This is a genomic window from Nocardioides sp. P5_E3, from assembly GCF_054049275.1.
On sequence record NZ_JBFUMR010000003.1, the window covers coordinates 1 to 113,571 of the forward strand.

The 113,571-nt window shown below is 70.8% G+C and carries 103 protein-coding genes, 5 tRNA genes and 1 pseudogene (1 of these 109 only partly in view); 68 read left to right on the forward strand and 41 right to left on the reverse strand.

Annotated features, from left to right (window positions below):
• The 5 genes from ACXJKB_RS01985 to ACXJKB_RS02005 form a co-directional block, all read left to right on the forward strand.
• A partial coding sequence (locus tag ACXJKB_RS01985) for an ATP-binding cassette domain-containing protein (protein WP_457184909.1) occupies positions 1 to 1,124 on the forward strand: 1,124 nt, incomplete at its 5' end.
• The gene (locus ACXJKB_RS01990; protein ID WP_457184911.1) at positions 1,117 to 2,145 is read left to right on the forward strand and encodes an ABC transporter permease; all 1,029 of its coding nucleotides are present in this window, start codon (positions 1,117 to 1,119) and stop codon (positions 2,143 to 2,145) included. The genes ACXJKB_RS01985 and ACXJKB_RS01990, both read left to right, overlap by 8 nt.
• A 3-nt stretch (positions 2,146 to 2,148) precedes the next feature.
• Entirely contained in the window at positions 2,149 to 3,318 is a 1,170-nt protein-coding gene (locus tag ACXJKB_RS01995) for a hydroxylase (RefSeq protein ID WP_457184913.1), read from the forward strand.
• A gap of 95 nt (positions 3,319 to 3,413) precedes the next feature.
• Positions 3,414 to 4,592 (forward strand): hydroxylase, encoded by a 1,179-nt coding sequence (locus ACXJKB_RS02000; protein WP_457184915.1) that lies wholly within the window; start codon positions 3,414 to 3,416, stop codon positions 4,590 to 4,592.
• A gap of 58 nt (positions 4,593 to 4,650) precedes the next feature.
• Complete coding sequence (locus ACXJKB_RS02005; protein ID WP_457184917.1) at positions 4,651 to 5,556, forward strand: VOC family protein; 906 nt, start codon at positions 4,651 to 4,653, stop codon at positions 5,554 to 5,556.
• Between the two features lie 111 nt (positions 5,557 to 5,667).
• On the opposite strand, the gene ACXJKB_RS02010 is transcribed toward ACXJKB_RS02005, so the two are convergent.
• Positions 5,668 to 6,918: a flavin reductase family protein gene (locus ACXJKB_RS02010; protein WP_457184919.1), complete on the reverse strand. Its 1,251-nt coding sequence runs from the start codon at positions 6,916 to 6,918 to the stop codon at positions 5,668 to 5,670.
• Positions 6,919 to 7,055: 137 nt separating this feature from the next.
• Here ACXJKB_RS02010 and ACXJKB_RS02015 point away from each other — a divergent pair, with 137 nt between their 5' ends.
• The 5 genes from ACXJKB_RS02015 (at position 7,056) to ACXJKB_RS02035 (ending at position 12,293) form a co-directional block, all read left to right on the forward strand.
• Positions 7,056 to 7,904, forward strand: coding sequence for a 2-keto-4-pentenoate hydratase (locus tag ACXJKB_RS02015; RefSeq protein ID WP_457184921.1), 849 nt, complete (start codon positions 7,056 to 7,058; stop codon positions 7,902 to 7,904).
• Position 7,905: 1 nt separating this feature from the next.
• Positions 7,906 to 8,886, forward strand: coding sequence for an acetaldehyde dehydrogenase (acetylating) (locus tag ACXJKB_RS02020; protein ID WP_457184923.1), 981 nt, complete (start codon positions 7,906 to 7,908; stop codon positions 8,884 to 8,886).
• The gene (gene dmpG / locus ACXJKB_RS02025; RefSeq protein WP_457184925.1) at positions 8,883 to 9,959 is read left to right on the forward strand and encodes a 4-hydroxy-2-oxovalerate aldolase; all 1,077 of its coding nucleotides are present in this window, start codon (positions 8,883 to 8,885) and stop codon (positions 9,957 to 9,959) included. Before ACXJKB_RS02020 ends, dmpG begins: the two co-directional genes overlap by 4 nt.
• Positions 9,960 to 10,733: 774 nt before the next feature.
• Complete coding sequence (locus ACXJKB_RS02030) at positions 10,734 to 10,970, forward strand: helix-turn-helix transcriptional regulator (RefSeq protein ID WP_457184927.1); 237 nt, start codon at positions 10,734 to 10,736, stop codon at positions 10,968 to 10,970.
• A gap of 171 nt (positions 10,971 to 11,141) precedes the next feature.
• Positions 11,142 to 12,293 carry a site-specific integrase gene (locus ACXJKB_RS02035; protein ID WP_457184929.1) on the forward strand — a complete coding sequence of 384 codons (1,152 nt, stop codon included), beginning with the start codon at positions 11,142 to 11,144 and terminating at the stop codon, positions 12,291 to 12,293.
• Between the two features lie 115 nt (positions 12,294 to 12,408).
• Here ACXJKB_RS02035 and ACXJKB_RS02040 read toward each other — a convergent pair.
• The 3 genes from ACXJKB_RS02040 to ACXJKB_RS02050 form a co-directional block, all read right to left on the reverse strand.
• Positions 12,409 to 12,481, reverse strand: a tRNA-Lys gene (locus tag ACXJKB_RS02040).
• Between the two features lie 75 nt (positions 12,482 to 12,556).
• Positions 12,557 to 14,125 (reverse strand): phytoene desaturase family protein, encoded by a 1,569-nt coding sequence (locus ACXJKB_RS02045; protein ID WP_457184931.1) that lies wholly within the window; start codon positions 14,123 to 14,125, stop codon positions 12,557 to 12,559.
• A gap of 49 nt (positions 14,126 to 14,174) precedes the next feature.
• Positions 14,175 to 15,239, reverse strand: a complete 1,065-nt coding sequence (locus tag ACXJKB_RS02050; RefSeq protein ID WP_457184933.1) for an NAD(P)-dependent alcohol dehydrogenase — start codon at positions 15,237 to 15,239, stop codon at positions 14,175 to 14,177.
• A gap of 148 nt (positions 15,240 to 15,387) precedes the next feature.
• On the opposite strand from ACXJKB_RS02050, the gene ACXJKB_RS02055 reads away from it, so the two are divergent.
• Entirely contained in the window at positions 15,388 to 16,290 is a 903-nt protein-coding gene (locus tag ACXJKB_RS02055; RefSeq protein ID WP_457184935.1) for a universal stress protein, read from the forward strand.
• A 3-nt stretch (positions 16,291 to 16,293) separates the two neighbouring features.
• Here ACXJKB_RS02055 and ACXJKB_RS02060 read toward each other — a convergent pair whose 3' ends face one another.
• From ACXJKB_RS02060 to ACXJKB_RS02070, 3 genes are read right to left on the reverse strand one after another with little or no spacing between them, the layout of a single operon-like run.
• Positions 16,294 to 16,476, reverse strand: coding sequence for a hypothetical protein (locus ACXJKB_RS02060; protein ID WP_457184937.1), 183 nt, complete (start codon positions 16,474 to 16,476; stop codon positions 16,294 to 16,296).
• Between the two features lie 34 nt (positions 16,477 to 16,510).
• Positions 16,511 to 17,344 (reverse strand): sulfite exporter TauE/SafE family protein, encoded by an 834-nt coding sequence (locus ACXJKB_RS02065; protein ID WP_457184939.1) that lies wholly within the window; start codon positions 17,342 to 17,344, stop codon positions 16,511 to 16,513.
• Positions 17,341 to 18,732 carry an MBL fold metallo-hydrolase gene (locus tag ACXJKB_RS02070; RefSeq protein WP_457184941.1) on the reverse strand — a complete coding sequence of 464 codons (1,392 nt, stop codon included), beginning with the start codon at positions 18,730 to 18,732 and terminating at the stop codon, positions 17,341 to 17,343. Before ACXJKB_RS02070 ends, ACXJKB_RS02065 begins: the two co-directional genes overlap by 4 nt.
• 101 nt (positions 18,733 to 18,833) lie before the next feature.
• Here ACXJKB_RS02070 and ACXJKB_RS02075 point away from each other — a divergent pair, with 101 nt between their 5' ends.
• From ACXJKB_RS02075 to ACXJKB_RS02085, 3 genes are all read left to right on the forward strand, one after another.
• The gene (locus ACXJKB_RS02075; RefSeq protein WP_191196449.1) at positions 18,834 to 19,100 is read left to right on the forward strand and encodes a metal-sensitive transcriptional regulator; all 267 of its coding nucleotides are present in this window, start codon (positions 18,834 to 18,836) and stop codon (positions 19,098 to 19,100) included.
• 91 nt (positions 19,101 to 19,191) lie between these two features.
• The gene (locus ACXJKB_RS02080; protein ID WP_457184944.1) at positions 19,192 to 20,322 is read left to right on the forward strand and encodes an aromatic acid exporter family protein; all 1,131 of its coding nucleotides are present in this window, start codon (positions 19,192 to 19,194) and stop codon (positions 20,320 to 20,322) included.
• Between the two features lie 222 nt (positions 20,323 to 20,544).
• The gene (locus ACXJKB_RS02085; protein WP_457184946.1) at positions 20,545 to 20,931 is read left to right on the forward strand and encodes a hypothetical protein; all 387 of its coding nucleotides are present in this window, start codon (positions 20,545 to 20,547) and stop codon (positions 20,929 to 20,931) included.
• Positions 20,932 to 20,996: 65 nt separating this feature from the next.
• Here the strand turns inward: ACXJKB_RS02085 and ACXJKB_RS02090 are convergent, their stop codons facing one another.
• Both ACXJKB_RS02090 and ACXJKB_RS02095 read right to left on the reverse strand, forming a co-directional pair.
• Complete coding sequence (locus tag ACXJKB_RS02090) at positions 20,997 to 21,467, reverse strand: SRPBCC family protein (protein WP_457184948.1); 471 nt, start codon at positions 21,465 to 21,467, stop codon at positions 20,997 to 20,999.
• A 1-nt stretch (position 21,468) separates the two neighbouring features.
• A complete protein-coding gene (locus ACXJKB_RS02095; protein ID WP_457184950.1) occupies positions 21,469 to 21,933 on the reverse strand; it encodes a hypothetical protein in 465 nt (154 codons plus the stop codon).
• A gap of 194 nt (positions 21,934 to 22,127) precedes the next feature.
• Here ACXJKB_RS02095 and ACXJKB_RS02100 point away from each other — a divergent pair, with 194 nt between their 5' ends.
• Together ACXJKB_RS02100 and ACXJKB_RS02105 are read left to right on the forward strand one after the other, a co-directional pair.
• Positions 22,128 to 23,363 carry a sensor histidine kinase gene (locus ACXJKB_RS02100; RefSeq protein WP_457184952.1) on the forward strand — a complete coding sequence of 412 codons (1,236 nt, stop codon included), beginning with the start codon at positions 22,128 to 22,130 and terminating at the stop codon, positions 23,361 to 23,363.
• On the forward strand, positions 23,351 to 24,019 hold the full coding sequence (locus ACXJKB_RS02105; protein WP_457184954.1) for a response regulator: 669 nt from the start codon (positions 23,351 to 23,353) through the stop codon (positions 24,017 to 24,019). The genes ACXJKB_RS02100 and ACXJKB_RS02105 overlap by 13 nt, the downstream gene beginning before the upstream one ends.
• 209 nt (positions 24,020 to 24,228) lie before the next feature.
• Here the strand turns inward: ACXJKB_RS02105 and ACXJKB_RS02110 are convergent, their stop codons facing one another.
• From ACXJKB_RS02110 to ACXJKB_RS02130, 5 genes are all read right to left on the reverse strand, one after another.
• The gene (locus ACXJKB_RS02110) at positions 24,229 to 24,597 is read right to left on the reverse strand and encodes a serine hydrolase (RefSeq protein WP_457184956.1); all 369 of its coding nucleotides are present in this window, start codon (positions 24,595 to 24,597) and stop codon (positions 24,229 to 24,231) included.
• Between the two features lie 59 nt (positions 24,598 to 24,656).
• Positions 24,657 to 24,944: a transcriptional regulator gene (locus ACXJKB_RS02115; RefSeq protein ID WP_457184958.1), complete on the reverse strand. Its 288-nt coding sequence runs from the start codon at positions 24,942 to 24,944 to the stop codon at positions 24,657 to 24,659.
• The gene (locus ACXJKB_RS02120) at positions 24,944 to 25,510 is read right to left on the reverse strand and encodes a hypothetical protein (RefSeq protein ID WP_457184960.1); all 567 of its coding nucleotides are present in this window, start codon (positions 25,508 to 25,510) and stop codon (positions 24,944 to 24,946) included. The genes ACXJKB_RS02115 and ACXJKB_RS02120 overlap by 1 nt, the downstream gene beginning before the upstream one ends.
• Positions 25,511 to 25,607: 97 nt before the next feature.
• Positions 25,608 to 26,432: an alpha/beta fold hydrolase gene (locus ACXJKB_RS02125; protein WP_457184962.1), complete on the reverse strand. Its 825-nt coding sequence runs from the start codon at positions 26,430 to 26,432 to the stop codon at positions 25,608 to 25,610.
• Positions 26,429 to 27,805, reverse strand: a complete 1,377-nt coding sequence (locus ACXJKB_RS02130; protein ID WP_457184964.1) for a M23 family metallopeptidase — start codon at positions 27,803 to 27,805, stop codon at positions 26,429 to 26,431. Before ACXJKB_RS02130 ends, ACXJKB_RS02125 begins: the two co-directional genes overlap by 4 nt.
• Before the next feature lie 278 nt (positions 27,806 to 28,083).
• On the opposite strand from ACXJKB_RS02130, the gene ACXJKB_RS02135 reads away from it, so the two are divergent.
• The gene (locus ACXJKB_RS02135; protein WP_457185265.1) at positions 28,084 to 29,082 is read left to right on the forward strand and encodes a GlxA family transcriptional regulator; all 999 of its coding nucleotides are present in this window, start codon (positions 28,084 to 28,086) and stop codon (positions 29,080 to 29,082) included.
• Between the two features lie 278 nt (positions 29,083 to 29,360).
• Here ACXJKB_RS02135 and ACXJKB_RS02140 read toward each other — a convergent pair whose 3' ends face one another.
• The 5 genes from ACXJKB_RS02140 to ACXJKB_RS02160 all read right to left on the reverse strand — a co-directional run bounded on the left by ACXJKB_RS02140 (position 29,361) and on the right by ACXJKB_RS02160 (position 38,427).
• Entirely contained in the window at positions 29,361 to 30,674 is a 1,314-nt protein-coding gene (locus ACXJKB_RS02140; protein ID WP_457184966.1) for a DJ-1/PfpI family protein, read from the reverse strand.
• The gene (locus ACXJKB_RS02145) at positions 30,674 to 32,119 is read right to left on the reverse strand and encodes an MFS transporter (protein WP_457184968.1); all 1,446 of its coding nucleotides are present in this window, start codon (positions 32,117 to 32,119) and stop codon (positions 30,674 to 30,676) included. The genes ACXJKB_RS02140 and ACXJKB_RS02145 overlap by 1 nt, the downstream gene beginning before the upstream one ends.
• Before the next feature lie 400 nt (positions 32,120 to 32,519).
• A complete protein-coding gene (locus ACXJKB_RS02150; RefSeq protein ID WP_457184970.1) occupies positions 32,520 to 34,046 on the reverse strand; it encodes an MFS transporter in 1,527 nt (508 codons plus the stop codon).
• 106 nt (positions 34,047 to 34,152) lie between these two features.
• A complete protein-coding gene (locus ACXJKB_RS02155) occupies positions 34,153 to 35,481 on the reverse strand; it encodes an alpha/beta fold hydrolase (RefSeq protein ID WP_457184972.1) in 1,329 nt (442 codons plus the stop codon).
• Between the two features lie 216 nt (positions 35,482 to 35,697).
• Positions 35,698 to 38,427 carry a helix-turn-helix transcriptional regulator gene (locus ACXJKB_RS02160; protein WP_457184974.1) on the reverse strand — a complete coding sequence of 910 codons (2,730 nt, stop codon included), beginning with the start codon at positions 38,425 to 38,427 and terminating at the stop codon, positions 35,698 to 35,700.
• Positions 38,428 to 38,582: 155 nt separating this feature from the next.
• Here ACXJKB_RS02160 and ACXJKB_RS02165 point away from each other — a divergent pair, with 155 nt between their 5' ends.
• Positions 38,583 to 39,254, forward strand: a complete 672-nt coding sequence (locus ACXJKB_RS02165; RefSeq protein ID WP_457184976.1) for a DJ-1/PfpI family protein — start codon at positions 38,583 to 38,585, stop codon at positions 39,252 to 39,254.
• A gap of 174 nt (positions 39,255 to 39,428) precedes the next feature.
• Here ACXJKB_RS02165 and ACXJKB_RS02170 read toward each other — a convergent pair.
• The 3 genes and pseudogenes from ACXJKB_RS02170 to ACXJKB_RS02180 all read right to left on the reverse strand — a co-directional run.
• Positions 39,429 to 40,127 (reverse strand): annotated as a pseudogene (locus ACXJKB_RS02170) (DUF4386 domain-containing protein); the annotation flags it as partial.
• Positions 40,128 to 40,185: 58 nt separating this feature from the next.
• Positions 40,186 to 40,416, reverse strand: a complete 231-nt coding sequence (locus ACXJKB_RS02175; RefSeq protein ID WP_457184978.1) for a hypothetical protein — start codon at positions 40,414 to 40,416, stop codon at positions 40,186 to 40,188.
• 131 nt (positions 40,417 to 40,547) lie between these two features.
• Complete coding sequence (locus tag ACXJKB_RS02180; protein WP_457184980.1) at positions 40,548 to 43,514, reverse strand: LuxR C-terminal-related transcriptional regulator; 2,967 nt, start codon at positions 43,512 to 43,514, stop codon at positions 40,548 to 40,550.
• On the opposite strand from ACXJKB_RS02180, the gene ACXJKB_RS02185 reads away from it, so the two are divergent.
• A complete protein-coding gene (locus ACXJKB_RS02185; protein WP_457184982.1) occupies positions 43,463 to 44,773 on the forward strand; it encodes an MFS transporter in 1,311 nt (436 codons plus the stop codon). The genes ACXJKB_RS02180 and ACXJKB_RS02185 overlap by 52 nt on opposite strands.
• Before the next feature lie 97 nt (positions 44,774 to 44,870).
• Positions 44,871 to 45,251: a response regulator gene (locus ACXJKB_RS02190; RefSeq protein ID WP_457184984.1), complete on the forward strand. Its 381-nt coding sequence runs from the start codon at positions 44,871 to 44,873 to the stop codon at positions 45,249 to 45,251.
• Here ACXJKB_RS02190 and ACXJKB_RS02195 read toward each other — a convergent pair.
• From ACXJKB_RS02195 to ACXJKB_RS02205, 3 genes are all read right to left on the reverse strand, one after another.
• Positions 45,181 to 47,043 (reverse strand): hypothetical protein, encoded by a 1,863-nt coding sequence (locus ACXJKB_RS02195; RefSeq protein WP_457184986.1) that lies wholly within the window; start codon positions 47,041 to 47,043, stop codon positions 45,181 to 45,183. The two genes, ACXJKB_RS02190 and ACXJKB_RS02195, sit on opposite strands and share 71 nt — an antisense overlap.
• Before the next feature lie 217 nt (positions 47,044 to 47,260).
• Complete coding sequence (locus ACXJKB_RS02200; RefSeq protein WP_457184988.1) at positions 47,261 to 48,592, reverse strand: sensor histidine kinase; 1,332 nt, start codon at positions 48,590 to 48,592, stop codon at positions 47,261 to 47,263.
• 90 nt (positions 48,593 to 48,682) lie between these two features.
• Entirely contained in the window at positions 48,683 to 49,351 is a 669-nt protein-coding gene (locus ACXJKB_RS02205; RefSeq protein WP_457184990.1) for a response regulator transcription factor, read from the reverse strand.
• 138 nt (positions 49,352 to 49,489) lie between these two features.
• On the opposite strand from ACXJKB_RS02205, the gene ACXJKB_RS02210 reads away from it, so the two are divergent.
• Positions 49,490 to 51,700: an MMPL family transporter gene (locus tag ACXJKB_RS02210; protein ID WP_457184992.1), complete on the forward strand. Its 2,211-nt coding sequence runs from the start codon at positions 49,490 to 49,492 to the stop codon at positions 51,698 to 51,700.
• Complete coding sequence (locus ACXJKB_RS02215; RefSeq protein ID WP_457184994.1) at positions 51,697 to 52,968, forward strand: NAD(P)-dependent alcohol dehydrogenase; 1,272 nt, start codon at positions 51,697 to 51,699, stop codon at positions 52,966 to 52,968. The genes ACXJKB_RS02210 and ACXJKB_RS02215 overlap by 4 nt, the downstream gene beginning before the upstream one ends.
• 96 nt (positions 52,969 to 53,064) lie before the next feature.
• On the opposite strand, the gene ACXJKB_RS02220 is transcribed toward ACXJKB_RS02215, so the two are convergent.
• Both ACXJKB_RS02220 and orn read right to left on the reverse strand, forming a co-directional pair.
• Positions 53,065 to 53,137, reverse strand: a tRNA-His gene (locus ACXJKB_RS02220).
• Between the two features lie 45 nt (positions 53,138 to 53,182).
• A complete protein-coding gene (gene orn, locus ACXJKB_RS02225) occupies positions 53,183 to 53,827 on the reverse strand; it encodes an oligoribonuclease (protein WP_457184996.1) in 645 nt (214 codons plus the stop codon).
• A 73-nt stretch (positions 53,828 to 53,900) separates the two neighbouring features.
• Between orn and ACXJKB_RS02230 the strand changes: the two genes are divergently transcribed.
• Genes ACXJKB_RS02230 through ACXJKB_RS02240 form a run of 3 tightly spaced genes read left to right on the forward strand, consistent with a single transcriptional unit; the run spans position 53,901 to position 56,236 of the window.
• A complete protein-coding gene (locus ACXJKB_RS02230) occupies positions 53,901 to 54,449 on the forward strand; it encodes a MauE/DoxX family redox-associated membrane protein (protein WP_457184998.1) in 549 nt (182 codons plus the stop codon).
• Positions 54,415 to 55,197: a DsbA family protein gene (locus ACXJKB_RS02235; protein WP_457185000.1), complete on the forward strand. Its 783-nt coding sequence runs from the start codon at positions 54,415 to 54,417 to the stop codon at positions 55,195 to 55,197. The genes ACXJKB_RS02230 and ACXJKB_RS02235 overlap by 35 nt, the downstream gene beginning before the upstream one ends.
• Before the next feature lie 25 nt (positions 55,198 to 55,222).
• Positions 55,223 to 56,236, forward strand: coding sequence for an adenosine deaminase (locus tag ACXJKB_RS02240; protein WP_457185002.1), 1,014 nt, complete (start codon positions 55,223 to 55,225; stop codon positions 56,234 to 56,236).
• Between the two features lie 15 nt (positions 56,237 to 56,251).
• On the opposite strand, the gene ACXJKB_RS02245 is transcribed toward ACXJKB_RS02240, so the two are convergent.
• A complete protein-coding gene (locus tag ACXJKB_RS02245) occupies positions 56,252 to 56,410 on the reverse strand; it encodes a hypothetical protein (protein WP_457185004.1) in 159 nt (52 codons plus the stop codon).
• A gap of 227 nt (positions 56,411 to 56,637) precedes the next feature.
• Between ACXJKB_RS02245 and ACXJKB_RS02250 the strand changes: the two genes are divergently transcribed.
• Complete coding sequence (locus ACXJKB_RS02250) at positions 56,638 to 57,255, forward strand: hypothetical protein (RefSeq protein WP_457185006.1); 618 nt, start codon at positions 56,638 to 56,640, stop codon at positions 57,253 to 57,255.
• 340 nt (positions 57,256 to 57,595) lie between these two features.
• Here the strand turns inward: ACXJKB_RS02250 and ACXJKB_RS02255 are convergent.
• Positions 57,596 to 57,668 (reverse strand) — tRNA-Arg (locus tag ACXJKB_RS02255).
• Between the two features lie 86 nt (positions 57,669 to 57,754).
• On the reverse strand, positions 57,755 to 59,143 hold the full coding sequence (locus ACXJKB_RS02260; protein WP_457185008.1) for a dicarboxylate/amino acid:cation symporter: 1,389 nt from the start codon (positions 59,141 to 59,143) through the stop codon (positions 57,755 to 57,757).
• A gap of 264 nt (positions 59,144 to 59,407) precedes the next feature.
• Here ACXJKB_RS02260 and ACXJKB_RS02265 point away from each other — a divergent pair, with 264 nt between their 5' ends.
• Together ACXJKB_RS02265 and ACXJKB_RS02270 are read left to right on the forward strand one after the other, a co-directional pair.
• Positions 59,408 to 60,010 carry a hypothetical protein gene (locus ACXJKB_RS02265; RefSeq protein ID WP_457185010.1) on the forward strand — a complete coding sequence of 201 codons (603 nt, stop codon included), beginning with the start codon at positions 59,408 to 59,410 and terminating at the stop codon, positions 60,008 to 60,010.
• Positions 60,011 to 60,069: 59 nt separating this feature from the next.
• On the forward strand, positions 60,070 to 60,768 hold the full coding sequence (locus ACXJKB_RS02270) for a hypothetical protein (protein WP_457185012.1): 699 nt from the start codon (positions 60,070 to 60,072) through the stop codon (positions 60,766 to 60,768).
• A gap of 3 nt (positions 60,769 to 60,771) precedes the next feature.
• Here the strand turns inward: ACXJKB_RS02270 and rlmC are convergent, their stop codons facing one another.
• Together rlmC and ACXJKB_RS02280 are read right to left on the reverse strand one after the other, a co-directional pair.
• Positions 60,772 to 61,935 carry a 23S rRNA (uracil(747)-C(5))-methyltransferase RlmC gene (gene rlmC / locus ACXJKB_RS02275; protein WP_457185014.1) on the reverse strand — a complete coding sequence of 388 codons (1,164 nt, stop codon included), beginning with the start codon at positions 61,933 to 61,935 and terminating at the stop codon, positions 60,772 to 60,774.
• Positions 61,928 to 63,337 carry an aminopeptidase P family protein gene (locus tag ACXJKB_RS02280; protein WP_457185016.1) on the reverse strand — a complete coding sequence of 470 codons (1,410 nt, stop codon included), beginning with the start codon at positions 63,335 to 63,337 and terminating at the stop codon, positions 61,928 to 61,930. The genes rlmC and ACXJKB_RS02280 overlap by 8 nt, the downstream gene beginning before the upstream one ends.
• 107 nt (positions 63,338 to 63,444) lie before the next feature.
• On the opposite strand from ACXJKB_RS02280, the gene ACXJKB_RS02285 reads away from it, so the two are divergent.
• The 5 genes from ACXJKB_RS02285 (at position 63,445) to ettA (ending at position 70,525) form a co-directional block, all read left to right on the forward strand.
• Positions 63,445 to 64,563, forward strand: a complete 1,119-nt coding sequence (locus ACXJKB_RS02285) for a PrsW family intramembrane metalloprotease (RefSeq protein ID WP_457185018.1) — start codon at positions 63,445 to 63,447, stop codon at positions 64,561 to 64,563.
• Complete coding sequence (locus ACXJKB_RS02290) at positions 64,560 to 66,452, forward strand: dynamin family protein (protein WP_457185020.1); 1,893 nt, start codon at positions 64,560 to 64,562, stop codon at positions 66,450 to 66,452. Before ACXJKB_RS02285 ends, ACXJKB_RS02290 begins: the two co-directional genes overlap by 4 nt.
• Before the next feature lie 43 nt (positions 66,453 to 66,495).
• Complete coding sequence (locus tag ACXJKB_RS02295) at positions 66,496 to 68,151, forward strand: YfjP family GTPase (protein WP_457185022.1); 1,656 nt, start codon at positions 66,496 to 66,498, stop codon at positions 68,149 to 68,151.
• 175 nt (positions 68,152 to 68,326) lie between these two features.
• Positions 68,327 to 68,776 carry a single-stranded DNA-binding protein gene (locus ACXJKB_RS02300; protein WP_457185024.1) on the forward strand — a complete coding sequence of 150 codons (450 nt, stop codon included), beginning with the start codon at positions 68,327 to 68,329 and terminating at the stop codon, positions 68,774 to 68,776.
• Positions 68,777 to 68,842: 66 nt separating this feature from the next.
• The gene (ettA, locus tag ACXJKB_RS02305; protein ID WP_300046161.1) at positions 68,843 to 70,525 is read left to right on the forward strand and encodes an energy-dependent translational throttle protein EttA; all 1,683 of its coding nucleotides are present in this window, start codon (positions 68,843 to 68,845) and stop codon (positions 70,523 to 70,525) included.
• Positions 70,526 to 70,662: 137 nt separating this feature from the next.
• Here the strand turns inward: ettA and ACXJKB_RS02310 are convergent, their stop codons facing one another.
• The 3 genes from ACXJKB_RS02310 to ACXJKB_RS02320 are packed head-to-tail and all read right to left on the reverse strand — an operon-like array spanning position 70,663 to position 73,070.
• Complete coding sequence (locus ACXJKB_RS02310; protein WP_457185026.1) at positions 70,663 to 71,163, reverse strand: MarR family winged helix-turn-helix transcriptional regulator; 501 nt, start codon at positions 71,161 to 71,163, stop codon at positions 70,663 to 70,665.
• A gap of 35 nt (positions 71,164 to 71,198) precedes the next feature.
• Entirely contained in the window at positions 71,199 to 72,413 is a 1,215-nt protein-coding gene (locus ACXJKB_RS02315) for an acetyl-CoA C-acetyltransferase (protein WP_457185028.1), read from the reverse strand.
• Positions 72,414 to 72,473: 60 nt separating this feature from the next.
• Positions 72,474 to 73,070 carry a TetR/AcrR family transcriptional regulator gene (locus ACXJKB_RS02320; protein WP_457185031.1) on the reverse strand — a complete coding sequence of 199 codons (597 nt, stop codon included), beginning with the start codon at positions 73,068 to 73,070 and terminating at the stop codon, positions 72,474 to 72,476.
• Between the two features lie 136 nt (positions 73,071 to 73,206).
• Between ACXJKB_RS02320 and ACXJKB_RS02325 the strand changes: the two genes are divergently transcribed.
• Both ACXJKB_RS02325 and ACXJKB_RS02330 read left to right on the forward strand, forming a co-directional pair.
• On the forward strand, positions 73,207 to 73,389 hold the full coding sequence (locus tag ACXJKB_RS02325; RefSeq protein ID WP_457185033.1) for a hypothetical protein: 183 nt from the start codon (positions 73,207 to 73,209) through the stop codon (positions 73,387 to 73,389).
• A gap of 82 nt (positions 73,390 to 73,471) precedes the next feature.
• Positions 73,472 to 74,332, forward strand: a complete 861-nt coding sequence (locus tag ACXJKB_RS02330) for an acyl-CoA thioesterase (protein ID WP_457185035.1) — start codon at positions 73,472 to 73,474, stop codon at positions 74,330 to 74,332.
• On the opposite strand, the gene ACXJKB_RS02335 is transcribed toward ACXJKB_RS02330, so the two are convergent.
• Together ACXJKB_RS02335 and ACXJKB_RS02340 are read right to left on the reverse strand one after the other, a co-directional pair.
• Positions 74,316 to 74,693, reverse strand: coding sequence for a globin (locus ACXJKB_RS02335; RefSeq protein ID WP_300046150.1), 378 nt, complete (start codon positions 74,691 to 74,693; stop codon positions 74,316 to 74,318). The two genes, ACXJKB_RS02330 and ACXJKB_RS02335, sit on opposite strands and share 17 nt — an antisense overlap.
• 31 nt (positions 74,694 to 74,724) lie before the next feature.
• Positions 74,725 to 75,846: a mechanosensitive ion channel family protein gene (locus ACXJKB_RS02340; protein ID WP_457185038.1), complete on the reverse strand. Its 1,122-nt coding sequence runs from the start codon at positions 75,844 to 75,846 to the stop codon at positions 74,725 to 74,727.
• Positions 75,847 to 75,877: 31 nt separating this feature from the next.
• On the opposite strand from ACXJKB_RS02340, the gene ACXJKB_RS02345 reads away from it, so the two are divergent.
• Entirely contained in the window at positions 75,878 to 76,267 is a 390-nt protein-coding gene (locus tag ACXJKB_RS02345) for a hypothetical protein (RefSeq protein ID WP_457185040.1), read from the forward strand.
• Entirely contained in the window at positions 76,254 to 76,637 is a 384-nt protein-coding gene (locus ACXJKB_RS02350; protein WP_457185041.1) for a DUF5130 family protein, read from the forward strand. The genes ACXJKB_RS02345 and ACXJKB_RS02350 overlap by 14 nt, the downstream gene beginning before the upstream one ends.
• A gap of 4 nt (positions 76,638 to 76,641) precedes the next feature.
• On the opposite strand, the gene ACXJKB_RS02355 is transcribed toward ACXJKB_RS02350, so the two are convergent.
• Both ACXJKB_RS02355 and pepN read right to left on the reverse strand, forming a co-directional pair.
• The gene (locus ACXJKB_RS02355) at positions 76,642 to 77,280 is read right to left on the reverse strand and encodes a transcriptional regulator (protein WP_457185043.1); all 639 of its coding nucleotides are present in this window, start codon (positions 77,278 to 77,280) and stop codon (positions 76,642 to 76,644) included.
• Positions 77,281 to 77,360: 80 nt separating this feature from the next.
• Positions 77,361 to 79,937 carry an aminopeptidase N gene (gene pepN / locus ACXJKB_RS02360; protein ID WP_457185045.1) on the reverse strand — a complete coding sequence of 859 codons (2,577 nt, stop codon included), beginning with the start codon at positions 79,935 to 79,937 and terminating at the stop codon, positions 77,361 to 77,363.
• A 79-nt stretch (positions 79,938 to 80,016) separates the two neighbouring features.
• Between pepN and ACXJKB_RS02365 the strand changes: the two genes are divergently transcribed.
• From ACXJKB_RS02365 to tig, 11 genes are all read left to right on the forward strand, one after another.
• On the forward strand, positions 80,017 to 80,616 hold the full coding sequence (locus ACXJKB_RS02365; protein WP_300046143.1) for a mycothiol-dependent nitroreductase Rv2466c family protein: 600 nt from the start codon (positions 80,017 to 80,019) through the stop codon (positions 80,614 to 80,616).
• Between the two features lie 76 nt (positions 80,617 to 80,692).
• Positions 80,693 to 82,513: a methionine--tRNA ligase gene (gene metG, locus ACXJKB_RS02370; protein ID WP_457185047.1), complete on the forward strand. Its 1,821-nt coding sequence runs from the start codon at positions 80,693 to 80,695 to the stop codon at positions 82,511 to 82,513.
• 36 nt (positions 82,514 to 82,549) lie between these two features.
• Complete coding sequence (locus tag ACXJKB_RS02375) at positions 82,550 to 83,191, forward strand: NADPH-dependent F420 reductase (RefSeq protein WP_457185049.1); 642 nt, start codon at positions 82,550 to 82,552, stop codon at positions 83,189 to 83,191.
• Entirely contained in the window at positions 83,191 to 84,066 is an 876-nt protein-coding gene (locus ACXJKB_RS02380; protein WP_457185267.1) for an alpha/beta hydrolase, read from the forward strand. Before ACXJKB_RS02375 ends, ACXJKB_RS02380 begins: the two co-directional genes overlap by 1 nt.
• Positions 84,067 to 84,230: 164 nt before the next feature.
• Positions 84,231 to 84,914: a GAF and ANTAR domain-containing protein gene (locus ACXJKB_RS02385; protein ID WP_457185051.1), complete on the forward strand. Its 684-nt coding sequence runs from the start codon at positions 84,231 to 84,233 to the stop codon at positions 84,912 to 84,914.
• A 42-nt stretch (positions 84,915 to 84,956) separates the two neighbouring features.
• Entirely contained in the window at positions 84,957 to 85,490 is a 534-nt protein-coding gene (locus ACXJKB_RS02390) for a ribose-5-phosphate isomerase (protein WP_457185053.1), read from the forward strand.
• Positions 85,483 to 86,397 (forward strand): Fpg/Nei family DNA glycosylase, encoded by a 915-nt coding sequence (locus tag ACXJKB_RS02395; protein WP_457185055.1) that lies wholly within the window; start codon positions 85,483 to 85,485, stop codon positions 86,395 to 86,397. The genes ACXJKB_RS02390 and ACXJKB_RS02395 overlap by 8 nt, the downstream gene beginning before the upstream one ends.
• Positions 86,394 to 87,446, forward strand: coding sequence for a PP2C family protein-serine/threonine phosphatase (locus ACXJKB_RS02400; RefSeq protein WP_457185058.1), 1,053 nt, complete (start codon positions 86,394 to 86,396; stop codon positions 87,444 to 87,446). The genes ACXJKB_RS02395 and ACXJKB_RS02400 overlap by 4 nt, the downstream gene beginning before the upstream one ends.
• A gap of 74 nt (positions 87,447 to 87,520) precedes the next feature.
• Positions 87,521 to 87,594, forward strand: a tRNA-Gly gene (locus ACXJKB_RS02405).
• A 45-nt stretch (positions 87,595 to 87,639) separates the two neighbouring features.
• A tRNA-Pro gene (locus ACXJKB_RS02410) sits at positions 87,640 to 87,712 on the forward strand.
• Between the two features lie 181 nt (positions 87,713 to 87,893).
• Positions 87,894 to 89,318 (forward strand): trigger factor, encoded by a 1,425-nt coding sequence (gene tig, locus ACXJKB_RS02415; protein WP_457185059.1) that lies wholly within the window; start codon positions 87,894 to 87,896, stop codon positions 89,316 to 89,318.
• Between the two features lie 55 nt (positions 89,319 to 89,373).
• Here the strand turns inward: tig and ACXJKB_RS02420 are convergent, their stop codons facing one another.
• Positions 89,374 to 90,558, reverse strand: coding sequence for a phosphotransferase (locus tag ACXJKB_RS02420; RefSeq protein ID WP_457185061.1), 1,185 nt, complete (start codon positions 90,556 to 90,558; stop codon positions 89,374 to 89,376).
• A 24-nt stretch (positions 90,559 to 90,582) separates the two neighbouring features.
• Between ACXJKB_RS02420 and ACXJKB_RS02425 the strand changes: the two genes are divergently transcribed.
• The 5 genes from ACXJKB_RS02425 to ACXJKB_RS02445 all read left to right on the forward strand — a co-directional run bounded on the left by ACXJKB_RS02425 (position 90,583) and on the right by ACXJKB_RS02445 (position 94,829).
• Positions 90,583 to 91,008, forward strand: coding sequence for a MarR family winged helix-turn-helix transcriptional regulator (locus tag ACXJKB_RS02425; RefSeq protein ID WP_457185063.1), 426 nt, complete (start codon positions 90,583 to 90,585; stop codon positions 91,006 to 91,008).
• A 119-nt stretch (positions 91,009 to 91,127) separates the two neighbouring features.
• Positions 91,128 to 91,733: an ATP-dependent Clp protease proteolytic subunit gene (locus tag ACXJKB_RS02430; protein WP_457185269.1), complete on the forward strand. Its 606-nt coding sequence runs from the start codon at positions 91,128 to 91,130 to the stop codon at positions 91,731 to 91,733.
• 3 nt (positions 91,734 to 91,736) lie between these two features.
• Complete coding sequence (locus tag ACXJKB_RS02435) at positions 91,737 to 92,351, forward strand: ATP-dependent Clp protease proteolytic subunit (RefSeq protein ID WP_457185065.1); 615 nt, start codon at positions 91,737 to 91,739, stop codon at positions 92,349 to 92,351.
• 152 nt (positions 92,352 to 92,503) lie between these two features.
• Positions 92,504 to 93,784: an ATP-dependent Clp protease ATP-binding subunit ClpX gene (clpX, locus tag ACXJKB_RS02440; RefSeq protein ID WP_457185067.1), complete on the forward strand. Its 1,281-nt coding sequence runs from the start codon at positions 92,504 to 92,506 to the stop codon at positions 93,782 to 93,784.
• A gap of 121 nt (positions 93,785 to 93,905) precedes the next feature.
• Positions 93,906 to 94,829 (forward strand): hypothetical protein, encoded by a 924-nt coding sequence (locus ACXJKB_RS02445; protein ID WP_457185069.1) that lies wholly within the window; start codon positions 93,906 to 93,908, stop codon positions 94,827 to 94,829.
• A 77-nt stretch (positions 94,830 to 94,906) separates the two neighbouring features.
• Here the strand turns inward: ACXJKB_RS02445 and valS are convergent, their stop codons facing one another.
• The gene (valS, locus tag ACXJKB_RS02450; protein WP_457185071.1) at positions 94,907 to 97,540 is read right to left on the reverse strand and encodes a valine--tRNA ligase; all 2,634 of its coding nucleotides are present in this window, start codon (positions 97,538 to 97,540) and stop codon (positions 94,907 to 94,909) included.
• A 77-nt stretch (positions 97,541 to 97,617) separates the two neighbouring features.
• Here valS and ACXJKB_RS02455 point away from each other — a divergent pair, with 77 nt between their 5' ends.
• The 15 genes from ACXJKB_RS02455 to ACXJKB_RS02525 all read left to right on the forward strand — a co-directional run.
• Positions 97,618 to 98,547, forward strand: coding sequence for a GNAT family N-acetyltransferase (locus ACXJKB_RS02455; RefSeq protein ID WP_457185073.1), 930 nt, complete (start codon positions 97,618 to 97,620; stop codon positions 98,545 to 98,547).
• Between the two features lie 9 nt (positions 98,548 to 98,556).
• On the forward strand, positions 98,557 to 99,570 hold the full coding sequence (locus ACXJKB_RS02460; protein WP_457185075.1) for a hypothetical protein: 1,014 nt from the start codon (positions 98,557 to 98,559) through the stop codon (positions 99,568 to 99,570).
• A gap of 25 nt (positions 99,571 to 99,595) precedes the next feature.
• A complete protein-coding gene (gene folC / locus ACXJKB_RS02465; protein WP_457185077.1) occupies positions 99,596 to 100,954 on the forward strand; it encodes a bifunctional tetrahydrofolate synthase/dihydrofolate synthase in 1,359 nt (452 codons plus the stop codon).
• Complete coding sequence (locus ACXJKB_RS02470; RefSeq protein WP_457185079.1) at positions 100,951 to 101,361, forward strand: DUF4233 domain-containing protein; 411 nt, start codon at positions 100,951 to 100,953, stop codon at positions 101,359 to 101,361. Before folC ends, ACXJKB_RS02470 begins: the two co-directional genes overlap by 4 nt.
• Before the next feature lie 183 nt (positions 101,362 to 101,544).
• Complete coding sequence (gene ndk, locus ACXJKB_RS02475) at positions 101,545 to 101,976, forward strand: nucleoside-diphosphate kinase (protein ID WP_457185081.1); 432 nt, start codon at positions 101,545 to 101,547, stop codon at positions 101,974 to 101,976.
• 154 nt (positions 101,977 to 102,130) lie between these two features.
• A complete protein-coding gene (locus tag ACXJKB_RS02480) occupies positions 102,131 to 103,159 on the forward strand; it encodes a rod shape-determining protein (RefSeq protein WP_457185083.1) in 1,029 nt (342 codons plus the stop codon).
• Positions 103,159 to 104,097, forward strand: coding sequence for a rod shape-determining protein MreC (gene mreC / locus ACXJKB_RS02485; RefSeq protein ID WP_457185085.1), 939 nt, complete (start codon positions 103,159 to 103,161; stop codon positions 104,095 to 104,097). The genes ACXJKB_RS02480 and mreC overlap by 1 nt, the downstream gene beginning before the upstream one ends.
• Positions 104,094 to 104,606 carry a rod shape-determining protein MreD gene (gene mreD, locus ACXJKB_RS02490; protein WP_457185087.1) on the forward strand — a complete coding sequence of 171 codons (513 nt, stop codon included), beginning with the start codon at positions 104,094 to 104,096 and terminating at the stop codon, positions 104,604 to 104,606. Before mreC ends, mreD begins: the two co-directional genes overlap by 4 nt.
• Complete coding sequence (mrdA, locus tag ACXJKB_RS02495) at positions 104,603 to 106,738, forward strand: penicillin-binding protein 2 (protein WP_457185089.1); 2,136 nt, start codon at positions 104,603 to 104,605, stop codon at positions 106,736 to 106,738. Before mreD ends, mrdA begins: the two co-directional genes overlap by 4 nt.
• A 5-nt stretch (positions 106,739 to 106,743) precedes the next feature.
• Positions 106,744 to 107,943: a rod shape-determining protein RodA gene (rodA, locus tag ACXJKB_RS02500; protein ID WP_457185091.1), complete on the forward strand. Its 1,200-nt coding sequence runs from the start codon at positions 106,744 to 106,746 to the stop codon at positions 107,941 to 107,943.
• 98 nt (positions 107,944 to 108,041) lie between these two features.
• Entirely contained in the window at positions 108,042 to 110,015 is a 1,974-nt protein-coding gene (locus tag ACXJKB_RS02505; RefSeq protein ID WP_457185093.1) for a TIGR03960 family B12-binding radical SAM protein, read from the forward strand.
• 19 nt (positions 110,016 to 110,034) lie between these two features.
• Positions 110,035 to 110,874, forward strand: coding sequence for a hypothetical protein (locus ACXJKB_RS02510; protein ID WP_457185095.1), 840 nt, complete (start codon positions 110,035 to 110,037; stop codon positions 110,872 to 110,874).
• Positions 110,871 to 111,575 carry a hypothetical protein gene (locus ACXJKB_RS02515; RefSeq protein ID WP_457185097.1) on the forward strand — a complete coding sequence of 235 codons (705 nt, stop codon included), beginning with the start codon at positions 110,871 to 110,873 and terminating at the stop codon, positions 111,573 to 111,575. The genes ACXJKB_RS02510 and ACXJKB_RS02515 overlap by 4 nt, the downstream gene beginning before the upstream one ends.
• 42 nt (positions 111,576 to 111,617) lie before the next feature.
• Positions 111,618 to 112,667, forward strand: a complete 1,050-nt coding sequence (locus ACXJKB_RS02520) for a methyltransferase domain-containing protein (RefSeq protein WP_457185099.1) — start codon at positions 111,618 to 111,620, stop codon at positions 112,665 to 112,667.
• On the forward strand, positions 112,664 to 113,571 hold the 5' portion of the coding sequence (locus ACXJKB_RS02525; RefSeq protein WP_457185101.1) for a glycosyltransferase family 2 protein. Its footprint extends 736 nt past the window's final position; 908 of the gene's 1,644 nt are visible here — the first part of the coding sequence; it begins with the start codon at positions 112,664 to 112,666; the stop codon falls past the right edge of the window. The genes ACXJKB_RS02520 and ACXJKB_RS02525 overlap by 4 nt, the downstream gene beginning before the upstream one ends.

Genomic DNA, 113,571 nt, shown 5'->3' on the forward strand with positions numbered 1-113,571 from the left:
GCTCCCTGCCAGCCTCGCACCGCGCCGGCGTCGCGATCGCCCGGGCGCTGCGCGACACCGTCGCGGGGGAGGGCGTGATGATCCTCGACGAGGCGACCCGCGCCCTGCCCCGCGACGAGCTCGCCCGGTTCCATGCCCTGCTGCGACGCGTGGTGGCCACCGGCACCTCGGTGGTGATGATCAGCCACAACCTCGAAGAGGTCCTCACCGTCAGCGACCGGGTCACCGTGCTGCGCGACGGGCTGGTCGTCGGCGAGGCACTCGAGACCACCGGCCTCGACGAGGCCGCCCTGGCCCGCCTGATGCTCGGCTCGTCGGTGGACCGAGTGGTGCGCGCCGTGCCGGCCGACGCGGACGCACCCGTCGTCGCGCGGATCCAGGACCTGGCTCTTGCGGGTCACGAACCGTTCTCCCTCGACGTGCGTCGCGGGGAAGTCATCGGCCTCACCGGTCTGCCCGGCACCGGGTTCGAGCAGGTGCCCTACCTCGTCTCCGGGGCACACCCCGCCACAGGCGGCGCCGTCGAGATCGGAACACGACGACTCGACCTGCGCCGGTCCTCGGTCGCAGACCTGATGGCGGCCGGGGTCGCGATGGTCCCCGAGCGGCGCGTGCGTGACGGCCTCGCCGTCGAGCTCAACGTCCGCGACAACCTCTCGCTGCCCAGCGTACGGCGCAAGGGCCGCCCGTGGTTCGTCGCACGAGGCTGGCAGCAACGCCTCACCGTCGAGTCCATCCAGCGCCTCACCATCCGCGCCCGCTCGGGTGCCGACCTGGTCAAGGAGCTCAGCGGCGGCAACCAGCAGAAGGTCCTCTTCGCCAAGTGGCTCTCGGTCGAGCCCGTGCTGCTGGTCCTCCACGAACCCACCCAGGCCGTCGACGTCGGCGCCCGCGCCGACCTCCTCAACACCGTCCACCGTTCAGCCGAAGCCGGCATGGGCGTACTCCTCGTCAGCACCGAACCCGCCGACCTCGTCGAGGCCTGCGACCGCATCCTCGTGCTGCACCCCGGCAGGTCGCCCCACGAGATGCGCACCACCGACGCCGACGAAGTCCTCGAAGCCGTCTACGCCCAGCCCGCACCCGTTCCCTCCCCAGCCCCCGCCGGAGCCCCCCATGCCTGAACCCACCACTACCGCGACCGCCGAGCCCACCGCGCCGAGCAGCGACGCACCCAAGCCACGCAACGGCGCACCCGACTGGCTCCACCAGGTCGCCAGCCGCTACGCCCTCATCGTCGTGTGGGCGCTGATGGCGCTTTACTTCTACCTCCAGGTGCCCGACACCTTCGGCACCCACGGCACGTTCTCCTCCATCTTCGGCTCCCAGCAGGTACTCGTCTTCCTCGCCATGTCGGCGCTGGTGACGCTCGCCGTGGGGGAGTTCGACCTGTCGGTGGCCGCGGTGATGGGACTGACCGCCACCATCATCCCCGTGCTGGCCGGCGTTCACGGCATGAACGTCTGGCTGGCCTGCCTCATCGGCGTGGGAACCGCCCTGCTCGCCGGAGCCGTCAACGCGTTCTTCGTGGTCGTCATGGACGTCTCCTCGTTCGTGGTGACGCTCGGCACCGGCACGCTGATGACCGGCATCGCGCAGTTCATCTCCGGCACCAACATCGTCTCGGTCAACAGCCCCGGCCTCGCCGACTTCGCGACCTACGACGTCCTCGGCATGCCGATCTCGTTCTACTACGGCATCGCGCTGACGCTGTTCCTTGCCTACGTCCTGTCGTGGACCCCGGTCGGGCGCAGCATGGTGTTCGTCGGCGCCAACCGGGAAGTCGCCCGTCTGGCCGGCATCAGAGTCCAGCGCGTCCGGTTCGGCGCCTACCTCGCCGGCGGCCTGCTCTCCGGACTGGCCGGGCTGCTCCTGGTCGCCACCGTCGGCGGTTTCGACTCCGCCTCCTCAGCCAGCTACCTGCTCCCAGCACTGGCTGCGGTGTTCCTCGGCACCGCCGTCGTCCAGCCCGGAGCGTTCAACCCCATCGGCACGCTGGTCGCCATCTACTTCCTCACCACCGGCATCTTCGGCCTCCAGCTCCTGGGCTACTCCGGATGGATCCAGAACGCGTTCTACGGCGCCGGGCTCGTCGTCGCCGTCACCCTCGCCAAGGTCGTGCGCGACCGCTCCAAGAAGGGCTGAGCCATGCACGAGACACGAGCCCGCACCGCATCCACCGCCGCCGAGCTCCGCGCCGAGCTCGTACCCAGCGACGAGGCGAGCCGCCTCACCGACCGGGCAGCGCAGCTGCTCCGCGACTCCGGAGGCATGCGGCTCCTCCAGGCCAAGGACCTCGGCGGCTACGAGGAGCATCCCAACGAGTTCTTCGACTGGGTCACCCAGATCGGCACCGAGCACCCCTCCGCTGGGTGGATCGCCGGAGTCGTCGGAGTCCACCCGTGGGAGATCTCGATCATGCACCCGAGAGTCCAAGACGAGATCTACGGCACCGACCCCGACGTGCTTACCGCATCCCCCTACGCACCGTTCGGGCGTGCGGTGCCCGTCGACGGCGGCTTCCGGTTCACCGGCCGCTGGCCGTACTCCACCGGCACCGACCACGCCGGCTGGATCATCCTCGGCGGAATGCTCGCCGATGAGACCGGAGCACCCTCCAGCCCGCCCGACGTACGCCACTTCGTCCTCCCGGAGGGCGACTGGACGATCGTCGACGACTCCTGGAACGTGATGGGGCTGCGCGGCACCGGCAGCAAGGACGTCGTCGTCGACGCCTTCGTGCCCGACCACCGCGTCAGCGAAGCCTCGAAGATGTACGACGGCAGCTACGCCCGCGAACGGCGACCCGACTCCCCGCTGTTCCAGATGATGTTCGGCCTCATGTTCCCCGCCGCCATCGCCGCCGGAACCTTCGGAGTCGCCCGCCACGCCATCTCCGCCTTCGGTCAAGCAATGGAGTCGAAGGTGTCCGTCGCCGGCACCGCCGCCCGCACCAGCGCCATCCAGGTCGAGCGACTGGCGGCCGCCGAAGCCGACATCGAAGCGAGCATCGCCCACTTCCGCACATCCATCGCCGACCTCTACGCCTACGTCGACGACGGCAACGAGATCACCCTCGACCAGCGCCACCGCTTCCGCCGCGACCAGGTGCGCGCCACCGGACGATGCGTCGAAGCCATCGACCGGCTGTTCCTGCAGTCCGGTTCGACCGCGATGGGGGAGAACCACCCGGTCTCCCGCGCCTGGCGAGACCTCCACGTCGCCGGCACCCACGTCTGCAACAACAGCGAGCTCACCTACCAGGCGTGGGGCGCCCACCGCTTCGGCGGACCCATCCCGCCCGGCGTCGCCTTCTGACGCCCCCAACAGCACCCGCCTGAACACACGAACACACACGCACGAACACCGCCCACGCCACACCCCGAAAGACAGCCACGAAGGAGGAGAGCCCGATGCACGAGGTTCTCGACAACATCAGCAGGTCCGCAAAGGTCCTCAACGACGAGGCCGTGCCCAGCGACAAGCTCGGCCGGCTCACCAACACCATGGCCTCGACCTTGAAGGACACTGGCCTCGTACGCCTCCTCCAGCCCGTCGAGCACGGCGGCTACGAGGCACACCCGTGCGACTTCCTCGAGGCCGTGATGAACGTCGGCATCGCCGCCCCGTCCGCGGGCTGGGTCTCCGGCGTTGTCGGCGTCCACCCGTGGGAGATCGCGATGATGGACCCGCGCCTGCAGGAGGAGATCTGGGGCGAAGACCCCGACACCTGGACCGCATCCCCCTACGCCCCGTTCGGACGCGCCACCCGCGTCGACGGAGGCTTCCTGTTCACCGGCCAATGGCCCTACTCCACCGGCACCGACCACTCCGAGTGGGTCATCCTCGGCGGCTTCGTGCTCAACGAGGACGGCCAGGTCGCAGGAAACGGTGGCCCGCCCGACATGCGGCACTTCGTCATCCCGCGCGCCGACTACCAGATCGTCGAGGACTCATGGAACGTCATGGGCCTCCAAGGCACCGGCTCCAAGGACGTCCGCATGACCGACGTCTTCGTCCCCGACCACCGCGTCGTCGAAGCGATGAAGATGGTCGAAGGCGTCCACGAGGACCGCCAGGCCGGCAAGCCGCTCTACCGCGTCAAGTTCCCCATCATGTTCTCCGCCGCCATCGCCGCCGGCACCCAAGGCATCGCCCAAGGCGCCCTCGCGGCCTACCACGACTACATGACCACCCGCGTCTCCGTCGCGGGCAACGTCGCCAAGAACGACGCAGCCCACCTCGTGGTCTACGGCGAGGCCGCCGCCGACGTCGCCGCCAGCCGCTCCCACCTCCTCAACTCGATGCGCGAGCTCTACGACCACGTCTCACGCGGCGGCGACGTCTCCTACGACCAGCGGCTCGTCTTCCGCCGCGACCAGGTCCGCGCCTCCCGCAGAGCGGCCGACGCCATCGACCGGATCTACAAGATCTCCGGCGCCAGCGGCATCCGCACCGACTTCCCCAACGAGCGCTACTGGCGCGACCTGCAGGTCGGCCTGAGCCACGTGTGCAACGTCGCCGAGAACATCTACGCCGCCTGGGGCGCCCACGACCTCGGCGGCGAAGCCGCCCCCGCCCTCTACGTCTGACCCCACCGCCCCACCGCCCGACCACACCTGCGCCCGACCACCTGAAGGAGTAACCAGCATGATCAAGTCACTGGCCTATGTGGGAGTCAACTCCCCCCGCGCGGAGGACTGGCGCCGCTTCGGCACCGGGTTCCTCGGCGGCGAGCTCGCCCCCGACGGCCCGGACGGCGCCGTGCGGGTCAGGGTTGACGACGCCGCCTGGCGCATCGAGGTCCGCCCCGCCGAGCAGGACTCGGTCGGCTTCTTCGGCTGGCAGGTCGACCACGAGGAGGACCTCGACGTCATCGTCGACAAGCTCGCCCACGCCGGCGTCACGGCCGAACGTGGTTCGCGTGAGCTGGCCGAGGAGCGCAACGTCGACCGGCTCATCACCTTCACCGACCCGTGGGGCTTCCCCCACGAGGTCATCTGGGGACAGCACCTGTACCCCTCGACGTTCCGTCCCGGGCGGGCGAGCTCGGGGTTCGTCACCGGCGACCAGGGGCTGGGTCACATCCTGCTGCTGATGCCGGACATCGAGGCCGGCCACGAGTTCTTCTCAGGTGTTCTCGGGTTCGAGCTGTCGGACAAGATCATCGTCCCCGGCGCGCTGAACTCGCGGTTCTACCACGTGAACAAGCGCCACCACACGCTCGCTCTGGGTCAGTGCCCTCCCGGCGTGGCGGGCTTCAACCACCTGATGCTGCAGGTGAAGGACATCGACGACGTGGGCTTGGCCTACGACATGCTCGACGAGTACGACGTGCCGGTGACGCTGTCGCTGGGCCGTCACACGAACGACAAGACGTTCAGCTTCTACGCCGCCACTCCGTCGCTGTTCAACATCGAGGTCGGATACGACGGCATCGAGGTGGACGGCGCCTGGGTGCCGCAGGTGTACAACCAGACCGCCATCTGGGGCCACAAGCTCGACCCCGAGGCGAAGAACCGGCCGCCGGGCATCATGCACCCGCTGGCCGACTGAGCCCGCACAACGAACCGCCCCGGAGGTGATCCTCCGGGGCGGTTCTTGCGCTTGGCCGGGGTGGCGGCCAAGCCGGGTCCACACGACTACCAAGGGCTGCAAGTCTGCGGTTCACATGGGGAAGTCGGCGTCGTACCAGGCCCGGTAGTCGCGCAGGGCGCTGCGGCCGGCCGCGGCAAGGTGCCGCTCGACCGCACGAGCTGCTTGCTGAACCGTCGCGATCCACTCCTCGACCTGCGCGCCGGTGCCTTCGGACGGCAGCTGGGTGGCGCGCAGAAGCATGGAGATGTCGCCCTCGGGGTTCCGCACGGGCACGACGATGCCGCCGACGCGGTAATTCTCGGTGGGGTCGAGGTCGCGGTCCTGGAAGAAGCACGTGGTGCTGGCCAGCAGGGTGCGGAACTCACGCTCCCGGGCCGGGGTCAGCTCACCGGTGCCGTACTCACGCAGCGCCTCACCGAGCTGCTCGTACTCGACGGGCGCGTCACCGCCAAGGAACGAGACGCCGGCGCCGCGTCGCTCCACCGACGCCAGCCGCGCGCGGTACTGCCCCACCAGCTCCGGGTCCTTCGGGTTCACCTTGGACAGCCAGTGCTCGACAACCTCGGTTGCCGCGCCCGCGACGTAAGCCTCGCCGATCGGTGGGATGAGAGGGATCCGCTGTCCCAGCGGCTCGACCATCTCGGCGGTGCCGCCGTACGCGCTGAACGCAGTGGTCAGCTCGTCCGGTCCCACCCCGACCAGGACCGCCGCCTCGCACTTCAAGTGCTGTGCCACCCGTTCAACTTCACGGCGTGCGATGTCGGTAAGCCGGAGAGCGGCGATCAGGTCCGCGTCCCCGCGGGCGGCCATGCCGGCCGGCGAGAATCCGCCGTAACCGCCCTGGAAGAACAAAAGGGGAGTCACAGGTCGGGCGACCTCGAGGCCGCGGACCCGGCACAGGACGATGTAGTGGTCCCCTGCCTCGATCTCCCGCTCCGGCGTGCAGTGGACGTGGGCGACGGCCGCCTCCAGGACCGGTGCGCCGACCTCGGAACGATGCCAGGCGACGCTCGCGAACTTGTCGTCACCAGGGGTGGCCATCGTGCGGCACAGATCCTGCTGGTCGTGGGCCAGCACGTTGATGCAGTACGACGACGCCCGGGACAAGCGGGCGTACGTTCCGGACGTGACTGTGGGCATGAACGCCACCAGCGGTGGGTCCAGGGACACCGACGTGAACGTGCCGACCACCATGCCGATCGGCTCGTCGCCATCGAAGGCCGTCACGACCGTCACCCCGGTGGGGTAGTGGCCGAGCACCTCGCGGTAGAGCGTGGGGTCGATCTCGGTCGCGTCTGCGAGCTGAGCGTACGGTTCCATGCCCCCACGATGCGTCCCGACGACCCCGACGGAAACTGAACCGTTCCGGCTGGCGGAAAGCCACTCTGCCCCTGCCGGTCCGGTGGGCGGAACCATCTGGTTGGAGGTGCCGGGCGCACCACCTCACGATGTGGGGCATGAGCCCGACTAGCACCGGCACAGCCGACGCCACCCAAGCCACCACGGGAGTCGTCGAGGCCGCATCACGCCTCCACGAGGCCGCCACGTCCCTGCAGCCGTGCACTCCAGTGCGGGACGTCATCGGCCCCAACGACCTGCACGCCGCGTACGCCGTCCAGCGTCGCAACGCCGAAGCCCGGGTCGCCGCCGGAGCGGTAGTGGTGGGTCGCAAAATCGGTCTCACCTCCCCGGCGGTCCAGGCGCAGCTCGGAGTCGACCAACCCGACTTCGGCGTCCTGTTCAACAACATGGCGTACCCCCACGGTGCCGAGGTCCCGGCGGACGCGGTGATGCAGCCGCGCGTTGAGGCGGAGGTCGCCTTCGCCCTCAAAACGGACCTCGCCGACGGCCCTCTCGACGCAGCGCAGGTCCGCGAGGCCGTCGACTACGCCGTCGCGGCTATCGAAGTGTGCGGCAGTCGCATCGCCGGCTGGGACATCAGCTTCGCCGACACGGTCGCCGACAACGCCTCGGCCGGCGCCTACGTCCTTGGCGCCGACCACAAGACCCTCGACGAGTTCGTCCCCGCCGAGGTCGAGATGGCCATGACCGTCGACGGCGAGGAGGTCTCGACAGGCAACGGCGCCGCGTGCCTCGGCGACCCGGTCAACGCGCTCGTGTGGCTTGCACGCCAGGCCCGCGACCTCGGCGAGCCGCTGCGCGCCGGCCAGGTCATCCTCTCCGGCGCACTCGGCCCGATGAAACCTATCGAGCCCGGCGCCCAGGTCGCCGCGCACGTCACCGGCCTCGGGTCGGTCTCCATGTCCCTCGGCCGCACCCCCGATTCCTCCAACAAGGAGCAGTGAGATGAGCAAGACGAAGGTGGCCATCATCGGCTCCGGCAACATCGGCACCGACCTCATGGTCAAAGTGCTGCGCGGTGCCAAGCACCTCGAGATGGGCGCCATGGTCGGCATCGACCCCGACTCCGACGGCCTCGCCCGCGCCAAGCGGATGGGCGTCCAGACCACCCACGAGGGCGTCGACGGACTCATGGCGCTGCCCGACTTCGACGACATCGACATCATCTTCGACGCCACCTCCGCGAAGGCGCACGAGGCGAACGCCGCCAAGCTCGGCCCGCTCGGCAAGCGGCTCATCGACCTCACCCCGGCCGCCATCGGCCCCTACGTCATCCCGGCCGTCAACCTCGACGAACACCTCGACGCACCCAACGTCAACATGGTGACCTGCGGCGGTCAGGCCACCATCCCGATCGTCGCCGCCATCACACAGGTCGTCCCGGTCGCGTACGCGGAGATCGTCGCAAGCATCGCCTCGCTGAGCGCCGGTCCCGGCACTAGGGCCAACATCGACGAGTTCACCGAGACCACGTCCGCGGCCATCACGCAGGTCGGCGGCGCACAGTGTGGCAAGGCGATCATCATCCTCAACCCGGCCGACCCGCCGCTGCTGATGCGCGACACCGTGTTCGCGCTCGTCGACGCCCCCGACCCCGACACGCACGAGCAGATCGTTGCGTCGGTGGAGAAAATGGTCGCCGACGTCGCCGCCTACGTCCCGGGCTACCGCCTCAAGCAGAAGGTGCAGATCTCGCCCATCCCGGACGACCAGCCCGTCCACACCCTTCTCGAGCCCGGCGCCGATCGGCCGACGCACCAGGTGTCGGTGTTCCTCGAGGTCGAGGGGGCCGCGCACTACCTGCCTGCCTACGCAGGCAACCTCGACATCATGACCTCGGCCGCCGTGCAGATGGCCGAGCGCATCGCCGCCAGGACCGCGGCCTCTGCGGCTGCCCCGACGAGCGCTCAGGAGGCCCTCGCATGAGCACCCCCATCTACGTCCAGGACGTCACCCTGCGCGACGGCATGCACGCCGTGCGCCACCGCATCACGCCCGAGGACGTCCAGCGCATCGTCATCGCCCTCGACGACGCCGGCGTCGACGCCATCGAGGTCGCCCACGGCGACGGCCTCGCCGGCTCTTCAGTGAATTACGGACCAGGCAGCAACACCGACTGGGAGTGGATCGAGGCCGCCGCGTCAGTGCTCACAAAGGCCCGGTTGACGACGCTGCTGCTGCCCGGCGTGGGGACCATCCACGAGCTCAAGCAGGCCTACAGCCTCGGCGTCCGCTCCGTCCGCATCGCCACCCACTGCACCGAGGCCGACGTCGCTGCCCAGCACATCGCCGCGGCGCGTGAGCTCGGCATGGACGTCTCGGGCTTCTTGATGCTGTCCCACATGGCACCCCCAGAGGAGCTGGCCAAGCAGGCCAAGCTCATGGAGTCCTACGGCGCGCACTGCGTGTACGTAACCGACTCAGGCGGCCGGCTCACGATGAGCGACGTCGCGGCTCGAGTGAAGGCGTACCGCGACGTCCTCGACCCGATCACCGAGATCGGCATCCACGCCCACGAGAACCTCTCCCTCTCGGTCGCGAACTCCGTGGTCGCCGTCGAGAACGGCGTCTACCGCGTCGACGCCTCCCTGGCCGGCCACGGCGCCGGGGCAGGTAACTGCCCCATCGAGCCGTTCATCGCGGTGGCGGACCTGATGGACTTCAAGCACGGCTGCGACCTGTTCAAGCTGCAGGACGCTGCCGACGACATCGTCCGTCCCCTGCAGGACCGGCCCGTACGCGTCGACCGCGAGACCCTCACCCTCGGTTACGCCGGCGTGTACTCCTCGTTCCTGCGCCACGCTGAGGTCGCGTCGCAGCGGTACGGCGTCGACGTTCGGGACCTGCTACTCGAGTGCGGGACGCGCAAGCTCGTCGGCGGCCAGGAGGACATGATCTACGACATCGCCCTCACCCTCACCGGTCAGACCGGACCGACGTCCTGGGACCACATCACGGGAAGCGGGTCAGTGCGAGCGCCCCGGCCTTCCACAAACTGATTGACGGCCCACCACGGATGCTCGGGCGCGACCAGATTCCACGTCGCCCCGCAGCGATGCTGTCGCGGCACTGACCTGCGGTTCTGCGTCTGTGCCCCAGGCAAGAGCCGAACTTGCGACCTTTCGCTTAGGAGGCGGCTGCTCTCACCGTCGCCGAACTCGACCCGGGAACCTGCTCACTCCATAAACACCTTGCCGACGAGTCGACGTCCGGGACGCGCCCCTTCGGAAGACTCATGGCAGCATCACTTCGATCGCCTCTCTGCCCTCAATCTGCCCTCACCAACACCGAAATCGACGCCGGATGACGGTGAACGTCAGAGTCGCAGGAAGCACTGTTCGGGCAGTTCAGAGGGGGTTTCGGTGAGGGACGACGACCGACCGAAATCACCGTTATCGTTCCGCCACGACTAATGGTGAGGACCGCTTGACGAGAACCGGCTCGCCCCAAGGACACTCCGGGGACAACACGCGCCGCCGACCGCGAGGGCAGAGGAACTTCCCGCAGGCGCGCGGCTCCAAGTTCGGGACGGCGTCGTCCCCGTGCATCGCTGACGTCGGCGGAGAGAAGGGGGCATCGGCCCCTGAAAGTCGTTGGCTACAGCGAGAGCGTCCCGAGCCGACTCGAATCCCTAGGTGACTACCGGAGCAGCACCGGACGTCGCCGGCTACCGCCGACTCGATGGCCGAATTCACCAACACGAGGTTGCTTCTACTCAGCACAGATAGGCCCGAGACCGCCTCGCGGCCACTCGATTCCTACAAGGACCTGAGATGAGCATCTCCACCATCACCACCGTTTCCATTCCCGACGGCAAGGACGAGGACCTACTAACCCTCGCGGAGGTCGCCGCCATCCTCCGGGTACCTGTCAACACCCTGCGCTGGTGGCGCCAGTGCGGCGACGGCCCCCGCTTCTTCAAGATCGGCCGCCACCTCCTCACCACCATCGGCGACCTCCGCTCCTGGATCAACGACCAGAAAGATCAGGCCGACACCGACATCGCTTGACGGAGCCGGCGCTAGCGCCGGCGAACGCGTCAGCTGTCCACAGGTGGCCTGGCGGCCCACGCTCTCCACAGGTCGCACCAGGAATCGCAAAGGTGGACCGACAGTTGGGGTTAGATGCGTGACAGCAGCGTCGCCGCTGGCTCGAGACCGGTAAGGAAGGGAGCAGAGACGATGCGAACCGGACGACCACCCCTGACGGTCGGCACCTGGGGCGACATCAGCAGCCTGCAGATGCCCAACGGCAGCTGGCGGGCCCGCGTCCGGTACCGCGACTACGACGGAACCGTCACCCAGATCGCTCGCTTTCGACCCACCAAGAGCGACGCGATCTCCGCGCTGAAGCTGGCCATCACCGAGCGACAAGACCCCACCGCCTCTGCGGTAACCGGTCACATTCGCGTGAAGGCCTTGATCGAGGTCTACGTAGAGGACGTCGCCGCCCGAGCCAGCCTGGCTCCCGCGAGCCGCGAGCGCTACACCAGGCTCGCCGTCGAGGTGATCAAGCCCGGCATGGGTGACCTGCAGGTCCGCGAGATCACCGTCCCGGCCATCAACCGATTCCTCGCCGCCATCGCGCGCAAGCACGGCTACGGCACCGCCAAGATGACCCGCTCGGTGCTCAGCGGCATGGTCCAGCTCGCCATCGACCACGGAGCGCTGCGTGACAACCCGGTCCGACAGGCACGCCGCTTGGAGGCGCCGCGTCGCCAGTCACCCCGAGCCCTCAGCGTCGCCGAGCATGCCGAGCTGCTCGACAAGGTCGCCGCGGACCCCAAGGCGCACGAGATGGACCTCGTCGACCTGATCGAGTTCCTCTCCGCCACCGGCACCCGCATCGGCGAGGCCAGCGCCGTCCGGCAGCACTACCTCGACCTCGACGCCGGCGTTGTCGAGATCACCGCCACCACCACCGACGGCGGCATCCAGGAATGGACCAAGACCGACGCCGGCTGGCGGGTCCTCGCCCTCCCGCCCCATGTGGTCGCGACCCTCCAGCGCCGCATCGCCGACACCGCCATCAACACCGACGAGGTCCTCTTCCCCTCCCCGCTCGGCAAGGTCCGCAACCGCTCCAACACCACCGGCGAGCTGCGACGCCTCTTCGACCGCATCGGGTTCGAGTGGGTCACCTCGCACACTTTTCGCAAGACCGTCGCCACCCGCCTCGACGAGGCCGGCATCAGCGCCCGCCAGGTGGCCGACCAGCTCGGCCACCGCAACCCGTCAATGACCACCGACGTCTACATGGGCCGCAAGACGACCGTCGCGGCAGCCGCAACGATCCTGGGCCGGCCGGAAGCCCGCGGGCCCGAGTCGCAGTAGGCCAGAGGCAGCTCTGAGCCGATCAAGGACCCGACTTTCCGGGCACTTAACGGGCACAGGACGGGCAACGAGAAAGCCCCTGACCAGCGTTTTCACTGGTCAGGGGCTTGATCTGTACGCCATCAGGGACTCGAACCCCGAACCCGCTGATTAAGAGTCAGCTGCTCTGCCAATTGAGCTAATGGCGCAGGCGGTGAAGCGAGTAGAACACTACAGCGTCGTGATCGGCAGGCGAAATCGAGGTGGCCTCGCCCCGTGGCCGGTCAGAGGTCGGCGAGGACGGCCTGCGCCGCGTTGTGACCGCCGAGGCCGGAGACCGCTCCGCCGCGCCGCGCCCCCGAGCCGCAGAGGAGCACGGAGTCGTGGCCGGTCTGGACGCCCCACTGCTGGGCGGGGGTCTCGAGGCGCGACCGGTTGGGGGCCCACGGCCAGTCGAGGTCGCCGTGGAAGATGTGGCCGCCCGGCATCGCCAGGTCCGCCTCGACGTCCTGCGGGATCTTGGCCTCGATGCACGGCCGGCCGTCGGCGTCGGTGGCGAGGCAGTCGGCGAGCGGCTCGGCCAGCACCGCGTCGAGGGAGGCCAGCGCCCGCTGCACCGCGACGTCCTTGGCCCCCGGGTCGGCGTCGAAGAGCCCGGCCGGAGTGTGGAGGCCGAAGTAGGTCAGCGTGTGGGCCGAGCCCGCCCGGTCGCCGAGGATCGACGGGTCGCTGAGGCTGTGGCAGTAGACCTCGCCCGGCATCGGGTCCGGCACCGAGCCGCCGGCCGCGGCGGTGTAGGCCTGCTCGATGGTCGAGTAGTCCTCGGCGAGGTGGAGGGTCCCGGCGAAGGCGACGGCCGGGTCGACGCCCGATCGCAGGGCGGGCAGCCGGTCGAGCAGGAAGTTGATCTTGAGCTGGGAGCCAGCGGGCTTGGTGTCGGGGTCCTCGCCCTCGCCGAGCAGGATCCGCAGCACCCAGGGGGCGACGCCGGACAGCACGCGGCGGCCCGTGACCGAGTGCTCGCGCTCGCCGTCGTGCCACACCACCTCGGCGCCGTCCGGGCCGGGCGTGATGGATCCGACGCCCGCGCCGGTGACGATCTCGGCCCCGGCGTCGACGGCGGCCCGCGCGAGCGCGTCGGTGACCGCGCCCATCCCGCCGATCGGCACCCGCCACTCGCCGGTGCCGTTGCCGATGAGGTGGTAGAGGAAGCACCGGTTCTGCACGAGCGAGGGGTCGTCCATCGAGGCGAACGTGCCGATGAGCGCGTCGGTGGCGACGACGCCGCGCACCGTGTCGTCGGCGAAACGCCGGGTGATCGCACGGCCGAGCGGCTCCTCGACCACGTCGGCCCAGATGCGCTCGTCGACCAGGGCGCGGACGTCCCGCTCGAGGGGGAGCGGCTGCATCAGCGTCGGGGCCACGGCCTCGGCCAGCCGGCCGACCTCGCCGTAGAACGCCTCCCAGGCGGCGTACTCGTCCTCGCCCCCGGTGAGGTCGAGGAACGACGCACGCGTCGCCTCGCCCTCGGGCCGCTCGACCAGCAGGCCGCCGGAGCGCTCGCCGCGCGTCCAGGGCGTGTACGACGCGGTGGTGCGCGACGCGAGCCGGACGTCGAGGTCCAGGTCGGCCATCAGCTGCTCCGGCATCAGGCTGACGAGGTAGGAGTAGCGCGAGAGCCGGGCGGGCTGCCCGGCGAACGGCTCGACCGACACCGCGGCCCCACCGGTGTGGTGCAGCCGCTCGAGGACGACCACCGAGAGCCCGGCGCGGGCGAGGTAGGCGGCACTCACGAGGGCGTTGTGGCCGCCGCCGACGACCACCACGTCATAGCTGTTCCTGGCCGCGTTCACCGATCAAACGTAGACCCTCGACAAGGTCCTCCCGGGCGCGACACCGACGTCACCGCCGGAACGTGTCGTTCGGCACGACGACCGCCCGTCCCTCCACCCGGCCGCGCGCCAGGTCGTCGTACGCGGCGAGGGCATCCTCGAGCGGGTAGATGTTCGTCGCGGCGTGGAGCAGCCCGCGGCCGGCCAGGTCGAGCACCTCCACCAGCTCGGCGCGGTTGCCCCAGTAGGTGGTCTGCACGCTCACCTCGTAGGGGACGCCGAAGAACGAGACCGGCAGGGTGCCGCCGGCGATCCCCACGATGGTGATGTCCCCGAGCTGGCGCACGCAGGCGGCCGCCGTGGCGAGGGTCTCGTCGGAGCCGACGAAGTCGAGGACCACGTCGGCGCCGCGCCCGCCGGTGGCCTCCCGGATGCGGGCGGCGGTCTCGGGCCCCGGCTCCAGGACGAGGTCGGCACCCAGGTCGCTCGCCCGGACCCGCGCGCTGTCGCGGCCGTCGACGGCGACGATGCGCGCGGCGGTCAGCGCCGTGAGGACCTGCAGCCCGAGGTGGCCGAGTCCGCCGACGCCGATCACGACGGCGGTGCTGCCGGGGCCGAGCTTGCCCAGCGAGCGTCGGACGGCGTGGTACGGCGTCAGCGCCGCGTCGGTGAGCGGGGCGGCGTCGACGACCTCCAACCCGTCGGGGAGCGGGACGACGTGGCGCGCTGCCGGGACCAGCAGGTAGTCGGCCATCCCGCCGTCGAGGCCGAGCCCGCCACCGCCGCCGGGCACCGGTGCGAGGTCGGGGCGCTCGCAGTAGGTCTCCAGACCGGCCGCGCAGTGCGCGCACGTGCCGCAGCCCCAGGCGCCGACGATCGCCACCGGTTGTCCGACCTCCAGCCCGGTGACCCCCTGGCCCACGGTGTGCACCCAGCCGGCGTTCTCGTGCCMGAGGGTGAACGGCGGGTCGTAGGGCAGCATGCCCGGCTCGAACTCGTGCATGAGGTGCAGGTCGGAGTGGCACGCGCCGGCGGCGCCGACCTGCACCAGGACCTCACCCGGGCCCGGCGCGGGGACGGGGACCTCCTCGAGAACCGGCTCGCTCTTCCACTGGTTCAGACGCAGTGCGCGCATGTCGACCTCCTCAGGCTCACCTCCAGCCTGCTCCCGGCGACGCCCTCGCAGCAGGGCCCTTTGCCGTCCCTCGCGGGGTCCAACGGCCCTTCGTGCGACGCCGATACCGGCGAAGAGTGGAGGCACAGGAACAGCCGAGGAGGACGCCATGACCGAGCAGCGCACCACCGCACACGGACCCCGGATCGTTGTCGGGGTCGGGCCCGAAGAGTTCGAGTCGGCTCTGGCGTTCGCCGCCGCGGAGGCCGTGCGCGCCGGGTGCGGGCTGCACCTGGTGCACGCCGTCGACCTGACCCCGATCCCGGCCGACCACGTGCTGATCCCCGCTGCCGACGTCGAGGCCTGGGGCGCCGCGCGCCTGGCCGAGGCGGTGAAGGTGGCCGACGACCTCGTCGGCGACGCCGTGCCCGTCACCCACGAGCTCGTCCGGGGCACCCCGGTGGGCGCGCTCGTCGAGGTCGGCCGGACCGCTCGGATGGTCGTGCTGGAGCACCGGCACCTGTCCCGGCTGTCGAGGATCGTGAACCGCACCGTCGCGGGCGGCGTGGCCGCGCACCTGAGGGTCCCCGTGGTCGCCGTACCGAGCGGGTGGCGGCCCGACGGGGAGCCGCGGGTGGTCGTCGCAGGCGTCGACGTGCCCGAACGTGCGGACGAGGTGCTGCGCGCGGCGCTCGCCGAGGCGCACGCGCGCGGGGCCCGGCTCCGGCTCGTCCACTCGTGGTCGATTCCGGCGCCCTACGAGCGCTCGTTCACGGCCGAGGAGGTCCGAGGGTGGTCGGACAGCGCCCGGGCGGAGGTGTGCGCCGCGCTCGACCGCGTCGGCGACCTGTCGGCCGCGAYGGACGCCGACGTACGGGTGGATCAGGGCCGGGCCTCCGAGGTGCTGGTCGAGTGCTCCGCCGACGCCGAGCTGCTCGTGATCGGTCGCCACGACCCGCTCGTGCCGATCGGCTCGCACATCGGTCCGGTCGCCCGCGCCGTGCTCAGGGAGGCCACGTGCCCGGTGCTGCTCGCGACGCCGCGACCGCACCGGGCGGCGTACCACCCGTGACGGTCAGCGGCCGAAGAGCCGGGACAGGAGGCCGCCACCCGAGCCGCTGGCGGCCTTCTCGGCTGCGGTGTGCTGGCCGTTGCACCAGTCCTTCGCCGGGACACCGGCCTTGACCTGCCCGACGTGCTGGCCGCAGCCGGCCCAGGTGGTCCTGCCGCAGGTCTTGCATCGCACTGCTCGGCACATGGTGGATCTCCTTGGGTGAGTGATGGGTGAGGGGTCAGACCAGGGCGGGCAGCGCCTGCGCAGCGACGTACGCCGCCACGGCGAGGACGAGCCCGGTGAAGGCTGCGGACAGCCGGGTGGTGTCGGTGCGTGCGGCGAGTCGGGCCCCGAGGACGGAGCCGGCCACCGCGGTGGTCGTGAGCGCGGCCACGAGGCGCCAGTCGGGCACGACGCCGACCCCGGCACGGGCGGCGAGGGCTGCCGTGCTGGTGATGGTGATGACGACCAGCGACGTGCCCGCGGCATAGCGCATGGGCAGCGCGAGGGCGAGGACGAGGGCGGGCACGACGAGGAAGCCGCCGCCCACGCCGAGGAACCCGGTGAGCAGCCCAACGACGGTCGCCGTCACGAGCACCTTGAGGGCGCGGGGGCACTGGCACATGAAGGTGGGGCTGAACGTGATGATCGGGTCGTCGAGGCGCGGACGCTCGACCGGTGATGAGTGGTCGCCCCGGGACCGCCGGCGATTGCGCAGCAGACGGACCGTCATCAGGCTCGCGACCACCAGCATCAGTGCCGAGAAGGCGGCCAGGAGCACCGGCTCGGGGACCGCGGACGACAGGTGTGCCCCCGCCACGGCGCCGCCGATCGCGACCGTCCCGAACGCGATCCCTCGCGCCAGCAGCACGCTGCCGGCACGTCGGGCGGTGACGGCCCCCGCGAGGGAGGTCACGCCGACGACGACGAGCGACCCGGTGGTCGCCTGCGCGGGGGACTGGCCGAGCGCGAGCAGCACGGGGACGGCCAGGACGGAGCCACCGCCGCCGAGCGCACCCAGGCTGAGGCCGATGAGCGCGCCGGCGACGACGGCGAGGAGGAGCTCGATCACGCGTCAGGCCCCACGAGGTGCAGGCCCACCTGGTCGGCGTGGTCGAAGGAGTCGTCGATCGCGACCGGGGTGCGCCCGGCGGCGTCGAGCATCGAGGCGGCGACCGACGCGCGGTAGCCACTGGCGCAGTGCACCCACACCTCCCCGTCCGGCACCTCGCCGAGGCGGTCCCACAGCTCGTGCAGCGGGACGTTGACGGCACCGTCGATGCGCCCGGCGTCGTGCTCGTCGCTGCGGCGGACGTCGAGGACGACGACCTCGCGGTGGTGGCGCACCTGGGCGAGGTCGGCGAACGTCGCCGTGGCGAACGAGCTGGGCTCGCGGTCGCTCCAGTCCTCCGGGCCGCCGGTGGCGTGGGCTGCGGGGCGGTCGATCCCGATGCGGACCAGCTCGCGCTGCGCCTCGGCCACGTCCTGGGCGGTCGCGCCGAGGAGCGTGATCGGCGTGCCCCAGGTGACGAGCCAGCCGAGGTAGGTCGCGAAGCCGCCGTCCAGGCCGAAGTTGAGCGTGCCGGGGGCGTGGCCCGCGGCGAAGGCCGTGCGGTGGCGCAGGTCGACGACCCACTCCCCGGCCTCGATGCGCCGGCGCAGCTCGGTCGCGTCGGCGACCGCCGGGGGAGTCAGGTCGGGCTCGGCGGGGCCGGCGGCGTTGGCCGGCGCCATGTGCGCGTAGTAGGCCGGCCACGGGCCGAGCCCGGCCAGCAGCTCCTCGACATAGGTCTGCTCGTCCTGGGTGAGGACGGGGTTCGCCTGCTTCTCCCGGCCGATGGTCGACGTCGTGGCGTCGGACTGGGTGGCGGAGCAGAAGGAGCCGAAGCCGTGGGTGGGGTAGACCTCCGCCTCGTCGGGCAGCAGCTCGGCGAGCCGGTGGGCCGAGGCGTGCTGGTGGTGCACCAGGGCGTGGGTGTGCTCGGGCCCGAGGAGGTCGGGGCGTCCGGTCGCGCCGTAGAGCAGCGACCCGCCGGAGAACACGCCGACGTGCTGGTCATCACCATCGGCAGCTGCGTCGACGAGGAGGTAGGAGAGGTGGGTGAACGTGTGGCCGGGGGTCGCCAGCGCGGTGACGCGCATGCGTCCACCCACCTCGACGACGTCCCCGTCCGCCACCGGGGTGCGGGCGAAGGAGACGTCGTCCTCGCCGTTGACGAGGTAGTGGGCACCGGTCCGCTCCGCGAGCGCGAGGCCGCCGGTGACGTAGTCGTTGTGGATGTGGGTCTCGAGGACGTGCGTGAGGCGTACGCCCTGCTGCTCGAGGAGGGTCAGCACGCGGTCGATGTCGCGCTGGGGGTCGACCACGAACGCCACCTCGCCGTCGTGCACGAGGTAGCTGCGGTCACCGAGCGTGGGCGTGTCGATCACGAGGACGGTGAGGTCGGTCGGGCGTGCCATGCCGATACCCTAGGGGGTATCTGCGGCGAAACGCAAAACACCCCGGGGGGTATGCTGGGACCGCGGCACCCGCCGCCCGCCCAGCCCGACGAGGAGGACCGATGCAGCTCGATCCCGACCAGATGACGCCCGTCATCAACCGCATCAAGCGCGCACAGGGGCAGCTCGCCGGCGTGCTGCGGCTTCTCGAGGAGGGTCGCGACTGCGAGGACGTGGTCACCCAGCTGGCCGCGGTGTCCAAGGCGCTGGACCGCGCCGGCTTCGCGATCGTCGCCTCGGGACTGCAGCAGTGCCTCGCCGCCGGTGACGGCGACATCGACAGTCTCGACGTGAAGAAGATGGAGAAGCTCTTCCTGTCCCTGGCGTGAGGCGGTCGAGAGTCCCGCCCGTAGGGGTTGTCCCGACTTGCACCTCCTCCCGACCTCCGTAGTGTCGATCGGTGAGGGAGAGGAGCACCGCATGAGGGCGAACGTGTGGGAGAGATGGAGGGATCGCGTCGACGACAAGCTCGGTGACCCGATCTGGTGGAACGACGTCCTCCAGCTGGCCAAGACGGTGCTGGCGGCCGTCGCGGCGTGGGTCATCGCGGCGAGCGTGCTGGACCTGCAGCAGCCGTTCCTCGCGCCGTGGGCGGCCCTGCTCGTGGTGCACGCCACGGTCTACCGCACGTTCTCCAAGGGCATGCAGCAGGTCGCTGCGACCGTCGTCGCGGTCCTGCTCGCCACCGTGGTGGGGGAGGCCTTCGGCCTGACCACCGGGGCGATCACGCTGCTGCTGGTGGTGGCACTGGTGCTGGGCGCCGTGCCGTGGCTGGGTGCGGAGGCCACGACGATCGCGACCACCGGGCTGGTGGTGCTCACCACCGGCTTCGAGGACGACGTCGTGCTCGTCGCGCGGCTCCTCGACACCGCGATCGGCGTGGCGGTCGGCCTGCTCGTCAACGTCCTCGTGTGGCCGCCGCTGCGCCGGCACACCGCGGCCAAGGCCCTCGACCGCATCGACGACGGCATCGGCGAGCTCCTCACGGACATGGCCGGCGGTCTCGGGGACGGCTGCCAGGACGACGACGTCGACGCGTGGATCGACCGCACCCGAGACCTGGACGGCGACGTCGACCAGGCCTGGGCGCTCGTGCGGCAGGCCGAGGAGAGCGCCCGGATGAACCCACGCCGCTCGGCGCGGGTGATGAAGAACCCCCGCGAGTGGCACGGACTGCTCCGCCGCATGGAGCAGGCCATCGCCGAGACGCGGAGCCTGGCGCGCACGCTCGGGAGCCAGCAGGCTCACCGTGAGACGTGGGGGGAGTCCTTCGCCGACCAGTGGATCTCGATGCTGGGCGACACGGGGCGGGCGACCAGCGCGGCGGATCCCGACGCGCTGCTCGCCGTACGCCGCCGGCTCGAGGTGCTCACCGAGGATCTCCGGTCCACCGAGCGCTCGCCCGAGTGGCCGGTCTACGGGGCGCTGATCATCAACCTGCGCAACATCATCGACGCCATGGACCGGGTCGCCGAGGCCAACCCGATCGGTCACGCCCGGGTGCCCATCCGGGTGCCGGTGCGGCGGGCCGAACATGGATCGAGCCCCTGACCGCATCTCTGCAGTCAGGGGCTCGATCCAGCAGGGTGAGTAACGGGAATTGAACCCGCCATCGAGCCGGTCCTGGCCGCGTGGTCAGGAGTCACGCAATCCACCTGCGGATCCAAGCGGTCGCCAGCGGCGCTGAGCGGTCGTGAGCGGTGCTGAGCGGCGCGTTTGCCCCCCAGGTTGCCCCCCATTGCGCCCGCCGAAGAACGCCGGACGTTTCCCGGCATGACCTCGGTAGACGACGACTTCAAGACACTTCGACGCTACTCCCGACAGGAGGCAGCGGAGATCCTCCAGCTCAAGGACTCCATCCTCAGGACCTTGGTGTCGAAGAGGGCAGTGCCCCACCAGCGCACCGGGAAGCCCGGCAAGTGGCAAAGGGGCGTCTGGTTCACGTACGACGACATCCTCCAGATCGGGCGGATGCTGCCCGACCGGCTGTCCGGTCGGCAGGCGAACACCCGGGCCGAGGTCCCCGTCACCGCAACGGAGCCGACCGAGGGTGAGCACCCTGAAGGACCAGACGCCGTCATCGCTAGGGCCATCACCGTGGACATCTCCGAGGATGAGCTTGCTCGATTCCGCTCGCTCGCATCTCTACCGCGTCGGTGAGCGGAATGGCCACGTCTCAACGCCTGTCGTGATTCGAGGACACCTGTGTCGGCCGTGGTCGTCGGTCATCTCACTGAAGCAGAGGCTTCCGGCGGGTGAGGGCGCGGTCTGCCAACTCGGTGCCCGAGCGCTTCGTTCATCTGCTCGAACCCCACACGGGTGCGGTCAAGCACTGAGCTCGCGAACGGAATGAGCGCCCCACTGAAGGTCTCTGACTGCTGCAGCAGCGTCCGACCACCCGCTAACGGTGTGAGTGTGAAGCTGTGCCGGCCGTCGAAGATGCCGGGCATACCGACGCGCCCCAGCCACTCCACGTACCGGTGCTCGTCGACGGCGGTGACCCAGGGCTTGAACCTCATCGGCCGACCACCCGGCGGATGGATCGTCAGGTCGAGACGTTCGCCGGGCGCCAACATGCCGGACGCTGAGGTGACGAACGGGTTCCACTCGCCGTATGCCGGCAGGGTGGTGAGGGTCTCCCACACGTCCTCGACCGGTGCGTCCAAGGTGAGGTGGGTGGTGATGATCTTGCTCATCTCAGCGCCACCTCTCCCCGCGCGCCAGGACGAACTGGCGGAAGGCGTGACGCCACGGAACGACCGCGACCACGATGATCACCCAGAGCACCTTGATGGTGTTCTCCCACAGGGCGCCGGTGAGGTTGCCGTCGAGCCACAGCGGCAGCGCAACGACTCCCAGCCAGAGCGCCTTCCAGCCCACCTCGAACAGCAAGATGGGCAGCATCTGCTGCGGGTAGCGTAGTCCGAGCAGGGCCAGCACGGACATCGCGACGAGCATGGTGAGCACGGTTCCGTGATCGAGCTCCCACGGGTCGTGGGCCCAGAGCTCAGGCCACTTGACGATGACCAGGCCTCCGCCCATGACGAGGTATCCCACGCGCATCAGGTTGAGTCGCCACGTGGGCAGCGAGAGCTCCGACCGCGGCGTGGGAGAGGCGGGAGGGGCGAGGAGCGTGCTTCGGGGTTGCTGCGAGATGTTCATGACGGTTCCTTTCGGAGGTTGGGTATCTGGGGTGTCTTCACCCTCGCCCCGTGTGGACGTCGAACACATCGGCTGCAGTGCTACCTCGCTGGTCCGACGTGCGAGGAGTGCGCCCACCGTCCGTCGCCCTTCGGCCATGGGCGTCTCGACTTTCGTTGATGTTGCGCGCCGCTGGGCAGGTCTACGGTGGGGACGTGTCCTGGTCGCGGTCGTCATGGACCGCCGCGGTGCGGGCCCCGGCGGCGGCGTCCGACGAACTGCCCTTGCCTGACCCGACTCTGCGACATGCGGGTCGGGAGCGGACGGTCGACGCCCTGCTGGTCGTTCTCGCCGCCGCGCTGGGTGCCTTGTTCCTCAGCCCCGAGCTGCACGACAACCCTGACCCCTGGACGACCGGCCAGATAGTCGTTGATGTCGCCGCCGGCGTGCTGGCCTGCGGGGCGCTGTGGTGGAGGCGGCGGTGGCCTCTGGGAGTCGCGCTGATGTGCCTGCTCGCTGGTGTGGTGTCGAGCTCGGCGACACCCGCCGGACTCCTGGCCTTGTCGTCCCTGGCCGTGCACCGCCCCGCACGTTCGACCGTGCTGGTGGGTTTGTTGTGGGTCCCCTCGCTGCTTGCCTTCGCCCTCTACAGCCCGACCACCGGCCCCGGTGCGGTCCTGGCGTTCGTGATGCCGCTGGTGCTCGCGGCGAGCGGCTGGGGGATGTTCATCAGAGCCCGTCGACAACTGCTCCTGTCGTTGCGAGAACGCGCGCTGCGTGCCGAGGCCGACAAGGAACTGAACGAGGAGAGGGCGCGGGTAGCCGAACGCACTCGCATCGCCCGCGAGATGCACGACGTGCTGGCACACCGGATCTCGCTGATGGCGCTGCACGCCGGAGGACTCGAGGTACACCCCAACCTGCCGCCCAGCGAGGTTCGACAAACGGCGGCACTTCTTCGCGTCACCGCACGACAGGCCCTCGAAGAGCTGCGCAGCGTCATCGGCGTACTGCGCACCGACGGCGCGCATGAACCGGAAGGCGTGGCTCCGCAGCCGACGTTGGGTGACATCCGGCGTCTGGTGGAGGAGACGCGCGCGGCGGGCATGGACGTCGACTTTCAGATGGATGTCGAACAAGCCGAGTGCGTGCCCGCACCGTTGGGGCGCGACGCCTACCGCATCGTCCAAGAGGCGCTGACCAACATCCGCAAGCACGCGCATGGCGCCACGGGTCGGGTACGAGTCGCAGGGTCGCCATCTCGCGGGCTGCACATCAGCGTCCGCAACCCGCATCCCGTAGGAACGAGCGCGGTGTCGACCCTGCCCGGTGCCGGCGCGGGCCTCGTGGGCTTGCGGGAACGAGTGGCGTTGGCCGGAGGAACGCTGAACCTGGGACCCGACGGGTTCGGAGACTTCGTGGTGGAGGCGAACCTGACATGGAAACCGTGAGGGTGCTGTTGGTCGACGACGACGCGTTGGTCCGGTCCGGGCTACGCCTCATCTTGTCCTCCGCTGACGACATCGACGTGGTGGGCGAGACCGATGACGGAGCCTCCGCCGTCGCCGCCGTGCGGCAACACCGCCCCGACGTGGTCCTGATGGACATTCGGATGCCGCACATGGACGGCATCACGGCCACGGCGGCGCTGCGTGCTCTCGACCCGCCACCCCAGGTCATCGTGCTGACCACGTTCCAGGCCGACGAGCACGTCGTGGCCGCGCTACGCGCAGGCGCCGGCGGCTTCCTGGTCAAGGACACCCCACCGGGCGACATCCTGGCCGCGATCCGCCTCGTAGCGGCCGGCGATGCGATCATCTCGCCGTCGGTGACGCGCACCCTGCTGTCCCACTTCGCGCCCTCGGTCGCCTCCGAGCGGCGACACGCGGCCGCAGAGAAGCTCGAGGGCCTCAGCGATCGAGAACGCGAGGTTGCCACCGCAGTCGGCGCCGGGGCCTCCAACGCCGAGATCGCGTCGATGCTCTTCATGAGTGAAGCGACCGTCAAGGCCCACGTGTCCCGGGTGCTCAGCAAGCTGAACCTCAGCAACCGGGTGCAGATCGCCATCCTGGTGCACGACGGCGGGCAGGCTGGCCCTCAGGCGTGATCGCCCGCATGCCAGGACACGCCGCACTCTCCCTCCCGGTCGACGGCGCGATCGGTCCTTAAGTCAGACCGAAGCGGGATCAACCACCTGGTCGGCAGCATGGGCGACCACCGACAGTCGACTGAGAGCCGGTCCGCACGCCTTGTGTAGCGTCAAGAGGGGCGTTGTGCTGGTGCCACCCGCTCGTTGCCAGGTCAGGGGAGCGTGAGTCACGCGTGCGCAGCGTCGGCGAGCGCGGCGAGGAGTCGCACCCCGAGTGCGTCGACCGACCGACCGGTATTCGTCAGGACCAGCACGCCGAGCTGCGCCTGGGGCACGAAGCCGACGTAGCTGCCTGCTGTCGCTCCGTTGTGCCAGATGACTGTGTGTGCCGTGCTCCGTAGCGGGGACAGATGCCAGCCCAAGGCGACCCGGACCCATCGGTTCGCGGTCACCCGAGTCTGTTGCACGAGATCCAACGCGGTCGGCATTGAGCTCGGCCCGGGGATGACCAGGGCGCGGAGGTAGCGTTCGAGGTCGTCGGCGGTCGACCACGGGGCGCCGGCTCCAGCCATGGCCCCGAGGTGCCATGGCGGCACGGTGGGAGACGCGGGCGATCTGCTGGCTCAGGATCGTCCGCAGGGCCTCCGCCGCGACGTCAGTCGACATCGGCGATCAGCTCGCGTAGCGCCGCGACGTGTGCCCGCAGGGCCGCGCGACCGGCGGGGGTCAACGTGATCCAGGTAGTGCGCCGGCCGGCGTGGACCGACTTCCGGCTGCGCACGTAGCCGGCCTCTGCCAGTGCGGAGATGTGCTTGGACAGCACGGAGTCGCTCACGTCCAGGGCGGTGCGCAGGGTGACGAACTCTGCTTCGGACACGGCCGAGAGCGTGGTGACCACCTGGAGCCGGGCGGGTGCGTGGATGAGCGGGTCGAGACGCGGCATCAGCTGTTGACGAGCAGGACGACGAGCCCGAGGCAGGCGACTGCCGCGAGGACAGCGAGCGCCCGCGGTGAGACGCCGCCGGCGTGCTCGACCGGGTCCTGCTGGTAGGCGCGCCACCACTGCCGGGCGGACAGGGCGTACCCGGTTCCTCCCACGACGGCCGCTGCAACGACGATCCACCACTGGGACTCGAAGGCAGCCCAGGTGGCGGCCCCGAACGTGCACACGTAGATGCCCGTGGCGAGGGTTCCGGTTCCTAGGACGACCTGGCTGGTCAGACCGTCAACCCTGACGCCGTTGATCTGCCGGAAGCGGTGCAGAGCCAGCGCGGCGACACCCAGGAACACCATGACGCCTGCCAGCGCCACGGCGAGCCCCGTGCCCGACTGAGCGGCGATGCCGTAGGCGGCGGTCCCGATCTGGACAGCCATCGCGGCGGCCAACGCCGGGTGGAACCCCGCGGGCAGCCGCAGACCAGCCGCGAGGCGGTGGCTCGCACGGTCTGCTGCAGCCAAAGCATGCCCGGGGTCGTCAGGGTCGTGGTGCGGCGGTGACGTGCTTTCCATGTTGGAAACTATGCTAGGTACTTTCCGAGTTGGCAAGTACTAGGGGAGCGGACGTCGTTCGGATGCTCGAGCGTCAATGACGTGGTGGGTGGGGGAGTCAGTTCTTGGCCGCCGCGGTCTCGACGACGCGCCGTATGGCCGCGACGGCTACGTCAGGGGCGTCCAGGTGCACGTTGTGGCCCGAGTCCTTCACAACGTTCACCGTGCCTTGAGGCGTAAGGGTTGCGAAGGAGGCCTCATCGGTGCCCCATTGGGCCTCCACGGCTTCACTCCACACCTCCTCGGCGGCGTAGACGGCCGGGTCGTGCAGCAAGATCTCGAACGGGATGTCGGGCCACGCTGTGATGGCTTCCGCCTGGCGGGCGCTCATCGTTCCGTCCCAGTCGGGTCGGAACTCCTTGTCGTCGTACATCCGCGCGAAGGAGGGGACGGTCGGGTCGAGGAGCACGACGCCGGCCACCTCATCCGGGTGCTCGCCGACGTAGAGCCGGGTGGTCAGGCCCGCGATGCTGTGACCGACCAGGATGACAGGTCGAGGCACCCCCGCGGCGTCCAGCGTGCCGTGAAGAGAGGACGCGGCGGTGGCGGCGGTCATCATCTGTCCACCCGTGGAGTGGCCGACGCCGGGGTAGTCCCACGCACAGGTGCGGACCTCGGGCCCGAGATCTTCGCGTAGTTCGTCCCAGGTCGTCGTGGTGAAGCCCATGCCGCCCAGGAACACCAGGGTTGGGGACCCGGCTCCTCGGCACTCCAGGTGCGCCGTCTCGTCATCGACTTGGTAGAGGTCTGCGGACTCTGCGGGCGGGTCGGTGGATGAGTCGGCGCACGCGCTCAGCAGGAGGAGCCCGCAGATGCCTCCTGCTACCAGTGCTGCGGCCCTGCCGTGTCCGGCTCGCAGTCCGGGAAGGAGGCTGGTGCTCATGGTGTCGGCCACCGGACGAGGTCGCCGGTGCGGGGCTCTCGGCTGTCGCCCCACGGCCACGGACCGCCGCGAACGATGGAGGCGTCGTCGAAGACGAACGGGTCAGTCCCGGGTGCGTCGGCGGCCACCGGGGAGTCTTGCACCTGCAGGTGAAGGTGCGGTTCGTTCGAGTGTCCGTTGTTCCCTACGGCGGCCACGACCTGACCCCGGCGGACGACGTCGCCTACTGCCACGGTGACGCTGCCCTGCTGGAGGTGTGCCATCGACACGTACCGGCCCCCGCCGATGTTGATGGTGAGGTGGTTGGCGTGGTCGCCGTTGGTGCCTGGCGGGTTGTCGGGGTAGTTGTCGGTGACTTCGACGATCTGGCCAGCAGCCGGGGCCAGTACCGGCCAGCCGAAGCCGGCGTAGTCGCTCAGCTCAGCCTGGGCGCCGCCGGTGTGCGTTCTTCCGTTCGCGCCCAGCCGGACGAAGTCCAAGGCGTTGCTCTCGTTCGGGGAGTGACCGTTGAGCAGCGAGCTGTGACCGCCGTTGAGCACGAGCCATTCGCCAGTCAGTGGTGAGCCGAGTGCGACCGGTTCGATGGCCGGGACGGAGATGTGGACCAGCTGGACGGCCAGGAACGCTGAGAAGGCCGCTACGAGCACGTTCGTGGCCAGGTAGACGCGCCTTCGGGGCACCAGCGCCAACGCCGCCAAGAGAACGAGACCGAGCGCGAAGACGGCCAGCAGGAGGCCCATCTGGCCGTCGTCGAGAGAGAACCAGGTTCGGGCGAAGTGCGTGCCGCCAGCAGCCACCACCCCGGCCAGCAGGACGCAGTACACCCAGATGTTGACGAGCTGGACGAGGTGGGCTCGCATCTCGCGCCGCTGCGGATGGTGCAGCAGCCCGAGCTCGAGCTCGCCGCGACGTGCCCGCCACGCCCGCGACGCGGCGAGGACGAGCGGCAGCACCACGCTCGTCGCCACCAGCATGTTGAAGTTCTCGCCGTACGCAAAGTACAAGTACACGAAGATGACCGCACCGGAGACAGCCAGCACCAGGTTGCGCCTGGTGACCCACACGGCCCGCCTCCTGGCCGGGCCGGCCGGGGCTTCCTGCAGGGCGAGCGGCATGGCAATGAGCGCCGCACCGACCACGAGCAGTCCCAGGTCGGAGAGAGCCAGACGCTCCACCCAGAACCAGGTGAAAACCGCCCCCATGACAGCTGTGACCGCGATGTTGCGCGGCGTCGCCACAACTGCCCGCCCGGAGTCCTCCTCGTGGATGTCCGCGCTGAACGCGAGCAGCACACCGAACGCGACGAGCGCGTCAGGCCCCAAGCCCGCCAGGGCGGCGACGAGCACTGCACCGGCCAGAGCGACGAGCAGCACCCTCCGCGCGCCCCATGACGAGGGGCCACGGCGGGGTGGCGCGCCGACTGGTGTCTCGGGGAGGCGGATGCGGGGAACGGCGGTGTCAGTCACGGGGATGCTCTCTGGGATGTCCTCAGGCCAAGGGCATCGGGCTTGCGCGACTGGGTTCCCGAGCCCGGCAAACGAGGCGTCCTCATCAACACCTTCAGACTGCGCCCCACCCCCACAGGGCACAAGGACACAACTGTGACGATCTCTGCCACCGGTTGGGCCTACTGTGGAGCGATGGAACACAGATGAATGAGTCGCGGGTCGTCATCGCGACCTTCGACAAGGCTCAGATCCTGGACGTCACCGGACCCCTGGAGGTGTTCTCCAGCGCGTCGCGGTTTCTTCCGACCGTGCAGTACCGGACCGACGTCGTGTCGTCCGCCGGCGGGCCCGTCAGGGCCAGCTGCGGCCTCGAGTTCGCGTCCTCCTCGATCGTCTACATCACCGGCCCCGTTGACACGCTGATGGTCGCTGGGGGCGCCGACATGGACGCCGCGTGCGCCGACCCGGTGCTCCTCCAGCATGTGCGGCGTCTCGCCGCCGACGCCCGCCGGGTCACCTCCGTGTGCTCCGGCGCCTTCGTCCTCGCCGCGGCCGGGCTGCTGGAAGGACGACGCGCCACCACGCACTGGGCCGAATGCGAGCAGCTCAACGACCGCTACGACGCCGTCACCGTCGACGCTGACGCGATCTACGTGCACGACGGCAACGTCTGGACCTCCGCGGGCGTCACCGCCGGCATCGATCTGGCCCTGGCGCTCGTCGCCGACGACCACGGGAACGACGCTGCGGCCACCGTGGCGCGGCAGCTGGTCGTGTACCTGCGACGCTCCGGCGGGCAAGCGCAGTTCTCCGCCGTCCTCGCTGGTCAGGCCGCCGACACCGAACCCGTGCGGGACCTGCTCGCCTGGCTTCGCGACCACCTCACCGAGGACCTGTCGGTGGCCACGCTGGCTCGTCGGACCAATCTGTCGGAACGGCAGTTCTCCCGGGTGTTCAAGTCCGAGGTCGGCGTCACGGCGGCAAGCTACGTCGAAGCCGTCCGCCTCGAGTCAGCCTGCCGGCTCCTCGAGACGACGGAACGCACCGTGCAACAGGTGGCCACTACCTGCGGGTTCGGTACGCCTGAGACCATGCACCGAAGCTTTCGGAGGCGACTGAGCACCACCCCGGGGGACCATCGCCATCGCTTTCGAGGGGATGTCGTTCCCGAGGCGGGTCATCTCGACCCATCGCGGGTCTGACGAGCTGCTTTTGTCAACACGCGGCCTGCTGTGTCCTGCGAGCGGCGGCCCCGAACACCATGCGCTCCAGTGGCGTCGCGCTACTGAATCGATGTCGGCGACAACTGCCGATCCTTCTGGCATCGTTGAGTGGGAGAGCGTCCGCTCGTGTCTGCGCGATTTGGCGCCATGTCTCGGGGTCACGAACGACCGCCCTGGGTGATCGCGCCGGTCCGGCGCTGAGGCGGTGGGGCTGCACGGGAGTCGAACCGGTGGTTCTCCGCGCCGGCGCGGCACGGTCAGGCTGGTGTCGCTGGTGCGCGCCGACGTCTCAAGCGCCTCACGCGGCTCGGCGTCAAGCCCACGAGGAGCGCGAGGAGGACTGCGGCCGCGGCGAGCAGCAGCGTGCGCGGCGACCCGCTGTCGGAGCCGAGAGCGAGGGCGTATGTGGGGTAGTCGATCATCTTTGCTGCCGAGTGTGCGTTGGTTTCCCCGGTGGTGCTCGCCAGGTACTCGAGGGCGCCGTCGAAGCCGGCTCGCCCGCTGGTGCCCTCCACGCCCGGTCGCAGTCGGGTGTCGATGTGGGGGGCTTCTGCCTCGGTGAGCGTCAGGAGCGTCAGCCCGTGCGCGGTGTGAACCATGCCGGTTGAGCTGAGGGCGACGGTCCGCGCTGCGGCGGAGTTGGCGTAGACCTCGAACAGGCTCGCAGTGTCGATCTCACCGTCGCCGTCGTGGAGCGTGATGGCGATGGTGGGGCGTCCCCACGGCAGAAGGGTGTTCAGGATGAAGGGCCAGTCGCCGGGCGCCCAGGACTGCACGGGGATGGCGGTGGACGCGGTGGGGGCCCAGCCGGGGAAGCCCACCTGCGCGCCGATGTTGCGGGCCTCCTGAACTCCTGCGAGGTCTTTCATGACGGAGAGGGCACCCGGGATGCCGGAGGTGATGCCGGCGGTGGTGGTGATGGTGTCGTCGCGAACGAACCGTTCGCCGGCCACCCAGCGTGTCTCGGCGTGAGCGGTGCGGAGGGCGGACAGTCGCGACCAGTGGCTGGTGGCGGTACGACCGTCGAGGAGTCCGGTTTCGGCCATGAGCAGCGCGCCGGCGCACACGCTGAGGACACGCGCGCCCTCCGCGTGCTGCTGCACGACCCAGTCGCGGGTGGCCTCCTCGACGGCACCGGCGGGGTCGTCGACGGCCGGCACGACGACGACGTCGGGTGTGAGCTCGGGGTGGGTGGCGACGTCGGCGAACGTGTGGTCAGGCACAATCGCCGGCGCTCCTTGGACGGGAGCGGGTCCGGCGTCGGAAGCGACGGTGTAGACCGAGAACCGCGACGAGCGTGCGAACACCTCGTACGGCCCCATCGCGTCGGTCGCGACCGTCGCGGAGGTCCCGAGGACGACGGCAACAACGAACGTACCTGGCCTCGGTGACCTGTCCGCTGCAGTGGCCGCGTCTGCTGCTGGGGTGGCGTGTTGCGGGGTGTAGGCGAGCTCGCCTTGGGAGGCGGTGACCCGGGCTCCCACCAGGCCGAGGCCGCCCACGGTAACGGCTGCGAGGCCAGCGAACACGGCCGCGCGGAGCGTCGCGGCACCGATCTGTCGGGCGCGCATCACAGCACGCCCTTCGCGTGGCCGATGGTGGCGCGCCACCCGAGGGCGGCGGTGGCGAGCGCGACGACGGCGGCTGCGGTGAACGCTGTGGTGAAACCTGAACCGTCGAGGACTCCCGTGGCCTGTCGACCGGCGGATGCGCCGACGACGATGAACGCGGCGGTGCCGAGGGCACCGCCGACCTGCATGGACGCTGAGGCGAGGCCGGAGGCCAGGCCGGTGTGGGCGGCCGGAACGGCCGTGGCGAGCACCATCGTGGTCGGGGTGAAGCTGAGAGCGACTCCGGTCGCGACGAGGAGCAGGCCGGGCAGGACCGCGAGCACGTAGCCAAGGTCTTGGGGCGAGTAGGCGAGCCACAGCTGTCCGCCGGCGAGGAGGACCAGGCCGAGTATGAGGGTTCGTAGCGGCCCGAAGGTCTTCAGCGCTCGAGGCAGGACGCCGAGGGAGACGGCGAACCCGGCGAGCGAGGTGGGAACCATGGCGATGCCTGCCTGCTGGGGCGACATGGCGAGGGCCTGTTGGAAGTACAGGGCGACGAGGACGAAGGTCGACCCCCGAGTAGACCCGCCAAGTACCGCCAGGACCACGCCGCGGCGAGCCGTGGCGGAGCCGACCACCTCGAGCGGGACGAGAGGGTCACTGACCTTGCGCTCGACGACGACGAACGCCGCAGCGAGGACGACGGCTGCGGCCAGCAGACTGAGGACGCGTGGTGAGGTCCAGGTGTGGTCGCCGGCGTCCACGGCGCCGTGCACGAAGGTGATGACGGCGCCGGTGGCGAGGGTCGCGCCGACCCAGTCGAGGGAGCGTCGCGCGGTGGTCGTGTCCGGTGCGAGCACGCGTCGCGCGAGCGCGACGGCAGCCACCGAGACGGGGACGGTCACGAGGAACACCGACCGCCAGCCGACGCTGCCGGCGAGGAGGCCGCCGGTGACGACGCCGGTCGCACCGCCGAGGGTGGAGGCGGCGCCCCAGGCGCCCATCGCTCGGGCGCGCTGTGCTGCGGGGAACGTGGCCAGCAGGAGGGACATGGCGGCCGGGCTGAGGGCGGCTGCGCCGACGCCTTGCACGACGCGGCCGCCGATCAGCATGGCGGGGCCGGTCGCCAGTGCGGCGAGCAGTGTCCCGAGGGTGAAGAGACCGGCGCCGCTGGTGAAGAGGCGACGGCGTCCGAAGAGGTCGGACGCGCGCCCGGCGAGGAGGAGCAGACCTGCGAAGGAGAGCACGTAGGCGTTCACCACCCACGTCACCGCGGCCGGGGAGAACCCGAGCTCGGACTGGATGGACGGCAGCGCGACGTTGACGATCGAGGTGTCGAGCATGACCAGGAACTGGGCCGACACGAGCAGCGCCAACACCAGCGGACGCCGCTGACGGTCCAGGAACCGGTCGCCAGGCTCGGCGGGGGCGGCGGATGCCTTGGGGCGGAGGGTCGTGGTGTTCATGAATGTCACGTCTCACGCCGCGAGGCGGGACAGGTCGGCGCCGACCCGCGCCACGCGCATCGTGCCGCACCGGGGCAGTGGCTGCCTCGGACGACGTCCACGTCCTGTCCGCACCAGCACAGGTCGTGCCGTGCACCGGCGGCCGGCCGCCCGGCCATCGCCGACGCGCTCGAGATGCTTCGGATGGCTGCGGTGGCAGTCATCGTGGTGGTCCTGGCCGTAGTGGCTGTCGCGGTCCTCGCGGTCCGGAAGCTGCTGTCCATGGTTCTCGCCGCCTGGTCCTGATGTGTCGTGGTGGGTGGGTTGATGCCTTCACGGTGTCGCGGACCCGGCTTCCTCGAACCGGTCGAATGGCCGGGTTCTGCCGGGTTGGCCCGGGTTGGCCGGGTCCGCGACACGTTCAGTGGTGCATGTGGCCGATGGCGCCGGTGACGCGCTGTGCGGGCATCCGCCACAGGGCGTACGCAGCGACGACCATCGAGATGACGGCGGCGCAGGTGAAGCCGCGGCTGAACGCGGCGGCGGCTCCGTCGAGAGTCGCGAGCGACCCGGCCGTGCTGGCCACTGCGGAGAGGACGGCCACGCCGAGCGCGGCTCCCACCTCGTGTCCGGTCATGAGGAAGCCTGATGCCACGCCGGCGTGCGAGGAGGGGATGCCGGCCATGGACGTCACGGACACCGGGACGAAGACCATGCCGACGCCGACGCCCATGACGACGAGGCCGGGGAGCAGGTCGGCGGCGTAGGCGGCGTCGGGGCCGGCGGCCGACAGCAGCACGGCGGCTGCGCCGGTCACCGCGAGACCGGTGGCGGCGATGAGGCGCGGCGCGACGTGGGCGAGCAGGTGACGGGCGACGACGGTGCCGGCGGTGATGGCGAGCGCGAAGGGCAGGAACGCGACGCCGGTCTCCATGGCCGAGTAGCCGAGCACGGTCTGGACGAAGATCGAGGTAAGGAACACGGCGCCGACGAGGAGCCCGGTGATGCCGAGCATCACGGTGGTGCCTGACACGAGGGCGTCGAGCTTCCACACGTGCGGCGGGAACAGCGGCTTGGCGGCGCGTCGCTCGATGGTCAGGAACGCCATCAGCAGGACGGCTGAGACGGCCATCGCGACGACGGTGTGGGCCGACCACCAACCGTGCGTGGCGGTCGCACCAAGGGCGTAGGTCAGGGCTACGAGCCCGCCGATGACGGCGGCCGCGCCGGGGAGGTCGAGGTCGGTGAGTCGGGGGCGGGCGACCTTCTCCTTGGCGATGGTGCGGCTGCCGACGAGCAGGGCCAGGGCGCCGATGGGTCCGTTGATCCAGAAGATGAACTGCCAGCTCGTCCAGGTCGTCACGGCCCCGCCGAGCAGGACGCCTGCGGCGACACCGAGGCTGCCGACGGCCCCCCACATGGCGAGCGCGGTCCGACGCTGCGCTMCGGCATACGTGGTGGTGATGAGGGACAGCGCGGCCGGGGTGAGGAGAGCCGCGCTGAGACCTTGGACGGCCCGCGCGGCGACGAGCTCACCGGTCGAGCCGGCGAAACCGCTGACGATGGACGCGGCCGTGAAGAGGGCGAGGCCCGTGAGAAACACGCCGCGGCGCGACAGCAGGTCAGAGATGCGGCCGCCGAGGAGCAGGCCGCCGCCGGACATCATCACGTAGGCCGTGACGAGCCACTGGAGGTTGCCTCCGCCGATGTTGAGGTCGCGCCCGATGGTGGGGAGGGCGGTGTTGACGACCGAGATGTCGAGCACCACGAGGATCTGCGCGGCCAGTGCGACGGCCAGCACCGTCCAGGGTCGGCGCGGGCCGTCCTCGGTGTCAGGGCTGTGCGGGACGGCGTGTGGCGCGGCGTGCGGCGCGGTCTGGTGGGGGTCGTGGGGCGCAGCCTGCGCTGCGCCGTGGGGTGAGCCGTGGTGTGCGGATGTCTCGGACATGTGCTGCTCCTGCAGGGCGTGGGTGATGGGCGGGTGGGCGGTGCGTGTGCGTGACGGGCGCGGATGCTGGTCTGGTCTGTCCTGGGCGCGCAGGGTGCGCGCGCGGTCAGGGGGCTGCCAGCGGGGTGTCGTTGCGGACGGCTCGGACGACTGAGGTGATGGCCTCGATGGAGGCAGCGGCGCCAGCGGGGTCCTCGACCATGCCTTGGTGGCTGGCGTCGACGACGCTGTGAACGACGTCGCTGGACAGGGCCGCGAGGTCGGTCTGGGCTGCCGTCCAGCCGCCGGTGTCGTGTTCCGTTGCGCTGCTGGTCAGCACGACGAGGGGACGGTCCCCGAGAGTGGTGAGCCGTTGAGCCTGCCGGAACACCTCGGGCAGCATCGACACCTCGTCGCGGCCGTTCCGACCGGCACGCGGGGAGGTGTTCATGTCGTCGACCGGGCGGGCCGCACCGGCGGGCAGGTGCGACCCTTCGAGCAAGGTCCCGAGACCGAGCCGTGCCAGGGTCGGCATGAGGCCGTACGCGCGACGCATCATGGAGTAGGTGCGCGGATAGCTCGCGATGGCGTCGAACTGGTGGGGGCTGGTGCTGTCGAGCAGCACCAGCCCGGCCACCTCGTCGGGGTACTGGTGGGCGTACGTGAGGGCGTACGGGCCGCCGATGGAGTGCCCGACGAGGACGAAGGGGCCGGTCTCGCCGGCGGCCCCGAGCAGGGCGTGGAGGTCCTCGGTGGCCGCAGCTCCCTCCTGCGGCTCGGCGAGGTCGTCGCTCCAGCCCTGGCCTGGCCGGTCGTAGGCACAGACACGTGTGGCGGGGGCTGTGCCGTCGACGATGCGGGCCCACGAGGCCGAGAACTCCCCGAGGCCGTTGAACAGGACGACCGTGGGGCTGCCTTGGCCGCGGCAGTCGATGTGGAGGTCATGACCGTTCACCGAGAACGTCGCGCCCGGGATGGGGTTGGCGTCCGCGAACGGTTCGGTGCTGACTTGGCGCGCTCCGGCGCCGATAGCGGTGGCCGCGAACACGAGCAACGTCGCGGATACCAGCCATCGGCCGGCGCCCGCCATGTCGCGGCGCATGTGCAGGTACGTCCATACGGTGAGGGCGAGCGCGAGCGGCGGCCACACCCACGTGAGGACCCCGAGGGTGTGATCCGACGGGTCGAACGCGATGAGGGCAAGGCCCGTGGCCGCCATGGCGGCGGCCGGGACTGCAGCCCACGGCTGGGGCCGTTCTGTCTTGGCCGACAGGGCGCGCAGCGTTCCCCAACCCAGGGCGAAGCCAAGCAGGACTGCGCCAGTGCTCACTCCTTCGGTGGCCCCCGGGAACACCACCATCGTGAGGACGGCAGCTGTGACCATTCCGACGGCCAGGGAGATGACCACGACGGATGTCGAGGACCGCTTGGTTGGTGACGTGTCGGTGGTGCTCATGAGGTGCTCGCTCTCGCAGCAGTGGGTGGGTACTGCTGAGAGTGGGCGCGAGCACGGCTTCATCGCCCCGGTCAGATGGCCGGGATGACCGGTCTGGGCCGTCCGCAAGACACCCAACATCCGCGACGGGAGCTCGAGAACGTCAGCTCGAGGAGCTCAGGGCGGCGCAGTGTGTCCGGGCGGGGCGCCTGGCGGCATCTGGAGCGTGAGGCGTTGTCAGGCGAGGTCTAGCTGGGCCAGTTCGCCTCGGGAGGTGACACCTGCCTTGGTGAAGACGTTGCGCAGGTGGAAGGCGACGGTGCGCGGTGAGATCCAGCACTGCGCTGCCACGTCCTTGTTCGACATCCCGGAGCTGACGAGCTGGGCGACCTTGCGCTCCATCGGGGTGAGTTGCAGCTGCGTTGACGGGTCGCGCTTGCGGGCGGTCTCGCCGGAGGCGCGGAGCTCCTGCTCAGCACGCGCCGACCACGCGCTGGCGCGTACGTCGGTGAAGGTGTCGAGTGCGTGCCGCAGGTGCTGTCGGGCATCGACACGGCGCTGCTGGCGGCGCAGCCACTCGCCGTAGGCCAGTTCGGTGCGCGCCACGTCGAGAAGGTGTTCGCTCCGGCTGCCCTCGGCGAGCGCAAGCTGGAAGGACTTCTCGACGTCGCCGTCCTCGCTGAGCGCGTGTCCGAAGGCCACGGCGGACCGCGCCCATGGCTGCGCCGCCTGGTCGGCGAACTCCTCGAGCTCGTCGGTCCATGCCCGGGCTTGCGCGGTGTCGCCGGCGCGGGCCGCTGCTTCGAGGCGTTGGGTCGCGACCATCCGGGCGACGAAGGAGAGCCGTATGCGGGAGAAGTGATGGAGCGCGCCTGCGGTGTCTCCTCGTCCGGTGGCTCGTACGGCCGCCGCCCACCGTGTCAGGTCGTGCACGGGGTCGGCGGTGATGCCGAGCGGGTGCGCCGCGGCCAGGGTCTCGAGCTGGCCCGCGAGGTCGTCGTACTCGTCGCTGCTCTGGTGGGCGGCCAGGAGTGCCAGCCACGCGACAGGGAGGGCGGTCATGGCGGGTTGGCCGATGCCCTCACCGAGCGTCAGCGCCTCCTCGGCGCTGACGCGCACCGCGAGGTGGTCACCCGTGGCGAAGTGGACGAAGCACAGGCGTTGTAGGCAGTAGATGACTGCGGTGACGGCGCCGCTCTCGCGTGCCCGTGACAGGGCGTGGGAGTAGAAGCGTCGTTGGCCTTCGTCGTCGCCGAGCTGGAGGGCGGCGTTCCCGAGATTCCACAGGACGTCTCGGTCGTCGACGTCCTCACCGAGGTCGATGCCGAGAGCCAACGCCTCGACCGCCGCTGCCCACCGGTTCTCGGCGACCTCGGTCATCGACACCAGCATCGCCCGCAGGCACCGGGTACGGACCGAGTCGTCTCCCGCCGTCGCGGTGAGCAGGTCCTCGAACCTCAGCGGTGTGCCGCTGTCGGCACCGAAGGTGCGCATCACGGCTGCGAGCACCCCCATCTGCAGCGCCCGGACAGCGTCGACATCGCACACCGCGTGCGCGGCCTCGACGAAGATCCGGTGCCCCTCTGGCGCGGAGCCGATGTTGACCTCGAGGTGCCCCCGCAAGCTCGCGATGTCGCACAGCAGAACGGGGTCCTCTGTCACCTCGCGAGCGGTGGTGAGCAGTGCACGTGCCCGTTCCGCCTGCCCGCACGCCCACGCGCTGCGTGCGGCCGCGAACATGAGCCCCGCCCGGCGCGCGGGGTCGGTCGACAGGCCTGCGGCGCGCTCGTACGCCGCCAGCGCGGCGACATACCCGCCACGCCTGCCGGACCGCGCGCCAACGTCGGCCAGCGCGTCGACGAGGTCGTCGCCCTGGTCGTTGCCACGGTCGTCCGACCCGAAGGCCCGGTGCCAGACCGCACGGTCGGCCTCCCCCGAGCTGCTCAGCGCGTCGGCCAGGGCACGGTGGGCCCGCCTTCGGTCGTCGTCTGCAGCAGCTTGGTAGATGGCCGACCGGACGAGCGGGTGCCTCAACGTGACCACGTCGTCGGTCTGCACCAGCAGGCCAGAGTCCACGGCGGCTCGTAGCGCGTGCGCGTCGAGACCGAGACGACGGGCGGCATCGCGGACCACATCGAGTCGGCCTGAGTCGTCCGCAGCTAGCAGGAGGACCACCCGCTGCACCGGTTCTGGCAACCGGCGGCTCCGGTCGAGAAACGCCTGCTCGACCCGCTCGGTGAGATGCAGCTGGGCAGGCAGAGGCGCAGCGCCGGTGAGCTGATCTGCGTCCAGCTCGCGCGGGAGCTCGAGGAGAGCCAACGGGTTGCCGCGCGCCTCCTCCACCAGCCGAGCGACGACACCCGCCGCCGCCGACTCACCCAGCTGGCCGGCCAGAAGGGCCCGGCTCGCGTCCTCGTCGAGCCCACCCAGGACGACCTCGTCGACGCCCGGGGCCTCGAACCGGGCGGCAGCACCCTCCCTGGCTCCGAAGACCATGGCGACCCGGTCCGCACCCAGACGTCGCGCACAGAACAGCAGGGCACCGGCCGAGGCCGGGTCGAGCCAGTGGGCGTCGTCGACGATGCACAACACCGGGCTCTCCTCAGCTGCCGACGTGAGCAGCGACAAGGTGGCAACGCCCACCAGGAACGGCTCCACCGACGGGCCGTCGTCCTCACCGAAGGCCACGCCCAGGGCGCGAGCCTGCGGCGGCGGGAGGTGGTCCCGCAGCCGTGCCAGCGGAAGCAATAGTCGGTGCAACGCCGCGAACGGCAGCGGGGCCTCGACCTCCAACCCCTGCGTGCGAAGCAACGTGACGTCCGCAGCCTCTGCGGCGAGTACGTCGAGCAGTGCCGACTTCCCGACCCCGGGGTCGCCGCGGACGACCACCGCGGCGGCCGTGCCGTTGCGTGCGCCGTCAACGAGCGCTCCCAGGAGTGCCCGCTCAGGCTCCCGGCCGACCAGCACGGCACGAACGTACAGCCGCCGCGCCGCGTCCGCAGTCGTGGACCGGACCAATCCCGGCACTTTGGCCGGGGCGATGCCGCGCGCATCGCAGCAGGCTGATCGTCACGCTACGGAGGCACTCGGGCCCCGAAACACATAGCCAGGAGTCGACACACATGACCGACCGCCCAGTCACCAGCCCGGTCGCCGCACAGGCGGGCATGCAAGCCTCCGACGAGCCTGCGACAGAACGCGCAAGGCGCCGGCAGATCGGGCTGCTGGTTTTCGACGGTGTCGAGGAGCTCGACGCCGTCGGACCGTGGGAAGTGCTCTCCAACTGGACGCGCATGCACCCTGAAGACGGCTGGGACGTGTTCTGCATGTCAGTCGACGGAGGGCCGGTCGTCGGCGCGAAGTCACTCGTGCTCGGAGCCCACCACTCGGCAGGGTCCGCGCCGCCGCTCGACGTACTCATCCACCCCGGAGGACCCGGCACCAGGCCGATGCTGGACGACCCCGAACACCTCCAGTGGGTCCGTGAAGCACGCCGCGAGGTACCGCTGATGGCCTCGGTGTGCACCGGCAGCCTCGTCTACGCCGCCGCCGGCCTCCTCACCGGCAGGCGAGCTACCACCCACTGGGCCTCCCTCAACCACCTCGCCGAGCTCGACCCCACCGTCATCACCGACGTCCGCTCACGCTTCGTCGACGACGGCGACCTCATCACCAGCGCCGGCGTCAGCGCCGGCATCGACATGGCCCTCCACATCGTCGCCCGTCTTGCCGGCACCGACCGCGCACAAGAAGTCAGGCGCGACATCCAGTACGACCCCATGCCCCCGGTCTGACATCCACGGAATCACGACACCCTCACACCAAGACAAGGACGACGACATGAGCACCGGCACCCCCAAGGACTCCCCTCGACGGCGATCATGACTGCGCCGGTCCGAAGGTTGAGTCCAGGGCCTGCTCGGTCCGGAGGGGGGTGTGGCGTTGGGGGTCTTGAAGCCCTTGACGATGAGGTAGATGCCGAGGCCGAGCTCCCAGATGAACTCGGGCGCGGCGGAGAGCACCTGGACGGTCCCGCCTGCTTCGATGAGGCCGAGGACGGCAGCAGAGCCGGTGGCAATGATGAGCGGACCCCCRACCAGTCCGAACATGGACAGCCGACGCGGCACCAGACCGGTGCGCCACATCATCCAGCCGAGGATGCAGCCGTTGCCGACGCCGACGACGAACGCGGGGCCCAGGTTGAAGGTCCACTCCTGCATGGCGAGGAACCCGTTTCCGACCGCGGCCAGGCCGGCGGCGGACTGGTCGTCGGCCGCTGCGTAGTCCTGCCGCAGCGTGACGACGGTGAGGACGGCCAAGATGCCGACACCGATGAAGACGGACTCCATGATGCGGGCAGCGATGAAGCTGAGGCCAAGGTTCGGGTACCGGTGCTTGACCACCGTGTACAGCGCGGTGGCGCTGCCGATGTTGGCGATGATGAGGATGCACTCGGCGAACGCGCCCCACAGGACGCGGGAGTCCTCTCCGGGGCCCGTGACGTAGTTCCCGTCGAACAGCGGCGGGTAGAAGCCGACCTTGGCGGAGATCGAGGTGACGTAGGTGACGACGAACAGCCAGCCGACGATGGTCGCGGCGCGGCGCGTCGGGTCGTGGGCCGTCTGGCGGGTGGTGGGGGACTTCGTGGTGCGCTGGGTGGTGGTCATCGGAATCTCCTGAGGTCAGCGGTGAGGTGTGGGGTTTGCCGTGCTGTGGATGGACGGCTCAGTCCGGTTCGGTGCGGGCGACCGACACGAGCGGCAGCCCGATGTCGCGCAACTTGTGCAGCAGCCCGTGCAGGGCGGCCTGGTCGGTCACCAGGCCGCGCAGGACGGTCGTGCCGTCGTCGGGTCGGGAAAAGGTGAGGCCGTCGAGCCAGGTGGACCAGCGGGCGTCCAGGCGTCCTTGGACACGGATCTCGTACCAGTCGCCCTCGCGTTCGCTGCTCGTGTCCACCGTCGTCCCTTTCAAGGAGCGCAGTCCGGGGTGTTCTGCGCTGTCGATGTCCGGGAACGTAGGAGCCGAGGTGATGAGCGCGCGTCATCACAGGTGATGAGTGGGCCGATGAACTCTCCGGGTCCGGTGGGTCAGAGGTTCAGCTGATGGCCACGTCGAACGGCTGCGCGCCGGTTGTTGACGCCGAGCTTGGCGTAGATGTGCTGGGTGTGGGTGCGTACGGTCGCCAAGGACACGTGCAGGTGTCGCGCGATCGAGGGGCCGTCGAGGTCTGAGGCCAGCAGTCGCAGCACGTCGAGCTCGCGGCTGCTCAGTGTCGCGACGAGGGCCCACGGCTCTCCGGACGGTTCAACCACTGACACGTCGGCGGCAGTGGCGGCTGGTGGATGCTGCGCGTGCACCTGTGCCGCGGGCTGGCCGGCCGACGCGTCGACGGTGCGGGCGAAGGCGGACGCCGATCCAGGCAGGAGGGTGAGCAGCTGGTGCACGCGAGGTCCCTCGCCCATGAACGGACGAACCCAGTCGCGCGGCTGAGCCAGCTCGAGGGCCAGCCGCAATCGGCGTACGGCTTCCTCGGTTCGGTCCGCCCGGTCGTGGGCGACCGCCTGGAGGACGAGGCTTTCGACCACCACCGCGGTCCGTCCACCAGTGTCGGCCGCCTGGTGCAGCCGTTCCAGCAGGTCGAGGGACTCCGACAGCTGGTTGTCGTCGTGGGTGTCGGCATGCTCGGCCAGCAGGAGGCGGGCCAGCGTGACGTGCTCGAACTCGCGCAGGTACGTGACCTCGTCGCTGGCAGCCACCCCCGCTGACGTGGCCCAGCTGCGTGCGGCGGTGAGGTCCCCAGCGTGGATGAGGAGCCGGGCGCGGACGGCTGGGACCGGCCGTACGACGGGTGAGAAGTCGCTGTCGAACAGGCGTTCAGCCTCATCAAGCAGGATGTCCGCCGAGGCCAGGTCGCCCTGCGCTTCGCGGAGGTGGGCCATCGCCACCCGCCATCGGTACGGCTGCTGCGGAAGGCCGGCGGACTCGCCGAGGTCTGCGGCGCGGTTCAGGTCTTCCTCCGCGGCCGTGGTGTTGCCTCGTTCCCATTCGACGCGGCTGAGCGCCACCCACATGTCCGCGGTGCCGCGCAGGACCGCATCGCCGCGAGTAGTGCCGCCGAGCTCCAAGCCGTGACGGGCGGCGCGGTGAGCCTCGTCCAAGCGACCCAGCTGCAGGTCCAGATCCACCAGCGTCACGATGCAGGCGAGCACGTCCGAGGTGTGCCCGGCGGCAGCCAGGCAGTCGGCTGAGGTCCGGTACGCCTCGAGCGCCGACGCCAGGTCTCCACCGGCCCACGCGGCCAGACCCTTCAGGGCAGAAGCCGCACCAGCGGTCAGGTGGTCATCGGCGGGCGCTCGAGCGAGCGCGGTCTCGGCGTGGGTGATGGTCGCGTCGTGGTCTCCTGTCACCAGGGCGAGCCCTGCCCGGTGGGTCGCCAGCACCGCCGGCAACCTGCGCCACTCGGCCTGGTTCCGGATGACGAACGTGTCCGGCGCCGCATCGAGAGACGCTTCCAACGCGTCGAGCCGGGGCCCGACCCCGTTGAAGGAGCCGGTGGCCATGAGGGCGCCGATGAAGTCGTTCGCCAGGACCGGACGCTGGGCGAGCACATCGGGGGGAAGCTGGGCCAACCAGCTGCGCAGGGTCCCCTCAGCCCGGTGGCGACGCAGATCTGGTGCCGCGACTTCGATGAGGTCGGCTGCACGGTCGACGTCGTCGGCCGCGAACGCGTGACGGACCGCGGGTTCCAGGTGTCCGGCCTGCTCGTACCAGCCGCTGGCCCGGCGATGCAGCCCCGGCACGTCCTCGGGGCGCTCGGCGAGGAGCCGGGAGAGCAGCACGTCGGCGAACAGGTGGTGGTAGCGGTACCAGCGGCGTTGGTCGTCCAGCGGGATGAGCAGCAGGTTGCGTCGTTCGAGCGTCTCGAGGAAGCCGCGTCCGCCGGTTCCTGCGGTGACCGCGTCGCACAAGGCACCGCTCAGGCGATCCAGGACGGAGGTGTCCAGCAGAAAGCGGCGCAGGCCTGCCGGTTGCTGGTCGAGCACCTCGTCGACCAGGTAGTCCACGACGAACCTGTCATCCCCAGCGAAGGTTGCGATGAACGCCCCTGAGTCATCGTGCCCGTGCAGCGACAGGGCAGCGAGCTGCAGTGCGGCGACCCAGCCCTCGGTCCGCGACTCGAGTGCCTCTACGTCGGAGGTCGAGAGCCTGAGGTCGTGGACGGTGTTGAGGTAGGTCTCGGCCTCGTCGGTGGTGAAGCGAAGGTCGCTGGCGCGTATCTCGACGAGCTCGCCGCGCGCCCGCAGCCGGGGGAGCGGCAGGGCCGGGTCCGCCCGCGTGCTGATGATCAGGTGCAGCTGCGGTGGTCGATGGTCGAGGAGGAACGACAGGGTCTCGCCGACGTCGGGGGTGTCGGCGAGGTGGTAGTCGTCGAGGACCAAGGTCACGTCGTCCGGGCGGACACTGAGCTCGTTGATGAGCGAGGTGATGACGTCCGCGAGGAGGCCATGACCCCCTTCCAGCTGGCTCAGGGCGGCTGCGGCGCACCCCGGGCTGGCGACGTCGAGAGCCTGCAGCGCATAGCTCCAGAACCGGGCCGCATCGCCATCCCGCGTATCCAGCGACACCCACGCCACCGTCGTGCCGTGCGCGCCTTCGGCGACCCGTTCCTGCAGCGCTGCCGCCAGCAGCGTCGTCTTCCCGAACCCCGCAGGTGCTGACACGAGGATCAGTGCTGCGTCGCGGCCGCGGTGGAGCGCGCCGCTGAGGCGGGGACGGGGGACGAGCGCGCGCCGAGGTCGCGGAAGCAGGAGCTTGGTCTGCACCAGAGCATCCACCACTGGCGCTCCCTCCTGGCGACGAGTCGTGCCGGTTGAAGCGTAAGGGGAGCACCATCCGCCCGTTGGTCTCTGGTCAATACCACCGCCGACTCGACTGCCGCGGCCGGCCGTGGTGGGACATGCTGGGTCACACCATCTGCCTCGGGCGACCGTACGGAGCACGCATGCCCGGCCCCGACCATGGCAGCGCTGATCGCGCTGCGAGCACCAGCCCACCCGGGGGCCGCCCTCCTCCGGCACAGGGCTGGTCCGCGCCAGAGCGGGTCGGATGGCGGTTCGTCACCCTGTACGCGCTCTCGTACACGGGCGGTTCGCTGCTGTTCCTGGCGCCGTTGTTGGTGTCCTTGGCCCTGAAGGTGAACGACCTCGTCGGCATCGAGGCTGCTCCCCGCAACCTGGCCGTGGTCACCGGCATCGGGTCGTTGTTCTCCATCGTGGCCAACCCGCTGTTCGGGCGGCTCAGCGATCGCACCACCTCGCACGTCGGGATGCGACGCCCGTGGATGGTGACCGGGGTGGCTCTCGGAGCGGCCGGGACCCTGACCGTCGCCACCGCTACGAGCATGACGGTCGTGCTCGTCGGTTGGTGCGTGTGTCAGGTGTTCTTCAACGCCACCCTTGCCGCTCAGGCCGCCGTTCTGCCGGACCAGGTTCCGTCCGAGCAGCGGGGGATGGTCTCCGGGCTTCTCGGGTTGAGCGTGCCTGTGGCGTCGGTCGTCGGCACCTACCTCGTCCAGGCATTCAGTGGCTCGATGCTGCTCATGTTCCTCGCGCCGTGCGCCGTCGGAGGGGCCGCCGTCCTGCTGTTCGCGTGGCGGCTGCCAGACCGTCGACTCGATCCGCAGGACAAGCCTCCCTGGTCCTTGCGGCAGCTGGCCGGAACCTTCTACGTCAACCCTCGACGCAACCCTGACTTCGCATGGGCCTTCCTCAGCCGCTTCCTCTTCGTGATGGCCTACGCGTTCCTGGTGACCTACCAGGCCTACTACCTGCTGGCTGAGGTCGGCAGTGCGGAGTCCGACGTTCCGCGGCAGGTCTACCTCGGGACGGTCGTCCAGTCCCTCTGCCTTGTCGTCGTCGCACCTCTCGCAGGCCGCCTGTCGGACCGTGTGGGACGCCGGAAGCCGTTCGTGATGGCGGCGGCCGTCGTCTACGCCGCGGCGCTCGTGATCGTCGCCGCTTCGAGCAGCGTCGAGGGCTACCTCGTGGCCATGGCCGTTGGAGGGTCCGGCTTCGGCATGTACATGGCCGTCGACCTGGCCCTGGTGGTCGACGTGTTGACCGACCCGCTCAACGCCGCGAAGGATCTCGGCGTCCTCAACATCGCAGGGGCATTGCCCTTCGCCCTCGCGCCCGCCTTGGCGCCGGGACTGCTCGCCCTCGGTCACGACAGCTACTCCGTGCTGTACGCGGTAGCCGCCGCATGCGCCCTGGCCGCAGCGGTTGCGGTGCTGCCCATCCGAGGAACTTCGTAGCCTTCCGCGGGCGTGGGGCAGCCCACCTGTGGCTGTGTGGCTGGTCCCATCCCGTTCGGGTGTCGGGGCCACGACACTCGGGGTGGAGGTGGTTGCGATGGCGGCGGTGACTGTGGTGGTCGTCGACGACCAGATCACCTTCCTGCACGCCATGGCCACGGTGGTCGAGGAGACTCCCGGCTTCTGCGTCGTGGGGATGGCCTCCTCGGGGGAGGAGTCGCTCCTGGTGACGGATGCTCTGCGTCCGCACCTCGTGCTGATGGACGTCAACCTGCCCGGGATGGACGGGGTCGAGGCGACGCGACGTCTTCGCAGGACCACCCCGACGACCGTGGTGGTGCTGCTCTCGACCTACGACGACGACGCTGGTGAGGAGTTCGTCAACGACTCCGGCGCGGCGGCGTACGTCACCAAGTCGGCGTTCGGACCGGCTCGGCTTCGCGCGGTCTGGGCAGCTGCGGAGCGCCGCGGCGAATGAGCGGCAGCCAGGCGTCGAGCGCGACCCGGCCGCTCTCGACGTGCATCGACACGGTCCCGCCGGTGGCTTCGACGCGGTCGCGGATGTGACTGAGCGGAAGCGCCCCGTCCTCGTGACCAGTGACGACCACCCGTAGCCGATCGTCTTCCACGGACAAGGACACGACGACCGGTCCACCCATGTCCCGGACGGCCTCGGCGGCGCAGAAGTACGCCGCGGCCTCGACGCGCGGGTCGAAGCGCCGGCCGCTGGCCGAGTCCTCGACCGCCAGGCGATGGGTACCCGCAGTGCGCGTGAGCAGGGAGCCGACGGCTGTCGGAAGGCCGGATCGGGCGAGCTGGGCCGGGAACACGCCGCGGGTGATCTCGCGGAGCGCCTCGAGCGCGCTGTTGAGCGAAGCGACGAGCGGGTCGAGGTCCGTGGTGGCCGGCGTGGTTGCCGCGTCCGGCGCGATGGCGAGCTCGTGCAGGCGGTCCGCAAGGGGCTGCAGGTGCGGCACGACCTGTCGCGCGATGTCTCGTTCGAGCCGACGGCGTTCGGCGTCGCCGGCACTGATGAGGCGCACCCGGGAGCTCTCCAGCTCCTGGTTTCGCTGGCTGAGCTGTTTCACCTGGCCTGCGAGCTCGGCAGTCAGCCTGGCGTTGCGGAAGGCCAGTCCGGCTTGGTCGGCCAGGTCTGCGAGGAGGCCATGCTCTCGAGAACGTAGTGGCTGACCGGTCGGCATGGCGACGGAGATGGTGCCGAGACGCTCGGCCAGGTGAACCACCGGTACCTCCAGCTGCTCGGCTGTGAGGTCGGCGCCTGTGTGGACGGGCCAGGAGGCTGTGAGGTCGAGACCCGCGTCGACGTGGAGGACCACTGAGGCCCGGCGGGCACGAACTGCCCGGCCTGCGGCTTCGGCCACAGACGGAAGCAAGTCGATGGGGTCTGGACTCTCGCCGAGGCGGCGGCTGAAGTCCTCGAGAGCTTCGTAGGGTGCTGCCGCGGTACCGAAGGCCAGCCGGTCGGCGATCCGGACGACGCGGCTGCGCAGCGGCTGAAAGGCAATCGCCACGACGGCTGTTGCGAGCAGCGAGGGCCAGAAGCCGACGGTGCCGTCCACGAGGAGCCCGACGGTGACCACGACGAGCACGTAGCCCACGGCCACCAGGGCAGTCGCCAGCGCCACGGTCAAGGCTCGGCTGATGATGAGGTCGATCTCGAGAAGTCGGTGACGCAGAACCGCGACCGCCACGCAGACGGGAACCATCACCTGAGCCACTCGCAGCGGCAAGCCGGCCAACCACGTCCCTTCGACTCCGGTGATGCGCGGGACAGCCAGGATCACCACGACGCCGACAGCCAGCATCGCGGCCGCCGAGGCGATCCACAGCAGCTGACGGCGGACGTCGTCGCGGGAGCGACGCAGCCGGAGCAGCAGGGAGACAGCCGAGGCGACCAGCCCGACCGCGACCAGCATCCAGCCCACCGTCAGCAGGGGTGCAGTGAGCGCGCGGGTGCTGTCTCGCTGGCCGTAGACGAAGTCGCCCGGAGGCGTCGAGAGCGTTCCGAGGGTGTGCAGTGTCAACCCGGCCAGCGTGATCCCGACCGCCCATCTCCAGCGGGGCGACAAGAGGTGCCCGTCTGGTGCGAGAAGGAAGACCAGCACCAGCGCGGAGAAGGCCGGCCATCCGAGCAGCGGCCCCGCCCACAGCGCCACGTGTCCCCAGGAATCTGGACCCGGACCGCCCCCGTCGAGCACCCAGACGCCGTACGCCTCGGCCGCCAACGTCACCGCGAGCAGGCTGGCCACGCACAGGAGCCAGCCGAGAGGGTGCCGGGGATGGCGCGACACGATGAGAGCGCCCATGAGGGCGCAGCCCAGGTTGGCGATCGGAGCCAACGGCCACCCGTGCTCCGCCCACGTGGACTCGCTCAACAAGGACCGGTGCGCCGCGGTGAAGACGGTGTCCAGGACGGTGGCGAGCACGGTGAGGGCGAACACGGCCCAAGCTGTTCGTACGAGCACGTCAGACCGCCTCGGGGGACACGAGCGCCGTGACGGTCGTACCGGTGCCTGCGAGCGACGCAACCGTCACGGTGCCACCGACCGCGTCCAGCCGGTCGCGCATGTTCGACAGGCCGGCGCCGGCGTTGTGCACGCTGTCAGGGTCGAAGCCGGTGCCGTCGTCGGTGACCGCCAGGTGGATCGTGTCCCGGTCGTCGCTGAGGCGGACGGCCACTGCGGCCGCCCCCGAGTGCTTCGCGGCGTTCTGGACCGCCTCCATGCAGCAGAAGTACAAGGCGGCCTCGACCGCGGCCGGGAGTCGCCGGGTCCCGTCTGCCGTGACGGTCACGGGGATCGCACTCGCCGTGACGCCACTCAGCAGCGCCGGCACCAGACCCTTGTCGGAAAGCAGCCGGGGGTAGATCCCGCGGGACAACGACGACAGCGTCTCGATCGCTACCGTCGCGGCGTCCCCTTGCCGGGCGAGCAGGTCTGTCGCCCGTTCCGGGGCATGCTGCGTGAGCGTCTGCACCAGCCGCAGGTTGACCGCCAGGGCCACGAGGTGCTGCTGCGCGCCGTCGTGCAGGTCCCGCTCCAACCGTCGCCGCTCGGCGTCCTGGGCCCCGATGAGCCGCTCGCGCGACGCGGTGAGGTCGTCCTCGCGCTTCTCGAGGTCGCGGTGCTGCCGCTCCAGCTCGGCCCTCACGCCTGCCAGCCGCAACATCAGCCCGGCCCGGCTCGCCAGCGCACCGAACAGCCGCTCCTCCACCGACGACAGCGGCAGGCCGGGGCGCTCCTGCAGGCGAAGCACGCCGAGCAGCTCCCCATCATGCGCAACAGCCAGCGCCCGCCGATCCGATCCGGTCGCGTCCCGGGCACCTGGTCGAGGCTCGGGAACGGTCGTCGCCTCGTCGGCGTCGCTCGGCCACGACGCCGCCAGCGTCGGCCGGCCCGAGACCACCAACCAGACCTGTGCCCACAGGGCTCCGGTGCCTTCGGCCAGCAGACGGGCCATCCGCACCGGCGGCTCCTCGCTGGAATCGCCGTCAAGAGCGCCGTCTGACGCGCCGTCCGAGAACCGGGTGAGGATGTCGTACGCCGCCGGAGCCCCGTCGCCGGGACCCCGCACCCACCTGTCCAGCGCGGCCTGGACGGGAGCGAGCGACAGCGCCACCACCACCGTCGCCGCCACCGAGAGGGCCAGGCTGGGGGAGTCGGTGTGACCGATGAGGGTGCCGCCGCCTCGCACGACGAGGACGTAGACGCCCACGACGAATCCGGTGAGGCCGAGCAGGACCACCAGTCGGCGCCCGCCACCTCTGGGCAGCCACGCAGCGCTGCGAACGGTCCTCATGGTGCAGTGTGCGCCTGATCTCCGGGGAGGGGGAGGGTCCAGGCCGAACCCCGGGAGTGGGGGTGGCCGCACCCCCGTCCCCGGGAGCGGTCAGCGGCGGGGACCCGACGCCTCGAGGTAGGCGAGGACGGCCATCACACGTCGATTGGTCTCGTGCTCCTCGGCCAGTCCGAGCTTCTGGAACACGCCACCGATGTGCTTCTCGACGGCACGGTCGCTCATGAACAAGGTCTTCGCGATGGTCGCGTTGTTGCGGCCCGTGGCCATGATCGCGAGAACTTCCCGCTCGCGGTCGGTGAGCCCCAGCAACGGACCGTCATCGGCTCGACGGGCGAGCAACGCCTCGACCACCAGCGGGTCGAGGACGGAACCGCCACGAGCCACCTCTCGCAGTGCGCGGACCAGCTCGTCCAGATCGCTGACTCGCTCCTTGAGCAGGTAGCCCCGCCCGGCCACGCCATCGCTCAGCAGGTCGAAGGCGTAATCCTCCTCGACGTACTGCGAGAGGACGACGACGCCGACCTCGGGATGCTCGGCGTGGATCCGTCGTGCCGCCTCGATGCCCTCGTCCGTGTGCGTCGGAGGCATCCGGATGTCGGTGAGCACCGCGTCGGGTGAGTGGGTGGACACTGCGGCGAGGAGCTGCACGGCGTCGGCCACGACGTCGACGACCTCGATGTCCTCGGCCTCCGCCAGGAGCGCAGAGACACCCTCGCGGACCAGGTAGTTGTCGTCGGCGAAGACCACACGCAGCGCCATGCGCCGACTGTAGTGGTGGTGCTGGCCGTCAAGGGCCGTCGTGCTGGCCCCAGCAGCGCTGCTGTCTGCCCCATCGTGCTCCTCGCATCGTCTTCGTAGCGTCGAGGAATCCCGAACTTCCGACCTGAGGAGCCCGACATGTTGGTCAATCTCGCTGACTGGTGCTTCCGTCGTCGCCGCCTGGTCGTGCTCGCCTGGCTCGGTGCGCTCGCGGCGTCCTTCCTCCTCGCCGGGGCCTTCGGTGGAGACTTCCGCCAGGACTACCTGCAGCCCGGGTCCGAGTCCAGAGCCGCGGCGGACACCTTGCATGACAGCTTCCCCCAGCGATCCGGCGACACCGTCCAGATCGTGCTGCACAGCGACGACGGCGTGTCGTCGCCCAACGTACGAGCCCGTGCGGACGAGGTGTTCGCCGACGTCGCAGAAGACGCCCACGTCGTCGGCATCGCCAGCCCGTTCGCCGCTGACGGTGCGGCGCAGGTCTCGGAGGACGGCACCACGGCCTACGCCGACGTCGCCCTCGACATGACCGTCGACGAGTACACGCCGGCTCGAGCGGCGGCGTTGGTCGACCCCATTCTCGCCGCGGGTGACGACAGGCTCCAGGTCGAGGTCGGCGGCCCGGTCGCAGCACTCTCCCAAACAGCCCCCGTCGGCTCTGAGGTCATCGGGCTGATTGCGGCCGCGATCATCCTGCTGGTCACCTTCGGCTCCGTCGTGGCGATGGGGCTACCGCTGCTGACCGCGCTGTTCGGGCTCGGGATCGCGATGACCCTCGGCGAGGTCCTCCGGCGGGTGGTCGACGTCCCCGCCTGGGCGCCGGCGACCGCGGCCATGGTTGCCCTGGGGGTGGGCATCGACTACGCCCTCCTCATCGTCACCCGCTACCGCAGCAGCCTCGCCGCCGGGCAGGACCCCCGAGGCGCCACCGCCACCGCGATGGGGACGGCCGGGCGCGCCGTCCTGTTCGCCGGGATCACGGTCGTGGTCTCGATGCTCGGCATCCTGCTGATGGGGCAGCCGGCCATGAACGGGTTCGCGTTCACCGTGGTGCTCGCGGTGCTGGTCACCGTCGCCGCATCGCTGACCCTGCTTCCGGCTGCACTGGGCTTCACCGGGCGCAGCATCGAACGCCTGCACGTGCCGTTCGTGAACAGGAACGCCCGCTCGTACGACGCCTCAAGGTGGTTCCGGTGGAGCCGCTTCATCCAGCGCCGCCCGTGGACCGCGGCGATCGGTGGGCTGGCCGTGCTGCTGGCCCTGGCAGCGCCGTTCCTCGGGATCCGGTTCGGCTTCCCCGACGCCCAGAACGACGCGCCAACCTCCACCAGCCGGCGGGCCTACGACCTCCTCGCGGATGGCTTCGGGCCTGGCTTCGCTGCACCCATGGTGCTGACCGTGCAGGGCGGCACCGGCGACCTGCGGGCCTCGGCCGACGCACTGGGCGACACCCTGAGTCAGGTCGATGGCGTTGCGTACGTCGCCCCGGCCGGCCTCAACGACGCCGGAGACACGGCGGTGCTCACCCTGACGCCCACCACCTCGCCCCAGAGCCCGGCCACCGAACGCCTCGTGGACGCGCTTCGCCACGACGCCATCCCGGCCGCCGCGACAGCGACCGGACTGTCCGTCCATGTCGGTGGGATGGTGGCCGCCAACGTGGACTCCACCCGCTGGACCGGTGACCGGCTGCCGATCTTCTTCGGCGGAGTGCTGCTGATGTCCTACCTGCTGTTGGCGATGGTGTTCCGCTCAGTCCTGGTGCCGCTGAAGGCCGTCGTCATGAACCTGCTCGCGACGGCCGCCGCGTTCGGCGTGCTCGCGCTGGCCACCAGCGGCGGACCACTCGGAGACCTGGTCGGCATTCCCGAAGCGACCCCCGTGCCCATCCAGCTCCCGATCGGCATCTTCGCCATCCTGTTCGGGCTCTCCATGGACTACGAGGTGTTCCTGCTCTCGCGCATCAAGGAGGAGTACGACCGCACCGGCGACAACGCCCTCGCCGTCGCCGACGGGCTGGCCAAGTCGGCTCGGGTCATCACGGCCAGCGCAGCCGTGATGGTGACCGTGTTCTTCTCCTTCGTGCTCGGCGAGGCAGTGCTGACGAAGATGTTCGGCCTGGGCCTCGGAGCTGCCATCCTCATCGACGCGACCCTCGTCCGACTCGTGCTCGTGCCCGCCACGATGGAGCTCCTCGGCGACCGCAACTGGTGGCTCCCGGGCTGGCTCGACCGGCTGCTGCCGCACCTCGACGTCGACGGCCGCGCCGCGAACAGCGACGAGACGTCCCTCCCCCAGCCGGCACCTCCCGCCGTTCCGGAGCCCGTAGGAAGCGGGGCCGCGCGATGATCACCGCCGAAGGCGTCACCACGAGATACCGAGGCACCACCGCTGTCGACGACGTCGGCTTCACGGGTGCTGGTGTGGGACGTGACGCCCACGCCTCTTCGTCTTCCACCAGGCACTCACCGCAGAGCAGTGGACCCAGATCACCGTCACCGGTGCCACCTGGCTGGTCGCGCCGCTGGCGATCGGACTGCTCCTCGTCATGCGCGCTGAGGTCAAGTGACCCTGCGTTCGGTGAATCCCCTCCATCCTCGAAAGGAAACGCCATGAAGCACGCCATCTCAGACAAGACCCACACCATGCGGGCGATGGTCCAGGACCAGTACGGCTCGGCCGACCTCTTGCGGCTGGAGCACATCGCCCTGCCGCAGATTGCCGACAACGAGGTGCTCGTTCACGTCCGCGCCGCCGGTCTCGACCGAGGTACCTGGCACATGATGGCCGGTCGGCCCTACCTGCTCAGGATCATCGGTTTCGGTTTCAGTCGGCCGAAGAACCGCGTGCCCGGCCTCGACGTCGCCGGCACCGTCGTCGAAGTCGGGTCAGCGGTCACCAGATTCGCCATGGGCGACGAGGTCTTCGGTATCTCCCGCGGGTCGTTCGCCCAGTACGCCGCCGCCCGAGAAGACAAGCTGGCACCCAAGCCCGCCAACCTGTCCTTCGAGCAGGCCGCCGTCGTTCCGGTGTCGGCAGGCACGGCCCTGCAGGCCCTGACCGACGCCGGCAGGGTCGAGGCCGGGCAACGAGTTCTCGTCATCGGTGCCTCCGGGGGAGTCGGAAGCTATGCGGTGCAGCTGGCCAAGGCCTTGGCCGCCGATGTCACCGCTGTGTGCAGCACCGCGAAGCTCGACTTCGTGGCGTCTCTGGGCGCCGACCACGTCATCGACTACACGTCTCAAGACTTCGCGGCCGGCCCGATTCGGTACGACCTCGTCCTCGACCTCGGCGGCAACACGTCGCTCTCCCGACTGCGACGGGCACTGACACCGCGAGGAACGCTGGTCATCGTCGGCGGCGAGGCAGGCGGCAGATGGACCGGCGGCTTCGGCCGTTCCCTTCGAGCCCCGCTGCTCTCGCTGTTCGTCACGCAGCGGTTGACCATGCTCGCAAGCAAGGAGCGAGCCAGTGACCAAACACGACTCACCGCCTTCATCGAAGCAGGTGACGTCACACCCAGCATCGACCGCACGTATCCGCTGTCTCGCGTCCCAGATGCCCTGCGCTACCTGGAGTCCGGCGCCTGCAGAGGCAAGGTCGCCATCACGATGTGACGGTACTGCTGACCGCGTTGCCCCCAACTGGGGGCAAGGGCTGGAACGGATCGAGCCCCTGACCGCATCTCTGCAGTCAGGGGCTCGATCCATCAGGGTGAGTAACGGGACTTGAACCCGCGACATCCGCCACCACAAGGCGGCGCTCTACCAGCTGAGCTATACCCACCATGTCCCGCAGCTGGCGCTGTGGACGACGAGAAGTGTAGGACACTCAGTCCGTGGGGCCGGAATCGGCGTCCGTGTCCGGGCCGAGGCCCGTCAGCTGCCCGCCGTGGCGCGCGGCGATCTCCTTGGCGCTGGCGCTGTCCGGGCCGGGCTGCGGGACGAAGACGGCCTCGCGGTAGTAGCGCAGCTCCTCGATGCTCTCCTGGATGTCGGCGAGCGCGCGGTGGTTGCCACGCTTGGTGGGGGCGGCGAAGTAGGCGCGGGGGTACCACCGGCGCGAGAGCTCCTTGATCGAGGAGACGTCCACGATCCGGTAGTGCAGGAACGACTCGAGCGCCTGCATGTCGCGGGCCAGGAATGCGCGGTCGGTGGCCACGGTGTTGCCGGCGAGCGGCGGCCGGCTGCCGTCCGCGCAATGCTCCTTGATGTAGGCCAGCACCTGCTCCTCGGCGTCCGCGAGCGTCGTACCGCCGTCGAGCTCGTCGAGCAGGCCGGACTTCTCGTGCATCGACCGGACGAACTCCACCATCTGGTCGAGGGACTCCTGCGACGGCTTGATGATCACGTCGATGCCCTCGCCGAGCACGTTGAGCTCGAAGTCGGTGACGAGTGCCGCCACCTCGACGAGCGCGTCGGCTCCCAGGTCGAGTCCGGTCATCTCGCAGTCGATCCACACCAGTCTGTCGCTCACGACGGGCCACCCTACTTGGCCCGGCGTGGACGCTCTCAGGCTCGACTCAGCCTCGCCTCATATGGTCGGGGGCGTGAAGGACTGGTTCGGCCTCGTCGCGCGCCTGGCGACGGGGGGCGTGTGGATCGCGGCTGGGGCGCTCAAGCTGCCCCATCCTGCCGACAGCGTCCGAGCCGTGCGGGCCTACGACCTGCTGCCGGAGGCGATCGTCCCGACGGTCGGGCACCTGCTGCCCGTCGTCGAGATCGTCGTCGGCCTGTGCCTGGTGCTGGGCGTGCTGGTGCGCGGCGCCTCCGTGGTCTCGGCGCTGCTCTTCCTGGCCTTCATCATCGGCATCTCGAGCGCCTGGGCGCGCGGGCTGTCCATCGAGTGCGGGTGCTTCGGCGGAGGCGGGGAGATCCCCGATGCGGCCGCCGCCTACCCCGGTGAGATCGCGCGCGACGTCGGCCTGCTGGCGCTCAGCCTGTGGCTCGTCGTACGCCCGGCGTCCCGGCTCGCGCTCGACAACGTGCTGTTCCGCACCGCCCATGACCCGTCCACCGACCCCACCACCGATCACATCACCGATCACGAAGGAAGATGCCTCGATGGCGCAGAAGAAGAGCTCGCACAGGACCGCTGACGAGAAGGCGGCGACCGCGGCCAAGCGGGAGGCGCGGCGGGCACGGACCGAGCGCTCCCGGGCCGAGGCCGAGGAGCGCCGCAAGAAGGCCAAGCGCAAGGAGCAGCTCACCCGCTTCGGCCTGATCGGTGCCGCGCTGCTCCTGGTCGTCGGCGGCTACTTCCTGATCAGCAACCTCGGCTCCGACAAGCCGGACACCGCGCCGGCCGGTGCGACCAGTGACTACGGCATGGTCGTCGGCGACGCCGACGCCCCGAAGTCGATCGTCGTCTACGAGGACTTCCTCTGCCCGTTCTGCGGCCAGCTCGAGCAGACCGTCGGCGACCAGCTCGACGCCGCCGTCGAGGCGGGCGAGGTCAATGTCGAGTACCGCCCGCTGCCGTTCCTCGAGCGGATCAGCGACTACTCGCCGGAGGCCGCCAACGCCTTCGCCGTGGTGCTCGACGAGTCGGGTCCCGAGGTCGCCAAGGCCTTCCACGACCTGCTCTTCGACAACCAGCCTTCCGAGAAGGGCCCGTTCCCCGACAGCGACCAGCTGGTCGAGTGGGCCGTCGAGGCCGGCGCGACCGAGGCCGACGTCCGTCCCGGCATCGAGGACATGACGTTCGAGGGGTGGGTCAACGGCGCGGGCGACGCCGCCTCCAAGGCCGGCGTCAACTCCACCCCGTCGGTCTTCGTCGACGGCGAGAAGGTCGAGGGCCAGACCATGGCCGAGATCGCGGAGGCGATGGTCGGCACGGGCAGCTGACGTCCCCTCTGGGACACTGCGGGGCGTGAGCCTCCAGTCCTTCATCGCCGGCCTCCCCAAGGCCGAATTGCACGTCCACCACGTCGGGTCGGCGTCGCCGCGGATCGTCTCCGAGCTCGCGGCGCGCCACCCGGCGGCGGGTGTGCCGTCCGACCTCGAGGCGCTGCGGGAGTTCTTCACCTTCCGCGACTTCGCCCACTTCATCGAGGTCTACCTCGCCGTCGTCGACCTGGTCCGCACGCCCGAGGACGTCCGGCTGCTGACCTACGAGGTCGCCCGCGAGATGGCGGAGGGCCAGAACCTGCGCTACGCCGAGCTGACCTGCACGCCGTACACCTCCGTGGCGCGCGGCATCCCCATCCAGGCCTACACCGAGGCCATCGAGGACGCGCGGGTCGCGGCCGAGCGTGACTTCGGGCTGGTGCTGCGGTGGATCTACGACATCCCCGGCGAGTCCGGGATCCCGGCTGCCGACGCGACGCTGGAGTATGCGCTCGAGCACCGCACCGACGCCCTCGTGGGCTTCGGCCTGGGCGGTCCGGAGATCGGGGTGCCGCGGGCACAGTTCAGCCCCCACTTCGACGCCGCCCGGGCCGCCGGGCTGCGGTCCGTGCCGCACGCGGGGGAGACGACCGGTCCGGAGACGATCTGGGAGTCCCTGCGCCTGCTCGGCGCCGAGCGGATCGGGCACGGCGTCTCGGCCGCCCAGGACCCCGAGCTGCTGGCGCACCTGGCCGACACCGGCATCGTGCTGGAGGTCTGCCCGACGTCCAACATCGCGACGCGGGCAGTGGACCGCATCGAGGACCACCCGCTGCGGACCTTCGTCGAGGCGGGTGTGGCGGTGACGATCAACTCCGACGACCCGCCGATGTTCGCCACCTCGCTCAACCACGACTATGCGGTCGCGGCCGACCTCCTCGACCTCGACGAGGCGGGAGTGGCCGACCTGGCGCGGGCGGCCGTCGACGCGTCGTTCGCGCCCGCGGACGTGAAGTCGCGGATCACCGCCGAGATCGAGGCGTACGCCGCCCGCTGAAGCCTGCCCGGCGGGTCAGGTGTCTGCGCGGCCGCGGGCCCCGCGGTGGGTCGGCAGCTGCTTGGCCGCGCGGACGTTGGTCGGGTCGAGCACGGCCATGACATACAGCAGCGCGCCGATGCCGGCGAGCACGCCGAGCACGGTCAGGAGGCTCAGGCCCAGGTCGTACGACATCAGGGACTCCGATCTGGTGGGGGAGTGGGACGGCGGCCCCGTACCCGTGCCAGGACGTCGCATGAGTGGACCTTCACCCTCAGGGCGGTGACTGCGGGGGTAACTGGGAGTTCGCCCCCCCCGATCTACCCCAAGGGGTATGACCGGTCCGGGACAGCCGTGCCAGCGTCGAGCTCAGGGAGCGGCACCTGCTGCTCTGCGGGAGGCGTTCACACTCGGAGGGGAACATGAACCAGTTCACACACGTAGCACGGCGGCTCGTCGCAGGGACCGTCGTCGCCCTGGCCATGACCGTCGGACTGACCTCGCTCACGGTGGCCGGTTCCTCGGCGGCGGAGACGTCGAGTCGGGGCGTGGTCGGCAAGTCCGACCTCGGCAAGATCACCAGCACGGTGGTCGGCAAGACCTCGAACGGCGACAAGGTCACCGGCTCGTTCACGCCGATCAAGACGATCGATCGTGACGGCGTGCTCTACATGAAGGGCTTCCTGAAGGGCGTCATCCAGGACGCCGGGCCCAACACGAAGTTCTCGGGCCTGCAGACCATCCCGATCAAGAAGATCAACGGCAGCGCCGTCACCGACGGGCGCGTCGCCGCCAACGCCGGTGCCTGCGACATCCTCAACCTGGTGCTCGGTCCGCTGGACCTGAACGTCCTCGGCCTGGAGATCCACCTGCAGCGGGTCGTTCTCGACATCGTCGCGGTCGCCGGTGCCGGCAACCTGCTCGGCAACCTGCTCTGCGCGGTGGCCGGGCTGCTCGACGGTGGTCCGCTCGCCGGGCTCCTGGGCCAGCTCCAGACCCTGCTGAACCAGATCCTGGCCGCCCTCAACCTGGGCGTGTGACGAACCACCTGGACAGCTGACACACGCGACGGCCCGGAGCCGGAGGTCGAGACCTCCCGCTCCGGGCCGTCGTACGTCCGCGGCGCGTGTCGCGCCGGGCAAGCATTCGGCCCCGCTACCTCATACGTGGCGGGGCCTGACCACATCCTGATGGGGCGGGGCCACCTCGTCGGGGAGGCTGCCGGGCGTGTCGGATCCCGCGACCAACGTAGGCAGTTCGCCCGCACGCTCCCGGGCGCACCATGAAGGCAGTTCGTGACGCCGTCGAACGAAGTCACGCTCAACACGCCGGGACAAGCGGCGAACTGCCTGCACGGTGTCGTGACGATCACCGATTTTGCGCCCCCGGCAGGACTCGAACCTGCAACCCACGGATTAGAAGGCCGTTGCGCTATCCATTGCGCCACGGGGGCTGAGCGCGGTCAGTATCCCAGCAGCGGTCGACCCGCGTGCCGTGAGGGCGTCACGGCACGCGGGTCGATGGTGTGTGGACGAGCGGTCAGGCGAGGGCGGGAGCCGGCTCCCGGGTGTCCTCGTCCTCGCGCCAGGCGTCGCGCCCGCGCGGGGCGTCGTACGTCGCCTGGTCGAGGATGCCCTCGCGCTTGGCGACGATGGTCGGGACCAGCGCCTGGCCCGCGACGTTGACCGCGGTGCGGCCCATGTCGAGGATCGGGTCGATGGCGAGCAGCAGGCCCACGCCCTCGAGCGGCAGGCCGAGGGTGGAGAGCGTCAGTGTGAGCATGACGGTGGCGCCCGTGACACCGGCGGTGGCGGCCGAGCCGATCACCGAGACGAACGCGATGAGCAGGTAGTCGGTGACCGAGAGGTCGAGGCCGAAGAACTGCGCGACGAAGATCGCCGAGATCGCCGGGTAGATCGAGGCGCATCCGTCCATCTTCGTGGTGGCACCCAGCGGCACGGCGAACGACGCGTAGGAGCGCGGGACGCCGAGGTTGCGCTCCGTGACCGACTCGGTGACCGGCATGGTGCCGATCGACGAGCGCGACACGAAGGCCAGCGAGATCGCCGGCCAGGCGCCGGAGAAGAACTGGCGCACCGAGAGGCCGTGGATCCGGAGCAACGCCGGGTAGACGCCTGCGACGACCAGTGCGAGGCCGGCGTAGACCGCGACGGTGAACATGCCGAGCGAGCCGAGCGCGTCCCAGCCGTAGCTGGCGACCGCGTTGCCGAGCAGGCCGACGGTCGCGACCGGCGCCAGCAGGATGATCCACCACAGGACCTTCTGCACCACGGCGAGCGCGGAGCGGACGAAGCCGAGGAAGGGGTCGGCCGCCTCGCCGACCTTGAGGGTCGCGATGCCGACGGCGATCGAGACCACGAGGATCTGGAGCACGTTGAACGAGAAGCCGACCGAGCCGTCGCCGTTGTCGTAGCCCTCGAGGCCGAGGACGTTGGCCGGGACCAGGCCAGTGAGGAAGTCGAGCCACGAGCCCGTCGTCGACGGCGCCGAGGCGGCGTCGGAGGTGACGCTGGTGTGGTCACCCGGCTGGAGGACCAGGCCGAGGACGATGCCGATGACGACCGCGATGAGTGCGGTGATGGCGAACCAGGCCAGCGTCCGCCAGGCGAGGCGGGCAGCGCCCGTCACGTCGCGCAGGTTGGCGATCGAGGCGACGATGGCGAGGAAGACGAGCGGGGGCACGACGGCACGCAGCAGCGTGACGAAGGTGCCGCCGATGGTGCTCAGCGTCTCGGTGAGCCAGTTGGGGTCGACCTCGCCGGTCGTGGCGTCCACGCCGTCCGCGCCCATGGCGCGGGCGACGAGACCGAGGACGACGCCGAGGACCAGGCCGATCAGGACCTGGACGCCGAACGAGGGGGTTCGGAAGCGGGTGGGCTTCTTCTCCGCCGTAACAGAAGTATTCATACTGAAAAAGTAACCTTTCGAATCCGCACGGTCGCAACCGGGCGGGGGACGCAGGAGGGTCGAGGTCAGTCGAGGATGCGTCCGAGGCGACAGAGCGCGCTCTCGGTGCGAGCGAGGTCGACAGCACGACGCTGCGTCAGGAGGTCTCCGACGCTCGTGGAAGTGGTCGTGGCGGTTCGCACGTCCAGCCCAACGGCAGGTTCATACTTTCGATTCCGTGGTTCGCGTCACAACGAGGGCGACGACGCCCTTACCCTCCGGCCCATGTCGCTCCGGCACGGCGCTCGGCTCGCCGCCCTCCTCGCTGCATCCGCGGTGCTGCTTCCGGCCGCCGCTCACGCCGAGAAGGTCGTGACGCACGACCCGGTGGGGGACGTGGACGTCGTCGGCTGGCTCGCGGACGAGGACGCCGAGCTCCCGCCGACGCCCGACCCGGCGCCCGCCGACATCGTCCGCACCGCCGCCGCGCACGGGGAAAGGCGGCTCAGCATCGAGGTCCACTTCCGCGACCTCGCGGACACGCGGACGCTGTCGACGCGGATCCTCGTCCGGACCCCGGCCGGCGCCTTCCGCATCGAGGTCGACAAGGAAGAAGGACGGCGGGCGCAGACGACGCTCAGTCGCCGGTGGGAGACCGTCGAGTGCCGCGCCCTCCGCGCACGGCTCGACGCCGGTGCGGACGTGGTCGCCGTGTCCGTGCCCACGGCCTGCCTGTCGTCGCCGCCCTGGGTCCGGCTGGGCGTGACGGCCTCCGCGCCGCTCCCCAGCACCGACCCCGTCGTGCTCGCGTCCACTGTCGACGACGGGCACCGCGACTCGTTCCGCTTCCGCAGCATCGGAACGGGGCCGAAGATCCACCGCGGGTGACCTCCATGCACCTGCGACCAGCACCCGCCCCGACCCGGGGCTCTACCAGAACGGACACGATGAACCACCGACTCGGCGTACGCGTCCTCGCAGCACTCCTTCCCGCTGCCCTGCTCCTGCCCGCTGCGGCCCACGCCGATCAGGTGACCGTGGACGACGCCGTCGGCGACGCCAAGGCCGTCAACATGGCCCTCGCCTTCGGGGAGCTGTTCGACGGGTCGACCGCGGAGGGGCCGTTCTTGCTCGACGCGCCCGCCGAGACCTCGACCGACGTCGTCCGCACCACGATCGACCATGCCCGCAAGCGGCTCACCCTGACCGTGCAGTTCCGCGACCTCGTCGCCGCTACCGGGCGCTCGGTCGAGTTCCGCATCATCACCCCCGCGGGTCGGTACGCCCTCGGCGTCCAGGAGATGGCCGGCCGGACGAGGGCCGACCTCTACCCCCTGGGTCGCCGCGACAGCTCCGTGGTCGTGTCCGACGACGGCTCGGTCACCGTCACCCTCACCGACGAGCCGAAGCCCTGCCGCACCGTGCGCGCCCGCTACGACATGGTGGCCGACACGCTGACCGCGTCGGCGCCCACCTCGTGCCTCGGCTCGCCGAAGTGGGTCCAGGTCTCCGCCGGCGTCAGCCGCACCCAGGTGACGCCGCAGCCGGACGGCTCGGCCAACATCGCGGGCTACGCCGACGACGCCTTCCGGGGCAGCCTCAGCGAGAACAGCTTGGGCCGCAGCCCGAAGGTCCGTCGCGGCTGACCCTCAGCGGGCGAGCAGCACCATCACCTCGTAGTGGGTGGTGTGCGGGAACATGTCGAGGACCCGCGCCACGACGGGCCGGAGCGACGGCATCAGCGCGAGGTCACGCGCCAACGACTCGGCGTTGCACGAGGAGTACACGACGTGACGCACGCCTGACGTCTCGAGCCAGCCGGCGAGGTCGGGGCCGATGCCGCGACGGGGCGGGTTGACCACGACGAGGTCCGGGACGGCGTCCGAGGCGAGGGCGTACGCCGTCGCGTCGGCCGCGACGAACTCCGCCGCCACCCCGAGCTCGGCCGACGTGGCGCTGGCGGCCGCGATCGCGTCGGCGGAGACCTCGACGCCCAGCACCTCGCGGCCCGGCCCGGCGAGGTGTAACGCGAAGCCGCCCACGCCGCAGTAGAGATCCCACACGGTGCGGACGTCGGGCAGGTCGCTCACCCAGGCGCGGGCCTGGTCGTAGAGGGCCTCCGCGACCGCCGTGTTGGTCTGGAAGAACGACCGCGGGCCCAGACGCAGCGTCACCCCGGTGGCCAGCCGCATCGGCAGCGTCTCGGTGTCGGTCAGCACGATCTCGCGCTCGCCCTCGAGCACCGCCTTGTGCTCGGGCTGGACGTTGATCGTCACCACCCGCAGCGCCGGCACCCTCTCGAGCAGCGCAGGCAGGCGGGAGCGGACGCGCGCCTCGAGGGCCGTCGACCTCAGCACGAGACGGAGCATCAGCTCGCCGTCGGGCGACTCGGTGAGCAGGACGTGCTTGAGCTCGCCGCGCCTCGTCGCGACGTCGTACGGCACCAGGCCGGCGTCGCGGATCCAGCCGGACGTGTGGTCGAGGGCCGCCCGCAGGCCGTCGGAGTGCAGGCCGCAGTCGTGCAGGTCGACCCCTGCGAGGTCGCGGTCGAGGATCCCCAGCGTCGGCGCGTCGACGCTGCCGCCGACCGCCATCTTGGCCTTGTTGCGGAACCGGGTGTCCGCGCCGGCGACCGTCGACAGCCACACCGGCGAGTCGACCAGCGTGTGCGCGTGCGCCTCCTTGTCGGAGAGCTGGCGCCCGCGCGGTGTCCCGAGCAGGGTGCAGGAGCGGCAGCGGAAGGCGTCGTAGTGGTGGCAGCGCGGCACGCCGTCGACGACGCTGAGGCTGGGCGCAGGCGCCGGGTCAGCCACCGATGCGGGAGCCCATCCACTCCTCGACGTCGGCCGAGGTGCGGGGGAGCGAGGCCGAGAGGTTCCGGTTGCCGTCGGCGGTGACCAGGATGTCGTCCTCGATGCGGATGCCGATGCCGCGAAGCTCCTCGGGGACGAGCAGGTCGTCCTCCTGGAAGTAGAGCCCCGGTTCGACGGTGAGCACCATGCCCTCGGCGAGGTCGCCCTTGGGGTAGATGTCGACCGACGAGCGACCGCAGTCGTGGACGTCCATCCCGAGCATGTGCGAGGTGCCGTGGAGGGTCCAGCGCGCGTAGACCTTGGACTCCGGGTCGAGGGCCTCCTCCGCGGAGACCGGCAGCAGCTGCATGTCCTCGAGGCCGTGGGCGAGGACCTTCATCGCGGCGTTGTGCGCGGCGAGGAACGGGGCGCCGGGGCGTACGGCGTCGATTCCGGCCTGCTGCGCCTGCTGCACGAGGTCGTAGAGCTCGCGCTGGAGCGGCGTGAAGCGGCCGTCGACGGGGAGCGTGCGGGTGACGTCGGCGGTGTAGAGGTTGTGGCCCTCCACACCCATGTCGAGCAGCACGAGCTTGCCGGGCTCGATGGCGCCGGTGTTGTCGATCCAGTGCAGTGTCGTGGCGTGCGAGCCGCCGGCGCAGATGGAGTCGTAGCCGATGTCGTTGCCCATCGCGCGGGCACGCCGGAAGAAGGTGCCCTCGATCCACCGCTCGCCGAACTCACGGACGCGCTCCCACTCGCGGACCGAGTCCTCGAAGCCGAGGGTGGTGATGTCGCAGGCCTCCTGGAGCTCACGGACCTCCCACTCGTCCTTGATGAGGCGCAGCTCGTCGGCGACGCGGGCGAGGTCCTCGTCGGTGGAGAGGTCGCGGGTCTTGCGGTCGTCGTCGAACGACGGCAGGTCCTTGACGTGGCGGACCTCGATGCCGAGGGAGTCGGAGATCTCCTGCGCCGACGGGCGGCGCCCGGCCCACAGCTCGCCGTACTGCCGGTCGCGGAAGAACTCGTCGGTGTCGCGCTCGGAGCGGGGGCGGGCGTAGAGCACCGACTCGCCGTCCTCGACGACCAGGACCGCGTCGGAGGTCTGGTTGCCGGAGAAGTAGGTGTGGGCGGTGTCGGGCCGGAAGCGGTAGTCGGTGTCGTTCGCGCGCACCTTGTAGGTGCCTGCCGGCAGCACCAGCCGGTCGTCGGGGAAGGCCTCGGCGAGCTTCGCGCGGCGCGCGGCTGCCCAGTCGGCCACCGGGTGCCGCGGCATGTCGAGCGTGCGATCGCCCCAGCCCTCGCGCATGAAGGCGGCGTAGGCAGCCGGGACGGCCGGGTCGTGCGACTCGGTCTTGGGCTGCTCACCGTCGGCGGCGGGGGTCTGGACGGTCTCGGCGGGGTTCTCGGCAGTCGGCTCGCTCACGCGGTCACTGTACGCCGCAACGCAGGCGTGCCCGGACCCCATCGGCCGTCCCCCGTAGGGGTGCGGCAAGGCGGGTCGGAGGGGGCTGCTCCGTTAGGGTCGGACCCATGAAACGAGGCCGCCGCGACAGTGTCGCGTTCACCGTCGTGGTGGCCGCACTGGTGCTCCTCGGGGCCGTCGTCATGGCGGTGGTCGTCGCGCTGTCCGGTGCCCCCGGGTCGCTGGCGCTGGCGGCGCTGCTCGCGGCGGTCCCGGTCGGTCCACTCGTCGGCTGCTTCATGTGGCTCGACCGCTACGAGCCCGAGCCCCGCAACCTGCTCGTCGCCGGCCTGCTCTGGGGAGCGTTCGCTGCCACCGGCGCGGCTATCGTGTTCCAGGGCCTCGGCCTCGCCGGCGGTGCGACCGAGCGCGACGTGCTGAGCGTCGTCGCTCCCGTCACCGAGGAGGTCACCAAGGGGGCCTTCCTCTTCCTGCTCCTGTGGTGGCGCCGGCACGAGCTCGACGGTGTGCTCGACGGCATCGTCTACGCCGGCATGGTCGGCGTCGGGTTCGCCTACACGGAGAACATCCTCTACCTCGCGGCCGCCTACGACGGCACCGACGGACTCGGCCCCGGCGGCACCACGGCACTGACTTCGACCTTCATCGTGCGGTGCCTGATCAGTCCGTTCGCCCACCCGTTCTTCACCGCGTTCGTGGGCATCGGGGTGGGCCTCGCGATCGCCTCGCGCCGGACCTCGGTACGACTTCTCGCGCCCGTGGTCGGCCTGGCGCTGGCCGCCCTCCTCCACGGCGTGTGGAACTCCTCCACGGTCTCCGGCACCAGCGACTTCCTCGTCGTCTACGGCACGCTGATGTTCCCGGTGTTCCTCGGCGTCGTCGCCTTCGCGGTCTACCGGCGCCGGTCCGAGCGCCCGCTGCTCGCCCAGGCCCTGCAGGACGCCGCGGACCGTGGGCTGCTGCCCGCCACCGACATCCCGTGGCTCGTCGACCTGCGCGCCCGCAGGCACGCCCGCCGCTGGGCGCGCCACCAGGGCGGCCCGCTCGCCGAGCGAGCCATGCGGGAGTACCAGGCCGCCGCCATCGAGCTCGGCTACCTCCACCACCGCTACCTGCGCGGCACGGCACCCTCCGACTTCTCCCTGCGCGGGCAGGAGCACGTCGAGGAGCTCGGTCGGATCCGCCCCTACATCTCCTTCCCCGGACAGGTGGTCCCCACGCGATGACCCACGACGACGACGGGACCCACGACCAGGCCCCCGAGCAGGCTCCTGACCAGGCCCCCGAGCAGGCTCCTGACCAGGCCGCCGAGCAGGTCCCCGAGCAGCGGCGTACCCCCGACGCCTCGACGGCGATGGTGACCGCGCTGGTGCGCCTGCGCGGCGCCCTGCAGGAGGCACGGCTGCCGCTCGAGCTCCCCGGGGCCGACGAGCAGCGCGGCGCCCGCGCCGAGATGGTCGACCAGCTCGAGGACTACGTGATCCCGCGCCTGATGACCCTCGACGCACCGCTGCTCGCGGTCGTCGGCGGCTCGACAGGCGCGGGCAAGTCGACGCTGGTCAACTCCCTGGTCGGCACCCGCGTCACCACCCCCGGGGTGCTGCGCCCCACGACCCGGTCGCCGGTGCTCGTCCACCACCCCGACGACGCGAAGTGGTTCGGCCAGGACCGCCTGCTGCCCGAGCTCGAGCGGGTCGACCGCCAGACCAACGACCCCGCCGCGCTGCAGCTCGTGCCGTCGCCTGCCATGGCGCCCGGCCTCGCCGTCCTCGACGCCCCCGACATCGACTCGGTCGAGGAGCAGAACCGCGTGCTGGCGGCCCAGCTGCTCGCGGCCGCCGACCTGTGGCTCTTCGTCACCTCGGCCGCGCGCTACGCCGACCAGGTGCCGTGGGACTTCCTCCGCAAGGCCGCGGACCGCTCGGCCGCGGTCGCCATCGTCCTCGACCGCACCCCGCCCGAGGCGGTGGACACCATCACCACGCACCTCGCCCGGATGCTGGCCAGCCGAGGCCTCAAGGACTCCCCGCTCTTCGTCGTCGAGGAGGGCGAGGTCTCCGAGCTGGGGCTGCTGCCCGCGTCGTCGGTGATGGAGATCCGGCAGTGGCTCCGCGCGCTGGCCGACGACGAGGAGGCACGCCAGTCGGTGGTGCAGCAGACCCTCGACGGCGCGATCCGCACGCTCGCTCGTCGTACGCACTCGGTGGCCGACGCCGCCACCGAGCAGGTCGACGCCGTACGCCGCCTGCGCGAGGACGCCAACGAGGCCTACGACCGGGCCGTGACGGCGGTCGGCGAGGCGTCGGCCGACGGCACCCTGCTGCGCGGCGAGGTCCTGGCGCGCTGGCAGGAGTTCGTCGGCACCGGCGAGCTGCTCCGATCGCTGGAGACCCGCGTCGGCTGGATCCGGGACCGCGTCGTCAACGCCGTCAAGGGCAAGCCGCAGCAGGCCGAGCGGGTCACCGTGGCGGTCGAGTCGGGTCTGGAGACGCTGATCCTCGAGCACGCCGAGGCCGCCGCCGAGCGCGCCGAGGCCTCCTGGCGCAGCACGGCCGCCGGACAGATCCTGCTGCGCGACGCCGGCGAGGACCTCGGCCGGGCGTCCCGCGACTTCCGCCGCCGCGCCGAGCGCGCGGTCCGCGACTGGCAGTCCGACGTGCTCGACATGGTCCGCACCGAGGGCGCCGAGAAGCGCTCGACGGCGCGCTTCCTCGCCTTCGGCGTCAACGGCCTGTCCGTGGCCCTGATGGTCGTGGTGTTCGCCCACACCGCGGGTGTCACCGGTGCCGAGGCCGGCATCGCCGGCGGCTCCGCGATCCTCGGGCAGAAGCTGCTCGAGGCGGTCTTCGGCGACCAGGCCGTGCGCTCGCTGGCCGAGCGCGCCCGCCGCCAGCTCGAGGCGTCCATGCGCGACCTCCTCGACGCCGAGCGCCGCCGCTACACCGACCTGCTCGACACGATGGAGGTCTCGCCCGAGACCCCCGAGCGGATGCGCGCCGCCGCCCGCAAGGTCGACGACCTGCGCTTCGCGTCCGCACGCCGCGCCCCCGAGGCGGCCAAGTCCCCGGCGCCGGAGCCCGCCCGGGTGTCGGAGCCTGAGGACCACGCCCCCTAGGGTTGGGGGCGCACAGCAGCACCACTCGGACGGTGAGGAATTCATGACGTCGTTGCTCGAAGGGGCCAAGAAGCTGGTCACCCGGAGCTCTGACACCGGCGCGCGCGTCGAGGGACTCGAGCGCGCCGCCGAGGCGGCGCGCGGTCGCGTCGACGACGCCGTGGTCGACGACGCCACCGCCGTGGCCGCCCGCGCCTCGAGCCGGCTCAAGCTGTCCGCCGAGCACACCGTGGTCGCGCTGGGTGGTGCCACCGGCTCCGGCAAGTCCTCCACCTTCAACGCGCTGAGCGGCCTCGAGCTGGCCGCGGTCGGCGTACGCCGTCCCACGACCTCGTGGGCCACCGCCGTCGTGTGGGGCAAGCAGGGCGCCGAGGAGCTGCTGGAGTGGCTCGGCATCCCCGCCCGCCACCAGGTCACCCGCGACTCGATGCTGTCGAAGGCCGACGAGGACGTCGAGATGCGCGGCGTCGTGCTGCTCGACCTCCCCGACCACGACTCCACCGAGGTGTCCCACCACCTCGAGGTCGAGCGGCTCGTCCAGCTCGCCGACATGATGGTGTGGGTCCTCGACCCGCAGAAGTACGCCGACGCGGCCATCCACGACCGGTTCCTTAAGCCCCTCGCCGGGCACAAGGACGTGATGCTGGTCGTGCTCAACCACATCGACACCGTGCCCGAGGACCGTCGCGCCGGCATGGTCGACGACGTACGCCGCCTGCTCGAGGCCGACGGCCTGGGCGGGGTCCCGGTGCTGCCGGTCAGTGCCCGCCAGGGCTGGGGCGTCCAGGAGCTGCGCGCGTTGATCGCCAAGCGCGTGGCGGAGAAGAAGGTCACCCGGGCCCGGCTCGAGGCCGACGTGCGCTCGGCGGCCCAGCGCCTGGAGGCGGCGACCGGCACCGGCAAGGTGCCCACCCTGTCCAAGGAGCGCGTCGCCGCGCTCGACGACGCCTTCGCCGACGCGGCCGGTGTGCCGACGGTGGTCAAGGCCGTCGCCGACTCGACCCGGCTGCGCGCCAACCGCGCGACCGGCTGGCCCGTCACGGCGTGGTTCTCCCGTCTCAAGCCCGACCCGCTCAAGCGTCTCCACCTCGACCTCGGCGCTGCCGGCAAGGAGCTGACCGGTGCCGCGCGCACGTCCGTGCCGCAGGCGACCGGCGTGCAGCGCGCCCGCGTCGACACCGAGGTGCGCGCACTGGCCGACCAGGTGGGGGAGGGCATGGCGCCGTCGTGGGCGAGCTCGGTCCGCGCGGCCTCGGTGTCCCGGCTGCCCGACCTCAACGACCGGCTCGACCGCGCCGTCTCCGCGACCGACCTCGGTGCGACGAAGATCCCCGCGTGGGCCGGCCTCGTGCGCGTCCTGCAGTACGTCCTCATCATCGCCGCGCTCGTCGGTGCCGGCTGGCTCGCGCTCCTCGCCCTCGGCTCCTACGCCCGGTTGCCCGAGCCGCCGACGCCCGAGGTCGGCGCCTTCCCCGTCCCGACCCTGCTGCTGCTCGGCGGGATCGCCCTCGGCCTGCTCCTGGCCCTGGTCTGCCGCTGGCTGGTCGCGCTGACCGCCCGGTCGCGGGCGCGTGCGGCCGACAAGCGCCTGCGCGACGCGATCTCCGAGGTCTCCGAGGAAATGGTCGTGAAGCCGATCGAGGCCGAGCTCGCCTCCTACGCCACGGTCCGCGAGGGACTCGCCACCGCCCTGCGCTGAGCCGGTCGAAGTGCCGGTCGATGAGCCGGTCGCTGGCCACCAGCCGTCCACAGGCGCCGCGGTCCGCGCGTCGTCCACAGGACCTCACCTCGCCGGACCGGTCGTGTCGGTCCTCGCCCTGAGCCTTGGAGGCAGCGCGGCAGGCCCGCTGCCGCGGACACCAGGAGGCACCTCGATGAACGACACCCAGATCACCCTGGCCGGCTGGATCGGCGGCGAGGTCACGCTGCGCGAGCTGACCGACGGACGAGCCGTCGTCACCTTCCGGATGGCCTGCACCCCGACGCGATACCTCGACGGCGAGTGGGTGAAGGGCACGACCTCGTGGCACACCGTCAAGGCGTGGAACCGCCTCGGTCGCCACGTCGCGTCCTCGCTCGCCAGCGGCGACCCCGTCGTCGTGCACGGTCGGCTCGTGGCCGACGTCTGGGAGCGCGACGGCAAGCCGCAGACGTCCTTCGAGGTCGTCGCCACGGCGGTGGGCCACGACCTCTCGCACGGCACCACCGTGCTCACCCGGCCCAGCGCCCCGGCGGAGCCCGCGAGCCCGTCGGTGAGCACCCCCGTCGCTGCACCGGTGGTCGACGACGCGGGCGTGGCGGAGCAGCCGGCCCGGGCGGCGTGAGCCGTCCCGTCGGGGTCGACGGGTGCGATTGTCGGCGCAGGGGCGCTTCCCCGTAGGCTCGCCCGCATGGCTGAGTACGTCTTCACACTGCGCAATGTGCGCAAGGCCCACGGTGACAAGGTCGTCCTCGACAACGTCACCCTCTCGTTCCTCCACGGCGCCAAGATCGGCGTCGTCGGACCCAACGGCACGGGCAAGTCCTCGCTGCTCAAGATCATGGCGCAGCTCGACCACGCCAACAACGGCGACGCGATCCTCGACCCCGACGCGACCGTCGGGATGCTGCAGCAGGAGCCGCCGCTGAGCGAGGGCAAGACCGTCCTGGAGAACGTCGAGGAGGCCGTCGGCGAGATCAAGGGCAAGATGAAGCGCCTCGAAGAGGCCTACATGGAGATGGGCGAGCCCGACGCCGACCAGGACGCGCTCATGGCCGAGACCGGCGACCTGCAGACCGAGCTCGACAACGCGAACGCGTGGGACATCGACAGCCGCCTCGACCAGGCCATGGACGCGCTGCGCTGCCCGCCGCCGGACGTCCTCGTCGACAACCTCTCCGGTGGTGAGCGCCGCCGCGTCGCGCTCTGCAAGCTGCTGCTCCAGCAGCCCGACCTGCTGCTCCTCGACGAGCCCACCAACCACCTCGACGCCGAGTCCGTCCAGTGGCTCGAGGGCCACCTCGCGTCCTACCCGGGCGCCGTCCTGGCCGTGACCCACGACCGCTACTTCCTCGACAACGTCGCGCAGTGGATCCTCGAGCTCGACCGCGGCAAGGCGCACCCCTACGAGGGCAACTACACGACGTACCTCGAGACCAAGAAGGACCGCCTCAAGATCGAGGGCCAGAAGGACGCCAAGCGCGCCAAGGTCCTCGAGCGCGAGCTCGAGTGGGTGCGCTCCAACGCCAAGGCCCGCCAGACCAAGAGCAAGTCCCGTCTCGCGCGCTACGAGGAGATGGCGGCCGAGGCCGACCGGATGCGCAAGATCGACACCTCCGAGATCAACATCCCCGCCGGTCCGCGCCTCGGCGACATCGTGCTGGAGGCCGAGAAGCTCGGCAAGGGCTTCGAGGGCCGCACGCTCATGCACGACGTCTCCTTCAAGCTGCCCCGCGCCGGCATCGTCGGCGTCATCGGCCCCAACGGCGTCGGCAAGACCACGCTCTTCCGGATGATCACCGGCCAGGAGGAGCCCGACGAGGGCACCCTGAAGGTCGGCCAGACCGTCAAGATCTCCTACGTCGACCAGAGCCGCGGCGGCATCGACCCCAACAAGAACGTCTGGGAGGTCGTGTCCGACGGGCTCGACTTCATCAAGGTCGCCAACTTCGAGATGAACAGCCGCGCCTACGTCGCGTCGTTCGGCTTCAAGGGCCCCGACCAGCAGAAGAAGGCCGGCGTGCTGTCCGGTGGTGAGCGCAACCGCCTCAACCTCGCGCTGACGCTCAAGATGGGCGGCAACATGCTGCTCCTCGACGAGCCCACCAACGACCTCGACGTCGAGACCCTGTCCTCGCTCGAGGACGCGCTGCTCGACTTCCCCGGCTGCGCCGTGGTCACCTCGCACGACCGGTGGTTCCTCGACCGCGTGGCGACCCATATCCTCGCGTGGGAGGGCGACGCCGAGGACCCGGCCAACTGGTTCTGGTTCGAGGGCAACTACGCGGCCTACGAGGAGAACAAGATCGAGCGTCTCGGCATCGAGGCCGCGCGCCCGCACCGGGTCACGCACCGCCGTCTCACCCGCGACTGATGTGACGAGCAGCCGCCCGCGAGGAACGAGCGGGAGGCGTGGGCTCGGCCAGGTCGAGTGGCCCCGCGACCGAGGAACGAGGTCGCGCAAGGGCCGTATCGAGACCCCGGTTTCGTGACGGTCGCTGCGCGACCTCCTCAACCAGCGGTGCTGCGGAGCTCCGACTCCGGGTGCCGGTTGACTAGGTGGTCGGACACCCGGTCGAAGACCCGGCCCACGGCGGCGAAGTCCTCGGCCGGCACGAGGTCGAGGATGTTGCGTCGTACGCTCTCGACGTGGCACGGCGCCGCGCGCACGAGCAGGTCGTAGCCCTGCTCGGTCATGGTCGCCACCACGCCGCGCCCGTCCTCGGGCGTGGTGCCGCGGGTGACGTAGCCGACCGCCTCCATGCGCGCGACGGTGTGGGTCACCCGGCTGCGCGAGTGCGCCATCGCGTCGGCGAGCTGGGCCATCCGCATCGCCCGGCCAGGTCGCTCGGACAGCCGGACGAGCACCTCGTACTCGGTCAGCGACATGCTGAACTCACGCCGCAGGTCGTCGTCGAGACGTTCCTCGAGGAGCGTCATCCCCATCATCAGGGCACGCCAGGAGTGTTGCTGGTCGTCGTCGAGCCATCGCGGCTCCCCCGTCCCTGTCATGGGGCCAGCGTAGTGCGAGTCGGGGCCAGAACGGCTCAGGAGATCCGCTCGAGGATCATCGCCATGCCCTGGCCGCCACCGACGCACATGGTGATCAGGCCGGTGGACTTGTCGTGCCAGTCGAGGCTGTTGAGCATCGTGTTCTGCAGGCGGGCCCCGGTCATGCCGAAGGGGTGGCCCACGGCGATGGCGCCGCCGTTGACGTTGAGCCGGTCGAGGTCGATGCCGAGGTCCTGGTAGGACGGCACGACCTGGGCGGCGAAGGCCTCGTTGATCTCGACGAGGTCGATGTCGCCGATGCTCATCCCGGCGTACTTCAGCGCGTTCCTGGTGGCCTCGACCGGGCCGAGGCCCATGATCTCGGGGGAGAGGCCCGAGACGCCGGTGGACACGATCCGCGCCAGCGGGGTGAGGCCGAGCTCGGCCGCCTTGGTGTCGGACATGACGACGACGGCGGCCGCGCCGTCGTTCAGCGCGCAGCAGTTGCCGGCCGTGACGACGCCGTCGGGGCGGAACACCGGGTCGAGGCCGGCGATGGCGTCGTACGTCACCCCGGCGCGCGGGCCGTCGTCCTTGCTGACGACCGTGCCGTCGGGCGTCGTGACCGGCGTGATCTCGCGCTCCCAGAAGCCGTCGGCGATCGCCTTCTCGGCAAGGTTCTGCGAGCGGACGGCGAACTCGTCGAGCTCCTTGCGGTCGAGCCCGCGGAGCCGCGCGACGTTCTCGGCGGTCTGGCCCATCGCGACGTAGATGTCGGGCAGCTGGCCGTCCTCGCGCGGGTCGTGCCAGTCCTGGCCGCCCTTCGCGAGCTCCGCGGTGCGCGCGCCGGCGTCGGCGAAGAGCGGGTTGCGGGTGTCGGGGATGTGGTCTGAGGTGCCCTTCGCGAAGCGGGAGACCGTCTCGACGCCGGCGGAGACGAAGATGTCGCCCTCGCCGGCCTTGATCGCGTGGAACGCCATCCGCGTCGTCTGCACCGACGACGAGCAGTAGCGGGTGACCGTCGCGCCGGGGACCTCGAGGCCGAGGAGGGTGGTCACCACGCGCGCCATGTTGTTGCCCGACTCCCCGCCCGGCAGCCCGCAGCCGAGCAGCAGGTCCTCGATCGTGGTGGGGTCGAGGCCGGGGATCTTGTCCAGCGCGGCCTGCACGGCGAGGACGGTGAGGTCGTCGGGACGGAAGTCCTTGAGCGAGCCCTTGTTGGCGCGGCCGATGGGGGTGCGCGCTGCGGAAACGATCACTGCCTCGGGCATGGAGAACTCCGGTTACTGGGCGGTTGCACGGTCTCTCCGCACCCTAGTGCGGCACCGGGTTCAGGTCTCCGCAGGGTGGGGTCCGAGCCCCGACAGCAGCTGCTCGACGCTCGCGCTGACGAAGGCACGACGCCGCCGCTGGGGGAGCAGGAGCGACGCGAGCAGGACGCCGTCCAGCGCCGCGACGAGCGTCTCGGCCGAGGCGCCCCCGTCCTCGTCCGCCGCCTCCATCACGCCGCGCACGGTGCGGACCAGGTCGTCGCGCCACTGCGTGAAGCGCTCGGCGAGGGCCGCGTCGCGGGTGGCCGCGACCGTCAGCTCGAGCCGGGCGGCCAGCAGGTCGGGCTCGCCGAGCCATCGCGAGAAGAGCCGGGAGACCTCCGCGACGGCGCGCTCGTGGTCGCCGGGGCACGACGCGAGCCGTGTGCCCAGCGCGGCCACGTCGGCGGCCAGCCGGTCCGCGACGACGTCCCCCAGGGCGAGGAGCAGGGCGTCGCGGGTGCGGAAGTAGGCCGACGAGCTCCCCTCGGACAGCCCCGCCTCGCGGTCGACCGCGCGGTGGGTGAGCCCGCGGTTGCCCTGCTGCGCCAGCACCGTCGTCGCTGCCGCCAGGATCTGCCGGCGACGCGGCGACAGCTCCTCGCGCGCTGGGCTCACGGTGTCCTCCTCGGGCGCCGACCGGAGTCGGGATCGGCGGTGACGCAGGACACTACCGGCCCGACTTGCGATCCTCGCGGTGCGGCGTATTCTTCTACATACGTAGAAGTTCTACACCTGTAGAAAGGAACCGAACATGCAGCTCATCGACCCCACCGCCGCCATCGCCCTCCTGGTCCTCGTCGGCATCGCCGCCCTGGCCGCCGTCGCGCTGACTGCGGTCGCCGTCCCCGCCACGCTCCGCGAGACCCGCAGCGACCGCAAGGCCCGCCACGAGTCCATCCCCACCTACTACGGCCGCCTGCACTTCGCCGCCTGAGCGCCGGGAGGACGGGTAGCCGCTCCCGGCCACTGACTGACACCGCCACGCCCCGAACGTCCGCGTCTGCGACGATCGGGGCGTGCGGCACCTCTATCGCTGTCCCCTCCGGTGGGCCGACCTCGACCTGCTCGGCCACGTCAACAACGTCACCTACGTCGACTACCTCCAGGAGGCGCGGGTGGACATGTTCCGCACCCACGCCCCCGACAGCCGTGCCGAGGACCTGGCCGAGGGCGTCGTGGTGGTCCGGCACGAGGTGACCTACGTGTCCTCGCTGACCTTCGGCTTCGAACCGGTCTCGATCGAGTGCTGGGTCACCGAGATCCGCGCCGCGAGCTTCACGATGGCCTACGAGGTCTTCGAGGAGGACGAGGCGGGGGAGCGCACCGTGTTCCTCCGGGCGCGTACGGTGCTCACCCCGTACGTCTTCGCCACCGAGCGGCCGCGCCGGCTCCACGCCGAGGAGCGTGAGTCGCTCGGCCGCCTGCTCGAGCCGGACGAGCCGGTGCGACCGCCTGCCGCGCCGCAGGTCGTCGACGTGCCGGGCGGGCACTACCCGGTGCACGTCCGCTTCAGCGACGTGGACGTCTACGGCCACGTCAACAACGTGAAGTACTTCGAGTACTTCCAGGAGGCGCGCATCCAGCTCATGGTCGCCAGCGGGCGCGAGCTCGGCCAGGGCTACCACCTCGTCGTCGCGCAGACCGACGTCGACTACCGGCGCCCGATCCTCTTCCGCGCCGAGCCCTACGACTGCTCGACCTGGGTCTCGCACATCGGCAGCACGTCGGTCGTGTTCGAGTCCGTCGTCCGCGACGGCGACGACGTGCTGGCCCGCGCGAAGGTGGTCGGCGTGTGCATCGACAGCGCGACCGGACGACCGGCGCCGGTGCCCGCGGAGTTCCGCGACATGGTCGGTGCCGTCACTCCATCGAGTTGACCATGAACTGGGCCGCGTGCGTCACGTAGTCCCAGAACCTCGCGTCCTGCTCCTCGGTGAGCCCGGCCTCGTCGAGCCCGGCCCGGAAGTGCACCAGCCAACGCTGCGCGGCATCGGGCGTCACGCTGAACGGGGCGTGGCGCATCCGCAGCCGCGGGTGGCCCCGCGTGTCGCCGTACGTCGTCGGGCCGCCCCAGTACTGCATCAGGAACAGCGTGAACCGCTCCTCGGCAGGTCCGAGGTCCTCCTCGGGGTACATCGGGCGCAGCAGCTCGTCGTCGGCCACGCCGGCGTAGAAGCGGTGCACGATCGTGCGGATCGTCTGCTCGCCGCCGATCTCCTCGTAGAAGGTGGTCGTCACGCCACCATCCTCCCGTGCCGCCCCAGCGGGCTCAGGCCGGGGTCTCTCCGGTGGGGGCGACCTCGGCCTCGGTCTGCGCCGGACCCCGGGCGGGGGGCTGCTCCTCCTCGTCGGTGAGCGAGGGGTGGGGGCGCTCCTGCTCCCGGATCCACAGCACGCGCTGGGCGAACGGGACCTCGATGCCCTCGAGGTCGAAGCGCGCCTTGATCCGCTGCCGCATCTCGCGGGCGACCGCCCACTGCTCGAGGGGAGCGGTCTTGAGGGCGACGCGCACGAGCACGCCGTCAGGGCCGAGCTCCTGCACGCCCCACACGGAGGGCTCCTCGATGACGCGGCCCTTGAAGTCCTCGTCGTCCCAGAGGTCGTGCGCGACGTCGGCGAGCACCCGCTGCACGTGGGCGAGGTCCTCGGCATAGGTGACGCCCACGTCGAGGACCGTGCGGGCCCAGTTCTGGCTCATGTTGCCGACGCGGAGGATCTCGCCGTTGCGGACGTACCAGACGGTGCCGTTGACGTCGCGCAGCCGCGTGACGCGCAGGCTGACGGCCTCGACCGTGCCAGCGGCCTCACCGAGGTCGACCTCGTCGCCGACGCCGTACTGGTCCTCGAAGATCATGAAGATGCCGGAGAGGAAGTCCTTGACCAGCGCCTGCGAGCCGAAGCCGATGGCCACGCCGATGATCCCGGCGCTGGCGATGAGGGGCGCGATGTCGTAGCCGAGCTCGGCGATGAACATGAGCGTGACGACGGTGAGCACCACGCCGGTGACGATGCTCTTCAGCAGCGACCCCATCGTGGCCGCGCGCTGGACCCGTCGCGTGTAGCCGGGGTCCTCGCTCAGGTTGAGGGCTGCTCCCATCCGGCCGCCCGAGATGGCACGGCTGACGCGGTTGGGCAGCATCCCGTGCTCGGCCCTCCGGACGATGCGGTCGATGAGCCGGTGGAGGAGCCACCGGACCACGAGTCCGATCAGGATCAGTCCCAGGAGGGCGGACGGCTTTCCGACGACCCAGTCGGCGGCCGTCGCGAGCGTGGAGTCGCCCGTCTGCTCGTACGTCAGGTTGCAGAGGTCCTCGCCGGCGTCGCAGGGGTTGGTCTCGCTCCCGGAGGCCTCGGTCATGGCAATGAACGGGGTGGTGAGGGGGTGAGGCATGCCCGCCAGTATGGGCGATACCCTGTTGCCCGTGACCACGCACGTCAGGCCCTCCAGCTCGCCCCGCAGCACGCACGTCCGCCGGACGGGCCGCGTCTCGGCCCTGGCCGCCGGCGCCGTCCTCGTCCTGCTCTCCGCGCCGGCCCACGCCGACGTGCCGGAGGGCTGGGGCGGCCAGACCCAGCCCTTCGAGCTCGACCCGCTGCACGCCCTCGGGCTGTACCTGGGGCTCCCTCTGCTGCTGTTCGCGCTGATCGCGGTCGCGGTCTACCTGCCCTCGATGGTCCGCGGCGAGAAGCTGCTGCCGGACTACTCGGCCGGCGAGCCGCAGTGGATCGGCGGACCCCGCCAGGGCGTCGCCGAGCTCCCGGCGCCCGACGGCCAGGACTCCCGGGCGGGTGGCGCAAGTGGCCGCTGGTGACGCGCTGACCGAGTCCGACCGGCTGGCCCTCGACAAGACGATCCGTCTCGCCGAGCAGACCTGCCGCTTCGAGTTCTCGGTCTACGTCGGCCCCGTCGAGGGCGACGACACCCGTGCCTGGGCCACCCGCCTCCACAACCGCCTCGTGGTGCCGGCCCGGAGCGTGCTGGTGCTCGCCGACCCGCGCCGCCGCGTCATCGAGGTCGTCACGGGCGGCGAGGTGCGCCGCCACCTGACCGACGCCGAGGTCGAGCTGGCCGTCCTGGAGATGGCGTCGGAGTTCGCCGCCGGCAACATGCTGGTCGGCCTCCAGCGTGGCATCGCGATGCTCGCCGAGCACGCGCGGCCGCAGACGACCCTCCACGCCTGACGGCTCAGCGCCCGTCGCCGCGCTCCAGGCCGAGGGTGGCGAGCAGGTCCTCGTGGAGCTGGATCCAGACGAGGTGGCACGAGTCCGTGGCCACGCCGTCCACCCACTGGTGCTGGCCGGCGACGACGCGCGTCATCGCCGCGTCGTACCTCGCCGCGTAGCCCGCGAAGCGCGGAAGGGCGCGCACGAGGTCGTCCTCCAGCGCACCCAGTCGACGCCCCACCGACCGGAGTGACGCGATCACCCGGTCGTCCCAGCGGAAGTCGGTGTGGTCGTTGGCGACGAAGGAGCTGCCGCCGACCGGTCGCAGCTGCCACCGGGTGACCGCGGCCTGGAAGCGGTCGTTGAGCGGCACGAAGCGCTCGTGCACCTCCGTCACCGTCCCGCGAGCCCCGGAGGCGGCCAGCTCGTCGGCGAGGAGGCGTTCGTCCTCCGCCCGACCCAGGTCGGTGAGCGACCAACCGGCGGTGCCCGCGAACTCGCTCCTCCGCACCCAGCCGTCGGCCCGGAAGTCCTCGAGGAGGTCCGCGGTGCCGTCGCGGTCGAGCCCGTAGCGCGCCGCGACGCGGTCCGTGTCCGCGAACCCCAGCAGTCGTACGGCGTGGAGGGTCAACGCGGCGGCTGGCGACGCTGGGTCCGGCACGTGGGCAGCCTCCCGGTGAGATGCGGGGAGGCCTGAGGTCACACCGTGACCTCAGGCCTCCACCTTGCTGAGCGCGAGGATCAGCGCGCGTCGTGCTGCTGGGCGGCCAGCGCCCGGGCGATCTCGGCACGCGCCTCGCCGACGTAGCGCTGCGCCTGCTTGGGCGCCGAGCTGTCCGCGAGCCACTCGTCGAGCCGGCCGAGGGTGGCCTCCGACCCGAGCGGCTTGGGGAAGCCGTACTCGAGGATCGTCGAGGCCTTGTGGAAGCCCAGCGTGTCGACAAGCGTCTCCGACGCGGCGAGGAACTTCTCGAGGTAGGGCGCGAGCACGTCCTCCTGGCCGAAGCGGAAGATCGAGAACGCGATCTCCCGCGACGTCTCGTTGGGCGTCGACGGGTCGAGGAGCGCGTCCCACGCGGCGGCCTTGGCCTCCGCCGTCGGCTGCGCGGCGCGGGCCGCGGCGGCCTGCTCCTTGCCCGAGATGGTCTTGTCGACCTCGAGCTCGGCGTCGATCTCCGCGTCGCCGAAGCGACCCTGCTTGGCGAGCGCCGTGATCAGCGCCCAGCGCATGTCCTGGTCGATGGCCAGTCCGTCGACCTCGAACGACCCGTCGAGCAGGCCGATGAGGTCGCCGACCGCGGCGTCGCTGTGGGCGGCGCCGGCGTACGACCGGGCGAAGGTGAGCTGGTGGTCGCTGCCGGGCTCGGCGGCGAGCAGCAGCTCGCGCAGACCGGTCTCCCACGTCGCCTTGAGCTCGGGACGGTGCGCGGGGTCGGAGTAGAAGTTGATCGCCAGCGCGGTGGACGCCGGGATCCGGGTCACCGCCCACGCGTCGGTCTCCTGCCCGATGTTGGCCAGGACCAGGTCGGCCCAGTCGCGGGTGCGCATCTCGCCGTCGCGGGTCATGTCCCACGCGGCACCCCACACGAGGGCACGCGGGAGCGAGTCCTCGAAGGTGGACAGCGACGCGATCGCGGTCGCCAGCGACCGCTCGTCGAGGCGGATCTTGGCGTAGGCGTGGTCCTCGTCGTTGAGCAGCAGCAGCGCCGGCTGCTTCACCCCGACGAGCTCCGGAACTTCGGTGCTCGCGCCCTCGACGTCGATCTCGACGTAGTCGCGACGCACCAGGCGGCCGTCGCCATCACCCTCGGACACAGTGTCGTAGAGGCCGATGCCGAGCCGGTGCCGGCGCAGCGTCGGCCAGTCCTCGTGGGCCGTCTGGCTCACCGCGAACGCCGTGTAGGCGCCGTCGGCGTCGAGCTCGAAGGACGGGGCGAGCGTGTTGACGCCCGCGGTCTGCAGCCACTCCTGGGCCCAGCCCTGCAGCTCACGACCCGAGGACTTCTCCAGGGTGGCGAGCAGGTCCTTGAACTCCGGGTTGCCGTACTCCCACTCCTTGAAGTAGCTGCGCAGGCCCTCCAGGAAGGGGTCGATGCCGACCCATGCGACGAGCTGCTTGAGCACCGAGGCGCCCTTGGCGTAGGTGATCATGTCGAAGTTGACCTCGACCGCGTGCAGGTCGACGTTGTCGGCCGCGATCGGGTGCGTCGAGGGCAGTTGGTCGGCGCGGTAGCCGGTCTGCTTGCGGGCGTTGGCGAAGCCGGTCCACGCGTCGTCGAACTCGGTGGCGTTGGCCTCGCACCAGTAGCAGGCCCACTCGGCGAACGACTCGTTGAGCCAGAGGTCGTCCCACCACTTCATGGTGACGAGGTCGCCGAACCACATGTGGGCCATCTCGTGGGTGATGACCGAGGCGCGGAACTCGAAGAACGAGCGCGGCTGGCGGCTGCGGGGGAGGTACTCGTCGCGCAGGGTCACGCAGCCGGCGTTCTCCATCGCCCCGGCGTTGTACTCGGGGACGTAGAGCTGGTCGTACTTCCCGAACGGGTAGGGGTAGTCGAACTGCTCCTCGAACCACTCGAAGCTCTGCTTGGTGAGCTTGACCAGCTCCGCCGTGTCCATGTGCTCCTTGAGCGACTGGCGGCAGTAGTGGCCGAGCGGGATGGTGCCGAACTTGCCCTCGTAGGTGTCGAACTCGCCGTGGTACTCACCGGCCACGATCGCGGTGATGTAGGTCGACATCCGCTTGGTGGTGGGGAAGCGCCAGGTCGACGCGCCGCCCTGCCCGTCCTGGGCGGACTCGGGCTCGGGCGTCGCGGCGTTGGAGACCACGACCCAGTGCGACGGGGCGGTGACGTTGAAGGTGAAGACGGCCTTCAGGTCGGGCTGCTCGAAGGTGGTGAAGACGCGGCGGGCGTCGGGCACCTCGAACTGGCTGTAGAGGTAGACCTTGTCGTCGGCCGGGTCGACGAAGCGGTGCAGGCCCTCACCGGTGTTGGAGTAGGCGCAGTCCGCGGTCACGACGAGCGTGTTGGTCTCCTCGAGGCCGTCGAGCGCGATGCGGCTGTCGGCGTACGCCGTGGCGGGGTCGAGGCTGCGCCCGTTGAGGGTGATCTCGCGGACGGTGGGGGCGACCAGGTCGGCGAAGGTGCCGGCCCCGGGCTCGCGGCAGGTGAACTCGAGCGTGGTGGTGGAGACGAAGGTGGCCGCCTCGGGCTGGGTGGCTGACGTCAGGTCCAGGTCGACGGTGTACGCCGTGACGTCCAGGAGGGCGGCGCGGGTGGCGGCCTCGTCCCGGGTGAGGTTGGTTCCAGGCATGTCGGCATCCTGCCACCGGGGTGTGGTGGCGCACGCATCGGTGGGGAATAGGTGGCCGGGGCGAGGAATTGTTGTGGACATGGCTACCGCTGACCTCTGGTTCGACCCGCTCTGCCCGTTCGCCTGGATCACCTCGCGCTGGATCCGCGAGGTCGAGCAGGTCCGTGACATCGACGTGCAGTGGCACGTGATGTCGCTGGCCTACCTCAACAAGGACAAGGACATCCCCGACGGCTACCGCGAGATGCTGCAGGGCACCGAGAAGCCCGTCCGCGTCGCGATCAAGATCGCCGAGGACCACGACAACAAGACCCTCGGTGACTGGTACACCGCCATCGGCACCCGGCGCCACAACAACGGCGAGGAGCTCTCGAAGGAGACCGTCGCCGCGTCGCTCGCCGACGTCGGCCTCCCGGCCGACCTGATCGAGGCCTGGGACGACGCGTCGCTCGACGACGCCGTCGCCAAGAGCCACCACGAGGGCATGGACCCCGTCGGTGACGACGTCGGCACCCCGACCATCCACATCAACGGGTCCGCGTTCTTCGGCCCCGTCCTCTCCAAGATCCCGCGCGGCGAGGAGGCCGGTGAGCTGTGGGACGGCGCGGTCGCCGTCGCGAAGTTCCCCTACTTCTACGAGCTGAAGCGCTCGCGCACCGGCGACCTCGACTTCAGCTGACCCACCCGGTCGCCCGACCTGATCACGGACGCCACCCGGGGAAACCGGGTGGCGTCCGGTCACTAGGCTTGCGCCCATGACCCGTGTCCTGTCTGCCGTCGCCTGGCCGTACACCAACGGCCCGCGCCACATCGGCCACGTCGCCGGTTTCGGCGTGCCCTCCGACGTCTTCAGCCGGTTCATGCGGATGGCGGGCCACGACGTCCTCATGGTCAGCGGCACCGACGAGCACGGCACCCCGATCCTGGTGCTGGCCGACAACGAGGGCCTGCCCGCCCGCGAGCTGGTCGACAAGTACAACCAGGTGATCGTCGACGACCTCTGCGGACTCGGGCTGTCGTACGACCTCTTCACCCGCACCACCACCGGCAACCACTACGCCGTGGTGCAGGAGATGTTCGAGACCTGCCGCCGCAACGGCTACATGGTCGAGGAGACGACGAAGACCGCGATCAGCCCCTCGACCGGGCGCACCCTTCCGGACCGCTACATCGAGGGCACCTGCCCCATCTGCGGCTACAAGGAGGCGCGCGGCGACCAGTGCGACAACTGCGGCAACCAGCTCGACCCGACCGACCTCATCGACCCGCGGTCGAAGATCAACGGCGAGACCCCTGAGTTCAAGGACACCCAGCACTGGTTCCTCGACCTGCCCGCGCTCGCCGAGGCGCTGGGGGAGTGGCTCGACCAGCGCGAGGCCACCGGCCTGTGGCGGCCCAACGTCATCAAGTTCAGCCAGAACATCCTCAAGGAGATCCGGCCGCGGGCGATGACCCGCGACATCGACTGGGGGATCCCGGTGCCGGGGTGGGAGGACCAGCCGACCAAGCGGCTCTACGTCTGGTTCGACGCCGTCATCGGCTACCTCTCGGCCTCCATCGAGTGGGCCCGTCGTCTGGGCGAGCCGGACAAGTGGCGCGAGTGGTGGAACCCGGCGCCTGATGGAGGGCAGGAGGCGGAGTCCTACTACTTCATGGGCAAGGACAACATCGTCTTCCACTCCCAGATCTGGCCGGCCGAGCTGCTGGCCTACAACGGTGCGGGCGACAAGGGCGGCGAGCCCGGCCCCTTCGGCACGCTCAACCTGCCGACAGAGGTGGTCTCCAGCGAGTTCCTGACGTTCGGCGACTCGCAGTTCTCCACCAGCCGGGGCAACGTCATCTACGTGGGTGACTTCCTCGCCCGCTACAGCCCCGACGCGCTGCGCTACTACATCTGCGCCGCTGGCCCGGAGACCTCCGACGCCGCCTTCACGTGGGCCGACTTCGTCACCCGCAACAACTCCGAGCTCGTCGCCGGCTGGGGCAACCTGGTCAACCGCACCGCCACGATGATCGCCAAGAACTTCGGCGAGATCCCCGCAGCCGGCCCGCTCGAGGAGGTCGACGAGCAGGTGCTCGTGACGGTCCGTGACGGCTTCACGTCGGTCGGCGARCTGGTCGAGAAGCACCGGCTCCGGGCCGCGATCGCCGAGGCGATGCGGGTCGTCGGCGAGGTGAACAAGTACCTCACGGTCACCGAGCCCTACAAGATGAAGGACGACGCGCAGCGCGAGCGCCTCGGCACGGTCCTCCACGTTGCCGCCCAGTGCGTGAGCGACTGCAACACGCTGCTGTCGCCGTTCCTGCCCCACGCGGCCAACAAGGTGCACACGGTCCTCGGCGGCGAGGGCGAGTTCATGCCGATGCCGCGCATCGAGCAGGTCGACGAGCTCGAGCCCGACAACGGCGCCGGGCACACGTCGTACTCCGTCATCACCGGCGAGTACACCTCGACGCCCGCGTGGGAGTCGCGGCCGGTCGTGGTCGGCGCGAAGGTCGACAAGCCGACGCCGGTCTTCACCAAGCTCGACCCGTCGGTCGTCGAGGAGGAGCTGGCCCGCGCGGCCTCCCTCTGAGCTATCCCGTCCCTGACCGATCCCCAGGAGGTCGTCATGCAGGTCGCAGTCCTCGGCACCGGTTCGGTGGGTCGCGCGATCGCCCCACGACTGGCTGAGCTCGGGCATTCCGTCCGCCTCGGGACCCGCGACCCCGCGGCCACCCGGGCCCGCGACGGCTGGACGGAGCTGCCGGGCGTCGAGCTCGTCACCTTCGCCGAGGCCGCCACGGGTGCCGAGCTCGTCGTGCACGCCGGCAACGGACTGGCCGCGCTCGACCTGCTGGGGCAGGCCGGCGACCTCGCCGGCACCGTGCTGCTCGACATCTCCAACCCGCTCGACTTCTCCGCCGGGTTCCCGCCCACGCTGGCCGTCAAGGACACCGACTCGCTGGCCGAGCAGCTGCAGCGCGCGTTCCCCGACACCCGCGTGGTCAAGTCGCTCAACACCCTGACCGCCGAGCTGATGGTCCACCCCGACCGGCTGCCCGAGCCGACGACCGTGTTCGTCAGCGGCGACGACGCCGACGCCAAGCGGCTGGTGACAGGTCTGCTCACCCAGCTCGGTCACCGCGACGTGATCGACCTCGGCGGGATCGAGACCGCGCGGGGCACCGAGATGTGGCTGCCGCTGTGGCTGCGGCTGATGGGCGCCCTCGGGACGGCGGAGTTCAACCTCAAGGTGGTGCGACCGTCGTGATGTACCCCGAGGTCCGCGCCGCGGTGGCAGCGGACGCCGGAGGCGGCCTCGGCGCGCCCGGCTTCGACCTCGCCGCGCACCGCGAGGAGGCCCGGCTCGCCAACCTGCGCCTGCCACGCGAGGACGTCTCGTCCGTGGAGGACGTCGACGCCGACGGGGTGCGGTGCCGGCTCTACCTGCCTGCCGACCCCGTGCCTGGTCTCGTCGTGCACGCGCACGGCGGCGGCTTCGTGCTCAACGACATCGACGTCCACGACGGCATCTCCCGGCGCATGGCCAACCGGGGTCGCCGCGCGGTGCTGAGCGTGGACTACCGCCGACCGCCCGAGCACCCGTTCCCCGCAGCGCCCGACGACCTCGACACGGTCGTCGGCTGGCTGCGCCGCGAGGGCCCGCCCGGGCCGTACGCCGCCCACGGCGACTCGGCCGGCGCCAACCTCGCCCTGGTCGCCGCCCTGCGCAACCCCGGCTTCTTCAGCGCGGTCGCGCTCGTCTACCCCTTCCTCGACCCGCGCGCCGGCTACCCGTCGTGGCGGCAGGGGGAGGAGTCGGGCTTCGACCCGGCCGAGGCGACCTGGTACTGGGAGCAGTACGCCCGCACCGGGGCCGACTACGACGACCCCGACCTCGCGCCGCTGCTCTCCGACCGACTCCACACCCTGCCGCCCACCTTCGTCGCCACCGCGGAGGCCGACCCGCTGCGCGACGAGGGGGAGGAGCTCGCCCGGCGGATTGCCGAGGCGGGCGTCGAGGTCGTTGGCATCCGCTGCCTGGGCCAGACCCACGGCTTCTGGCGGCACGCGACGTTCACCGCCTCCGAGCCGCTGGTGCGCCAGGTGGCCGGCTGGCTTGACCAGCACCTCACGGCGAGCTGAGCGGCGGCGGCCTGGCGAACGGATCCGCGCACGTCGGGAGAGGGCCCGTCCGCGGAGTACACTGGCAGAGCCGCCCGACTCACCTCCGAGCCGACGGATGGTCTGCAGGGCTCGTACGAGCGCCTCTCTGTGTGCCTCACTTCCAGCGCACCGAGAGAGTCCCCGTGCTCACGTCATCCGACTTCGCCCAGTCCATCGCCGAGGCAGCGCGGACCCTCTACAAACCCCGCAGCCTCGACGAGACCATGCAGACCATCGTCGAGGTGGCCTGCAACTCCGTGCCGGGGTTCGACCACGCAGGCATCTCCACGGTCGAGAAGCAGGGCACGATCGAGACCGAGGCATGCACGAGCGACCTCGTCCTGCGGCTCGATGCCGTGCAGTACGCGCTGCGCGAAGGCCCGTGCTCCGCGGTGCTCCAGGGCACCGACGCGGTGTCCGTGTCGATCCTCGACCACGAACAGCGATGGCCCCGGTACGTGCCCCAAGCCCTCGAGGCAGGTGTCCGGTCCCAGATGGCGGTCAAGCTCTACCTCGACGAGAACACCCTGGGTGGCATCAGCTTCTACTCCACGATCTCCGACGCGGTGACTGGTGACGCACGGGCGCTCGCTGGGCTGTTCGCCACCCACGCAGCCATTGCGCTCGGACACGCGCAGGAGCGCGCAGGTCTCACCGAGGGACTGCAGACGCGCCGTGTCATCGGCCAGGCCATCGGGATCCTCATGGCGCGCTACGAGATGAACGAGGACCGCGCCTTCGCCTTCCTGGTCCGTGCCTCGTCGCACCGGAACATCAAGCTGCGCGCCATCGCACAGGAACTCGTGGACGAGGCGAACGCGCCGTAGTCCCCTCGGTCCCGCCCGTCCGCCTCTGCCAAACTCCTCCCCATGCGCGTACACCTGGGCTCCGACCACGCCGGCCTCGAGCTGAAGGACCACCTCCTGATGTGGCTGGTCGACCACGGCTACGAGGCCGTCGACCACGGACCGTTCGTCTACGACGCCCTCGACGACTACCCCTGCTTCTGCCTCCGGGCGGCCGAGGGAGTGGCCGCCGACCGCGCCGAGGGCCTCGACAGCCTCGGGGTGGTGATCGGCGGCTCCGGCAACGGGGAGCAGATCGCGGCCAACAAGGTCGAGGGCATCCGGTGCGCGCTCGCCTGGTCGGACGAGACCGCGGCGCTGGCCCGCGAGCACAACGACGCCAACGTCGTCTCCGTCGGCGGGCGGATGCACCCGGTCGAGGACATGACCCGCTTCGTCGAGGTCTTCCTCTCCACGGACTTCTCCGGCGACGAGCGCCACGTGCGTCGCATCGGCCAGCTCTCCACCTACGACGAGACGGGGGAGCTGCCGCCGCTGCCGGAGTCCGCCCTACGCGGCCCCGGCACCGACGCGTCCCGCGACCGCACGGATGCCTGAGGGCCACACCCTTCGCAAGCTGGCCGACGACCTCACCGCCGCGTTCGCGGGCCGCAGGGTCCGGGTGTCGTCGCCGCAGGGCCGCTTCGCCGCCGACGCCGAGCAGCTCGACCGGTCACTGGTCATCGGCGCCGACTCCGCCGGCAAGCACCTCTTCCTCGAGCACGAGGGCGACCGCTTCGTTCACGTCCACCTCGGCCTGATCGGCCAGTTCGACGTCCACACGGGGGTCGAGGGCGGCGCGGACGGGGTGCCCGACCCGGTCGGCGCGGTGCGGCTGCGGATGGTCACGCTCGACGACCCGACGGACCCGCTCCCGACGGCGTACGCCGACCTGCGCGGCGCCATCATCTGCGACCTGGTCGGCGCCGCCCGGCGCGCCGAGGTCCTCGGCCGCCTCGGGCCCGACCCGCTGCGACCCGACGCCGACCCCGACCTGGCCTGGCGGCGCATCTCGGCGAGCCCGCGCGCCATCGGCGACCTCCTGATGGACCAGAAGGTCCTCGCCGGTGTCGGCAACGTCTACCGCGCCGAGGTGCTCTTCCGGCACCGCATCCACCCGTTGCGCCCCGGCAACACGCTGCGCAGCAGCCAGTGGCGGGCGATGTGGGCCGACCTCGTCGCGCTCATGGCCGAGGGCGTGCGCACCGGACGGATCGACACCGTGCGCCCCGAGCACACGCCCGAGGCGATGGGTCGGGCGCCCCGCAAGGACGACCACGGGGGCGAGGTCTACGTCTACCGGCGTACGTCGTTGCCCTGCCTGGTGTGCGGCACGACCGTGCGAACGGGGGAGCTGGCGGGACGCAACTCGTTCTGGTGCCCCAAATGTCAGCCGAAGTTCCGGTCGCGGGCCCTACGATCTCCCACCAAGGGGACTGGGAGAGCAGGAGGGGCTCGAGCATGAGTTCTCCATCGCTCCGTGCAGCCGCGACCCGGCTGGTCCCGCGGGGGTCGCGCACCCTGGTGCTGCTCGTCGTCGCGACGCTGCTGATCGGCGTCGCCATCTGGCTGTTCGACCGGTACGTCCCTCTCGTGACCCTGCTGGTGCCGATGGTGCTGTCGAGCCTGGTGCTCGGTCCGCGACAGCTGCCGTGGTTCGTGCTCTTCGTGCTCCTCGTCCTGGCCCTGGTCGTGCCGAGCCAGGACATCAACGTCCGCATCGCCCTCACCGTCGCCATCATCTTCAGCCTCGGGTTCGTGGTGCTGCTGTCCTCCTTCCGCCGCTCGCGCCTCGGGGTGGCCGGCATCCAGGGCGAGATGATGTTCGTCGACCTGCGTGACCGGATCCTGCGCCAGGGCGGGATCCCAGACCTGCCCGCGGAGTGGTACGCCGCCAGCGAGCTGCGGTCGGCCGGGGGCACCCCGTTCGCGGGCGACTTCGTCGTCGCCTCGCGCGTCGAAGGTCGTCTCGAGGTGGCGGTCGTCGACGTCTCCGGGAAGGGACAGGGCGCCGGCACCCGCGCCCTCCTGCTGTGCGGGGCCCTGGGCGGGCTGCTGAGCGCGCTGCCGCCCAGCGAGTTCCTCGACGGCGCCAACCGGTTCCTGCTCCAGCAGGACTGGGACGAGGGGTTCGCCACCGCGATCCACCTCTCGCTCGACCTCACGACCGGCCACTACGACATCCGCAGCGCCGGCCACCCGCCGGCCGCCCTGCGCCACGCCGGGTCGGGCCGGTGGGAGGTGCTCGAGTCCGAGGGACCCGTCCTGGGTCTCGTCGACGGGGCCACCTTCTCCGCGGTCTCGGGGGAGATCCGCCGCGGCGACGCGCTCCTGCTCTACACCGACGGCATGGTCGAGACCCGCAACCGTGACATCGCCCTCGGCATCGACCGGATGCTCGGGCAGGCCGAACGGCTGCTGCGCGGCGAGTTCGAGGGCGGCGCCACCCGGCTCGTCGAGGCGCTCGGCTCCCGCAACGACGACCGCGCGCTGCTCCTGGTGCACCGGCGCTGAGCCGGGTTGGGGCGCACGCTCGCGCGTGTGGCACCATGACTCCCGCACCGGCGGGACACCTCGCCGGGACGCGCGCGGATGTAGCTCAATGGTAGAGCCCCAGTCTTCCAAACTGGCTACGCGGGTTCGATTCCCGTCATCCGCTCCAGACAGGCTGCGAGTGCCCCACGCAGGGGCGTCGGAGTCCGTTTGGCGGGGCGTAGCGTAGTGGCTAGCGCGCCTGCTTTGGGAGCAGGAGACCGCAGGTTCGAGTCCTGTCGCCCCGACCCTCTGGCCCCACCCGTCACGCAGTCCCCGCGCCTCGAACGGCAGGCCAGGGCGTGATTCGGCCTGTGCCCGTGCCCTCGATAGACTGGCGCGGTTTGCGGTCGCCGGGCCCCGTGCCCTGGCAGTGCCGCTCCTTTCCCCGTGTGGTCACCCACATACCTTCAGCATCAGGAGACATTTGTGAAGAGCGCCGTCGAGACCTTGAGCCCCACCCGGGCCAAGCTGACCGTCGAGGTGCCCTTCGAGGAGCTCAAGCCGAGCCTCGACGCGGCGTACCAGAAGATCGCGAAGCAGATCAACGTCCCCGGCTTCCGCCGCGGCAAGGTCCCGCCGGCGGTCATCGACCGCCAGGTCGGCCGTGGTCCGGTCCTCGACGAGGCGATCAACGCCGTCGTCCCGCAGCAGTACATGGCTGCGCTGCAGGAGCACGACCTCGAGCCGCTGGCCCAGCCGGAGATCGAGGTGACGAAGTTCGAGGACAACGAGTCCCTCGAGTTCACCGCCGAGGTCGACGTCAAGCCCGACTTCGAGCTGCCCTCCTATGACGGCCTCGAGGCGAGCGTCGACGACGTCGAGATCAGCGACGCCGACGTCGACGAGCAGGTCGAGGCGCTGCGTGAGCGCTTCGGCACCCTCGTGCCGGTCGAGCGCGCGGCCGCCGACGGCGACTTCGTCACCATCGACCTGGTCGCCTCCAAGGACGGCGAGACCGTCGAGGGCGGCGAGGTCACCGGCATGTCCTACAAGGTCGGCCGCGGCGGCATGATCGACGGCCTCGACGAGGCCCTGGTCGGCCTCTCCGCCGGCGGCGACGCGACGTTCGACTCCGAGCTCGCCGGTGGCGACCTGGTGGGCGAGCCCGTCCAGGTCACCGTCACGGTGACGGCCGTGCAGGAGCAGCAGCTCCCCGAGTACGACGACGAGTTCGCCCAGCTCGCCTCCGAGTTCGACACCGTCGAGGAGCTCACCGCCGACGTGCGCGAGCGCCTGGGTCGTGGCAAGCGCCTCGAGCAGGCCGCCGCCGCCCGCGACGCGGTCCTCGAGGCCCTGCTCGAGAAGGTCTCCATCCCGCTCCCCGAGGTCATGGTCACCGACGAGCTCAACGCCCGTCGCCAGAACGTCGAGCAGCAGCTGGCGATGGCCGGCATCACCATGGAGAAGTACCTCGAGGACGAGGGCCAGACCCAGGAGGAGTTCGAGGCCGACCTCGACCGCCGGGTCCGCGACGCCGTCGCCGCCCAGTTCATCCTCGACAAGATCGCGAAGAAGGAGGAGTTCGGCATCGACCAGGCCGAGCTCTCCGAGCACCTCGTGCGGCGTGCCCAGCAGTCCGGGCAGGACCCGCAGGAGTTCGCCAACCACATGTTCGAGCACAACCACATCCCCGAGCTCGTGCAGGAGATCCTGCGCGGCAAGGCGCTCGCGACGATCGTCGAGGCGGCGACCGTCAAGGACGCCTCGGGCAACGTGGTCGAGCTGAAGAACCTGCGTCCCGACGGCACCATCGGTGAGCCCGTCGAGGAGAGCACCGAGGAGAGCGCCGAGGCGAGCGCGGACGAGAGCACCGACGAGTCCGACGAGGCAGACGAGGCCGAGAAGGCCTGACCCGCTCCGCTCCACGACCGGCGTCCACCCCTCCCGGGTGGGCGCCGGTCGTCGTCTAGCCGGGCTCGGTGTCGGCGAGCACGTCGAGGGCGTAGCGGGCGATCGCCGCCCGCTGGCGCGACCAGTGGTCGAGGGCGTCGGTGTCCGGGTCGTCGAGCCGCTCGAGCGGCAGGCTCGGCAGGCCGTTGAACAGCATCAGGCTCACCGCGTGGCCGCGCCGCACCTCCTCCAGCGGGACCTCGAGCCCCTCGTCGGCGAGCCCGGCGGCGTACGACGCCACGCACGCGGCCGCGCGCTCGGGCAGGTCGTCGGCGTCCTGCCGCCCGATCTGGATGTCGCCTACCAGCAGCTGGGACAGGTCGAACCCGACCGGCTGGGACCGCCAGAAGCCGAAGTCGATCAGCGTGAAGCCCGGCTGGCCGGCGCGGCGCAGCAGGTTGTTGGGGCAGGCGTCGCCGTGCGCGGCCAGGTGGCGCGACGCGGCGAACTCCTGAGCCAGGACGTCGAGGTGGCGGGCGGCCGCCAGCAGGCCGTCGCGGAGGCCGCCGAAGTGCTCGGCGACGGCGGGGTGGCGCCACGTGGCCTCGTCGTGCAGGCCGGGGAGCACGGTGAAGGCCAACCGACCGGCGACGAAGCTGTCGATGTGCCAGGGCTGCGGGTCGATGTCCGCCAGTGCGGCGACCGCCCGGCTGGCGGACAGCCGGCCGAGCAGGCGGGCCGCGCGGACGCTGTCGTCGGGGCCCCACGGCACCGGGCCGGCGTCGGCAGCCTCCATCCAGATGACGGCGGTCTCGTCGGGGCGCTCCTCGACCCGCAGCCCCCGGGGCATCGAGAGCCCCTCGGGAAGCCGCTCACGCAGGTCGGAGCCGTAGACCAGCGGCTCGGCGCGCCACGGGAGCGACGCGGCCGCCCACTCGCCGATCTCGGGCGGTACGCCGGCGAAGGCGGGGGAGTGCCGCCAGTTGTGCACCCGCTTGACGAACAACGTGAACTCCCGGCCCTCGCCGTCGGGGCCGGTGTCCGCCCCGGCGGTGGCACGGCCACGGACCCACGTCCGGGCGCCGGTGAGGATCGACGGGACGTCGTAGGCGACGGGCTCGGCCGTGGAGTCGTGCAACCGCACCGTCGGTACGTCCCACAGGTCGGCGACCATCGCCTCGAGCTCGGCGTCGCTGACGTCGTCGGCGCCGAGCACCTCACGCCGGTCGACCCCGGGCGACAGCGTGAAAGTTGCTTTCATGATCATAGAAGGTAAGTTGCTTTCATGACTCGCGTCAAGAGGCTCCCGGCCGCCCGGCCGCACCTGCCGATGCTGATGGGCATGGTGTTCGCCCAGCTGCGCGAGCGCCTCGCCGTCGAGGCGCCGGACCTGCGGCCGTCCCAGCTGCGCGTCCTGGAGTGGCTCCCGGCGGACGGGCTGACCATCAGCGAGCTCGCCGAGTGCGCCGAGATGACGACGCAGGGGTGCGGGCAGTTCGTCCGCCAGCTCGAGGCGCTCGGGATGGTGGAGGTGTCGGTGGCCGACCACGACGCCCGCGCCCGCGTCGTACGCATCACCGCTGCCGGGCGCGACGCCCTCGCCCGCTCCGCGGCGGTGCTGGCTGCCTGCGACGAGGCGTGGGCCGCGCAGGTGGGTCCGGAGCGGTGGCGGGTGTTCCGCGAGGTGCTGGAGGAGGTCGCGCTCGACTGAGCGTGCCGGGCCCGAATCCGCTGTGGGCGAACAGGGTGGGTCAGCGCGTGGAAGTGTCCGTCCTTCCGGCTAGTGTCGCCAGCGTGAACCAGAACTCCAGCCCAGCCCTCTCGCCCGAGATGAACGGCGCCGGTGGGATGTATGGCCTCGACGACCACATCTACCAGCGACTCCTCCGTGAGCGCATCGTCTTCCTCGGCTCGGAGGTGCGCGACCAGAACGCCAACGCGATCTGCGCGCAGCTCCTCCTGCTCTCCGCGGAGGACCCGGAGGCAGACATCTTCCTCCACATCAACAGCCCCGGCGGCTCGGTCGACGCCGGCATGGCGATCTACGACACGATGAACTACATCCCCAACGACGTGGCGACGGTGGGCATGGGCCTGGCGGCCTCGATGGGCCAGTTCCTGCTCTGTGCCGGCACCAAGGGCAAGCGCTACGCCCTGCCGCACGCCCGCATCATGATGCACCAGCCCTCCTCGGGCATGGGTGGCTCCGCCTCCGACATCAAGATCCAGGCCCAGCAGTCGTTGCACATCAAGAAGGTGCTGCTCGACCTGATCGCCGACCACACCGGCCAGACTGTCGAGCAGGTCGTCGCCGACGCCGACCGTGACCGGTGGTTCACCGCCGACCAGGCCGTCGACTACGGCCTGGTCGACAAGGTCGTCACCAACGCCCGCGAAGCCGCCGACGAGGGCCGCCCGGCCCGGACCAAGGACTGACACATGAACTACTACATCCCGCAGTGGGAAGAGCGGACCTCCTACGGTTTCCGCCGCATCGATCCCTACGCCAAGCTGTTCGAGGAGCGCATCATCTACCTCGGCACGCCGATCAGCGACGACGTGGCCAACGCGGTCATCGCCCAGCTGATGTGCCTGGAGACGATGAACCCCGACACCGACATCAGCATCTACATCAACAGCCCCGGTGGCTCGTTCACCGCGCTCACCGCGATCTACGACACGATGCGCTTCATCAAGCCCGACGTGCAGACGGTGTGCCTGGGGCAGGCGGCCTCGGCGGCGGCGATCCTGCTGGGCGCCGGTGCCAAGGGCAAGCGGATGGCGCTGCCCAACAGCCGCATCCTGATCCACCAGCCCTACACCGAGGGCACCTTCGGCCAGACCTCCGACATCGAGATCCAGGCCAACGAGATCCTCCGCATGCGCGAGCTGCTCGAGCAGATGATCGCCGACTCCTCGGGCAAGTCCATCGACCAGGTCAGCGCCGACATCGAGCGGGACAAGATCCTGACCGCCGAGCAGGCGGTCGAGTACGGACTGATCGACGCGGTCATCGAGTCCCGCAAGGGAGCCCCGGCCCTCGCGGGACGGTGAGCCGAGGCCGCGAAATGATGGTCGACGACATCCCGTGTCCGGCCCCCGACGGGGGCCGGCCCGGGGTACCGTCGTACGGCCCACTGCAAGGCAGCTCAGCGCAAGGTGTGGAGTGCCGGGGCCTTTCCCGGTGAGACTGGAGGACACGACTCGTGGCACGTATCGGTGACGGTGGCGACCTGCTCAAGTGCAATTTCTGCGGAAAGAGCCAGAAGCAGGTCAAGAAGCTCATCGCTGGCCCCAACGTCTACATCTGCGATGAGTGCATCGAGCTGTGCAACGAGATCATCGAGGAGGAGCTGGCCGAGGGTGCCGAGGTCAGCCTCGAGGAGCTGCCCAAGCCCCGCGAGATCTTCGAGTTCCTCAACTCCTACGTGATCGGCCAGGAGCACGCCAAGAAGTCCCTCGCCGTCGCGGTCTACAACCACTACAAGCGCGTCCAGGCCGGCCTCCAGCCCGTCAGCGGCAAGGCGAAGGACGACGTGGTCGAGGTCGCGAAGTCCAACATCCTGGTGATCGGGCCCACGGGCTGTGGCAAGACCTACCTCGCGCAGACCCTCGCGCGGATGCTCAACGTCCCCTTCGCGATCGCGGACGCCACGGCGCTGACCGAGGCCGGCTACGTCGGCGAGGACGTCGAGAACATCCTCCTCAAGCTCATCCAGGCCGCCGACTACGACGTCAAGAAGGCCGAGACGGGCATCATCTACATCGACGAGATCGACAAGGTGGCCCGCAAGTCGGAGAACCCCTCGATCACGCGCGACGTCTCCGGTGAGGGCGTCCAGCAGGCCCTGCTCAAGATGCTGGAGGGCACGACCGCGTCGGTGCCTCCGCAGGGCGGTCGCAAGCACCCGCACCAGGAGTTCATCCAGATCGACACCACCAACATCCTCTTCATCGTGGGTGGTGCCTTCGCCGGGCTCGAGCAGATCATCGAGCAGCGGGTGGGCAAGAAGTCGCTGGGCTTCACCGCCGAGGTGCGCGGTGCCGCCGAGCGCGAGTCCGACGACCTGCTCGGACAGGTGCGTCCCGAGGACCTCACCAAGTTCGGCCTGATCCCCGAGTTCATCGGTCGCCTGCCGCTGATCGCCAGCGTGAACAAGCTCGACCGCGAGGCGCTCGTCCAGATCCTCACCGAGCCGCGCAACGCGCTCGTCAAGCAGTACCAGAAGCTCTTCGACCTCGACGGCGTCGAGCTCGAGTTCACCGACGACGCCATCGACTCGATCGCCGAGGCGGCCCTCGAGCGCGGCACCGGCGCCCGCGGCCTGCGCGCGATCATCGAGGAGGTCCTCCTCTACGTGATGTACGACGTCCCGTCGCGGGGCGACGTCGCCAAGGTGATCGTCACCCGGGAGGTCGTCGAGGACGACGTCGCCCCGACCCTCATCCCGCGCGAGGCCGAGGGCCGCAAGAAGAAGTCCGCCTGACCCCTGGTCCGACATGACCATGACGGTCTAGTCATTTCGGACTATTCCGGGCCATCGACGCTGGACATGCGTCATGACCCGGAGAGACTGGCGTCTCGTCAGCATGTGGGAAGGGGACCCCGTGGGGGTTGACCAGAAGCGGCCGCTCGTCGGTTTCGCTCTCGTGGCAGTGCTGTGCGCCGTCCTCATGTTCGTCTCGGTCGGCCGCGGCTTCGGGCTCACCGACCTCGTCCACCCCGGCCGGCCCATCTCCGCGCCGGTCGAGCGCACCCCGTCCGAGCGCCCCGCCGGCCCGGCACGGAAGGACGTCCCTGCCGCCGTCTCCGCCGCGATCCCCGCCGAGCTGAGCGCCCAGCCGCTCRCCGCCGTCGTCGCTGCAACCTCCGCCGAGAAGGCCGCCACGAAGGGGTCCGAGGCCTCCGGCGGTTCCGGGTCGTCCGCCACGGACGACTCCGCGAGCGGCCACGAGGACGCTTCCGACGACGCCGACGACCAGTCCACCGACGACCAGGGCACCGACCCCGGCTCCACGGACGACAGCTCCACGGACGACAGCAGCACCACGACGATCGACCGCGACGCCGAGCGCGACGCGGCGAAGGCCCAGCGCGAGGCCGAGCGTGAGGCAGCCAAGGCCCAGCGCGAGGCCGAGCGCGACGCAGCCAAGGCAGAGCGCGACGCAGCGAAGGCGCAGCGGGACGCCGAGCGTGACGCGGTGAAGGCGCAGCGGGACGCCGAGCGTGACGCTGCCAAGGCGCAGCGGGACGCCGAGCGCGACGCTGCCAAGGCCCAGCGCGACGCCGAGCGCGACGCTGCCAAGGCCCAGCAGGAGGCCGAGCGCGACGCAGCCAAGGCCCAGCGCGACGCCGAGCGCGACGCTGCCAAGGCCCAGCGCGACGCGGCGAAGGCGCAGCGGGACGCCGAGCGGGAGGCCGCCCAGGCCGCCCAAGCCGCCACGCACGCGGGCGATGCCCCCGGCAACAGCGGCAACGCCGGTAACGGCAACAACGGCAACGGCAACGGCAACGGCCACGGGAAGGGCTGACGCCCCCGGTTTCTAGCCCGGACGCACGAATCCCCCTCACGCACCGCTGACGGCGCGTGAGGGGGATCGGCTTCTTCTCAGTCCTCGGTGGGCGCGAGCTCCGCGGCGGTCACCCGCAGCTCGGTGGCGGACTCGTCGGTGACGAAGTCCAGGTCCCCGACGATGGTGCCGACGGCCCGCAGGTCGTCCTGCGCCTGCTGGGCGGCTTCCACCAGGGAGGCCGGGCCGGTGATCTCGACGCGGGAGAGCGGGGCGCGCATCTTCGCCTTGGCCTGCGACTTGGCGCCGCGGATGCCGGTCAGCGCAGCGGCCACCGCGTCGAGGACCAGGGGTTGCGAGGCAGCAGCCGAGCCGAGGTCGGCGGCGGTGGGCCACGAGGCGTGGTGGATGGAGCCGTCCTGCCACCACGACCAGACCTCCTCGGTGGCGTAGGGCAGGAACGGTGCGAGCAGCCGGAGCTGGACGTGCAGCGCGATGGCCAGGGTGGCGCGCGCGGAGTCGGTGCCGGCGCCGCCCTCGGCGTCGTACGCGCGCTCCTTGACCAGCTCGAGGTAGTCGTCGCAGAACTCCCAGAAGAACTTCTCGGTGACCTCGAGCGCGGTCGTGTAGTCGTAGGCGTCGAAGGCCTCGGTCGCCCGGCGGACGACGACCTCGAGCCGGCCCAGCAGGGCGCAGTCGACCGGGGCGCTGACGACGGCCGGGCTGAGCTCGACGGCGCCGACGTTGCCGAGGACGAACTTCGAGGCGTTGAGGACCTTCATCGCCAGGCGTCGGCCGACCTTCATCTGCGACTCGTCGAAGGGGGAGTCCATGCCGGGACGGCCGATGGCGGCGCGCCAGCGGACGGCGTCGGCGCCGTACTTGTCGAGGATGTCGGTCGGGACGACGACGTTGCCCTTGGACTTCGACATCTTCTTGCGGTCGGGGTCGACGATGAAGCCGGAGATCATCGCGTGCGACCACGGGACGACGCCGTTCTCGAAGTCGGCACGGACCACGCGCGAGAACAGCCAGGTGCGGATGATGTCGTGCGCCTGGGTGGCGAGGTCGTAGGGGAAGACCCGGGAGAACAGGTCGTCGTCGACCTCCCACATGCCCGCGATCTGCGGGGTCAGCGAGGACGTCGCCCACGTGTCCATCACGTCGGGATCGCCGACGAAGCCGCCGGGCTTGCCCCGCTGGTCCTCGGTGTAGCCGCCGGGCGCCTGCGTCGACGGGTCGACGGGAAGCTGGTCCTCGCTCGGCATCAGCGGGTGGTCGTGGTCGGGCTCGCCGTCGGCGTCGAGGGGGTACCAGACCGGGAACGGGATGCCGAAGAACCGCTGGCGCGAGATCAGCCAGTCGCCGTTGAGGCCGCCGACCCAGTTGTCGTAGCGGTGCTTCATGTGGGTGGGGATCCAGGTGATCTCCTCGCCGCGGACCAGCATCTCCTTGCGGAGCGCCGCGTCCTTGCCGCCGTTCTTGATGTACCACTGGCGGGTGGCGACGATCTCGAGCGGCTTGTCGCCCTTCTCGTAGAAGTTCGCCATGCGCTGGGTCGCCTTGGGCTCGCCGTCGAGGTCACCCGACTCGCGGAGCATCGCGACGATCGCCTCGCGGGCGCTGAAGGTCGTCTTGCCGGCCATCTCGGCGTACGCCGTCGCGGCGGGCTCGGCGGCGAGCCACTCGGGCGTCTCGCGGACCAGGCGCCCGTCGCGTCCGACGACCGTGCGGACCGGAAGGCTCAGCTCGCGCCACCACATCACGTCGGTGAGGTCACCGAAGGTGCAGCACATCGCGATGCCGGCGCCCTTGTCGGGCTCGGCGGCGTGGTGGGCGACGACCGGGATCTCGACCCCGAAGACCGGCGACGTGACCGTCGTGCCGAAGACGTCCTGGTAGCGCTCGTCGTCGGGGTGGGCGATCAGCGCGACCACGCTCGGGATCAGCTCGGGACGCGTGGTCTCGATGTGGATCGGGCTGCCGTCCGGCTTGTGGAAGGCCACGCGGTGGTAGGCACCCGGGTAGTCGCGCGCCTCGAGCTCGGCCTGCGCGACGGCGGTCTGGAACGTGACGTCCCACAGCGTCGGCGCCTCGGAGAGGTAGGCCTCGCCGCGGGCGAAGTTGCGCAGGAACGCCCGCTGGCTGACGGTGCGCGAGTGGTCACCGATGGTCGTGTAGGTCGGGTTCCACTGGACCGACAGGCCGAGCTGGCGCCACAGCGCCTCGAAGGCCTTCTCGTCCTCGATGACGAGCTGCTCGCACAGCTCGATGAAGTTGGGCCGGCTGATGGCGACCTGTCGCTTGGGGTCCGGCTTCTCCGGCGGGGTGAAGTCGGCCTCGTAGGGCAGGGTCGGGTCGCAGCGGACGCCGAAGTAGTTCTGCACGCGGCGCTCGGTCGGCAGGCCGTTGTCGTCCCAGCCGATCGGGTAGAAGACGGCCTTGCCCTGCATGCGCTGGTAGCGCGCGATGAGGTCGGGGTGGCTGTAGGAGTAGACGTGGCCGACGTGCAGCGAGCCGCTGACGGTCGGCGGGGGCGTGTCGATGGAGTAGACGTTCTCCCGCGGCTGGGTGCGGTCGAAGGCGTAGGTGTCGTTGTCGGCCCACGCCCGGGACCACTTCTCCTCCAGGCCCTCCAGGGCCGGTCGCTCCGGTACGACGACGGCACGCGTGTCGGTGCTCGGTGTCGTCGGGCCGGCCTCCGGGGCCTGGGTGCTGGGGTTCTCAGTCATGCTCCGAGTCTATTGACGGGCCTCCGGCCTGCGAAAACGAGTATCGACCCAGCGTGCGGTGGGCCTAGCGTGCGGCCATGGACGACGACCTCACGCTGGAGTTCTTCGACACCCCGCAGCCCTTCCTCGACGCGGCCGGCGAGCTGCTGGCGGCCGACCCCGTGCTGGGCAGCGTCATCGCGAGCGTGAGCCAGCGGACCGCCCGCGAGCTCGCGGACGGCCGGGACTCGTGGGCCGAGGTCGACGCGCCCTTCGAGCGGTGGTGGGTCGTGGTCCGGGACGGGTCCGGCGAGGTCGTGAGCGCGGTGATGAGGACCGCTCCGTTCAAGCCCCACCCGTCGTTCTCGATGCCGCTGTCCGATCCCGCCGCACGTGCGCTCGCCGCTGCCCTCCGCGAGCGCGGGGAGGTCCTGGGCGGCGCCAACGGTGCCCTCCCGGGCGCCGCCGTGCTGGCCCGGTCGACGGCCGAGCTGGTCGGGGGAGAGGTCGTCGCTGACAAGGCGACCCGCCTGTGGGAGGCCACGTCCGTCGAGGTGCCGCCCGCCCCCGAGGGCCGGCTGCGGCAGGCGACGGAGGACGACGCCGGGCTCGTGCTCGCGTGGTTCGAGGCGTTCCACGCCGAGGCCGACGAGCAGGCCGGCCGCGAGCCGGACCCGGCGTCGGGCGAGCACAACACGATCGACAGCGTGCTGGTGCGCATCCGCGAGGGCGTCGAGTGGCTGTGGGAGCTCCCCGACGGCACGGTCGCCCACCTGACCGGCTCCGGGCTGCCGGCCTACGGCGTCGGCCGGATCGGTCCGGTCTACACGCCCAAGGAGTTCCGCGGCCGTGGCATCGCGTCGTACGTCGTCGGGGAGCTCACGCGCCGCGGCCTCGAGGCGGGCCACCGCATGTGCCTGTTCACCGACCGGGCGAACCCGACCTCCAACAAGATCTATGCGGGGCTGGGCTACGAGCCGACTGTCGACATGGCCGAGCACCTCGTCACCGTCCCCGGGACGCCCTAGTCTCGGCGGATGCGGCGGAGCCTGGCCCTCACCCTGTCCCTGGTGGTCGTCGCCACCGCCTCCTCGCCGGTGCTGGCCGGCTCGGCGCCCGCGGCGCAGGCACCGGACCGCTCCGCACGCGTCCACGCCGTCGGCGGCTGCGAGCTCTTCCCCGCCGACAACCCGTGGAACAGGCGCATCGACCGGCGGCCGGTGTGGAGGTCGTCGTCGGCGATCGTCCGCAAGCAGGTGGCGGGCCACGACCTGCACCTCGACCTCGGAACCACCGAGGCGTACTACGGCATCCCGGTCAACGTCGTCGACGAGGACCAGCCGCTGCTGCCGCTGCAGTTCGGCACCGACGGCGAGGACTACCGCGACGAGAGCGACCGCGGTCCGGTCTTCGTGCCGGCCGGGGCGGCGATCGAGGGCGGCAGCGCCGGCGACCCCGACCCGGACGAGGGTGACCGGCACGTGATCACGGTCCGCCGCGACACCTGCGACCTCGTCGAGCTGTACGCCGCCGAGCGGGTGCGCGACGCCTCGGGCGCGGTCGTCGCCTGGCGGGCCGCGTCGGCCGCCCGCTGGGACCTGTCCTCGAACCGGCTGCGTCCCGCCGGCTGGACCTCGGCCGACGCCGCCGGCCTGCCGATCCTCCCCGGGCTGCTGTCCTACGAGGAGGCGGCGTCCGGGCGGATCACCCACGCCCTGCGCTTCACGCTCCCGTCCGCCCGCTCCGCGTACACGTGGCCGGCCCGCCACTGCGGTCCGAGCGGCAACACGGCGCGCGACCTGCCGGCGTACGGCCTCCGATTCCGGCTCGCGAGGTCCTTCCCGGCCCGGCGCTACACCGGCGTCGCCCGCACGATCGTCGTGGCGATGAAGAAGTACGGACTCGTCTACGCCGACCAGGGCTCGTCGATGTTCGTCACCGGGACGTCCGACCCGCGCTGGGCCGATGCGCTCGACCAGTTCCGCGCACGACCGGTCGAAGGGGAGTCGCTCGAGGTCGTGAAGCCGTGGCGGCGGGTCGTCACCTGCTGACCCCGGTCAATAGACTCGGGGCGCCATGACTGATGCCCCTGATGCCCCGCGCCTGGCGCAGACCTTCGACGAGGTCGAGGACGCCCTGCTGTCCCGCTGGCCCGAGACCAAGCTCGAGCCCAGCCTCGACCGGATCCTGGCGTTCACCGAGCTGCTCGGCGAGCCCCAGCGCTCCTTCCGCTCGATCCACCTCACCGGCACCAACGGCAAGACCAGCACCAGCCGGATGATCGAGACGCTGCTGCGCGCGCTCGACCTGCGCACCGGGCGCTTCACCTCCCCGCACCTCGAGCGGATGAGCGAGCGGATCAGCATCGACGGCGAGCCGCTGGACGACGAGGCGTTCGTCCGCGCCTTCAACGACGTCGCCCCCTACACCCACCTCGTCGACGCCGAGCAGGACCACCCGCTCAGCTTCTTCGAGACGATCGTCGGGATGGCCTACGCCGCGTTCGCCGACGCCCCGGTCGACGTCGCCGTGGTCGAGGTCGGGATGGGCGGCAGCTGGGACGCCACCAACGTGATCGACGCCGACGTCGCCGTGGTGCTGCCGATCGCCGTCGACCACGCCAAGTACCTCGGCGACGACGCCGTGACCATCGCGGCCGAGAAGGCCGGGATCATCAAGCCCGGCTCCTTCGTCGTGCTGGCCGAGCAGACGCCCGAGGTCGCCGCGGTCCTGCTGGCGAAGGCGACCGAGGTCGGCGCCACCATCGCCCGCGAGGGCATGGAGTTCGGTGTCGTGTCCCGCACGCCCGCCGTCGGCGGCCAGGTGATCTCGCTCCAGGGCCTTCGCGGGCACTACGACGACGTGTTCCTGCCGCTCTACGGCGCCCACCAGGCGCAGAACGCCGCCGTGGCGCTGGCCGCCGTCGAGGCGTTCGGCAGCGGTGAGCTCGACGACGACCTGGTCCGGGCCGCTTTCGCGGAGGTGACCTCGCCCGGTCGTCTGGAGATCATCCGGCGCAGCCCCACGATCCTGCTCGACGCCGCGCACAACCCGCACGGGGCCGAGGCCGCGGCGGCGGCGCTGGAGGACTCGTTCTCGTTCAGCCCGCTGGTCGGGGTGATGGGCGTGATGGAGGACAAGGACCACGAAGGCCTGCTCGCCGCCTTCGAGCCGTACCTCGAGCACCTCGTGTGCACCCAGAACTCCACCCCGCGCTCCATGTCGGCCGCCGCGCTCGGCCGCGCCGCTGCAGAGGTCTTCGGCGAGGACCGCGTCAGCGTCGTGCCCGACCTGGCCGACGCGATCGACCGGGCCGCGACGCTGGCCGAGGCGGGAGAGGCCATCACCGTCTCGATCGGCGCCGGTGCGGTGTTCATCACCGGCTCGGTGGTCACCGTGGGCGAGGCACGCTCCCTGCTGAAGGGCCGCCGATGAGCGACCAGGCCCCGAGCCCGGCCGACGGCCCGGTGCCCACCAACACGGAGCGCTCGCCGCGGCGTGGCATGGCCGCTGCCGTGCTGAGCCTCGAGGCGATCACCCTCGGCCTGACCACGCCGGTGATGATCACCATCGCCGACGTCCCGGCCGGCACCGCGGTGGCCGTCGGCCTCGGGCTCGCGGTCGTGTGCCTGCTGCTGGCCGGCATGCTGCGGGCCGAGTGGGCCTACGTCGCGGGCTACCTCGTGCAGGTCGCCGCCATCGCTCTGGGCTTCGTCGTCCCCGTGATGTTCGGCCTCGGCCTCGTCTTCGCCGCGCTCTGGACGGCCGCGGACCAGCTCGGTCGCAAGATCGAGCGCGAGCGTGCCGCCGCCTGGGCGGCCTACCGCGCGGAGCAGGGCTAGCCCGCATCCAGCGGTCTCTCGCCTGCTGCACGCCACCATGCGGGCACGCTGGCTGCGTTGTCGAGCACTCGACGGGCCTGGCGGCCCGCCTTCGGCCCTCCGCCTTGCCATCACACCCGCCTGATGTCGCTCGCGACGGCGTCGACCGCTGGATGCGGGCGCCCGCTCGCTAGGCTGCCCCGCATGACCGACGTCCAGCGTTCCCTCGTCCTCGTCAAGCCCGACGGCGTGCGCCGCGGCCTCTCGGGCGAGGTCCTGCGCCGGATCGAGGCCAAGGGCTACACGCTCGCGGCCGTCGAGCTGCGCACCGCGACCCCCGAGATCCTCGCCGAGCACTACGCCGAGCACGAGGGCAAGCCGTTCTACGGCCCGCTCGTGGAGTTCATGCTGTCAGGCCCCGTGCTCGCCGTCGTGATCGAGGGCCAGCGCTGCATCGAGGGCTTCCGCTCCCTCGCCGGCGCCACCGACCCGACCGTCGCCGCCCCCGGCACGATCCGCGGGGACCTCGGCCGCGACTGGGGCCTCGCGGTCCAGCAGAACCTGGTCCACGGCTCGGACTCCGAGGAGTCGGCCGCCCGCGAGATCGGCATCTGGTTCGCCGAGCTGGGTCGCTGAGCGCGAGCTCGCTCGCAACGCCAGTCACACGGGCCACACGCCTCGCGCGTGTCCTCCCGGGAAGACGCTGTCCCGCTCCTTAACCTGAGCGTGGGTCGGCAGCCTCGCTGACTCCACTTCCCGGTACGACCCGATCTGCGAGGGCAGCAGCGGCATGGCAAACAGCTTCATCGGCCGAGACATGGCCGTCGACCTCGGCACCGCCAACACGCTGGTCTATGTCCGCGGCCGGGGCGTCGTGCTCGACGAGCCGTCCGTCGTCGCGATGAACACCACCACCGGTGAGGTGCTCGCGGTCGGCCACGAGGCCAAGCGGATGATCGGCCGCACCCCCGACAACATCGCCGCCATACGGCCGCTCAAGGACGGCGTGATCGCCGACTTCGAGGCGACCGAGCAGATGCTGCGCTACTTCATCCACCAGGTGCACCGCCGGCGCTACTTCGCCAAGCCCCGCATGGTCATCTGCGTCCCGAGCGGCATCACCGCGGTCGAGCAGCGCGCGGTCAAGGAGGCCGGCTACCAGGCCGGCGCGCGCCGGGTCTACATCGTCGAGGAGCCGATGGCGGCCGCGATCGGCGCCGGGCTGCCGGTCCACGAGGCCACCGGCAACATGGTCGTCGACGTCGGCGGCGGCACCACCGAGGTCGCCGTCATCAGCCTCGGCGGGATCGTCACCAGCCTGTCGGTGCGCACCGCGGGCGACGACCTCGACCAGGCGATCATCGCGTGGATGAAGAAGGAGTACTCCCTGATGCTGGGGGAGCGCACCGCCGAGGAGATGAAGATGACCCTCGGCTCGGCCTTCCCGCTGCCCAGCGAGCCCGACGCCGAGATCCGCGGCCGCGACATGGTCTCCGGCCTGCCCCGCACCGTCGTCGTCTCCAGCTCCGAGCTGCGCCAGGCGCTCGAGGAGCCGCTGCACAACATCATCGACGCCGTCCGCAGCACCCTCGACCAGACGCCGCCCGAGCTGGCCGGCGACATCATGGACCGCGGCATCGTCCTCACCGGCGGCGGCGCGATGCTGCGCGGCCTCGACGAGCGGCTGCGGCACGAGACCGGCATGCCCGTCCACCTCGCGGAGGACCCGCTGTCGTCGGTGGCCTACGGCGCCGGCAAGTGCGTGGAGGAGTTCGAGGCGCTCCAGCAGGTCCTCGTCTCCGACCCGAGGCGCTTCTGATGGGGGCCTTCGGGGGGCACGAGGGCCGGGAGCGACGCTGGACCGGGCTCGACAAGCTCGAGTCGCGCAACCGTCCGCCGCGCTCGTTGCTCGTGGCGCTGGTCCTGGCGAGCGTCACGCTGATCACGTTGGACGTGTCCGGTGGCGGCAGCTCGCCGCTCGAGCCGGCGCGGCGCGCGGTCGGTGAGGCCTTCGGGCCCGCCGAGGCCGGCGTCGCCGCGGCCGTGCGCCCCTTCACCGCCGTGCCCACCTGGTTCCGCAGCAAGGGCGACCTCGCCGACCAGGTCCGCGACCTCGAGGCCAGCAACGCCGAGCTCAAGGGCCGGGTGGAGCTCGCCGGCTTCGACCGCAACCGCCTCGAGCAGTACGACGGACTCACCACGGCCGCGGAGGACCTGGGATCGGCCCTCGTCCCGGCCCGCGTGGTCGCGCTGGGCTCGCGCCAGTCGCAGAGCTTCACCGTCACCATCGACGCCGGCTCCGAGGCCGGGGTCGGCCCGGACATGACGGTGGTCAACAACGACGGCCTCGTCGGCCGGGTGCTTCGCGTCACCCGCAGCACGGCCACCGTGCTGCTCGTCATCGACCCCGACTCGACCGTGGGCGGCCGGGTCGGCTCGAGCATGGAGATCGGCTTCGTCACCGGCAGCGGGTCGCTCGACCAGAAGTCGGGGCTCGACCTCCGCCTGGTCGACGACGCCTCGGTGCCGGCACGCGACGACACCGTCGTCACGTGGGGCAGCGCGACCGGGCCCTACGCACCGGGCGTCCCGATCGGCACCATCACCGAGGTCTACAGCTCGCTGCGCGAGGCCTCCCAGCGTGCGGTCGTCAAGCCCTTCGTGGACTTCTCCGCCCTCGACGTCGTCGGCGTGATGGTCCCGAGCGGCTYCCGCAGCGACCGCGCCGTGATCGAGGCGGACGGGAGCCTGCGATGAAGGGGCTCCGGCTGCTGATGGCCCTCGCGGCCGTCGTCGTCGCGCTGGTCGTGCAGGTCACGCTCTTCCCGCACGTCGCCTGGCACGGCATCGTGCCCAACCTCTGCCTGCTGGTCGTGGTCGCGGCCGCGCTGACCGTCGAGGCGCCGTTCGCGCTCGTGCTGGGCTTCGCCGCCGGTCTCACCCTCGACCTCGCGCCGCCGGCCGACCACGTCGCCGGCCGCTGGGCGCTCGCCCTGACGATCGCGGCGTTCCTCGCCGCCCGCGTGCGCCAGGACCAGAAGCCCACCGCTCTCGCCGTCGTCGGCACCGTCGCGGCCGCGTCGTTCGTGGCCACGTCGCTGTTCGCCCTCACCGGCGTGCTGCTCCAGGACCCCGACATGTCGGTCTCCGGCCTCCTCGAGGTCGTCCTGGTCGCCGTCGTGTGGGACGTGCTGCTGACCCCGTTCGTGCTCCCGCCGCTGATGAAGCTCTTCGCACGATCCAGCCCGCAGTGGGCCGCTTCGTGAGGGGAGGGAGCACCGCCAGGAGCGACAAGAGCCGTCTGCGCCTGGTGGTCGTGCAGGCCCTTGTCTTCTCGCTGTTCGCGACCCTGTTCGTCCGGCTCTACTACCTCCAGGTCATCGGCGGGGAGTCCTACCAGGCGCAGGCCGCCGACCAGTCGGTGCGCGACATCGTCGTCCAGCCCCAGCGCGGCCTGATCGTGGACAGCCAAGGCCGCCCGCTCGTGGCCAACCGCACTTCGTGGGTCATCTCGATGGACCGCACGCTCCTCGCCAAGCTGGAGGAGGGCCAGCGCACCGAGCTGGTCCGGCGCGTCGCGGTCGTCGTCGACGCCAAGCCGGCGGACGTCGAGGCCCGCCTCGTGACCTGCGGCGACGCCGGCGGCGTCCGTGACGTCTGCTGGAACGGCTCGCCCTACCAGCCCGTGCCGGTCGCCACCGACGTGCCCAAGAGCGTCGCCCTGCAGGTGCTCGAGCAGCCCGAGGACTACCCCGGCGTGCTCGCCGAGCAGCAGAACGTCCGCTCCTACCCGCGGCCCTTCGGCATCAACCTGGCCCACGTGCTGGGCTACCTCAGCCCGGTCACCGAGGACGAGTACGACCTCGCCGCCGAGCGCGACGACCGCTCGCTCAACGGTGCCTCGGTCGTCGGCCGGGCCGGCGTGGAGAAGCAGTACGACGAGTGGCTGCGCGGCCTGCCCGGCTACCGCCGCGTCGCGGTGGACTCGATGGGCCGGGTGCTGGGCGACGACTCGCTCGTCGAGAGCACCCCCGGCGACACCCTCGTCACGTCGATCGACGCGAAGGTGCAGTCGGTCGTCGAGCGCCAGCTCGCCGAGCGGATCGCCTTCCAGCGCACCCAGCTCGACACCGTCACGGGCCGCAGGTACGCCGCCGACTCCGGCGCCGCCGTCGTCCTCGACGCGAAGACCGGTCGGGTGATCGCGATGGCCAGCCAGCCGACGTACGACCCCGACGTGTGGACCGGCGGCATCAGCGAGAAGCAGCTGAACCGGCTCTACTCGGAGAAGGCCGGCACGCCGCTGCTCTCGCGCGCCACCCAGGGCCAGTTCGCCCCGGGCTCGACGTGGAAGCCGTTCATGACCGCTGGCGCCCTGACCAACGGCTACTCGATGGACACGACGCTGCCGTGCTCCTCGGGCTTCCAGGTCGGCAACCGCGTCTTCAAGAACTACGAGTCCGGCGCCTACGGCAACATCGGCTTCGCCAAGGCGCTCGAGGTCTCCTGCAACACCTTCTTCTACCGCGTCGGCTACAACTTCTGGCAGCGGTTCGGAAGCGACCCCGCCGACATCGACGCCAAGGACCCGCTCGTCGAGGAGGCCAAGGAGTTCGGCTTCGGCTCCCGCACCGGCATCGACCTTCCCGGTGAGGCGCCCGGCCGGATCGCCGACCGCCACTGGAAGCAGGCCTACTACGAGTCGCAGAAGGACTACTACTGCGAGCTCAGCGCCAAGCCCCAGACCCCCGACACCAGCGACTTCGTCTACAAGTTCGCCCGCGAGTTCTGCATCGAGGGCAACCTCTACCGCGCCGGCGACGCCGTGAACTTCTCCATCGGCCAGGGCGACACGATCGTCACCCCGCTCCAGCTCGCCCGGGGCTACGCCGCGCTGAGCAACGGCGGCACCCTCTGGGCGCCGACCGTCGCGAAGGCGATCGTCAGCCCCGAGGGCAAGGTGCTGCGTCGCATCGCGCCGCGCAAGGTCGCCAAGGTCGACGTGCCGAAGAAGTACCTCGACTACATCGACAGCGCCCTGCAGAACGTCTCCCGGGTCGGCACGATGGCCTGGAAGCTCGTCGGTTTCCCGCTCGACGACGTCACGATCCGCGCGAAGACCGGTTCCGCCGAGGTCTACGGCAAGCAGTCGACCGGGTGGGTCGCGTCCTACTCCAAGGACTACGTCGTGGTGATGATGATCAGCCAGGGCGGCACCGGCTCCGGATCCACGGGTGAGGGCATCCGTGCGATCTGGGAGGCGCTCTACGGCATCGACGGCGAGACCGTGCGGCCGGCGCGCGCTGCGATCCCGGGCACCGTGCCGCCCGCCAAGCTGCCGCAGTTCCTCGAGGACGGGTCGATCATGCCGCCCGTCCCCGACAAGGCAGGGGAGTGAGTGCGATGACCGTCCTGTCCAACCGGCCCAGCACCCGGTCCACCGCGCGACCCTCCTCACGCCCCGTGCGCACGGCGTCCAGCCTGCGCGCCCCCGGCCTCGACTGGCTGCTGATGCTGGCCGCCCTCGCGCTCGTCACGCTCGGCACCCTGCTCGTCTGGTCGGCCACCTCGACCCGCGCCGACCTCACCGGCGGCGACCCCAACGCCTACCTCCGCAAGCAGCTCGTCAACGTCGCCATCGGCCTGGTGCTGATGGTCGCCGTCCTCGCCACCGACCACCGGTGGGTGCGCATCCTCGCGCCCCTGGCCTACGTCGCCAGCGTCGGCGGGCTCGTCATGGTCCTTGTGGCCGGCAGCACGATCAACGGGTCGCGCTCGTGGATCCAGCTCGGCGGCATGTCCATCCAGCCCGCGGAGTTCGCGAAGCTGGCCGTGGTCATCGGCATGGCGCTCGTCGTGGCCGAGCGCACCGAACGGCGGTGGGGCCGCGGGGTCCGCAGCGTCGAGGTGATCGCCATGCTCGCGATCGCCGGGGTGCCCGCCGCGCTCATCCTGCTGCAGCCGGACCTCGGCACGATGCTCGTGCTCTCGGCGACGGTCTTCGGCGTGCTCGCGGTGGCCGGTGCCGGCCGCCTGTGGCTGGCGGGCCTGACGTTCGGGGCCGTCGGTGGTGCCGTCGCCGCGGTGTCGATGGGGGTGCTCAAGCCCTACCAGGTCGACCGCTTCCTCGCCTTCACGAACCCCGGGCTCGACCCCCGGGGCGCTGGCTACAACACCGAGCAGGCGCGCATCGCCGTCGGCAACGGCGGGCTCTTCGGCCAGGGCCTCTTCGACGGCTCGCAGACCCGCTCCGGCTTCGTGCCCGAGCAGCACACCGACTTCATCTTCACCGTCGCCGGCGAGGAGCTCGGCCTCGTGGGGGCGGGCGTGCTGATCCTCCTCGTGGCCGTGCTGATCTGGCGCGCCCTGGCCATCTCCGCCCAGGCCGGCGACCTGTTCGGCCGTGTCGCAGCCGCCGGCATCGCCTGCTGGTGGGGCTTCCAGGCCTTCCAGAACATCGGCATGTGCCTCGGCATCATGCCCGTCACCGGGGTGCCGCTGCCGTTCGTGTCCTACGGCGGCAGCTCGCTGTTCGCCGGGATGCTGGCGCTCGGCCTGCTCCAGAACATCCACCTCAGGTCGGCCGGTCCTATCCGGCGCTGAGTAGGCCGCACCACCTGCCGGGACGTAACCTTGAGGGCCGGCGCGCAAGCGGCGCCCGCCCTTCCCTGGTCCCGATCCCCGTTCGAGGTGTTGCTGTCATGTCGGTCGCGTCGGTCTTCCCGCGCCTGGAGGCGAGGCTTCCATCGGTGCAGAAGCCCATCCAGTACGTCGGCGGCGAGCTCAACTCGGTCGTCAAGGACTGGGACTGCGCCACCACGTCCGAGTCCGGAGGGCCAACGGTCCGGTGGGCACTGATGTACCCCGACGCCTACGAGGTGGGCCTGCCCAACCAGGGCGTCCAGATCCTCTACGAGGTGCTCAACGAGCGCGACTGGATCGTCGCCGAGCGCACCTACTCGGTGTGGCCCGACATGGAGCGGGTGATGCGCGAGGGTGACGAGCAGGGCCCCATCCCGCAGTTCACCGTCGACAGCCACCGCCCGGTCGGAGCGTTCGACCTCTTCGGCCTGAGCTTCTCCACCGAGCTCGGCTACACCAACATGCTCAACGCCCTCGACCTGGCCGGGATCCCGCTCCACGCGGTCGACCGCGGCGAGGACGACCCCGTCGTCATCGCCGGCGGCCACGCGGCGTTCAACCCCGAGCCGATCGCCGACTTCGTCGACGCCGCGGTCCTCGGGGACGGCGAGGAGGTCGTGCTCGCGATCTCCGAGGTGGTGCGCGAGTGGAAGACCGAGGGTCGACCGGGCGGCCGCGACGAGCTGCTGCGCCGGCTCGCGGTCACCGGCAACATCTACGTCCCCCAGTTCTACGACGTGGCCTACGCCGCCGACGGCTCGATCGAGGCCGTCGTGCCCAACCGGCCGGGCATCCCGTTCCGGGTGCGCAAGCACACGCTGATGGACCTCGACCAGTGGCCCTACCCGGCCAACCCGCTGGTGCCGCTCGCCGAGACCGTGCACGAGCGCTTCTCCGTCGAGATCTTCCGCGGCTGCACCCGCGGCTGCCGCTTCTGCCAGGCGGGGATGATCACCCGCCCGGTGCGCGAGCGGTCCATCAAGACCATCGGCGACATGGTCGAGAACGGCATCCGCAAGTCCGGCTTCGAGGAGGTCGGCCTGCTGTCTCTCTCGAGCGCTGACCACACCGAGATCGGCGAGGTCGCCAAGGGCCTGGCCGACCGCTACGAGGGCTCCAACGTCTCGCTGTCGCTGCCCAGCACGCGCGTCGACGCCTTCAACATCACCCTGGCCAACGAGTTCTCCCGCAACGGTCGCCGCTCGGGGCTCACCTTCGCGCCGGAGGGCGGCTCGGAGCGGATGCGCAAGGTCATCAACAAGATGGTCAGCGAGGACGACCTGATCCGCACCGTCGCGGCGGCGTACTCCCACGGCTGGCGCCAGGTGAAGCTCTACTTCATGGTCGGCCTGCCCACCGAGACCGACGACGACGTGCTGCAGGTCGCCGACCTCGCCAGGCGCGTGATCGCCAAGGGCCGCGAGGTCACCGGCCGCAACGACATCCGCTGCACGGTGTCGATCGGCGGATTCGTCCCCAAGCCGCACACGCCGTTCCAGTGGGCCGCGCAGCTCGACCACGAGACCACCGACGACCGGCTGAAGAAGCTGCGCGACGTCGTGCGCGACGACAAGAAGTTCGCCCGCGCGATCGGCTTCCGCTACCACGACGGCAAGCCCGGCATCGTCGAGGGACTGCTGTCCCGCGGCGACCGGCGCGTCGGCCGGGTCATCGAGGAGGTCTGGCGCGACGGCGGCCGCTTCGACGGCTGGAGCGAGCACTTCTCCTACGACCGCTGGATGTCGTCGGCCGAGAAGGCGCTGGCCGGCACCGGCGTCGACGTCGACTGGTACACCACCCGCGAGCGCGACTACGACGAGGTGCTGCCCTGGGAGCACCTCGACTCCGGCCTCGACAAGGACTGGCTCTGGGGCGACTGGGAGGACGCCCTGGCGACCGCCGACGGCGCCGACATCGAGATCGAGGACTGCCGCTGGACGCCGTGCTACGACTGCGGCGTCTGCCCCGAGATGGGCACCGAGATCCAGGTCGGCCCGACAGGCCAGAGGCTGTTGCCGCTCAGCGTCGTCTGACACTGGCATGATCCGGCTCGTGCCCCACGTGCTGGACCTCGGTTCCCGGAAGTTCTGGCAGCTCGCGGGGCGTCAGGTCGACCTCGACGGTCGCGAGCGGTGGCTGGACGCACCCGTCAGCCGGTCGCCGCGCGTGAGCGAGGAGTGGCTCGCCGCCGAGGCCGCCCGCCACGGAGGCGTGCTCGGCGGTGACGAGCCCGACGCCGGGCTGCTGGCGTCGATGGCGCTCCTCGACGGCCCGGGCTTCGAGTCCGAGCGGCTGCGCCCGGAGGTCCGCGACTTCTACGAGCACACCGCGGCGTGGCACGTGGAGGTGTGGTCGGGCTGGTCTCCCGTCTTCTGGCCCGCGGGCGAGCTGGTGTCCCGGCTCTGGGGGCGACGCGTCGAGCAGCTCGCCCTGCCGATGCGCCCCCTCGAGGTCGCCCGTGGCATGGACAGCCGGGTCACCCCGATCCGCGACCGGAACGGCGACCAGGTCGCCGCTGCGTGGAACCGCACCCTGCGCGGCAGCGGGAGGCCGGTGTTCAGCGGCGCCTACTCGGCGCGCACGCTGCCCGGCGCCGACCGGCCGAGCGTGCACGTCGCGTTCCCGCTCGAGTCGGGCAACGTCCAGGTGTTCCTCCGTCCCACGGTGACAGACGACGGCGGGCTCCTCCTGGAGTCACCGACCGGCCGGTTCGGCCAGGACGGGGCGTACGTCGTCGTCCGCGACCGTCGCGCCCACGCAGCGCGCGTCCCGCTGCACGAGACCTTCCACGTGTACGTCGACGCGGACGGGGTGCTGCGGACCGACCACGAGCTGCGGCTCTGGTCGGCGTCGGCCGTCCGCCTGCACTACAAGCTCGAGCGGGTCCCGTGATCCACTCCTTCCACCTCGCCGAGGTGCCCCGCCGGGTGGGCGTGCGGGCGCTCCTCCGGGCGCCGGGCACCGCGACGCCCGGGCTCGACCACGCCGAGTGCCTGTCCCTGATGCGGCTCGGTGCTCCCACGGTGTCCCCGGACCGGCTGCAGGTCCGGCGGCTCGCGGTCTTCGCGCAGTGGCGTGACGAGGCCGCGCTCGAGCGCTTCCTGGCCCGCGACCCCCTGGGGCGTGAGCTGGCCGGCGGCTGGCACGTGCGGCTCGAGTACCTGCGTCGGTGGTCGACCATCGCCGCCCTCCCGGGGCTGCCCGTCCGCGCCGGCACGTGGCGGCAGGACGAGCCCGTCGTGGCCGTGACGCTGGCCAGGATGCGGCTGGGGGAGGTGCCGCGCTTCCTGCGCAGCGGCAAGCCCGTCGAGCGGCTCGTGCGCGACCACCCGGGCGTCACCCTAGCGGCTGCCGCCCTGCGCCCGCCGCACACCATCTCCACCTTCTCGGTCTGGCGCACGGTGCAGGAGATGGAGGACATGGTGCACGGGCGCTCCACCGTGGCGGACCCGCATCGGCACGCCGACGCGATGGCCGAGCGCGACAGGCGCGACTTCCACCACGAGTTCGCGACGTTCCGGTTCCGGCCGATTTCCGAGCACGGCGCGTGGCGGGGCAGGAGCGGCATCGTGCCGACCGACCGACACGTATAGCCTGACCCCGCACAACGCCGCCGCCAGACAGGGGACGCTCACGTGAGCGAGGGAACGCGCTCGGAGGACTACTCCAGCACCTACTACGAGGACGCAGACCTGGGCGGCTACGACCACTACACCTGGGACAACGACGAGTGGCGCACGTTCTTCCTCTCCGTCGCTGACCGCATCGTCGGTGTCATCAACCCTCGCACGGTGCTCGACGTGGGAACTGCACGGGGGCTCCTCGTTCAGGCGCTGGCCAGCAAGGATGTCGATGCCTCCGGGATCGACATCTCCGAGCACGCCGTGCAGACCGCGCACGAGGACGTGCGCGACCGACTCCGCGTCGCCGCCGCCACCGAGCCGCTCGGTGGACCCTACGACCTCGTGACCTGCATCGAGGTGCTCGAGCACATGGCCCCGGCAGACGCGCAACGGGCGATCGACAGCATCACGGCCGCCACCGACCGGGTGTTGTTCTCCTCCAGCCCCGCCGACCACGACGAGCCCACCCACGTCAACACGCGCCCCACGGCGCAGTGGGCCGCGTGGTTCGCCGAGCGGGGCTTCTTCCGTCGCACCGACGTCGACCTCTCGTTCATCTCTCCGTGGGCCGTCCTCTTCGAGCGGGCCGACCTGACCCTGCACACGCTCGCACAGCGGTACGAGCAGCAGTTCGCCGCGGTCAATGCCGAGCTCGTGCAGAAGCGACAGGCGCTGCTCGACTCGCATCGGCGCATCAGCTTCCTCAACGACCAGCTGGAGGGCGGCACGTCGAAGAGGCTCGCCGAGCAGGCCGCGCAGGTCGAGGAGTGGCGCGCAGAGGTCCTGGCTGCCCGGCACCAGCTGCTGACCACCCGTGACCACATCGTGGGGACCGAGGCCCAGGTGGCGCAGCTCACCCGCGACGCCGCCCAGCTGCGCGCGCAGCTCAAGAAGTCCCGCAAGCAGCTCGCCAACGTCCGCGGACGCCTCAACCAGGCCCGGCAGCGGATCGGCCGCCTCGTCCGTGAGAACCGGCGCCTCACCGACCAAGCCGCGCACCCGCAGCCGCGGCCCTCGCTCGCACGCCGTGCAGGGCGGAAGCTGCTGGGCGGATCCCGGTGAGCGCACCACTCTTCTCCATCGTCACACCGGTCTACGAACCGCCGCTCGACGTGCTGGGCGACACGATCGCCTCGGTCCTCGCGCAGGACTTCGAGAGCTGGGAGTGGATCCTGGTCGACGACTGCTCACCGACAGAGGCGGTCCGGGCGCTGATTCGCGAGCACGCAGCCACAGACCCGCGCATCCGGCTGGTCGAGCGTGAGACCAACGGCCACATCGTCGCCGCTTCCAACGACGGCATCGACGCCGCACGCGGCGAGTTCATCGTGCTCCTCGACCACGACGACCTGCTGACGCCGGGCGCGCTGTCCGCCAACGCCCGGCAGGTCGCGGAGCACGACGACGTCGACTACCTCTACTCGGACGAGGACAAGGTCGACGACGACGGCAACCTCTACGACGAGTTCCGCAAGCCCGACTGGTCTCCCGAGCGCCTGCGCGGTCAGATGTACACCTCCCACCTGTCGGTGATGCGCACGGACGTCGTTCGCCGCGTCGGCGGGTTCCGCGACGGCTACGACGGCTCCCAGGACCACGACCTCGCGCTCCGTGTCGGCGAGGTGGCACGTCGGGTCGTCCACATCCCCGAGGTGCTCTACCACTGGCGAGCCGTCGCCGGGTCGGCGTCGGCCGACATCAACGCCAAGCCCTACGCCACGATTGCAGGCGCCAAGGCGGTGCAGGACCACATGGACCGTCTCGGGCTCGCTGCCGAGGTCGGTCAGGGACCGGTTCCGGGGCACTACCGGATCACCCGCCGGCTCGACCCCGGGCTACGGGTGTCGGTCGTCATCCCGACCATCGGGCAGTCCGACCTCATCTGGGGGTCGCGACGGGTGATGGTGGTGGAAGCCGTGCGGACGCTCCTGGACAGGACCGCGCACGACAACCTCGAGATCGTCGT

Coding starts and splice junctions, on each gene's coding strand:
- ACXJKB_RS02315 (WP_457185028.1), bottom strand. CDS start 72,413: ATGCCCGAGGCAGTGATCGTTTCCGCAGCGCGCACCCCCATCGGCCGC.
- ACXJKB_RS02340 (WP_457185038.1), bottom strand. CDS start 75,846: ATGCCTCACCCCCTCACCACCCCGTTCATTGCCATGACCGAGGCCTCC.
- folC (WP_457185077.1), top strand. CDS start 99,596: ATGACTGATGCCCCTGATGCCCCGCGCCTGGCGCAGACCTTCGACGAG.
- ACXJKB_RS02310 (WP_457185026.1), bottom strand. CDS start 71,163: ATGACAGGGACGGGGGAGCCGCGATGGCTCGACGACGACCAGCAACAC.
- ACXJKB_RS02505 (WP_457185093.1), top strand. CDS start 108,042: ATGTCGGTCGCGTCGGTCTTCCCGCGCCTGGAGGCGAGGCTTCCATCG.
- ACXJKB_RS02460 (WP_457185075.1), top strand. CDS start 98,557: ATGCGGCGGAGCCTGGCCCTCACCCTGTCCCTGGTGGTCGTCGCCACC.
- ACXJKB_RS02080 (WP_457184944.1), top strand. CDS start 19,192: ATGAGGGCGAACGTGTGGGAGAGATGGAGGGATCGCGTCGACGACAAG.
- ACXJKB_RS02400 (WP_457185058.1), top strand. CDS start 86,394: ATGAGTTCTCCATCGCTCCGTGCAGCCGCGACCCGGCTGGTCCCGCGG.
- ACXJKB_RS02265 (WP_457185010.1), top strand. CDS start 59,408: ATGTCGCTCCGGCACGGCGCTCGGCTCGCCGCCCTCCTCGCTGCATCC.
- ACXJKB_RS01995 (WP_457184913.1), top strand. CDS start 2,149: ATGCACGAGACACGAGCCCGCACCGCATCCACCGCCGCCGAGCTCCGC.
- dmpG (WP_457184925.1), top strand. CDS start 8,883: ATGAGCACCCCCATCTACGTCCAGGACGTCACCCTGCGCGACGGCATG.
- ACXJKB_RS02190 (WP_457184984.1), top strand. CDS start 44,871: ATGGCGGCGGTGACTGTGGTGGTCGTCGACGACCAGATCACCTTCCTG.
- ACXJKB_RS02420 (WP_457185061.1), bottom strand. CDS start 90,558: ATGAAAGCAACTTTCACGCTGTCGCCCGGGGTCGACCGGCGTGAGGTG.
- ACXJKB_RS02425 (WP_457185063.1), top strand. CDS start 90,583: ATGACTCGCGTCAAGAGGCTCCCGGCCGCCCGGCCGCACCTGCCGATG.
- ACXJKB_RS01990 (WP_457184911.1), top strand. CDS start 1,117: ATGCCTGAACCCACCACTACCGCGACCGCCGAGCCCACCGCGCCGAGC.
- ACXJKB_RS02015 (WP_457184921.1), top strand. CDS start 7,056: ATGAGCCCGACTAGCACCGGCACAGCCGACGCCACCCAAGCCACCACG.
- ACXJKB_RS02060 (WP_457184937.1), bottom strand. CDS start 16,476: ATGTGCCGAGCAGTGCGATGCAAGACCTGCGGCAGGACCACCTGGGCC.
- ACXJKB_RS02000 (WP_457184915.1), top strand. CDS start 3,414: ATGCACGAGGTTCTCGACAACATCAGCAGGTCCGCAAAGGTCCTCAAC.
- ACXJKB_RS02120 (WP_457184960.1), bottom strand. CDS start 25,510: ATGGAAAGCACGTCACCGCCGCACCACGACCCTGACGACCCCGGGCAT.
- ACXJKB_RS02300 (WP_457185024.1), top strand. CDS start 68,327: ATGAACGACACCCAGATCACCCTGGCCGGCTGGATCGGCGGCGAGGTC.
- ACXJKB_RS02235 (WP_457185000.1), top strand. CDS start 54,415: ATGGCGCAGAAGAAGAGCTCGCACAGGACCGCTGACGAGAAGGCGGCG.
- ACXJKB_RS02155 (WP_457184972.1), bottom strand. CDS start 35,481: ATGAGCACCACCGACACGTCACCAACCAAGCGGTCCTCGACATCCGTC.
- pepN (WP_457185045.1), bottom strand. CDS start 79,937: ATGCCTGGAACCAACCTCACCCGGGACGAGGCCGCCACCCGCGCCGCC.
- ACXJKB_RS02380 (WP_457185267.1), top strand. CDS start 83,191: ATGTACCCCGAGGTCCGCGCCGCGGTGGCAGCGGACGCCGGAGGCGGC.
- ACXJKB_RS02125 (WP_457184962.1), bottom strand. CDS start 26,432: ATGAGCACCAGCCTCCTTCCCGGACTGCGAGCCGGACACGGCAGGGCC.
- ACXJKB_RS02115 (WP_457184958.1), bottom strand. CDS start 24,944: ATGCCGCGTCTCGACCCGCTCATCCACGCACCCGCCCGGCTCCAGGTG.
- ACXJKB_RS02035 (WP_457184929.1), top strand. CDS start 11,142: ATGCGAACCGGACGACCACCCCTGACGGTCGGCACCTGGGGCGACATC.
- ACXJKB_RS02365 (WP_300046143.1), top strand. CDS start 80,017: ATGGCTACCGCTGACCTCTGGTTCGACCCGCTCTGCCCGTTCGCCTGG.
- ACXJKB_RS02435 (WP_457185065.1), top strand. CDS start 91,737: ATGAACTACTACATCCCGCAGTGGGAAGAGCGGACCTCCTACGGTTTC.
- rodA (WP_457185091.1), top strand. CDS start 106,744: ATGACCGTCCTGTCCAACCGGCCCAGCACCCGGTCCACCGCGCGACCC.
- ACXJKB_RS02010 (WP_457184919.1), bottom strand. CDS start 6,918: ATGGAACCGTACGCTCAGCTCGCAGACGCGACCGAGATCGACCCCACG.
- ACXJKB_RS02200 (WP_457184988.1), bottom strand. CDS start 48,592: ATGAGGACCGTTCGCAGCGCTGCGTGGCTGCCCAGAGGTGGCGGGCGC.
- ACXJKB_RS02260 (WP_457185008.1), bottom strand. CDS start 59,143: ATGAATACTTCTGTTACGGCGGAGAAGAAGCCCACCCGCTTCCGAACC.
- ndk (WP_457185081.1), top strand. CDS start 101,545: ATGACCGACGTCCAGCGTTCCCTCGTCCTCGTCAAGCCCGACGGCGTG.
- ACXJKB_RS02245 (WP_457185004.1), bottom strand. CDS start 56,410: ATGTCGTACGACCTGGGCCTGAGCCTCCTGACCGTGCTCGGCGTGCTC.
- ACXJKB_RS02185 (WP_457184982.1), top strand. CDS start 43,463: ATGCCCGGCCCCGACCATGGCAGCGCTGATCGCGCTGCGAGCACCAGC.
- valS (WP_457185071.1), bottom strand. CDS start 97,540: ATGACTGAGAACCCCAGCACCCAGGCCCCGGAGGCCGGCCCGACGACA.
- ACXJKB_RS02145 (WP_457184968.1), bottom strand. CDS start 32,119: ATGAACACCACGACCCTCCGCCCCAAGGCATCCGCCGCCCCCGCCGAG.
- ACXJKB_RS02135 (WP_457185265.1), top strand. CDS start 28,084: ATGAATGAGTCGCGGGTCGTCATCGCGACCTTCGACAAGGCTCAGATC.
- ACXJKB_RS02430 (WP_457185269.1), top strand. CDS start 91,128: ATGAACGGCGCCGGTGGGATGTATGGCCTCGACGACCACATCTACCAG.
- ACXJKB_RS02095 (WP_457184950.1), bottom strand. CDS start 21,933: ATGAACATCTCGCAGCAACCCCGAAGCACGCTCCTCGCCCCTCCCGCC.
- ACXJKB_RS02470 (WP_457185079.1), top strand. CDS start 100,951: ATGAGCGACCAGGCCCCGAGCCCGGCCGACGGCCCGGTGCCCACCAAC.
- ACXJKB_RS02270 (WP_457185012.1), top strand. CDS start 60,070: ATGAACCACCGACTCGGCGTACGCGTCCTCGCAGCACTCCTTCCCGCT.
- ACXJKB_RS02290 (WP_457185020.1), top strand. CDS start 64,560: ATGACCCACGACGACGACGGGACCCACGACCAGGCCCCCGAGCAGGCT.
- ettA (WP_300046161.1), top strand. CDS start 68,843: ATGGCTGAGTACGTCTTCACACTGCGCAATGTGCGCAAGGCCCACGGT.
- ACXJKB_RS02325 (WP_457185033.1), top strand. CDS start 73,207: ATGCAGCTCATCGACCCCACCGCCGCCATCGCCCTCCTGGTCCTCGTC.
- ACXJKB_RS02070 (WP_457184941.1), bottom strand. CDS start 18,732: ATGGCACGCCCGACCGACCTCACCGTCCTCGTGATCGACACGCCCACG.
- ACXJKB_RS02165 (WP_457184976.1), top strand. CDS start 38,583: ATGACCGACCGCCCAGTCACCAGCCCGGTCGCCGCACAGGCGGGCATG.
- ACXJKB_RS02205 (WP_457184990.1), bottom strand. CDS start 49,351: ATGGCGCTGCGTGTGGTCTTCGCCGACGACAACTACCTGGTCCGCGAG.
- ACXJKB_RS02285 (WP_457185018.1), top strand. CDS start 63,445: ATGAAACGAGGCCGCCGCGACAGTGTCGCGTTCACCGTCGTGGTGGCC.
- ACXJKB_RS02020 (WP_457184923.1), top strand. CDS start 7,906: ATGAGCAAGACGAAGGTGGCCATCATCGGCTCCGGCAACATCGGCACC.
- ACXJKB_RS02390 (WP_457185053.1), top strand. CDS start 84,957: ATGCGCGTACACCTGGGCTCCGACCACGCCGGCCTCGAGCTGAAGGAC.
- ACXJKB_RS02295 (WP_457185022.1), top strand. CDS start 66,496: ATGACGTCGTTGCTCGAAGGGGCCAAGAAGCTGGTCACCCGGAGCTCT.
- ACXJKB_RS02140 (WP_457184966.1), bottom strand. CDS start 30,674: ATGCGCGCCCGACAGATCGGTGCCGCGACGCTCCGCGCGGCCGTGTTC.
- ACXJKB_RS02090 (WP_457184948.1), bottom strand. CDS start 21,467: ATGAGCAAGATCATCACCACCCACCTCACCTTGGACGCACCGGTCGAG.
- ACXJKB_RS02210 (WP_457184992.1), top strand. CDS start 49,490: ATGTTGGTCAATCTCGCTGACTGGTGCTTCCGTCGTCGCCGCCTGGTC.
- ACXJKB_RS02105 (WP_457184954.1), top strand. CDS start 23,351: ATGGAAACCGTGAGGGTGCTGTTGGTCGACGACGACGCGTTGGTCCGG.
- ACXJKB_RS02030 (WP_457184927.1), top strand. CDS start 10,734: ATGAGCATCTCCACCATCACCACCGTTTCCATTCCCGACGGCAAGGAC.
- ACXJKB_RS02085 (WP_457184946.1), top strand. CDS start 20,545: ATGACCTCGGTAGACGACGACTTCAAGACACTTCGACGCTACTCCCGA.
- ACXJKB_RS02395 (WP_457185055.1), top strand. CDS start 85,483: ATGCCTGAGGGCCACACCCTTCGCAAGCTGGCCGACGACCTCACCGCC.
- ACXJKB_RS02455 (WP_457185073.1), top strand. CDS start 97,618: ATGGACGACGACCTCACGCTGGAGTTCTTCGACACCCCGCAGCCCTTC.
- mreD (WP_457185087.1), top strand. CDS start 104,094: ATGAAGGGGCTCCGGCTGCTGATGGCCCTCGCGGCCGTCGTCGTCGCG.
- ACXJKB_RS02480 (WP_457185083.1), top strand. CDS start 102,131: ATGGCAAACAGCTTCATCGGCCGAGACATGGCCGTCGACCTCGGCACC.
- ACXJKB_RS02075 (WP_191196449.1), top strand. CDS start 18,834: ATGCAGCTCGATCCCGACCAGATGACGCCCGTCATCAACCGCATCAAG.
- ACXJKB_RS02005 (WP_457184917.1), top strand. CDS start 4,651: ATGATCAAGTCACTGGCCTATGTGGGAGTCAACTCCCCCCGCGCGGAG.
- ACXJKB_RS02375 (WP_457185049.1), top strand. CDS start 82,550: ATGCAGGTCGCAGTCCTCGGCACCGGTTCGGTGGGTCGCGCGATCGCC.
- ACXJKB_RS02215 (WP_457184994.1), top strand. CDS start 51,697: ATGATCACCGCCGAAGGCGTCACCACGAGATACCGAGGCACCACCGCT.
- ACXJKB_RS02250 (WP_457185006.1), top strand. CDS start 56,638: ATGAACCAGTTCACACACGTAGCACGGCGGCTCGTCGCAGGGACCGTC.